Origin of the sequence: Streptomyces sp. Je 1-369, from assembly GCF_026810505.1 — a bacterium.
Taxonomy (GTDB): domain Bacteria; phylum Actinomycetota; class Actinomycetes; order Streptomycetales; family Streptomycetaceae; genus Streptomyces.
The window spans coordinates 568,114-680,715 of the sequence record NZ_CP101750.1 but is presented as its reverse complement, the minus strand read 5'-3'; the positions used below and the strand labels follow the sequence as shown (position 1 = coordinate 680,715).

Annotated in this window: 104 protein-coding genes, 4 pseudogenes and 1 riboswitch (2 of these 109 cut by a window edge); of the genes and pseudogenes, 50 read left to right on the top strand and 58 right to left on the bottom strand. The window is 70.7% G+C overall.

Going from position 1 to position 112,602, the window contains the following annotated elements; genetic code table 11:
* The 5 genes from NOO62_RS03125 to NOO62_RS03105 all read right to left on the bottom strand — a co-directional run.
* Positions 1 to 652, bottom strand: partial view of an FAD-dependent oxidoreductase gene (locus tag NOO62_RS03125; protein WP_268769337.1) — the 5' end (the start) only. The gene continues 899 nt to the left of window position 1, outside the view; the window shows 652 of its 1,551 coding nt (coding positions 1-652); it begins with the start codon at positions 650 to 652; its stop codon lies beyond the left edge, outside the window.
* A 150-nt stretch (positions 653 to 802) separates the two neighbouring features.
* The gene (locus tag NOO62_RS03120) at positions 803 to 2,827 is read right to left on the bottom strand and encodes a CocE/NonD family hydrolase (protein WP_268769336.1); all 2,025 of its coding nucleotides are present in this window, start codon (positions 2,825 to 2,827) and stop codon (positions 803 to 805) included.
* Positions 2,828 to 2,904: 77 nt separating this feature from the next.
* Positions 2,905 to 4,254 (bottom strand): ATP-grasp domain-containing protein, encoded by a 1,350-nt coding sequence (locus NOO62_RS03115; protein WP_268769335.1) that lies wholly within the window; start codon positions 4,252 to 4,254, stop codon positions 2,905 to 2,907.
* Positions 4,255 to 4,400: 146 nt separating this feature from the next.
* Positions 4,401 to 5,798: a VWA domain-containing protein gene (locus NOO62_RS03110; RefSeq protein WP_268769334.1), complete on the bottom strand. Its 1,398-nt coding sequence runs from the start codon at positions 5,796 to 5,798 to the stop codon at positions 4,401 to 4,403.
* Positions 5,795 to 6,664, bottom strand: coding sequence for an AAA family ATPase (locus NOO62_RS03105; RefSeq protein WP_268769333.1), 870 nt, complete (start codon positions 6,662 to 6,664; stop codon positions 5,795 to 5,797). The genes NOO62_RS03110 and NOO62_RS03105 overlap by 4 nt, the downstream gene beginning before the upstream one ends.
* Before the next feature lie 250 nt (positions 6,665 to 6,914).
* Here NOO62_RS03105 and NOO62_RS03100 point away from each other — a divergent pair, with 250 nt between their 5' ends.
* Positions 6,915 to 8,030, top strand: coding sequence for a 12-oxophytodienoate reductase (locus tag NOO62_RS03100; RefSeq protein ID WP_268769332.1), 1,116 nt, complete (start codon positions 6,915 to 6,917; stop codon positions 8,028 to 8,030).
* Between the two features lie 86 nt (positions 8,031 to 8,116).
* Positions 8,117 to 8,707, top strand: coding sequence for a CGNR zinc finger domain-containing protein (locus NOO62_RS03095; protein WP_268769331.1), 591 nt, complete (start codon positions 8,117 to 8,119; stop codon positions 8,705 to 8,707).
* Between the two features lie 33 nt (positions 8,708 to 8,740).
* On the opposite strand, the gene NOO62_RS03090 is transcribed toward NOO62_RS03095, so the two are convergent.
* Complete coding sequence (locus tag NOO62_RS03090; protein WP_268769330.1) at positions 8,741 to 9,181, bottom strand: nitroreductase family deazaflavin-dependent oxidoreductase; 441 nt, start codon at positions 9,179 to 9,181, stop codon at positions 8,741 to 8,743.
* Between the two features lie 108 nt (positions 9,182 to 9,289).
* Between NOO62_RS03090 and NOO62_RS03085 the strand changes: the two genes are divergently transcribed.
* Positions 9,290 to 10,351, top strand: coding sequence for a PucR family transcriptional regulator (locus NOO62_RS03085; RefSeq protein WP_268775453.1), 1,062 nt, complete (start codon positions 9,290 to 9,292; stop codon positions 10,349 to 10,351).
* Positions 10,352 to 10,360: 9 nt separating this feature from the next.
* On the opposite strand, the gene NOO62_RS03080 is transcribed toward NOO62_RS03085, so the two are convergent.
* The gene (locus NOO62_RS03080; RefSeq protein ID WP_268769329.1) at positions 10,361 to 10,768 is read right to left on the bottom strand and encodes a CoA-binding protein; all 408 of its coding nucleotides are present in this window, start codon (positions 10,766 to 10,768) and stop codon (positions 10,361 to 10,363) included.
* A 51-nt stretch (positions 10,769 to 10,819) separates the two neighbouring features.
* Positions 10,820 to 11,395, bottom strand: coding sequence for a TerD family protein (locus NOO62_RS03075; RefSeq protein WP_150182060.1), 576 nt, complete (start codon positions 11,393 to 11,395; stop codon positions 10,820 to 10,822).
* Positions 11,396 to 11,509: 114 nt separating this feature from the next.
* On the opposite strand from NOO62_RS03075, the gene NOO62_RS03070 reads away from it, so the two are divergent.
* Positions 11,510 to 11,944: a BlaI/MecI/CopY family transcriptional regulator gene (locus NOO62_RS03070; RefSeq protein WP_268769328.1), complete on the top strand. Its 435-nt coding sequence runs from the start codon at positions 11,510 to 11,512 to the stop codon at positions 11,942 to 11,944.
* A gap of 40 nt (positions 11,945 to 11,984) precedes the next feature.
* Positions 11,985 to 12,917: a M56 family metallopeptidase gene (locus NOO62_RS03065; RefSeq protein WP_268769327.1), complete on the top strand. Its 933-nt coding sequence runs from the start codon at positions 11,985 to 11,987 to the stop codon at positions 12,915 to 12,917.
* A 50-nt stretch (positions 12,918 to 12,967) separates the two neighbouring features.
* Here NOO62_RS03065 and NOO62_RS03060 read toward each other — a convergent pair whose 3' ends face one another.
* Positions 12,968 to 13,423, bottom strand: coding sequence for a tellurite resistance TerB family protein (locus NOO62_RS03060; RefSeq protein WP_150182057.1), 456 nt, complete (start codon positions 13,421 to 13,423; stop codon positions 12,968 to 12,970).
* A 150-nt stretch (positions 13,424 to 13,573) separates the two neighbouring features.
* On the opposite strand from NOO62_RS03060, the gene NOO62_RS03055 reads away from it, so the two are divergent.
* The 3 genes from NOO62_RS03055 (at position 13,574) to NOO62_RS03045 (ending at position 17,591) form a co-directional block, all read left to right on the top strand.
* Positions 13,574 to 14,260 (top strand): transcriptional regulator, encoded by a 687-nt coding sequence (locus NOO62_RS03055; protein WP_268769326.1) that lies wholly within the window; start codon positions 13,574 to 13,576, stop codon positions 14,258 to 14,260.
* A 137-nt stretch (positions 14,261 to 14,397) separates the two neighbouring features.
* Positions 14,398 to 15,870, top strand: a complete 1,473-nt coding sequence (locus tag NOO62_RS03050) for an APC family permease (RefSeq protein WP_268769325.1) — start codon at positions 14,398 to 14,400, stop codon at positions 15,868 to 15,870.
* Positions 15,871 to 15,956: 86 nt separating this feature from the next.
* Positions 15,957 to 17,591 (top strand): amidohydrolase, encoded by a 1,635-nt coding sequence (locus NOO62_RS03045; protein WP_268769324.1) that lies wholly within the window; start codon positions 15,957 to 15,959, stop codon positions 17,589 to 17,591.
* Positions 17,592 to 17,606: 15 nt separating this feature from the next.
* Here NOO62_RS03045 and NOO62_RS03040 read toward each other — a convergent pair whose 3' ends face one another.
* Positions 17,607 to 18,260: a 4'-phosphopantetheinyl transferase gene (locus NOO62_RS03040; protein ID WP_398967989.1), complete on the bottom strand. Its 654-nt coding sequence runs from the start codon at positions 18,258 to 18,260 to the stop codon at positions 17,607 to 17,609.
* Between the two features lie 159 nt (positions 18,261 to 18,419).
* Here NOO62_RS03040 and NOO62_RS03035 point away from each other — a divergent pair, with 159 nt between their 5' ends.
* A complete protein-coding gene (locus tag NOO62_RS03035; protein ID WP_268769323.1) occupies positions 18,420 to 19,046 on the top strand; it encodes a YigZ family protein in 627 nt (208 codons plus the stop codon).
* Between the two features lie 306 nt (positions 19,047 to 19,352).
* Here the strand turns inward: NOO62_RS03035 and NOO62_RS03030 are convergent, their stop codons facing one another.
* Positions 19,353 to 20,384 (bottom strand): GlxA family transcriptional regulator, encoded by a 1,032-nt coding sequence (locus NOO62_RS03030; protein ID WP_268769322.1) that lies wholly within the window; start codon positions 20,382 to 20,384, stop codon positions 19,353 to 19,355.
* A gap of 130 nt (positions 20,385 to 20,514) precedes the next feature.
* Between NOO62_RS03030 and NOO62_RS03025 the strand changes: the two genes are divergently transcribed.
* The 3 genes from NOO62_RS03025 (at position 20,515) to NOO62_RS39215 (ending at position 22,386) form a co-directional block, all read left to right on the top strand.
* Positions 20,515 to 21,453, top strand: a complete 939-nt coding sequence (locus tag NOO62_RS03025; protein ID WP_268769321.1) for an alpha/beta hydrolase — start codon at positions 20,515 to 20,517, stop codon at positions 21,451 to 21,453.
* Between the two features lie 124 nt (positions 21,454 to 21,577).
* Complete coding sequence (locus tag NOO62_RS03020) at positions 21,578 to 21,748, top strand: hypothetical protein (protein WP_268769320.1); 171 nt, start codon at positions 21,578 to 21,580, stop codon at positions 21,746 to 21,748.
* Positions 21,749 to 21,996: 248 nt separating this feature from the next.
* Positions 21,997 to 22,386 (top strand): Z1 domain-containing protein, encoded by a 390-nt coding sequence (locus NOO62_RS39215; protein WP_414930759.1) that lies wholly within the window; start codon positions 21,997 to 21,999, stop codon positions 22,384 to 22,386.
* Positions 22,387 to 22,444: 58 nt separating this feature from the next.
* On the opposite strand, the gene NOO62_RS03015 is transcribed toward NOO62_RS39215, so the two are convergent.
* Together NOO62_RS03015 and NOO62_RS03010 are read right to left on the bottom strand one after the other, a co-directional pair.
* Positions 22,445 to 23,308, bottom strand: coding sequence for an SCO6745 family protein (locus NOO62_RS03015; RefSeq protein ID WP_268769319.1), 864 nt, complete (start codon positions 23,306 to 23,308; stop codon positions 22,445 to 22,447).
* Positions 23,309 to 23,366: 58 nt separating this feature from the next.
* The gene (locus NOO62_RS03010; protein ID WP_268769318.1) at positions 23,367 to 24,071 is read right to left on the bottom strand and encodes a GntR family transcriptional regulator; all 705 of its coding nucleotides are present in this window, start codon (positions 24,069 to 24,071) and stop codon (positions 23,367 to 23,369) included.
* Positions 24,072 to 24,232: 161 nt separating this feature from the next.
* Between NOO62_RS03010 and NOO62_RS03005 the strand changes: the two genes are divergently transcribed.
* The 3 genes and pseudogenes from NOO62_RS03005 to NOO62_RS02995 form a co-directional block, all read left to right on the top strand.
* Entirely contained in the window at positions 24,233 to 24,772 is a 540-nt protein-coding gene (locus NOO62_RS03005; protein WP_268769317.1) for a YbhB/YbcL family Raf kinase inhibitor-like protein, read from the top strand.
* A gap of 254 nt (positions 24,773 to 25,026) precedes the next feature.
* Positions 25,027 to 25,377, top strand: a pseudogene (locus tag NOO62_RS03000) (transposase family protein); the annotation flags it as partial.
* A gap of 1 nt (position 25,378) precedes the next feature.
* A pseudogene (locus NOO62_RS02995) lies at positions 25,379 to 25,744 on the top strand (hemolysin III family protein); the annotation flags it as partial.
* Between the two features lie 159 nt (positions 25,745 to 25,903).
* Here the strand turns inward: NOO62_RS02995 and NOO62_RS02990 are convergent.
* The 4 genes from NOO62_RS02990 to NOO62_RS02975 all read right to left on the bottom strand — a co-directional run bounded on the left by NOO62_RS02990 (position 25,904) and on the right by NOO62_RS02975 (position 28,636).
* Positions 25,904 to 26,221 carry an SCO5918 family protein gene (locus NOO62_RS02990; protein ID WP_268769316.1) on the bottom strand — a complete coding sequence of 106 codons (318 nt, stop codon included), beginning with the start codon at positions 26,219 to 26,221 and terminating at the stop codon, positions 25,904 to 25,906.
* 40 nt (positions 26,222 to 26,261) lie between these two features.
* On the bottom strand, positions 26,262 to 26,561 hold the full coding sequence (locus tag NOO62_RS02985) for a CBS domain-containing protein (protein WP_268769315.1): 300 nt from the start codon (positions 26,559 to 26,561) through the stop codon (positions 26,262 to 26,264).
* Between the two features lie 76 nt (positions 26,562 to 26,637).
* Entirely contained in the window at positions 26,638 to 28,128 is a 1,491-nt protein-coding gene (locus NOO62_RS02980; protein ID WP_268769314.1) for a DEAD/DEAH box helicase, read from the bottom strand.
* A 304-nt stretch (positions 28,129 to 28,432) separates the two neighbouring features.
* Positions 28,433 to 28,636: a cold-shock protein gene (locus tag NOO62_RS02975; protein ID WP_268769313.1), complete on the bottom strand. Its 204-nt coding sequence runs from the start codon at positions 28,634 to 28,636 to the stop codon at positions 28,433 to 28,435.
* Positions 28,637 to 29,430: 794 nt separating this feature from the next.
* Here NOO62_RS02975 and NOO62_RS02970 point away from each other — a divergent pair.
* On the top strand, positions 29,431 to 29,706 hold the full coding sequence (locus NOO62_RS02970; RefSeq protein WP_268769312.1) for a hypothetical protein: 276 nt from the start codon (positions 29,431 to 29,433) through the stop codon (positions 29,704 to 29,706).
* A gap of 168 nt (positions 29,707 to 29,874) precedes the next feature.
* On the opposite strand, the pseudogene NOO62_RS02965 reads toward NOO62_RS02970, so the two are convergent.
* Positions 29,875 to 30,060, bottom strand: a pseudogene (locus NOO62_RS02965) (IS110 family transposase); the annotation flags it as partial.
* A 296-nt stretch (positions 30,061 to 30,356) separates the two neighbouring features.
* On the opposite strand from NOO62_RS02965, the gene NOO62_RS02960 reads away from it, so the two are divergent.
* The 5 genes from NOO62_RS02960 (at position 30,357) to NOO62_RS02940 (ending at position 36,081) form a co-directional block, all read left to right on the top strand.
* Positions 30,357 to 31,967: a hypothetical protein gene (locus NOO62_RS02960; protein ID WP_268769311.1), complete on the top strand. Its 1,611-nt coding sequence runs from the start codon at positions 30,357 to 30,359 to the stop codon at positions 31,965 to 31,967.
* Between the two features lie 239 nt (positions 31,968 to 32,206).
* Entirely contained in the window at positions 32,207 to 33,016 is an 810-nt protein-coding gene (locus NOO62_RS02955; protein ID WP_268769310.1) for a hypothetical protein, read from the top strand.
* 651 nt (positions 33,017 to 33,667) lie between these two features.
* The gene (locus NOO62_RS02950) at positions 33,668 to 34,543 is read left to right on the top strand and encodes an aminoglycoside phosphotransferase family protein (RefSeq protein ID WP_268775451.1); all 876 of its coding nucleotides are present in this window, start codon (positions 33,668 to 33,670) and stop codon (positions 34,541 to 34,543) included.
* A 189-nt stretch (positions 34,544 to 34,732) separates the two neighbouring features.
* Entirely contained in the window at positions 34,733 to 34,918 is a 186-nt protein-coding gene (locus NOO62_RS02945) for a hypothetical protein (protein WP_268769309.1), read from the top strand.
* Between the two features lie 8 nt (positions 34,919 to 34,926).
* On the top strand, positions 34,927 to 36,081 hold the full coding sequence (locus NOO62_RS02940) for a lipid II:glycine glycyltransferase FemX (RefSeq protein WP_321170550.1): 1,155 nt from the start codon (positions 34,927 to 34,929) through the stop codon (positions 36,079 to 36,081).
* 15 nt (positions 36,082 to 36,096) lie between these two features.
* On the opposite strand, the gene NOO62_RS02935 is transcribed toward NOO62_RS02940, so the two are convergent.
* The 6 genes from NOO62_RS02935 to NOO62_RS02910 form a co-directional block, all read right to left on the bottom strand.
* The gene (locus NOO62_RS02935) at positions 36,097 to 37,458 is read right to left on the bottom strand and encodes a UDP-N-acetylmuramoyl-tripeptide--D-alanyl-D-alanine ligase (RefSeq protein ID WP_268769308.1); all 1,362 of its coding nucleotides are present in this window, start codon (positions 37,456 to 37,458) and stop codon (positions 36,097 to 36,099) included.
* A gap of 152 nt (positions 37,459 to 37,610) precedes the next feature.
* The gene (vanX, locus tag NOO62_RS02930) at positions 37,611 to 38,234 is read right to left on the bottom strand and encodes a D-Ala-D-Ala dipeptidase VanX (RefSeq protein WP_268769307.1); all 624 of its coding nucleotides are present in this window, start codon (positions 38,232 to 38,234) and stop codon (positions 37,611 to 37,613) included.
* On the bottom strand, positions 38,227 to 39,294 hold the full coding sequence (vanA, locus tag NOO62_RS02925) for a D-alanine--(R)-lactate ligase (RefSeq protein WP_268769306.1): 1,068 nt from the start codon (positions 39,292 to 39,294) through the stop codon (positions 38,227 to 38,229). The genes vanX and vanA overlap by 8 nt, the downstream gene beginning before the upstream one ends.
* Complete coding sequence (locus NOO62_RS02920) at positions 39,287 to 40,273, bottom strand: D-isomer specific 2-hydroxyacid dehydrogenase family protein (protein ID WP_268769305.1); 987 nt, start codon at positions 40,271 to 40,273, stop codon at positions 39,287 to 39,289. The genes vanA and NOO62_RS02920 overlap by 8 nt, the downstream gene beginning before the upstream one ends.
* Before the next feature lie 479 nt (positions 40,274 to 40,752).
* Positions 40,753 to 41,844 (bottom strand): sensor histidine kinase, encoded by a 1,092-nt coding sequence (locus NOO62_RS02915; RefSeq protein WP_268769304.1) that lies wholly within the window; start codon positions 41,842 to 41,844, stop codon positions 40,753 to 40,755.
* Positions 41,837 to 42,532, bottom strand: coding sequence for a response regulator transcription factor (locus NOO62_RS02910; protein ID WP_124718033.1), 696 nt, complete (start codon positions 42,530 to 42,532; stop codon positions 41,837 to 41,839). Before NOO62_RS02910 ends, NOO62_RS02915 begins: the two co-directional genes overlap by 8 nt.
* A gap of 453 nt (positions 42,533 to 42,985) precedes the next feature.
* On the opposite strand from NOO62_RS02910, the gene NOO62_RS02905 reads away from it, so the two are divergent.
* The 3 genes from NOO62_RS02905 to NOO62_RS02895 all read left to right on the top strand — a co-directional run bounded on the left by NOO62_RS02905 (position 42,986) and on the right by NOO62_RS02895 (position 49,181).
* A complete protein-coding gene (locus NOO62_RS02905; protein ID WP_321170549.1) occupies positions 42,986 to 43,867 on the top strand; it encodes a class I SAM-dependent methyltransferase in 882 nt (293 codons plus the stop codon).
* A gap of 1,079 nt (positions 43,868 to 44,946) precedes the next feature.
* Positions 44,947 to 46,110, top strand: a complete 1,164-nt coding sequence (locus NOO62_RS02900) for an exonuclease SbcCD subunit D (RefSeq protein ID WP_268769302.1) — start codon at positions 44,947 to 44,949, stop codon at positions 46,108 to 46,110.
* A complete protein-coding gene (locus tag NOO62_RS02895; RefSeq protein WP_268769301.1) occupies positions 46,107 to 49,181 on the top strand; it encodes an AAA family ATPase in 3,075 nt (1,024 codons plus the stop codon). The genes NOO62_RS02900 and NOO62_RS02895 overlap by 4 nt, the downstream gene beginning before the upstream one ends.
* A gap of 507 nt (positions 49,182 to 49,688) precedes the next feature.
* On the opposite strand, the gene NOO62_RS02890 is transcribed toward NOO62_RS02895, so the two are convergent.
* The gene (locus NOO62_RS02890) at positions 49,689 to 50,126 is read right to left on the bottom strand and encodes a hypothetical protein (RefSeq protein ID WP_268769300.1); all 438 of its coding nucleotides are present in this window, start codon (positions 50,124 to 50,126) and stop codon (positions 49,689 to 49,691) included.
* A gap of 16 nt (positions 50,127 to 50,142) precedes the next feature.
* The gene (locus tag NOO62_RS02885; RefSeq protein WP_268769299.1) at positions 50,143 to 50,889 is read right to left on the bottom strand and encodes a peptidase inhibitor family I36 protein; all 747 of its coding nucleotides are present in this window, start codon (positions 50,887 to 50,889) and stop codon (positions 50,143 to 50,145) included.
* 413 nt (positions 50,890 to 51,302) lie between these two features.
* On the opposite strand from NOO62_RS02885, the gene NOO62_RS02880 reads away from it, so the two are divergent.
* The 3 genes from NOO62_RS02880 (at position 51,303) to NOO62_RS02870 (ending at position 57,040) form a co-directional block, all read left to right on the top strand.
* Entirely contained in the window at positions 51,303 to 55,736 is a 4,434-nt protein-coding gene (locus NOO62_RS02880; protein ID WP_268769298.1) for a hypothetical protein, read from the top strand.
* Between the two features lie 116 nt (positions 55,737 to 55,852).
* Entirely contained in the window at positions 55,853 to 56,041 is a 189-nt protein-coding gene (locus tag NOO62_RS02875) for a hypothetical protein (RefSeq protein WP_268769297.1), read from the top strand.
* A 198-nt stretch (positions 56,042 to 56,239) separates the two neighbouring features.
* Entirely contained in the window at positions 56,240 to 57,040 is an 801-nt protein-coding gene (locus NOO62_RS02870; RefSeq protein ID WP_268769296.1) for an SAM-dependent methyltransferase, read from the top strand.
* Positions 57,041 to 57,052: 12 nt separating this feature from the next.
* Here the strand turns inward: NOO62_RS02870 and NOO62_RS02865 are convergent, their stop codons facing one another.
* Complete coding sequence (locus tag NOO62_RS02865; protein WP_268769295.1) at positions 57,053 to 57,499, bottom strand: Lrp/AsnC family transcriptional regulator; 447 nt, start codon at positions 57,497 to 57,499, stop codon at positions 57,053 to 57,055.
* 86 nt (positions 57,500 to 57,585) lie between these two features.
* Positions 57,586 to 58,323: a S1 family peptidase gene (locus tag NOO62_RS02860; protein ID WP_268769294.1), complete on the bottom strand. Its 738-nt coding sequence runs from the start codon at positions 58,321 to 58,323 to the stop codon at positions 57,586 to 57,588.
* A 448-nt stretch (positions 58,324 to 58,771) separates the two neighbouring features.
* On the opposite strand from NOO62_RS02860, the gene NOO62_RS02855 reads away from it, so the two are divergent.
* Complete coding sequence (locus NOO62_RS02855) at positions 58,772 to 59,287, top strand: rhodanese-like domain-containing protein (protein ID WP_268769293.1); 516 nt, start codon at positions 58,772 to 58,774, stop codon at positions 59,285 to 59,287.
* Positions 59,288 to 59,308: 21 nt separating this feature from the next.
* On the opposite strand, the gene NOO62_RS02850 is transcribed toward NOO62_RS02855, so the two are convergent.
* Positions 59,309 to 61,027: a DUF885 domain-containing protein gene (locus NOO62_RS02850; RefSeq protein ID WP_268769292.1), complete on the bottom strand. Its 1,719-nt coding sequence runs from the start codon at positions 61,025 to 61,027 to the stop codon at positions 59,309 to 59,311.
* A 32-nt stretch (positions 61,028 to 61,059) separates the two neighbouring features.
* The gene (locus NOO62_RS02845; RefSeq protein ID WP_268769291.1) at positions 61,060 to 61,575 is read right to left on the bottom strand and encodes an Lrp/AsnC family transcriptional regulator; all 516 of its coding nucleotides are present in this window, start codon (positions 61,573 to 61,575) and stop codon (positions 61,060 to 61,062) included.
* Between the two features lie 60 nt (positions 61,576 to 61,635).
* Here NOO62_RS02845 and NOO62_RS02840 point away from each other — a divergent pair, with 60 nt between their 5' ends.
* A complete protein-coding gene (locus NOO62_RS02840) occupies positions 61,636 to 62,901 on the top strand; it encodes a trans-sulfuration enzyme family protein (protein WP_268769290.1) in 1,266 nt (421 codons plus the stop codon).
* Here the strand turns inward: NOO62_RS02840 and NOO62_RS02835 are convergent.
* From NOO62_RS02835 to NOO62_RS02825, 3 genes are all read right to left on the bottom strand, one after another.
* Positions 62,861 to 64,300, bottom strand: coding sequence for a GNAT family N-acetyltransferase (locus NOO62_RS02835; RefSeq protein ID WP_268769289.1), 1,440 nt, complete (start codon positions 64,298 to 64,300; stop codon positions 62,861 to 62,863). The genes NOO62_RS02840 and NOO62_RS02835 overlap by 41 nt on opposite strands.
* Positions 64,301 to 64,418: 118 nt before the next feature.
* Entirely contained in the window at positions 64,419 to 65,999 is a 1,581-nt protein-coding gene (locus NOO62_RS02830) for an alkaline phosphatase D family protein (protein ID WP_268769288.1), read from the bottom strand.
* A gap of 158 nt (positions 66,000 to 66,157) precedes the next feature.
* Positions 66,158 to 66,988 carry an alpha/beta fold hydrolase gene (locus tag NOO62_RS02825; RefSeq protein WP_268769287.1) on the bottom strand — a complete coding sequence of 277 codons (831 nt, stop codon included), beginning with the start codon at positions 66,986 to 66,988 and terminating at the stop codon, positions 66,158 to 66,160.
* Between the two features lie 216 nt (positions 66,989 to 67,204).
* Here NOO62_RS02825 and NOO62_RS02820 point away from each other — a divergent pair, with 216 nt between their 5' ends.
* Together NOO62_RS02820 and NOO62_RS02815 are read left to right on the top strand one after the other, a co-directional pair.
* Positions 67,205 to 68,080 carry an RNA polymerase sigma-70 factor gene (locus tag NOO62_RS02820; protein WP_414930968.1) on the top strand — a complete coding sequence of 292 codons (876 nt, stop codon included), beginning with the start codon at positions 67,205 to 67,207 and terminating at the stop codon, positions 68,078 to 68,080.
* Between the two features lie 306 nt (positions 68,081 to 68,386).
* A complete protein-coding gene (locus NOO62_RS02815; RefSeq protein WP_268769285.1) occupies positions 68,387 to 69,148 on the top strand; it encodes a GntR family transcriptional regulator in 762 nt (253 codons plus the stop codon).
* Between the two features lie 47 nt (positions 69,149 to 69,195).
* On the opposite strand, the gene NOO62_RS02810 is transcribed toward NOO62_RS02815, so the two are convergent.
* The 3 genes from NOO62_RS02810 to NOO62_RS02800 form a co-directional block, all read right to left on the bottom strand.
* Positions 69,196 to 70,353, bottom strand: coding sequence for an ROK family transcriptional regulator (locus NOO62_RS02810; RefSeq protein ID WP_268769284.1), 1,158 nt, complete (start codon positions 70,351 to 70,353; stop codon positions 69,196 to 69,198).
* 97 nt (positions 70,354 to 70,450) lie between these two features.
* Positions 70,451 to 71,113 carry a response regulator gene (locus tag NOO62_RS02805; protein WP_268769283.1) on the bottom strand — a complete coding sequence of 221 codons (663 nt, stop codon included), beginning with the start codon at positions 71,111 to 71,113 and terminating at the stop codon, positions 70,451 to 70,453.
* A 14-nt stretch (positions 71,114 to 71,127) separates the two neighbouring features.
* Positions 71,128 to 72,339, bottom strand: coding sequence for a sensor histidine kinase (locus NOO62_RS02800; RefSeq protein ID WP_268769282.1), 1,212 nt, complete (start codon positions 72,337 to 72,339; stop codon positions 71,128 to 71,130).
* Positions 72,340 to 72,448: 109 nt separating this feature from the next.
* On the opposite strand from NOO62_RS02800, the gene NOO62_RS02795 reads away from it, so the two are divergent.
* The 3 genes from NOO62_RS02795 (at position 72,449) to NOO62_RS02785 (ending at position 74,706) form a co-directional block, all read left to right on the top strand.
* Positions 72,449 to 73,390: an ATP-binding cassette domain-containing protein gene (locus NOO62_RS02795; RefSeq protein ID WP_268769281.1), complete on the top strand. Its 942-nt coding sequence runs from the start codon at positions 72,449 to 72,451 to the stop codon at positions 73,388 to 73,390.
* Between the two features lie 2 nt (positions 73,391 to 73,392).
* Positions 73,393 to 74,139, top strand: coding sequence for an ABC transporter permease (locus tag NOO62_RS02790; RefSeq protein ID WP_268769280.1), 747 nt, complete (start codon positions 73,393 to 73,395; stop codon positions 74,137 to 74,139).
* A gap of 111 nt (positions 74,140 to 74,250) precedes the next feature.
* Positions 74,251 to 74,706 carry a hypothetical protein gene (locus NOO62_RS02785; RefSeq protein WP_268769279.1) on the top strand — a complete coding sequence of 152 codons (456 nt, stop codon included), beginning with the start codon at positions 74,251 to 74,253 and terminating at the stop codon, positions 74,704 to 74,706.
* A 19-nt stretch (positions 74,707 to 74,725) separates the two neighbouring features.
* On the opposite strand, the gene NOO62_RS02780 is transcribed toward NOO62_RS02785, so the two are convergent.
* The 5 genes from NOO62_RS02780 to NOO62_RS02760 form a co-directional block, all read right to left on the bottom strand.
* Positions 74,726 to 75,799 carry an enoyl-CoA hydratase/isomerase family protein gene (locus NOO62_RS02780; protein ID WP_268769278.1) on the bottom strand — a complete coding sequence of 358 codons (1,074 nt, stop codon included), beginning with the start codon at positions 75,797 to 75,799 and terminating at the stop codon, positions 74,726 to 74,728.
* A gap of 70 nt (positions 75,800 to 75,869) precedes the next feature.
* Entirely contained in the window at positions 75,870 to 76,874 is a 1,005-nt protein-coding gene (gene meaB, locus NOO62_RS02775; RefSeq protein WP_268769277.1) for a methylmalonyl Co-A mutase-associated GTPase MeaB, read from the bottom strand.
* A gap of 22 nt (positions 76,875 to 76,896) precedes the next feature.
* Positions 76,897 to 79,098: a methylmalonyl-CoA mutase gene (gene scpA / locus NOO62_RS02770; RefSeq protein ID WP_268769276.1), complete on the bottom strand. Its 2,202-nt coding sequence runs from the start codon at positions 79,096 to 79,098 to the stop codon at positions 76,897 to 76,899.
* Positions 79,098 to 80,948: a methylmalonyl-CoA mutase small subunit gene (mutA, locus tag NOO62_RS02765; protein WP_268769275.1), complete on the bottom strand. Its 1,851-nt coding sequence runs from the start codon at positions 80,946 to 80,948 to the stop codon at positions 79,098 to 79,100. The genes scpA and mutA overlap by 1 nt, the downstream gene beginning before the upstream one ends.
* Positions 80,949 to 81,115: 167 nt before the next feature.
* Complete coding sequence (locus NOO62_RS02760; RefSeq protein WP_268769274.1) at positions 81,116 to 81,904, bottom strand: GNAT family N-acetyltransferase; 789 nt, start codon at positions 81,902 to 81,904, stop codon at positions 81,116 to 81,118.
* A gap of 376 nt (positions 81,905 to 82,280) precedes the next feature.
* Between NOO62_RS02760 and NOO62_RS02755 the strand changes: the two genes are divergently transcribed.
* From NOO62_RS02755 to NOO62_RS02735, 5 genes are all read left to right on the top strand, one after another.
* The gene (locus NOO62_RS02755) at positions 82,281 to 82,649 is read left to right on the top strand and encodes an SAV_915 family protein (RefSeq protein ID WP_268769273.1); all 369 of its coding nucleotides are present in this window, start codon (positions 82,281 to 82,283) and stop codon (positions 82,647 to 82,649) included.
* 30 nt (positions 82,650 to 82,679) lie between these two features.
* The gene (gene lysA / locus NOO62_RS02750; protein ID WP_268769272.1) at positions 82,680 to 84,056 is read left to right on the top strand and encodes a diaminopimelate decarboxylase; all 1,377 of its coding nucleotides are present in this window, start codon (positions 82,680 to 82,682) and stop codon (positions 84,054 to 84,056) included.
* A 189-nt stretch (positions 84,057 to 84,245) separates the two neighbouring features.
* Positions 84,246 to 85,487 carry a cytochrome P450 gene (locus NOO62_RS02745; RefSeq protein ID WP_268769271.1) on the top strand — a complete coding sequence of 414 codons (1,242 nt, stop codon included), beginning with the start codon at positions 84,246 to 84,248 and terminating at the stop codon, positions 85,485 to 85,487.
* A 77-nt stretch (positions 85,488 to 85,564) separates the two neighbouring features.
* Complete coding sequence (locus tag NOO62_RS02740) at positions 85,565 to 86,230, top strand: HAD family hydrolase (protein WP_268769270.1); 666 nt, start codon at positions 85,565 to 85,567, stop codon at positions 86,228 to 86,230.
* A 383-nt stretch (positions 86,231 to 86,613) separates the two neighbouring features.
* Entirely contained in the window at positions 86,614 to 87,450 is an 837-nt protein-coding gene (locus tag NOO62_RS02735) for a SigB/SigF/SigG family RNA polymerase sigma factor (RefSeq protein WP_268769269.1), read from the top strand.
* 76 nt (positions 87,451 to 87,526) lie between these two features.
* Here the strand turns inward: NOO62_RS02735 and purB are convergent, their stop codons facing one another.
* Positions 87,527 to 88,969: an adenylosuccinate lyase gene (gene purB, locus NOO62_RS02730; RefSeq protein WP_268769268.1), complete on the bottom strand. Its 1,443-nt coding sequence runs from the start codon at positions 88,967 to 88,969 to the stop codon at positions 87,527 to 87,529.
* Between the two features lie 192 nt (positions 88,970 to 89,161).
* Here purB and NOO62_RS02725 point away from each other — a divergent pair, with 192 nt between their 5' ends.
* Positions 89,162 to 89,641 (top strand): hypothetical protein, encoded by a 480-nt coding sequence (locus tag NOO62_RS02725; RefSeq protein WP_268769267.1) that lies wholly within the window; start codon positions 89,162 to 89,164, stop codon positions 89,639 to 89,641.
* Between the two features lie 23 nt (positions 89,642 to 89,664).
* On the opposite strand, the gene NOO62_RS02720 is transcribed toward NOO62_RS02725, so the two are convergent.
* Entirely contained in the window at positions 89,665 to 90,651 is a 987-nt protein-coding gene (locus tag NOO62_RS02720) for an ArsR/SmtB family transcription factor (protein ID WP_268769266.1), read from the bottom strand.
* 206 nt (positions 90,652 to 90,857) lie between these two features.
* Here NOO62_RS02720 and NOO62_RS02715 point away from each other — a divergent pair, with 206 nt between their 5' ends.
* On the top strand, positions 90,858 to 91,769 hold the full coding sequence (locus tag NOO62_RS02715) for a glutaminase (protein WP_268775449.1): 912 nt from the start codon (positions 90,858 to 90,860) through the stop codon (positions 91,767 to 91,769).
* Positions 91,770 to 92,030: 261 nt separating this feature from the next.
* Positions 92,031 to 92,630, top strand: a complete 600-nt coding sequence (locus tag NOO62_RS02710) for a phosphotransferase (protein ID WP_268769265.1) — start codon at positions 92,031 to 92,033, stop codon at positions 92,628 to 92,630.
* Between the two features lie 33 nt (positions 92,631 to 92,663).
* On the opposite strand, the gene NOO62_RS02705 is transcribed toward NOO62_RS02710, so the two are convergent.
* Positions 92,664 to 93,446, bottom strand: coding sequence for an SGNH/GDSL hydrolase family protein (locus tag NOO62_RS02705; protein ID WP_268769264.1), 783 nt, complete (start codon positions 93,444 to 93,446; stop codon positions 92,664 to 92,666).
* A 105-nt stretch (positions 93,447 to 93,551) separates the two neighbouring features.
* Between NOO62_RS02705 and NOO62_RS02700 the strand changes: the two genes are divergently transcribed.
* Positions 93,552 to 93,830, top strand: coding sequence for a holin (locus NOO62_RS02700; protein WP_268769263.1), 279 nt, complete (start codon positions 93,552 to 93,554; stop codon positions 93,828 to 93,830).
* 44 nt (positions 93,831 to 93,874) lie between these two features.
* On the opposite strand, the gene NOO62_RS02695 is transcribed toward NOO62_RS02700, so the two are convergent.
* From NOO62_RS02695 to NOO62_RS02675, 5 genes are all read right to left on the bottom strand, one after another.
* Positions 93,875 to 94,888: a hemolysin family protein gene (locus NOO62_RS02695; protein ID WP_268769262.1), complete on the bottom strand. Its 1,014-nt coding sequence runs from the start codon at positions 94,886 to 94,888 to the stop codon at positions 93,875 to 93,877.
* Positions 94,885 to 96,219, bottom strand: a complete 1,335-nt coding sequence (locus NOO62_RS02690; protein ID WP_268769261.1) for a hemolysin family protein — start codon at positions 96,217 to 96,219, stop codon at positions 94,885 to 94,887. Before NOO62_RS02690 ends, NOO62_RS02695 begins: the two co-directional genes overlap by 4 nt.
* Before the next feature lie 177 nt (positions 96,220 to 96,396).
* Complete coding sequence (locus tag NOO62_RS02685; RefSeq protein ID WP_268769260.1) at positions 96,397 to 96,861, bottom strand: GNAT family N-acetyltransferase; 465 nt, start codon at positions 96,859 to 96,861, stop codon at positions 96,397 to 96,399.
* A gap of 92 nt (positions 96,862 to 96,953) precedes the next feature.
* The gene (locus tag NOO62_RS02680) at positions 96,954 to 99,518 is read right to left on the bottom strand and encodes an ABC transporter permease (protein WP_268769259.1); all 2,565 of its coding nucleotides are present in this window, start codon (positions 99,516 to 99,518) and stop codon (positions 96,954 to 96,956) included.
* 13 nt (positions 99,519 to 99,531) lie between these two features.
* Positions 99,532 to 100,380, bottom strand: coding sequence for an ABC transporter ATP-binding protein (locus tag NOO62_RS02675; RefSeq protein WP_268769258.1), 849 nt, complete (start codon positions 100,378 to 100,380; stop codon positions 99,532 to 99,534).
* A 164-nt stretch (positions 100,381 to 100,544) separates the two neighbouring features.
* Between NOO62_RS02675 and NOO62_RS02670 the strand changes: the two genes are divergently transcribed.
* Together NOO62_RS02670 and NOO62_RS02665 are read left to right on the top strand one after the other, a co-directional pair.
* Positions 100,545 to 100,793: an antitoxin gene (locus tag NOO62_RS02670; RefSeq protein ID WP_268769257.1), complete on the top strand. Its 249-nt coding sequence runs from the start codon at positions 100,545 to 100,547 to the stop codon at positions 100,791 to 100,793.
* Positions 100,794 to 100,797: 4 nt separating this feature from the next.
* Entirely contained in the window at positions 100,798 to 101,169 is a 372-nt protein-coding gene (locus NOO62_RS02665; RefSeq protein WP_055699024.1) for a hypothetical protein, read from the top strand.
* A 160-nt stretch (positions 101,170 to 101,329) separates the two neighbouring features.
* On the opposite strand, the gene bioD is transcribed toward NOO62_RS02665, so the two are convergent.
* From bioD to bioB, 3 genes are read right to left on the bottom strand one after another with little or no spacing between them, the layout of a single operon-like run.
* Positions 101,330 to 102,064 carry a dethiobiotin synthase gene (bioD, locus tag NOO62_RS02660; protein WP_268769256.1) on the bottom strand — a complete coding sequence of 245 codons (735 nt, stop codon included), beginning with the start codon at positions 102,062 to 102,064 and terminating at the stop codon, positions 101,330 to 101,332.
* Between the two features lies 1 nt (position 102,065).
* Positions 102,066 to 103,352, bottom strand: a complete 1,287-nt coding sequence (locus NOO62_RS02655) for an adenosylmethionine--8-amino-7-oxononanoate transaminase (protein ID WP_268769255.1) — start codon at positions 103,350 to 103,352, stop codon at positions 102,066 to 102,068.
* A complete protein-coding gene (gene bioB / locus NOO62_RS02650; protein ID WP_268769254.1) occupies positions 103,345 to 104,562 on the bottom strand; it encodes a biotin synthase BioB in 1,218 nt (405 codons plus the stop codon). The genes NOO62_RS02655 and bioB overlap by 8 nt, the downstream gene beginning before the upstream one ends.
* 192 nt (positions 104,563 to 104,754) lie before the next feature.
* Between bioB and NOO62_RS02645 the strand changes: the two genes are divergently transcribed.
* Entirely contained in the window at positions 104,755 to 105,936 is a 1,182-nt protein-coding gene (locus NOO62_RS02645; RefSeq protein WP_268769253.1) for an 8-amino-7-oxononanoate synthase, read from the top strand.
* 32 nt (positions 105,937 to 105,968) lie between these two features.
* Here NOO62_RS02645 and NOO62_RS02640 read toward each other — a convergent pair whose 3' ends face one another.
* A complete protein-coding gene (locus NOO62_RS02640) occupies positions 105,969 to 106,193 on the bottom strand; it encodes a DUF397 domain-containing protein (RefSeq protein ID WP_268769252.1) in 225 nt (74 codons plus the stop codon).
* A 9-nt stretch (positions 106,194 to 106,202) separates the two neighbouring features.
* Positions 106,203 to 107,066, bottom strand: coding sequence for a helix-turn-helix domain-containing protein (locus tag NOO62_RS02635; protein ID WP_268769251.1), 864 nt, complete (start codon positions 107,064 to 107,066; stop codon positions 106,203 to 106,205).
* 272 nt (positions 107,067 to 107,338) lie between these two features.
* On the opposite strand from NOO62_RS02635, the gene NOO62_RS02630 reads away from it, so the two are divergent.
* Positions 107,339 to 107,791 carry an ATP-binding protein gene (locus tag NOO62_RS02630; RefSeq protein WP_268769250.1) on the top strand — a complete coding sequence of 151 codons (453 nt, stop codon included), beginning with the start codon at positions 107,339 to 107,341 and terminating at the stop codon, positions 107,789 to 107,791.
* Between the two features lie 46 nt (positions 107,792 to 107,837).
* Here the strand turns inward: NOO62_RS02630 and NOO62_RS02625 are convergent, their stop codons facing one another.
* The 4 genes and pseudogenes from NOO62_RS02625 to NOO62_RS02610 form a co-directional block, all read right to left on the bottom strand.
* Positions 107,838 to 108,410, bottom strand: coding sequence for a DUF6328 family protein (locus NOO62_RS02625; protein WP_268769249.1), 573 nt, complete (start codon positions 108,408 to 108,410; stop codon positions 107,838 to 107,840).
* A gap of 81 nt (positions 108,411 to 108,491) precedes the next feature.
* Positions 108,492 to 108,965, bottom strand: a complete 474-nt coding sequence (locus NOO62_RS02620; protein WP_268769248.1) for a C40 family peptidase — start codon at positions 108,963 to 108,965, stop codon at positions 108,492 to 108,494.
* Positions 108,966 to 108,968: 3 nt separating this feature from the next.
* Positions 108,969 to 109,145: riboswitch (cyclic di-AMP (ydaO/yuaA leader) on the bottom strand.
* Between the two features lie 359 nt (positions 109,146 to 109,504).
* A complete protein-coding gene (locus NOO62_RS02615) occupies positions 109,505 to 109,825 on the bottom strand; it encodes a hypothetical protein (protein ID WP_414930758.1) in 321 nt (106 codons plus the stop codon).
* A 43-nt stretch (positions 109,826 to 109,868) separates the two neighbouring features.
* Positions 109,869 to 110,010: pseudogene (locus NOO62_RS02610) on the bottom strand (ATP-dependent Clp protease proteolytic subunit); the annotation flags it as partial.
* A 365-nt stretch (positions 110,011 to 110,375) separates the two neighbouring features.
* On the opposite strand from NOO62_RS02610, the gene NOO62_RS02605 reads away from it, so the two are divergent.
* The 3 genes in view from NOO62_RS02605 to NOO62_RS02595 are tightly spaced (at most 49 nt apart) and all read left to right on the top strand, a layout consistent with a single transcriptional unit that may run on beyond the window.
* Complete coding sequence (locus NOO62_RS02605; protein ID WP_150175369.1) at positions 110,376 to 110,678, top strand: urease subunit gamma; 303 nt, start codon at positions 110,376 to 110,378, stop codon at positions 110,676 to 110,678.
* 49 nt (positions 110,679 to 110,727) lie between these two features.
* On the top strand, positions 110,728 to 111,039 hold the full coding sequence (locus NOO62_RS02600; RefSeq protein ID WP_150187984.1) for an urease subunit beta: 312 nt from the start codon (positions 110,728 to 110,730) through the stop codon (positions 111,037 to 111,039).
* Positions 111,032 to 112,602, top strand: the 5' portion of a protein-coding gene (locus NOO62_RS02595; RefSeq protein ID WP_268769247.1) for an urease subunit alpha. It continues 151 nt past the right edge of the window; only the first 1,571 of its 1,722 coding nucleotides appear in the window; its start codon is at positions 111,032 to 111,034; its stop codon lies off the right edge, out of view. Before NOO62_RS02600 ends, NOO62_RS02595 begins: the two co-directional genes overlap by 8 nt.

Sequence of the window (112,602 nt, the reverse complement as noted above, 5' to 3'; positions counted from 1 at the left end):
AGGGAGAGCCGTCGTGCATCTTGGTGACCCGGGTGCGCTCATGGATGACACCGCCGCGCGCCCGCAGGTCCTCGGCGAGCGCCAGCAGGTAGGCGCGGGGGAGGAACTGCGCCTGGTCCTCGACGCGCACCGCGCCTGCCACGGGGAAGGGCAGCCCGGTCTCGTCCGTGTACGAGGCGGCGAGCCCGGCCTCCCTGGCCGCGGCGGCCTCGGCCCGCAGCTCGTCGGTGCGGTCGGCCCGCGTGGTGTAGGTGAAGGCGGGCGCGCGCTCCAGCTCGCAGTCGATGCCGAGCTCGGCGCTGACCGCCGCCACGTGTTCCACCGCCTGCTGCTGCGACTCCGCGTAGAGGCGGGCGCCCTCCGGGCCGCGGGTGCGGCGCAGCCCGTCGTAGACCAGGGAGTGCAGGGCGGTCAGTTTGGCGGTGGTGTTGCCGGTGACTCCAGCGGCGATGCGGTCGGCCTCGAGGACGGCGACCGACCGCCCGTCACGGGCCAGTTCCCAGGCCGTGCTGAGCCCCGCGACACCGCCGCCGACGACGGCGACGTCCACCTCGATGTCCTCGGTGAGCGACGGATGGGACGTCGACGCGCTGGTCTCCATCCAGTACGACTCGGGTCGTCCCGGCAGCGGGCCGGGCGTCTTCGCGTTCATGCGGGCTCCGTGACGGCGTGCACAGCGGCCTCCAGGGTGTCGGCGTCCGGATCGAGTCTCCTCCGGGCCCGGTGCCAAACCCGGCCGCCGCGCCGCCGTCACTGCGCCCGCCCCCGCGCGGATCGGAGCGGGTCGCTCGGAGCGGGTCGCTCAGAGCCAGTCGCGCGGCAGCGTCTCGTTCCAGGTGCGGGAGAAGACGCGGCGCTCGCCCTCGTAGCCGTCCAGGGTCGCGTCGACGAAGAAGTGGTCCTCGTCGCACCTGAGCGTCGTCCGGGTCCGCACGCTCACGTCCCACTCGTCCCGCCGGAACCGCATCGTCCAGTCCGACTCGCCGCCGACCGACGTGAAGTCGTCGCCGGTGGCCGTGTACCGCTCGAAGGCACGGCAGCCGACGTCGAGCCCGATCTCGTCGTAGCGCACGGTGCCGCGGTCCTTGACGATCTCCAGGGAGGAGTCGTACCCGACCAGGTCGCGCTTGACCTCCCAGCGCTGCTCCGGAGGGGAGAGCTGGGTGGTGGCGAGCGGCGGGGTGCCCTCGGGCTCGCCGAAGGGCCGCTGGGGCGCGTTGTCCGGTTCCGCCGTCGGGCGCACCGGCAGGCGCAGGGCGCTCGACCCCTCGTACACGCTGAGCAGCACGGGACGCGGCGGCGGCCACGCCAGCGGCCAGTAGGACGTCGACAGGGAGAGCCGGATCCGGTGGCCGGGCGGGAACGACTGGGCGACGCCGTTGAGCTGGAGCGTCGCGCGGTAGCGGCGGCCCGGTTCGAGCGGTTCCGGCTCGCCCGTGCCGTCCCTGCGCGTCAGGTTCAGGACGCCGTACGTCACCCGGGTGGCACGGCCGTCGGGGGCGACGTCGGAGATCCGGGCGGCGACCGTGGCCACCGGCTCACTGACCGACAGATCGAGCTCGACGGCCGGCGAACCGAGGATCTCCACCGTCTCGGTCAGCTCGGGCGAGTCGAAGACGAGCGAGCCGCCGTCCTCCTCGCGCTGGTCGTAGGGCAGGTCCGGGGGCGCGTTGTACGACGCCCACTTGCCGGCGAACTGGCCCACGGAGAGCGGTGACTGCACGGTCATGGCCTCGCCCGTCTCCGCCTCGCCCGCTAGCAGGATGCGATGCCGAGCCAGCGGGTGGCTCACCTGCTCGATGTGCGGGGAGGGCCAGTCCGGCTCGCCGACCCAGCGGCCGGGGCGCTCCTCGTACGACGTGGAGGGCGGCACGCTCTCCTGCATCCAGGCCCGCAGCATCGGGCCCTCCATCACGCCGTTGTCCTCGCCCTTGAGCCAGTGGTCCCACCACCGCACCACCTCTTGCAGATAGCCGATGGCGGGGCCGGGCTCGCCCAGGTGCGGGTACTTGTGCGACCACGGCCCGATGAGGCCCTTGCGCGGCACGTCGAGGTGCGCGAGAAGCCGGGTCACGGCGTTGGAGTAGCCGTCCGCCCAGCCGCTGGAGGCGAGGACGGGGCACTGGACGCTCTGGTAGTCCTCGCAGACCGAGGCGTGCCGCCAGTAGGCGTCGCGGCGCTGGTGGCGCAGCCACTCCAGGACCCACGGCTTGGCGTGGTCGAGCCGCTCCCGCCACATGTCCCGCCAGCGGTCGCCGACGACCGCGGGGTCCGGCGGGCAGGTCGCGTAGGCGAACATGGTGCCCGCCTCGGCGAGGTTGTCCGACAGCATCGCGCCGCCCATGTAATGCATGTCGTCGGCGTAGCGGTCGTCGGTGAACGAGGAGAGGACGACGGCGCGCAGGCTCGGTGGCCGCCGCGCCGCGACCTGCAGGGCGGCGAAGGCGCCCCAGGAGATGCCCATCATGCCGGTCGAGCCGTCACACCAGGGCTGCTCGGCCAGCCAAGCCAGCACCTCCTCGGCGTCCGTCTGCTCCTGCTCCAGGTACTCGTCCGTGAGCACGCCCTCGGACTCGCCGGTCCCGCGCAGATCGACCCGCACGCACGCGTACCCGTGCCCCGCGATGTACGGGTGGTGGATCGAGTCGCGCTGCGAGCTCAGGTCACGCTTGCGGTACGGGATGTACTCCAGGACCGCGGGCACCGGATCGTCGTCCGAGCAGGTGGGACGCCAGATGCGGGCCGACAGCCGGACGCCGTCGGACAGGGGGATGACGACGTGTTCTTCTTCTTTCGTCGCGTACGGGAGATTGCCCACGTAACGCATGGGGGAGGGCCGTCCTCTCGGTCGCTTTCCCGCCGGGAGCGGGCGGGTTCTGTTCTTGTTGCCGCTGGAAGCGGGTCTCAGTCGTTCTTGAGGTCGCGGCCGCCGGGCTCGGTGTCGTCGAAGACGAGGCCCAGCGCGGCGACGCACCGGTCGTACTTGCGGCGCAGGTCCTGCTCGCTGTCGCCGCCGGTGCTGATGTGGGCCAGCTCGAAGCTGTAGCTGTCCTGATGCGTGACCTCGGACAGCTTCCTGCCCTCCTCGGCGAGCACGTCGACGCTCACGCCCGGGATCTCGTGCTCGATCCGCTCGATCTCCTCGGGCGTCGGCACCTGGTGCGACACGCCGTCGGCGAACCACCGGTAGTACCACTTGGCCGCCGCCTTGTAGGGGCCCGCGCCGTCGGGGAGGGCGGGGTCCTCGTCGAAGGCGAGGCTGACCATGCAGTGGTGGTTGGGGACCCCGTCGACGTACGCGAAGAGCTCCGCGTGCGCCTGCGAGTGCCGCGGGTTGATCTCCAGGAGGTTGATGGCGTCCGTGCTCGGGTCGTAGAAGTACTCGATGCTGAACGTCGCCGCGTCCATGCCGATCTGCCGGATCACCCGCTCCGACACGTCGTGCAGGCGCTGCACCACGGGCCCCGGCAGGGCGGAGGGGTACTGGTGGCGCAGGAAGCACGAGGAGTCGGGGTAGTTGATGGAGTCGAGGACCCCGTAGATGGTCACCTCGCCCCGGTGGACGTACCCCTCCACGGCGACCTGGACGCCGGAGAGCGCCTCCTCCGCCAGGCACACCTCGGCGCCTACGCCAGCCATCTCGGGTGGCAGGTCGAGCTGCCGCAATATGTGCTCGAAGGGGCGGCCGACCCGGCTGATCCCGGCCTTGATCCGGGCACAGGCCTCGCGGAACTCGTCCTCGTCCTGCACGCCGTAGGCCAGCTCGGAGGAGTAGGACAGGGCGGGCTTCAGCCACATCGGGAACCGCACGCCCTCGGGCGGCCGCGGCTCGTCCGCGTCCAGGTCGACCCGGCCGAAGCGCGGGTGCTCGTCGATGACCTTCTGCTGCTCCAGCCTGCTCCAGTACTTGTGCTCACACTTGACGACCGACTCAAGGCTGGTGCTGCGCGTGCCGTAACGGTCGCCCAATATCGCCACGAGCGTGCTGACGGGGAAGTCCCAGTAGCCGACGATCGCGTCGATGCTGCCGTCGAACGAGTCGAGGATGCCCTGCGCCTTCTCGAGCAGCGCCGGTACGGAGACCTCGCCGCCCTGCAGCTCCTCGACGGTGAGCAGCGGGTGGAAGCGGTAGGACTCCGCGTTCGGGACGGTGCTCAGGGTGGGCAGGTTCGCGTCGTCCAGACCGATCACGAAGACGTTCTTCTGCTGTGCCTTTTGGTGTGCGGCTGGGTGGGCGGCTGGGTGTGCGGTCACGAAAGATCCTCCTGTTGTCGTCGAAGCGGCCGAGTACCCATGGGCTGTAAAGGCACACGTCAGGGAGGTGATCGCGGGACGCGCCCATCGGGCCCGCCCTCCGGGCGGACGACGGGACTTCCGACACAGGCCCTGGGGCCGGTGTCCTAGACCGGCAGCAGTCGCGCGATCAACGCGCTGAGCTGCTGCGCGTTGCGGCACTCGTGCATCTCGACCAGTTCGGCGTACGCGTACGCCGCCGAGTCCCCGGTCGACCACTGCCCGCGGCCCTCGGGGTTGAGCCAGTACACCCTGCGGGCCCGCTCGGTGATGTGCCGCAGGGCGGGGAGATTGGGGTCGCTCATGTTCGTGCGGGCGTCGCCGAGGACGAACACCGTGGAGCGCGGGCCGACCGCGTCGACGTACCGCTCGGCGAACTCGCCCAGGGACGTGCCGTAGTCGCTGCTGCCGTGCCACCCCGTCACCGTCGCCTCGCCCAGGATGCGGGCGCCGAGACCCGCCGGGTCGGCGCCACCGTGCGCGAGCAGGCCCGTCACCTCGTCGACCCGGTTGACGAACGCGAACACCCGCACCTTGCTGAACTGGTCGTGCAGCGCCTGGACCAGCAGCATCGTGAAGTTCGCGAACCCGGCGACCGACCCCGACACGTCGCAGAGCAGGACCAGCTCGGGGCGTGCGGGACGGCGACGCCGCAGCACCGGACGCATCGGCACGCCGCCCGTCGACAGCGAACCGCGCAGGGTGCGGCGCAGATCGATGCTGCCGTGCGCGGCCCTGCGGCGCCGGGCGGCGAGGCGCGTCGCGAGCTTCCGGGCGAGCGGGTGTACCGCCCGCCGGAGTTCGTCCAGCTGTCCGCGGCCCGCCAGGAGGAAATCGACGCGGTCGGCGGTGGTGGCCACGGCGCGGCGGGCGATCTCCTCGGTGCCGCGCCGCTCGGCGACCCTGCGGCGCGCCTCGGTCCTTACGCGCTCACGGAAGCCTTCGATGCGGCGGCGGACCTCGTCGGCCAGGAGGCGGTCGGTGAACTGGGTCCGCCCTGCGTCCTGGTCGGCCGCGCCCGCGCGGAGGGTGGCGAGGACGCGCGCGAGCAGCGTCTCCGGACGCAGCCTGCTCAGCGTCTGGTACGACGACCAGCCGTCCCCTCCCTGACCGGAGCCGCCTCCTTGGCCTGAGGAGCCGTATCCGCCGAAGCCGTCCACGGCCTCGCCCGCCAGCTGGGCGAGGAGCGCCCGGTCGTCCGCGGCGAGCGCGGCGACGAGCCGTTCGCGCAGTGCGTCCCGGTCGCCGTCACCGCGTACCGGCGCGCCGACACCCGCCGGGAAGTACAGATCGAAGACGGGATCGAAGACCGCACGCTGGCTCTCCCGGTGGAGCAGTGCGGCGGCGAGCCCCTCCCTGACCCGCTCCCTGTCGGTGAGACCGAGCGCCTCCAGGGCGGCCGCGGCGTCGACGGTCTCGCCGGGGCCGATGCGCAGGCCGTGCGACCGGAGTGTCTTGACAAGGCCGGTGACCCGCCCGGTGATGCCATCGGGCGGCGCCGTCACACCGCGTCCAGATCCAGCTTGGCGGCGGCTTTCAGCACGTCGTCCTGGTGTTTGAGCACGACACCGAGGCTGTCGCGCACGACGGTCTCGTCCAGAGTGTCCGCGCCGAGCGCGAGCAGCGTCCGCGCCCAGTCGATGGTCTCCGAGACCGAAGGCACCTTCCGCAGATCCATCGCGCGGAGCGCGCCGACCACCCGCACCACCGAGGTGGCGAGCGCCTCGTCGAGACCGGGCACCTTCATCCGGACGATGCGCCGCTCCAACTCCTCCTCGGGGAAGCCGATGTGGAGGAAGAGGCAGCGGCGGCGCAGCGCCTCGGACAGCTCGCGGCTGGCGTTGGAGGTGAGGACGACGAACGGGCGGCGCTCCGCACTGATCGTGCCCAGTTCCGGCACCGTGACCTGGAAGTCGCTGAGGACTTCGAGGAGGAGCCCTTCGACCTCGACGTCGGCCTTGTCCGTCTCGTCGATCAGCAGGACCTTCGGCTCGGCGCCGCGGATCGCGGTCAGCAGCGGCCGGGAGAGCAGGAACTCCTCGCTGAAGATGTCGGTGCGCGTCTCGTCCCACGACTCGTCGCGGCCCGCGGTGATGCGCAGCAACTGCTTGGCGTGGTTCCACTCGTACAGGGCGCGGGACTCGTCGACGCCCTCGTAGCACTGGAGCCGTACGAGCCGTGCGTCGGCGACCGCGGCGACGGCCTTCGCCAGCTCCGTCTTGCCGACCCCGGCGGGCCCCTCCACCAGCAGGGGCTTGCCGAGCCGGTCCGCGAGGAACACGGTGGTGGCGACGGCGGGCGAGGCCAGATAGCCGGTGTCGGCCAGGCGGGCTGCGACGTCGTCGACGGAGGTGAAGTACCCGGTCGTCATGCGGAGTTCTCCTGTGCTCTGCGGCTCCACCGGTGCCTCCCCCGGGCCCCGGTCCTCGTACCCGATCAGCTCGGGGCACCCCTCCACAACGGGCGGACGCCGTTTGCGTCGAACGTCACGTCCTCGACGCCGACATAGGTAAAAGGGTTACGCTTCTTTCGGCTGCTCGTACTCCGGAGCACCTGTACTCCGGAACACCTGTACTCCAGAGCGCCCGTACGCAAGACCAGAGGAAGCAGAGGAACCTGTCATGGAGACTGCGGAGACCCCCGCGACACGGCTGTTGGGCCGCCCCTTCGCGCTCGGCGACCTGACGCTGCGCAACCGCATCGTGATGGCCGCGGTGACCCGGCGCTTCTCGCCGGGCGGCGTGCCCGGCGAGGACGTCGCCGCGTACTACGCGCGGCGGGCCGCCGGAGGGGCCGGACTGATCGTCACGGAGGGCACCTACGTACGGCGGGACGCCGCTGCCGCGTACGACGGAGTCCCGCACTTCCACGGCGACGACGCGCTCGCCGGGTGGGCCCGTGTGGTCGAGCGGGTCCACGCGGCGGGCGGCCGGATCATGCCGCAGCTGTGGCACACCGGCGTCATGCGCACCTCCGCCGTCCCGCCGCTCGGCGTCCCCGCGGAGGGTCCGTCGGGCACCGACCTCGACGGCCGCGAGCACGGCAGGGCCATGACCCTCGACGACATCGACGCCGTCGTCCGCGCCTTCGCCGAGGCCGCGGCCGCCGCCGAACGCATCGGCTTCGACGGCGTCGAACTGCACGGCGCGCACGGCTACTTGATCGACACCTTCCTCTGGAACGGCACGAACACCCGCACCGACGCCTACGGAGGCGACCCCGCGTCCCGCGCCCGGTTCGCCGCCGAGATCGTCGCCGCCGTGCGGGCCGCGGTCGCACCCGGCTTCCCGGTCCTCTTCCGCCTCTCGCAGTGGAAGACCGACCACTACGACGCGCGGATCGCCGAACGGCCGCAGGAGCTGGAGGCGCTGCTGACCCCGCTGGCCGAGGCCGGCGTCGACGCCTTCCACGCGTCGACGCGGCGCTACTGGCTGCCCGAGTTCGAAGGCAGCGACCTGAACCTCGCGGGCTGGACGAAGAAGCTCACCGGCAGACCCGCGGTCACCGTCGGCTCGGTCGGGCTGGACCGGCAGTTCGCGGGCGCCCCCGGCCGTACGCAGCGATCCGGCGTCACGGGGATCGGCCCCCTCCTCGACCGCATGGAGCGCGACGAGTTCGACCTCGTCGCCGTCGCCCGCGCGCTGATCGCCGACCCGCAATGGCCGACGAAGGCCCTGACGGGCCGACTCGACGAGGCGGTGCCGTACGACGCCGCGCTGCTGGGCGAGCTGGTCTGAAGGACCGGCGTGAAAGAGTGGAGCGCCCCCGCACGAGCCCCCGGAGCACGAACCCCCGGAGCACGAACCCCCGGAGAGTGACCACGATGACCTGGACGGCGACCGAGCGGTACCGTCTCGAGCCCGCGCCCGGCGGCCTCGGACTCGTCCAGGATCTGCTCAACACGGTCGCCGCGGGCGCCCCCGCAAGGCCGGACCTGCTCGCCGACGTGACCGGGGCGCAGGGGTGGGCCGACGCGGCCGGGACCGCCTGGGCGGCCGCCACCGGACGGCCCGCGCCGCACATGGTCCTGGACGCCGAGGGAGTGGACGAACTCCGGGCGTTCCGCGAAGGTCTGCACGACGTCGCGGCACGGGCCGGGCGGGGCGAGGACGCGGCCCCGCCGCCGTCCCCGGAGCGCTCGGCCGCCGTCGCGCTGCGGCTCGGCGAGGACGGCGTCGTACGCCTCGAACCCCGCGGCACGGGTCGGCGCCACCTCGTCGCGCTGGTCCTCGCGGAGCTGTACGAGGGGCAGCGGGCCGACACCGCGCGACGGCTGAAGACCTGCCGCAACCCGCTCTGCCGCGTCGCGTTCTACGACCGTTCCCGCAACAACAGCGGTGTCTGGCACGACGTCAAGACATGCGGCAACGCGGCGAACCTACGGGCCTACCGCGCCCGGCAGCGGGAGCGGTAGACACCGGTAGGCCTCAGGTGCGGCGCCGACGGCTCAGGTTTCGAACGGCGTCAGGACGAAGAGCGGGATCTCCCGGTCCGTCTTCGTCCGATACTCGTCGTACTGCGGCCAGACCGCCACCGCCCGCTCCCACCAGAGCCGACGCTCCTCGCCGGAGGCGATCCGTGCGCGGTAGTCCTTCTTCACCGGCCCGTCCTGCAACTCCACATGCGGCTGCGCGACCAGGTTGTGGTACCAGGAAGGGTTCGCGGGGTCGCCGCCCTTCGACGCGACCACGGCGTACTCCCCGGCGTGCTCGACGCGCATCAGCGGGTTCTTGCGGAGCTTTCCGCTCCTGGCGCCGACCGACGTGAGCAGGATGACCGGCTTTCCCTGCATGGTCGTCCCCTCCGTTCCGCCGGAGCTCTCGTACAGTTCGGCCTGCTTGCTCGCCCAGTCCCAGGTCCCGGGCTCGTACTCACCAGTCAGAGGCATAGCTGTCCCAACGGCAGATGGTTACCGGTCGGGTTGCATTATGGGCTAGAAAGGCAGCAAATGATTCATCACGGTGGCATCGGTTCCACCAGGACGCCGGGGGCGGACATGGCAGGGCACGGCATACCCGAGGCCTATCTCGACGGCTATGACCGGATTCTGGCCGCCGCGGCGGCGACCGGGCGCCGGCTGACCCGCGATGAACTGGACTCGCGGCGCGCGCTGGGGGAGCGGGCGGCGGACGCGGGGCTCGGGCTGCGGGCGCTGGTCGGCGCGCACCTCGCGGCGACCCGCGCCCACTGGCCCGCCGCCGGGGACGCCCCCGCCGACCGTGTCCTTGCCGCCGTCGAACAGGCCGTGGACGCCCTCGCCGAAGGGTACGAACGGGCGCAGCGCCTCGCGGTCCGCCAACAGGAGGCCGCCCGCCGGGAGTTCATCGACGACCTGCTGCACGGACGCAGGGATCTCGGCAGGCTCGCCGAACGTGCCGAACGCTTCGGGCTGCGCCTCTCCTACGAACACGCGGTCGCCGTCGCCCAGGGCCCTTGCGGCTACGAGGAGGGGGACGCGGTGCCGCGCGAGGTGGAGGGCGCCCTCGTCGGGCGGTTCGGCGACCGCAGCGTCCTGCTGACGACGAAGGAGGGCCGCCTGGTGTGCATCGCCCCCGGCGACCAGGGCGAGGTCCTCGCCTTCTTCGCCAAGCACGCGTACGCCGCCATCGACGGCGCCCGCGTCGTCATCGGCCGCCCGCAGCCGGGCCCCGGCGGTGTCGTCCAGTCGTACGAGGAAGCGCTCAACGCACTGGACCTGGCGGAGCGTCTGGAGCTCGCCGAGCCCGTGCTGCACGCCGCCGACCTGCTGGTCTACCCCGTGCTGACCCGTGACCGGCAGGCCATGGCCGATCTGGTGGTCCACACGCTCGGCCCGCTGCGGCAGGCCCGGGGCGGTGCGCAGCCACTCATCGACACGCTCACCGCGTTCTTCGACTCGGGCTGCGTCGCGGCGGAGGCGGCCCGCCGCCTCTCGCTGAGCGTGCGTGCCCTGACGTACCGCCTGGACCGCATCCACCGGCTCACCGGCGCCAATCCGGCCGACCCCGTGCACCGCTACACCCTGCAGACCGCGGTGATCGGCGCCCGCCTGCTCGACTGGCCCGAGCAGGCGTTCTAGCCGCTGGTGTCAGCCGAGGCGCGGGATCTCGATGGCCGGGCAGCGGTCCATGACCATGTCCAGGCCCGCGGCGCGCGTCCTGTCGTACGCCGCCTCGTCGAGCACGCCCAGCTGGAACCAGACAGCTCGCGCACCGGCGGCGACCGCGTCATCAGCGACCTGGCCCGCCAGCGAGCTGTTGACGAACACGTCCACCACGTCGACCGGGAACGGCACGGCGGACAGGGACGCGTACCCCTGCTCGCCGTGGACCGTCTCGGCCTTGGGGTGGACGGGCACCACGCGCTTGCCGAAGTGCTGGAGGACCGATGCGACGCGGAACGCCGCCCGGTCGCGGTTGTTCGACAGGCCCACGACGGCCCAGGTGTCGCCGAGCTCCGTCAGGATCCTGCGCACCGTCTTGTCGTCGCCGTACATGACCTGCCTCCTCGTGTGTCGCGGCGGGATGCCGTCAGAGCTGTGCCCGTGTCAGACGTTCACGCCGAAGTCCGACGCGATGCCGCGCAGCCCACTGGCATAACCCTGGCCGACCGCGCGGAATTTCCACTCCGCACCGTGCCGGTAGAGCTCGCCGAAGACCATGGCGGTCTCCGTGGAGGCGTCCTCCGACAGGTCGTAGCGCGCGATCTCCACGTTGTCCGCCTGGTTCACCACACGGATGAACGCGTTGCGGACCTGGCCGAAGCTCTGGCCGCGGTTCTCGGCGTCGTGGATCGACACCGGGAAGACGATCTTCGAGATGTCCGCGGGCACCTGCGCGAGGTTCACCTTCACGGCCTCGTCGTCGCCCTCGCCCTCACCGGTGAGGTTGTCGCCGGTGTGCTCGACCGAACCGTCCGGGCTCGTCAGGTTGTTGTAGAAGACGAAGTGCTGGTCGGAGACGACCTTGCCGGACTCGTCGCAGAGCAGGGCACTGGCGTCGAGGTCGTAGTCCGTGCCGGTCGTGGTGCGGACGTCCCAGCCCAGGCCGACCACGACGGCGGTGAGGCCCGGGGCCTCCTTGCTGAGCGAGACGTTGCCGCCCTTGGCCAGCGAAACTCCCACGATGTCCTCCTACGGTCCGAGTTCTGGATCGGGTTGTTGATCTGGATCTGGCTTCCCGAAATCTACAGGAATGTAGAAGTAGGTGCTGCGGTGGTGTCCCGTAGGATCTCCGGCATGACGCACCACGACGAGCACGACCCGCACGACGGGCGCGACGCGCACGGCGAGCGGCAGCCGCGGCTGCGCAGGCGCGCGCAGGGCGAGCTGGAGTCACAGGTGCTCGCCGCGCTGCACACCGCGCGCGGACCCGTCAGCGCGGCCTGGGTGCAGGAGCGGATCGGCGGCGACCTCGCGTACACGACGGTCATGACGATCCTGACCCGTCTCCTCGCGAAGGACGTCGTCACCCGCGAGCGCGCGGGCCGCTCCTTCGCGTGGACGCCCGCGTCCGACGAGGCCGGACTCGCCGCCTTCCGCATGCGCAGGGTGCTCGACGGCGAGAGCGACCGCGAGGCCGTCCTCGCCAGCTTCGTCACGACGCTCACCCCGGATGACGAGCAACTCCTGCGCGACCTGCTCGGGCAGGCCGGCGCCGAGGCCGACGACTGACGCCCCGTGGGAGTTGTTCGCTGATGGGGGTTCCCCGCTGATGGGTGTCTTCGTTTTCCTGCCCCTCGTGCTGCCGCTGACCGCGTGGCCGATCGCCCGCCTCGCCGAGCAGCACCTCCACCCGCGCACGGCGACGCGGCTCCTGACCGCCGTCGCCGGGGTGATGGCGCTGTGCAGCACACTCTGTCTCGCCCTCCTCATGGTCGTCGGCACCGCCCAGCTGCCCGGCAACCCGCTGCCGGACGGGTGGTCCGACCCCGAGGTGCGCGCGGCCGTTCCCTATGACGAGGTGGCAGGGAAGGTCGCGATCCCCGCACTGCTCGTCGTGTGTGCGGCCTGCGCGCGCACGCTCTGGCGGCACGCCCGGGTACGCCGTCACGGGCGCCGCGCGCTCGAAGGGCTGCGCGGCGGCTCCGTCGCGGTCGTCGCCGACGAGGCGTCGTACGCCTACGCCCTGCCCTCGCGCCGCGGCGGCCGTGTCGTCGTCACCACCGGGATGCTGTCCCGGCTCGCCGCCCCGGAGCGGCGCGCGCTGTTCGCCCACGAGCGGGCCCATCTGTCGGCGCGGCACCACCGGCATCTGCTCGTCACGCAGCTGGCGGCCCGCGCCAACCCGTTCCTGCGGCCGCTGCGCACCTCCGTCGCCTTCGCCGCGGAGCGCTGGGCCGACGAGGCCGCTGCCCGCGCGGTGCGGGACCGGCGGGTCGTCGCCCGGGCGATCGGCAAGGCCGCGCTGGTCTCCCGGAGCACGCCCGCGCCGACGCTGGCGGGGCTCGCGGCGCCGGGTCCCGTGCCGCGCCGCGTCGCCGCGCTCCTCGCCCCGGCCCCGTCCGCCGCGACCCGGCCGTCCGTGTTCACGGGGGTGGGGCTCGCCCTGTGGTCCGCCGCGTTCGGCACCGCCGTGTCCGCCATGTCCTCGGCGAACTCGGCCGTCACGATGGTCCTCATCCTGCGGGCGGCCACACCGCTCTGACGACCGGGCCTGCGGTGGACCGCCCCATGGAGAGCGGTCCACCGAGACGGCTAGAGGTCGAACTCGTGCGGCGGCAGCTCCAGCGCGAAGCACGCCTCGCGCACGACGGCCTGCTCGTCCTTGTCGAAGTCGCCGTCGGCGCCGCCGATGACGATGCCTATCTGGATGACCGCGCGGGCCTCGGCGGGCTTCTTCTTCGCCTTGGCGACCTCCTGGAGCACGCTCACCTTGCCGAACGCGAAGTCGGCGGTCAGCTTGTCCACGTACTCGTCGAAGCGGCGGCGCAGGTCGTCCGCGGGGAAGTTCTGCAACACTTCGTTCGTGCCGATCAACTGCGCGACACGCTGGCGCTCGGACGGGTCGACGGTGCCGTCGGCCGCCGCCACCAGGGCACACATCGCCATGCTCGCGTCGCGGAAGGCGCCGCTCTTCAGGTCGTTCTTCTTCGCCATCAGCTGGGTCTGCATCGTCGATGCGGATTCCTTGACGCGGTCCCACAGAGCCATGGGGTAACTCCATAAACGTATCGATGTGTCAGGGGTGTTGGACAAGTCCCCGGTACGCTGCGCGCAGGTCCGGGTCCCCGCCAGTTTCTACAGCAGAGTAGAAACTAGCAGTCGGGCCGAGAAGTTCCCGCCCAGCGGAAGGTGCGCGTGATGACTCCGACGGCACAAGAATTCCTGCGGACCACGGCCGCCCGCCTCGCCCCCGACCCGGACGCGAACCCGGTCGTGCCGCGCATCGCGGACGGCCGGGCGGAGCTGCGGACCGTCGCGTTCCTGGCGCTGGAGCAGCGGCACGTGATCCCCTCGGACCGGCGTTCGTTCCTGCACCTGGCCCGGCGGGCCGCCGAGTCGAAGGACCTGGAATCGGCCGCCTTCTTCGACACCGTCGCCGACGGGGAGAGCCTCGCGAGGGAACGGCTCGACCCGCTCTTCGAGGCGTGCGGAGTGAGCAAGTCCGCCGTGGCGACGTACGAACCGCACGCCGGCTGCCAGGCCTACCCCGCGTACGTCGCCTGGCTCGCCCTGAACGGCGAACCGGCCGACGTCGTCCTCGCCCTCACCGCCAACTTCGCCGCCTGGGGCCGGTCCTGCGCCACGATCGCCCGGGGGCTGCGCGACCACTACGGCTTCGACGACGAGGCGTGCGGTTTCTTCGACCTGTTCGCGGAGCCCGCCCCTGACCTCGACCGGCAGGCCGTCGCCGCGGTGCGGGCGGGCCTCGACCGGGACCGTGTCACAGCGGCCCATCTGCGCTTCGGCCGACTGCTCGCGCACTACGAGGAGATGTTCTGGACGACTCTCGCGGAGCGCGAGAGCGGCGGTGACGGGGGTCGCTGACCCCGGTCGACCGTGCGGCCGGGCCTCGGACCGGCGCGTGGAGTCCCGCCGCGGTCAGGGCCTCCTCCCAGATGATTTCCCCGCACAGTACGGTCCTGGCAGCCCGGACTGAAGGGTTTCGTTTCGGAAGGACGCGCGTGACCGCACCCACCTCGTCCAAACCCGCTTCCTCCGCGCCCGACGCCGCCGACCGCCTCCGCGGCGGCGCCATCGGCACCGGCGACCTCGTGTTCTTCGTCGTGGCCGCGGCCGCCCCGCTCACCGTCATGGCGGGCGTGGCTCCCATCGCCATCGGCATGGCGGGCGACGCGGCGCCACTCGGCTACCTCCTCTCCGGACTGCTCCTCGTCGTCTTCGCCGCTGGATTCACGGCCATGAGCCGGTTCGTGCGCAACGCCGGCGCGTTCTACGCGTACATCGGGCGGGGCCTCGGGCGTCCCGCGGGAGCCGGGTCGGCGTACGTCGCCCTCGTCGCGTACAACGCCATCGAGGTCGGACTGCTCGCCGCCTTCGGGTGGTTCACCGAATCCGGCTTCGAAGACCTCACAGGGGTCAACGTGCCCTGGTGGATCTGGTCCACGGCGGGCCTGGTCGCCATCGGCGTGCTCGGCTACCTCCGCGTCACGCTCAGCGCCAGGATCCTCGGTGTCGCGCTCGTCCTGGAAATCCTCGTGCTGTTCGTCTTCGAAGCGGGCGTTCTCGCCGACGGGGGCGGCCCGCAGGGCCTCGACTTCGGCACGCTCTCGCCCGCGGGGCTCGGGGAGCCGGGCGTGGGCGGCATGTTCGTCCTGACCATAGGAGCGTTCATCGGCTTCGAGGCGACGGCGATCTACGCGGAGGAGGCGCGGCAGCCCGAGCGGACCGTGCCCCGCGCCACCTATGTCGCAGTGGCCTTCCTCGCCCTCTTCTACACCTTCACCGTCTGGATGATCATCAACGCGTACGGTTCCGACCGCGCCCGGGCCGTCGCCTCCGGGGACGGCGGCGCCGACATGGTGTTCTCCGCGACCGAACGGTTCGCCGGTGCCTGGGCCGCCGACTCCATGCACGTGCTGATCATCACCAGCGCCTTCGCCGCCACGCTGGCCTTCCACAACGGCGCCGCCCGCTACTTCTACGCCCTGGGCAGGGAAGGCCTGCTGCCCGCCGGACTCGGCACGGTGTCGCCGAAGACGCGGGCCCCGGCCGTCGCGGTGCTCACGCAGTCGGCCCTCGCGCTCGCCGTGGTCGTCGTGACGGTGATCGCCGGGGCCGATCCGTACACCGTCACCTTCCTGTGGAGCAGTGGCACCGGCATCCTCGGCGTGATGCTGTTGCAGGCACTCGCGGCGCTCGCCGTCTACGGGTTCTTCCGCCGCGACCGGCGAGGCGTGCCGTCCTGGCGCGTGGTCGCCGCACCGCTGCTGGCCTGCGCGGGGCTCGCCGTCATGATCGTCCTGGTCTGCGCCGACCTCGACCTGCTCACCGGGGCGTCCACGGGTGTCAACGTGGCGCTGATCGCTCCGTTGCCGCTGGTGTTCGTGGTGGGGGCGGGGATGGCGCTGCGGATGAGGCGGCGCGCACCGGCGGCGTACGAGCGGCTGACGACGGTGGACGCGGAAGGCGCGTGAACGACGCCCACTGCCCGATCCCGATTCCCGATCCCTAATTCCGATCCCCGAACCCCGATTCCCGATTCCAAGGAGACAGTGACGTCATGACGAAGGCGACTCTCGTCTTCCTCGGCACGGTCCGCACCGGGAGCGACACCACCGCCACCACCACCCGAGCCACCACCGCCCTCGCCGTCCGCGACGGCCGCGTTCTCGCGCTCGGCGACGCGGCCCGTGCCCTCGCCCCCACCGCCGACGAGGTCGTCGACATCGGCGACGGGCTGCTGATGGCCGCCTTCGGAGACGGGCACGCCCACCCGCTCTTCGGGGGCCTGGAGAGTTTCGGGCCGCAGATCAAGGAGCTGGACACCGTCGACGCGATCGTCGCCGAAGTCGGGCGCTGGGCGCGGCGGCACCCGGAGGCGAAGTGGATCGTCGGCGCGTCCTACGACCCCGCGCTCGCGCCCGGCGGCGAGTTCGACGCACGCTGGCTCGACGCCGCGGTGCCCGACCGGCCCGTCGTCCTGCGCGCCCACGACTACCACACGGTGTGGTGCAACACCGAGGCGCTGCGCAGGGCCGGGGTGACGGAGGCGACTCCGGAGCCGCGGCTCGGCTGGATCGTGCGCCGCGCGGACGGCAGCCCGCTCGGCACCCTGCGCGAGTGGCACGCCTGCGACCTCGTGCTCGACCAGGTGCCCGCGCGGGACGAGGACGAGCTCGTGGAGGCGATCCGGCGTGCCGGGCACGCGTACGCGCGCGCGGGCATCACCTGGGTCCAGGACGCCTGGGTCGAACCGGAGATGGCGGACGCCTACCTCGCCGCCGTCCGGCGCGGGGCCCTCCCTCTCCGCGTCGACCTGGCCCAGCGCGCCGACCCCGACCGCTGGCGCGAGCAGCGCGAACTGTTCGCGGCGACCCGCGCGCGCGTGGCGGCCGACGGTGGGGAACTGCTCACCGCGCGGACGGTGAAGTACTTCAGCGACGGGGTCGTCGAGGGCGGCACGGCCGCCATGCTCGCCCCTTACCTGGACGCGCCGCACAGCTGCGGCATGCCGGTGTGGGAGCCGAGCGCCCTCGCCGAGGCCGTCCGGGCGTTCGACGCCGACGGCTTCCAGACGCACATCCACGCCATCGGGGACGCCGGGGTGCGGGCGGCGCTGGACGCGGTCGAGTCCGCGACCACCGCCAACCCGGTCTGGGACCGGCGCCCGGTGATCACCCACGTTCAGGTCGTCGACCCCGCCGACCTGCCGCGCTTCGCCGGGCTCGGCGTCATCGCCAACTTCGAGCCCCTGTGGGCGCAGCCGGACCCGCTCCAGACCGAGCTGTCCATCCCGCGCATCGGTGCGAAGCGGGCCGCTCTGCAGTACCCGATGGGCGAGCTGGCACGGAGCGGCGCACGGCTGTCCTTCGGCAGCGACTGGCCGGTCAGCTCACACGTACCGTTGGAGGGCATTCAAGTCGCCGTCACCAGGCGTACGTTCACGGGCGAGCCCGCCGAGGGCTGGATCCCGCACCAGCGGCTCACCATCGACCAGGCGCTGACGGCCGCCACCGCCGGGGTCGCCCACCAGGCGGGCGCCGACGACCGTCTCACCCTCGTCCCGGGCGCTCCCGCCGACCTGGTCCTGCTCTCCGCCGACCCGCGTGCGGCCGATCCGATGGAGATCCGCCACGCGCGCGTGCTCGGCACGTGGCTGGGCGGCAGGCGCACGTACAGGGACCGCGACGAGTGACCCGGCCGCCGGACGTCAGCGCAGCACGATGGCCGTGGCGGCGATCCCGTCCCGCACGATCCACCGCCCGGAGAACCCCTTCAGCTCGACGCCCGCCACCACGGGCCCCTCGACTAGCAGCCGCGCGGTGAACGTACCGTCCGGGGTGAGCTCCACCCGCGCGTCCTCGAAGCCGAGCCAGCGCCCGGTCAGCGGGAACCATGTCTTGTAGACGGACTCCTTCGCGCTGAACAGCAGCCGGTCCCAGGGCGTGGCCGGCTGCCGCGAGCCGAGCGAGGCCAGTACGGCACGCTCCGTCTCGTCGGCGACCAGGTTCAGGACGTCCGGGTCGCGCAGCGGCTCGCCCGGCTCTGCGTCGATGCCGACGGACGTCACCTCGCCCGCGCGGGCCACGACGGCCGCGCGGTACCCGGCGCAGTGCGTCATGCTGCCGACGACGCCGTCAGGCCAGCCGGGGGCGCCGCGGTGCCCCGGCAGGATCGGCGCGGGCGGCACGCCGATGCGGGCCAGCGCGGTGCGGGCGCAGTGCCGCACGGTGGTGAACTCGTCGCGCCGCTTGGCCACGGCCTTCGCGACCACCGCCTCCTCCTCCGGGAAGAGGACGGCGTCGGCCGGGTCGTCGTGGGTCTCGACCACGGTGACGGGCACGTCGGCGAGCAGAGTGGCCAAGGGACCCGCCGGGTCCGGGACTTGGCGCGCGGGTATCGAAGGTGACGTCACGGGAGATCACGGTACCGGGTGACCCGCACGCGAGTGCGGGCTGTGGCCTACGCCACCCGGCCGCCCTCCGGGTGCGGCAGGGCCCCGGCGAGCGCCTACGCTGGCGTGATGCAGGACGAGTACCGCACAGTGGCCCGCGAGGGCGTGCACGAGACCGAGATCAACCGCTCGCGCTTCCTGTGCGCCCTGGCACCCGCGGCCACCGAGCGGGAGGCCCAGGAATTCGTCGCACGCATCCGCAAGGAGCACCCGACCGCGAGCCACAACTGCTTCGCGTACGTCATCGGGGCCGACGCCTCCGTGCAGAAGGCGAGCGACGACGGCGAACCCGGCGGCACCGCGGGCGTCCCGATGCTCCAGATGCTGATGCGCCGCGACATGCGCTACGTCGCCGCGGTCGTGACCCGCTACTACGGAGGGGTCAAACTCGGCGCCGGGGGACTCATCCGCGCCTACGGAGGGTCGGTCGGCGAGGCGCTCGACGCCCTCGGCACCGTCACCCGCCGCCGCTTCCGCCTCGCCACCGTCACGGTCGACCACCAGCGCGCGGGCAAGGTCCAGAACGATCTGCGGGCGGCGGGCCGCGAGGTGCGCGACGTCCGCTACGGCGACGCCGTCACGATCGAGATCGGGCTGCCCGACGCCGACGTGGACGCCTTCCGCGGCTGGCTCGCGGACGCCACCGCGGGCAGCGCCGTGCTGGAGCTCGGAGGCGAGGCGTACGGGGATTCCTGACGCACGGGTGCCCGGCGGGGTTGCGGTACTGGCAGGTGGCCTCAGCGTTCGCCAGCGGCAAGGTGCGATTACATCGGTGCGGTGTCTGGGGGCACCTTGAGCGTCTGCGGCGAGTGGCACCGCCATGCGCGTTGGCGCCTGCCCAGGGGGTGCTCATAGGCGGGGCGGGTCGCCCTGGCCGTGACGCAACTTGAACCAAGATGTTGGTCTTTGTGCCGCGTAACGATTGGCCGGTGCAGTGGGTTCGGTGCGGCCGACTCCCCGTGCAAGCGGTCGTGTGCCCGGGGCTCCCCGTGCCGAACGGCGTCACGTGCCTGCGGACGGGGCCCGCTGGTCCTCGGAGAGGGGCGGTGCGAAGGCAGTGGTGGCCGAGCGGAATGCCCTTCGGTAGGCGGACGGGGTGATGTCCAGGGCGGTGCGCATGTGCTGCCGCAGGTTGGTGCCGCTGCCCAGGCCAGCCCTGGCGGCGATGTCGTCGACAGGCAGTTCGGTCGACTCCAGCAGATGGCGTACGTGTGCCAAGCGGGCCGAGGCGAGCCATTCGGCCGGGGAGAGTCCGGTCTCCTGTCGGAAGCGCCTGGTGAAGGTCCGTACGCTCATGTGGCAGTGGGCCGCGAGGTCTTTGAGGGATAGCCGCCGATCCAGGTGTTCCGTCATCAGTGCCCGTGCCCCGGCCGTCGAGGTCCCCGCGTCCTCCCGGACCGGGTGCTCGATGTACTGTGCCTGCCCTCCGTCTCTCATGGGTGCGACGACGTTGTACCGCGCCACCCGGTTCGCCACGGAACTGCCGTGGTCCTCCCGGACCAGGTGCAGGCACAGGTCGATGGCGGCCGCGCCCCCGGCTGACGTCAGGATGTCGCGATCGGCGATGTAGAGCGGGTCGGTGTCGAGGTCGACTGCGGGAAAGAGCCGCCTGAACTGCTGCGCGTAGCGCCAATGGGTCGCGGCCCGGCGGCTTTCCAGCAGGCCGGCGGCCGCGAGCACGAACGAGCCGGTGCACAGGGACACCACCCGGGCGCGGCGCCGGGCCGCACGGCGCAGCGCTTCGGCGACGGAGGCGTCCACCGCGCCGGCGTCCAGTACCTCCGGGCAGCGGGTGCCGGCGACGATCACCGTGTCGGCGTGCTCCAGCAGGGACAGGTCACCCTGCGGCGTGACGCCATACCCGTTCACCGTCGGTACCGGGGCCCCGTCCGGGGTGAGGGTGCGTACCTCGTAGGCCGCGGTGCCCGCGCGGGTTTCGACCGAGGCAAGCATCTGGGCCGGGATGCTCAGGTCGAAGGCCACCACCGGTGCGAGGGCCAGGACGGCCACATGGTGCGGTGCCGCAACAGTCATGGCCCAATAGTTGCACATAGTGGCTCTTGGGCCACTTCTGTGCTGCTCGTGATCGGCAGAGACTGATGTCAGTTCCGCACAACAGACCGGGCAGCACCCGGTCGAATACCCGGAAGGTGCCCACCCGGCCATGACTGCCCCCGCTGTCGATCCCGAGATCCAGACCCTGCTCGACACCGCCGACACCGGCGTCTTCCCCGTCCATGGCCTGGACGCCGTCCTCGCCGACCCCCGGCGCTACGCACTGCTGCGTGCACACCCCGACACCCCCGACGACGACCAGGTCAAGGTGCGAGACCTGTACATCCCCGGCCCCGCAGGACAATTGCGACTGCGCGTCTACCGCCCCGACACCACCGAAGACCTGCCGATGATCCTCTACATACACGGCGGCGCCTTCACCTACGGATCCCCCGAGGCCGAAGAGGGACGCTCCCTGCGCTATGCCCGCGACGCCCACGCCGTCGTCGTCTCCGTCGACTACCGCCTCGCCCCCGAACACCCCTACCCGGCCGCAGCCGACGACGCCTACACCGCCCTGACCTGGATCGCCGACAACCCGGCCGAACTCGGCGGAGACCGAACACGCATCGCGGTGGTCGGCGGCAGCGCCGGCGGGAACATCGCCGCCTCCACCGTGCTCCGCGCCCGCGACCAGGCGGGCCCGCACCTGCTCTTCCAGTCCCTGACCTACCCCAGCGTCGACGGCAGTCTGACCAGCGCCTCGGCACGGGAGTTCACCGATACTCCGGTCTTCAACCGGGGCGCGCTGGAACTGGCCGTGCGGTACTACGCGAAGGACGGCCACGCCGACCCGTACGCCTTCCCGATCCGCGCCACCGATCTCAGCGGCCTGCCGCCCACCTACATCGCCGTGGCCGAGATCGACCCGCTGCGCGACGAGGGCCGCGACTACGCCGCACGCCTGTCCGCCGCCGGCGTCACCACCGAACTCGTCCAGGTCCCCGGTGCCGTCCACGGCTTCGACCTCCTCTTCCCCCAGGCCCGCATCAGCGAGCACAACCTCACCGACCAGGTACGGACCCTGCGCGACGCCCTCCACCCCTGACTGAGCTTGACTCTGTCGGAGATCTTGGAGTTGCCGAGGTCAGCTGCCCAGGGTTCGCCAGGACTTCGGTCGGGGTATCTCGCGCTGGTCGAGGTAGTTCTGGAAGGCAGTCGGTCGGCGGGGCGTGGGTGTCTCCTCGGCCGACGGCAGTCTGCTGAGGCGCTCGATGCAACTGGGCGCGCTCGCCTGGGAGATCGCCTACGGCCTGTGGAACGGCACCGACAACAGCGAGGGCTTCGGCCCGCTGGCACGGCAGGCACTCGCCGACGTACGCGCGGCCGGAGCCGTGCACTGATCGATGATCAGGGATATGGCTGGGCACCCATGAACCACAAGTAGCTTGAGCTTCCTGTTCGTCGAACGGCGTGTCTCCGTACGGCCCAGTCGAGCTTGCCCGAGTCATGCCGGCCAAGGCTGTTCAGTACTCTCGCCAACGCGTAACCGCGCTCGTATGAACCCCGCAGCGTCCCGGATTTCGTCTACAGCATCCAGCCACCGCCGAACCCTTTCGACCTTGAAGGAAGACCTTCCTCCGTCCGCAAGGTGTTCGACGAGCTTCCCTGGCTGCCGAGTCGGCACCGCTCCGACCACGTGCCGAGTCGCGAGCTGCCGGAGTCACTGTCCTCGGCCATGGACGCGTTCATACTGGCCTGCTCCGTGCGACGGCCGAGAGGCCATGGCGGGGCGCACAACTCCATGCTGGTGTCGGTCAGTCGGCTCGTAGCTGTACAGACACAGGTGCGCGAGCTGTTGGCTGAGCGCGTTGAAGCCATCGTCGAGAGGTTCCGAAACCCGGGCAGTCCGGAGGCGCGCCGCATAATGGCTCGTTTCGAACATGGGACGAGGTGCCCGGTCACCTGGCCGCCGCAGGGAGCACGATCATGGTCACCAGCGTCAGCCGTCGCAGCAACTGCAGAACCGAACGTCACGTAGCGCTGCGCGCCACCTGGCCGTAGCTACTACGAGGGTGCCGGGATCCCGGCTCCGGCCCTCAGCCTTTGCCGAAGTGCACCGCGGGGAAGGCGCCCGCTGCTCTGAGGGTTCCGGAGAAGCTGTCGGCCAGTTCGGTGAGGCGAGCGGTGGCTGCCGGGCCGAGGTGGTCGTACGGGGCGGCGTCGAGGCGGTCGGTGAGCATCTCGGCCTCGCCGCGCAGGGCCGCGCCCGTCGGCGTGAGGTTGCCTGCTTCGTCCAGCAGGCCGCGCTCGCGCAACTGGTCCCGGGTGGCGGCCCATTGCTGCGCGGACCACCCGCGGGTGCGCATGAACAGTGCCGATGTCGGGGCCTTGCCGGTGGCGTTGTGCAGGACCAGCGCCTCGATGCCCGACAGACCGGCGACCGCCAGGGCGGCGAGGTGCCCGTCACCCCGGTGTTCGCGCAGCAGCGTCGCTGCGTGCCACAGGGCCAGGTGTGGTTCTTCGGGTACCAGGAGGTCGGCGTTGGCGGCGTAGAGCGGCCGTGCCTCTCGGCGGCAGGCTTGGGTTGCGTGCAGCGCCAGTTCGGCCGCCTCGGTCATTTCCGCGGACGTGAGGGTCTCCTTGCCGAGCAGCCGCTGCAGCGTTCGGTCCGCGCCGCGCAGCCGTGCGGCGAGCACCTCCTCCGGCGTGGTGAGGGTCCACGCGGCGGGGATGTACCGCTGCACATGCTCGTGGTTGGAGTTGTAGAAAGTCGCTGTGACGGTGCCCGCATCGACGGCCCCGAGCGGTGCCGCGCGGCCGGCGAGGTAGACCATGGCTCCGCGCTCCAGCCCGAGCATCGCGAGTTCGTCCGCCGGCTCCGGCGCGAAGTACACGGATGTGTGCAGGGGGCTGACGGCGTTGTGGCAGTGGCGGCCTGGGCTCGCCTCGAAAGTAGTCACGCTGTGGCTCCGGTGTCGGTGATTATGTGTGGTCCTGCGGCCAGGTGGGCGAGGCGCATCAGGCTTCGTCCGTGGGTTCGTGGAGGGAGCACTCGGTCAGTCCGGCCGCGGTCTGGGTGAGGTGCTGGGTCAAGACCTCAGTCGCGGTGTCGGCGTCACGGGCGAGTACGGCCTCCTCCAGCCGGCGATGTTCCAGGGCGCCGTCCCGGTCGGGGTTGCGGTGCGCCGACCAGCGGCGGGCCAGTTCGCTCGCGGTCCACATCCGGTCGAAGGTCTCCAGCAGGACGAGGTTGCCGCACCCCTCCAGCAGGGTGCGGTGGAAGAGGCGGTGGGCTTCGGCCCATGCGTTGCTGTAGTGCTCGCCCTCCTCCGGTGCGTACGCCGGGGTGCGGGCCAGCCGGTGGTGGGCGGCTCGTACGCGGGCTTCCCAGTCGACGTCGCCGCGTTCGACGGACATGCGCAGCATGAGCGGTTCGATGGTCCGGCGGGCCTCCGCGACCTCCTGCCAGCGGCGGTCGGAGAAGGCCGGGACGGCGAAGCCGCGGTTGGGCAGCCGGTCGGCGAGGCCCTCGCCGACCACCCGCACGAGCGCCTCGCGGACGACGGCCAGGCTCACGCCCTGTTCTTTGGCGAGGTCCTGGGGCTTGAGGGCGTCACCGGGGGCGTGGTCCCCGCGCATGATCGCGTCGCGCAGGTGTGTGTAGACCTGCTCGGAGAGCATCTGTTTCCCCGGCGGGGACGAGGTGTGGTTCGTCTGGGTCATGCTTACACAATAGACGATCGAGTCGATAATCGATTATCAGTGTTATGGTCGATCGCAGTGGTGAGCTAAACGACGGCGGTGCCTCCTGGGCCCCTGCGGCGGGACCGTCGGCCGTATCACCGCCACCTCACAGCACAGCACGGCATGAAAGGAACGACGCCATGAGCGCCAACGACCCCTTCGCCCGCCTTCCCGAGGCGGCCTCATTCACTGTTGTCAGTGCCACCGTCACCGACGGCGCTGCCTGGTCGATCGAGCAGTACTCCGGCCTCTCCGGCGTTCGCGGCGGGAAGGACGTCTCCCCGCAACTGTCCTGGAGCGGCGCCCCGGATGGCACCAGGAGCTACGCCATCACCGTCTACGACCCCGACGCCCCCACCGGCTCCGGGTTCTGGCACTGGGCGGTCGCCGACATCCCCGCCACCGTCACCGAACTGCCCGAAGGTGCCGGCGACGACACCGGCTCGGGCCTGCCCGAGACCGCCTTCCAGCTGCCCAACGACGCCCGCGCGGCCCGCTTCATCGGCGCCGCTCCGCCGGCCGGACACGGCCCGCACCGCTACTTCACCGTGGTGCACGCACTCGACGTCGACACCATCGGCGTCCCCGCCGACGCCACCCCGGCCGCCCTCGGCTTCACCATGGCCGGCCACATCCTCGGCCGCGCGGTCCTGACCGCCACCGCCGAGACTTCCGCCTGACAAACAGCCATGAGACCGGCCGAGCGCAATCGGGTGTGGATGCCCGTAACTCGGCCGCCCTATGCCACCTGCGTAAATTCGTGGAGTACTCCGCCGAGTAGATCGTGACGGGTGACCTTGCCACCTGGATCTCCCGGGTCAGGGAGCGGTCGCAGCGGTGCTGCTTGGTCGAGGGCGCGGTGTGGGCGATGGACATGGCCAAGCCGGCGTTGCTGGCGGCGAGTTGGACAGTCGTACGCAACGACGAAGCTCCTGGTAGACGCTGGCGGCGCCTTCCCGCGGCACGTCAGGCCCTGCTCGCCCTGGCCCACCTGCGATGCGGTGACACCTACGTCCAGCTCGCCGCCGGGTTCGGCATCGGGACCGTCTACCGCTGGATACGTGAAGCCGTCGAGGCCCTGTCCGCTCTCGCCCCGTCCCTGGCCGAGGCGATGAGGACGATCCGGGCGAAGGCGTTCGTCATCCTCGACGGCACCCTGCTGCCGATCGACCGCATCGCCGCCGACACCCCGTACTACTCCGGGAAACGCAAATGCCACGGCATGAACGTCCAGGTCCTCACCGATTCGTCCGGACGGCTGCTCTGGGTCTCACCGGCGCTGCCCGTCGGTGGTCCTCCTTCCGCCGGACCGGCGGGCCGTGCTGCTGTGGATCGTGTGGGCCGACGCGTTGGCGGGCATAGCGTTCCGGGTTCTGTGGATCGGAGCTCCGCGTTGGCTGTACACCCCGTGCTACCTGGCCCTGGGACGGGCACCGGTGCGCTACCTGCCGGACTTCCTGCACGCCGGTGGGTCGGCCGTACTCATCCTGGTCGTGGTCGGCGGTCTCCTCTACAGTGCGGGCGCGGTGGTCTACACCCTCCAGCGTCCCGACCCCTCACCGCGCTGGTTCGGCTTCCACAAGGTGTTCCACGCCTGCACCGTGGTGGCCTGCACAGCGCACTGCATCGCCATCTTCCTGGCCGTCTACTGACCACGTCTGCGCGGTGACTCGCGCCGCTGGCACACACGTTGCCAGCACACACGTTGCCGTGCGGATCCGCGCGCCGGGCATGCGGCAAGGCCCGACCGGCGTGTCTTCCCGGTCGGGCCTTGCCGCTGTTGCTGGTGCGGCTCGCGTCTGCCCCGTTGATCAGGCGGTCACGGGGGCGTCCAGCATGGCGGAAGCTCGCTGGAGCGGGCTGATGCCGACCGCGGACGCGGCTGTGGTGGCCGCGGGGAGGGTGCGGCAGGTGAAGCCGAGCTGGGCCATGGCCCGCAGGACTTCGCCCGCGCTGAAGTCGCGGCGGTCCTGGCGGGTGATGACCTGGCCGACCTGTTTGACGGGGTAGTGGCGGCGGCCGATGATCACGGACTGGCCGGTGACCGGCTCGGGCTTGACACCCTTCATCGTTTCCAGCACCCCGCTCTTGGTGAGGTCGAACGGGAAGCGGGCGATGACACAGCGCATGAGACCTCACAGGAGAAAGGGGGGACCGAGGCGAGCCGGCTCAGTGGGCGAGGGCGAGGGCGAGGGCGAGGTCGGCGTCGCTGAGGTCGCGCAGGCGAATCCGATCCGTGTAGGCGGAGCTGTCACGGACAGCTGTGAGCCGGGCCCGGGTGACCAGGCCAGTGCGCCGGCCGTCCTCGTCACGGACGAGCAGGTGCCCGACGCGGGCGCCGTCCATCACGGACAGGGCGACCTCGACGGTCATGTCGTCCCAGACCCGCCGCCCGGCTTCCTCAACAGCGTGGGCGACGGTGTGGACAACGGTGTCGGCCGAGGGCCCGCGCACGGGGTCACCGCTCATCGAGCGGGACCGCATCTGAACCAGCGTCAAAAGGTGTCTCCGGCAAGGGTTGGTCAGCTTTCCGATCACGAAGTCTCTAGGCCGCCGCGTCGACAGCGAACCGCTGAGGCGCCGCAGCGCGGCGCGCCGCGGAAGCGGGACGGCGACGGCCGCGCGAAGTGCCGCCGCGCTTGGGGCGTTCGGCGACCGGTGCGGTGATGACGACCGGGACGCCGGAGGGGGCCTGGGCGCCGGTGATGCGGTGCAGCTCCTGCTCGCCGGAGCGGACCTGGGTGATCTGCGGGCTGATGCCGGCGTCCGACATGAGGCGGACCATGGAGCGGCGCTGGTTGGGGGTGACCAGCGTGACGACGCTGCCGGACTCACCGGCGCGGGCGGTACGGCCGCCGCGGTGCAGGTAGTCCTTGTGGTCGGTGGGCGGGTCCACATTCACGACGAGGTCGAGGTTGTCGACGTGGATGCCGCGGGCGGCGACGTTGGTGGCCACCAGCACGGTGACGTGCCCGGTCTTGAACTGCGTCAGGGTGCGGGTGCGCTGGGGCTGCGACTTCCCGCCGTGCAGCGCGGCGGCCCGTACGCCGCTGTTGAGCAGGTCCTGGGTGAGCCGGTCGACGGCGTGCTTGGTGTCCAGGAACATGATCACGCGGCCGTCGCGGGCGGCGATCTCGGTGGTGGCGGTGTGCTTGTCGGCGCCCTGGACGTGCAGCACGTGGTGCTCCATCGTGGTGACCGCGCCGGCCGAGGGGTCGACCGAGTGGACGACGGGGTCGGTCAGGTAGCGGCGCACCAGCAGGTCGACGTTGCGGTCCAGGGTGGCGGAGAACAGCATCCGCTGCCCCTCGGGGCGTACCTGGTCGAGAAGGGCGGTGACCTGCGGCATGAAGCCCATGTCGGCCATCTGGTCGGCTTCGTCCAGGACGGTGATGGCCACCTGGTTCAGGCGGCAGTCGCCGCGGTCGATGAGGTCCTTGAGGCGTCCCGGGGTGGCCACGACGATCTCGCTCCCGGTGCGCAGCGCGCCGGCCTGCCGACCGATCGACATGCCGCCCACGACCGTGGCCAGCCGCAACTGGACGGCGCGGGCGTAGGGCGTGAGGGCGTCGGTGACCTGCTGGGCGAGCTCGCGGGTGGGGACCAGGATCAGGCCCAGCGGCTGGCGGGGCTCGGCGCGCTGTCCGGCCGTCCGGGCCAGCAGGGCCAAGCCGAAGGCGAGGGTCTTGCCGGAGCCGGTGCGTCCACGGCCCAGCACGTCACGGCCCGCCAGGGAGTTGGGCAGCGTCGCGCCCTGGATCGGGAAGGGCACGGCCACCCCCTGCCTGCCGAGTTCGGCAAGCAGCGTCGCGGGCATGTCGAGCTCGGCGAAGCCTTCCACGGCGGGCAGCGCCGGGGTGACCGTCTTGGGGAGAGCGAACTCACCCTGCACGGCGGCGGGCCGACGGCTGTACCCACCGGATCGGCGCGATGCCGATGCCGTTGTTCCGAAGCGGCTGCCGCTCTTTCCGGCGCCGGCGCCGACGCCACCATTACGGGTGCGGGAGAATCGGTCATTTTTACGTGTGCGGTTCATGCGGAACCTTCCTCGATGCGGTGCATGTCAAGGAATTCTTCCGGCGATGAGCGGCACAGAGAATCACAAGAAATGGACCGATGGTTTAAAGTGAAAGCGGATCCGGCCGACGAAATGATCCAGCGGGCGCGAACGCTGTAAATGAGTGACGTGAAGCGGGAATCTCGCCCGGAGCGACGAATGTGAATATGGGCGGACGAATGCTGTCCGAGTCGCCCGCAGGTGGAATCACTGCGGGAACTGCATGCAGCTGGGGCCCGCACCCCGAAGGATGCGGGCCCCAGCTGCATAGTGCGCGTCAGTGTCAGGCGGGAATGATGTTCTCTGCCGTCGGGCCCTTCTGGCCCTGCGCGATGTCGAAGTTCACCTTCTGGCCTTCGATTAGCTCGCGGAAGCCCTGGGCGGCGATGTTCGAGTAGTGGGCGAACACGTCAGCGCCGCCACCGTCCTGCGCGATGAAGCCGAAACCCTTTTCCGCGTTGAACCACTTCACGGTGCCAGTAGTCATGTCAATCTCCTTTGGGGCAGAACATCGGCGTCCACGCTGTGCGGACACCGTGTCGCCGCGATGATTACCCCGCCCGGAGATGACCGGTCATACGAAAGCGCCCCCACCGCAGTATGCGGCCAAGAGCACTTGAAGTTTTTGGGAACCACAACTGCAACTGAGATGACAGTAGCACGCCATGGCGGCCTGTCGGTGTGAAGTAATCCCGCTCTGCTCATTGGACTAAAAACCCTCCCTTCCCGGATCGTTAAACCCTCACTTCGCGAACACAGACATTGGTTCGCCGAGGTGCCTCGAGCCAGTCGTGCATCTCCGGCGCCGTTGTCACCTCAAGCGGATCCAGTGGCTACCGACTCCACGCCCCGACGCAGTCGTGTGCTCTCGGCGTAAGAACAGTCGGGTGTGCCAGCCGGTCCACCCACCGCTGCCCGTGTGCCGCTCCGGAGTTCTCCGACCCGCAGAGCCCGGTCTGCGCCCGCGCCCGCGCACAGAAGTTGCTGATGGGATCACTTTTTCTGTTTAGATATGCCGTCGCTCGCATGTTCAAGCTGCTAGTTTATCGGGTCCGTCTCATCTTCACCTTGTTCCCCCTCCCCGACAAATCGCGAAAGAATACAGAAGCGCCATGTTGGTAATAGCTCGTTCGGGTGAACAAACGTCAAAACGTATCTACTTCCTGCCGATCGTCTTACTGTTCATGATGCTGGCGACTTCCGTCGCTGATGCCAGGCAGTAGGGCGGGGGGGGGTGAGGCCTACCTTCTGCGCGCCATCTCTCATGTTGGGCAGCGTCTCTTGGAGATCAATAAGAGAGCGGCGTGGAAGACGATGATCGTGCGCACTCTCCTGTGGCTACTCTTCGGAGGTACTCTGGCGGTTTTCATGGGCACCGGTGGGGCGATCTTGTGGTTTGTCGTGGAGGCGCTGCTGATTTGGAGGCTCGTTGCAGCCCTGAGCAAACCACTCCTGTATGGCCTGGTCGTCAACACTGACGTCATCACTCAGTACGGTCCCGGGAGTATCGGGAAGGCTCGGCACACCGGCTCCGGGACTGAGACGGCACCTGAATGAGGGTGATCAGGCGGAGATGGATGCTGTTATTGGGGAGATCAACTCGAACCCCCCGGGGATCCATTCAATAGGGTGCTCCAACGGGTGGCTGGAATTGCAACAGTCATTGGGGAAGCAGGCGTCCCAGTGATCAGTGCCATCAAGTCGCTGCTGGGCTCTACATAAGACATGGTCGAGGCGCAGACCCGGAGCGCGCTCAAGGCCGGGATGAAACTGGGTGAGCAAGCCGTGTATGGCGACGCGTCGCATCGCCAGCCCGGGGTGGGCGACATGACATCCTGCGTCGCGGGCCACGGTCCATGGCAGGGCACCGATCGAGGCGGCCTGGTCGACGATCACCAGGGCGGTGCCGAACATCGTGCCCCTCTTGGGGGAGGCGAACGTGTTGGCCTCGGCATCGATGTCGTACGCGTGCATCCGGTCACGGTCGTATCGCCGCCCAATGGAACCGTGCCCGGCCGTGACCGGGCATGAGGAGACACATGCCCGACCGACCCCAGCCCTCCGCGAGTAACGGTGGCCCACCGCCCGACCCCGTTGCGCAACCTCCTCCTGAGGCCACGACTGATGAGGCACCGACCGGGCTGGTAGCGGCTCCGTCCGCTACAGGATCGTCCGAAAGCGGTGTGTCACGGTGGATCTGGGCGGTGGTGGCGGTGCTGACCGCCGCGCTGCCGTCCGCGCTGCTGGCGGTGGACGAGATCGGCGCGCGATTGGGCAGTGTGTCGACGGTCTTCGTACTGTCGGGACTGTTGCTGGCTCTCGCACTGACTGTGCGCATGACTCTTCAGGAGAGCTTCGCGAACAGCTCGCGTCGAACGAGGGTGCTGTTCGGCCTGCTGTCGTGCGTGCTGTTCATCGCCGGGGTGCTCGTGCTGTATCTGTTCCGCGAAGCGGAAGCGCCACTCACCCGCATGAAGGGAGCCCGCGATGTAGCGGTCGTGGGGTTCACTGGGTCGGCCGGCACCGAGGACGAGCAGATACTCGACGACGTATCCCGCGCCTTCGCCGCCTCGCTCGGAAAGGCCCTGCCCGACACCGCCACAGTGCGCAGCTACGCGACCGAGACCACACTGCCGCTGGACATGCTGAAACGTCCCGGAGGTGGCGAACTCGACCAGCACGGACGGCAGTTCGTCGAGGAGACCGGCGCGGAAATCCTCGTCGGTGGGATCGTCGCCGCAGCACCGGGCGGGCAGATCGACGTACGCCCCGCCGTGTACGTCCGAGCCGATCAGGTACCCGACGCACCGGAACTCGTCGGCTGGTACCTCAGCAAGCCGATCGCCATGGACCATGGCTGGCAGTCTGCGCGCAGTCGTGAGCAGGTCGTCGACGAGCTCGTGCAGCGCGCACAGCACCTGGCCGCGTTCATCGACGCTCTGGACGCCTGGCATACCGGCAAATCCACGAGCGCGAGTCAGATCTTGGGAGGGCTGCTCCCTGGCAACGCCGGAAACGACCGGTCGAGCCCCAAGAAACAACGGGCCAGTGCGAGCGCGCCGGGCAGTGGGTTCGTCACCTCTGACGTCGTCCGGCTCTTCCGCGGGCACGCCTTGGAGCAACAGGCTGCCGCCGCGTCGGGCGCTACCCGACAGAGGCTGCTGAAGGCCGCGCGGACCGACTACCGGGCTGTCCCCTCCGACTCCCCGGTCAACCTACGGGCCGAGTTGAGTCTGGCGGGCAACGGCTACCGGCTGGCACTGGGTATCAAGCCGAGCTGCCGTCCAGGCACTGTCGAGGCAGCGGCGCTCTCGAAGGCCTCGCGCACGCTGCGCCGACTGGCCGACAGTGCGGCTTTCACCGAACTGGGCCGTCTCAAGGCCAAGGTGAACCTGGCGCAGTTGGAGCAGTGCCGCGTCACGGCGGGGCTCGTCGCCGAGGACGGCACGGTCGAACGGCTCACCACCGCTGTACGCGCGGCCCGGGGAGGAGGGCCGGTCAGGGAGCTGCGCTCGCTGGCCGCATCCATCGCAGCTGTGCACGCGGCGGAGCAGGGCGAGCTGGAGCGGGCGTCCGACCTCATCGAAGAGGCTCTCGCCCTCCAGCCCCGCTTCCTCCAACGCGGGTTGTGGAAGGGGCTGCTGGCCTCCTGGGAACTGTCCCGCTGTGACATGGCGGCGGCACGGTTGGCCAGGAACGAGTCACTGCGTCAGCTTCGCGAAGCCGTACGTACCGAGCAGGCGGACCCTGCATTGCCCGAGAAGTACCGGCTCGCATTCGAGCAGGAGGTGACCGCTGCCCGTACACGGTGCTCCTGAGCCCCTCCGGAAGAAGCGCGAGGAACAACAACGTACAGCTCGGCTCGGAAAGGATGAAGGAGATGGGGACAGTGATGAGAGTGGCCACGACCAGGGCGACCGCGGCGGTGCTCGTGCCTATGGCTCTGCTCTGCGCGATCACAGTCGGGTGTACCTCGCCCGCTGAGAAGGAAAAGGGTACGCCGGGGTCCGAGACGGCCGCATCCTCATCAGGCGCTGAGCCCCCTCGAACGGCCTCCATGGCTCAGCCCAGCGGTTCTGCGAGCTCACAGTCCGCAGATCCTGGTACAGGTACTGATCTGCTGCTCTCGCGGCAGATCGATTTGCTGGCCGCGGGCAACGGCGCGGCGTCCGATTGCGCCGAGGACCTGAAATCGCTCCCCGGTCACCGGTCCGACAGCCCTGCGGCTTGGGTGAGCAGCAGCATCGACGGCTCCAAGAGTCTGGGCATCCCCCAGCACGTCGCGCTCTGCCTCTCCGGCTTCCCTGACGGCGACGTGGACATCACGGTCTCTGTGCAGGGTCACGAGTACTCCACGACTGCGGTTCCCGCCGAGGGAGAGGTCACCTTCCAGCGTATGGAGCCGTCCAGCACGCTCTTCCAAGGCGGCCGACTACGGCTGTATGACGTGGGGGAGGGCGTCCAGCAGAGTGAGATGTGGAGTTTCGTGCCTCCTGGTACGGCTCGGGAGCGTCTGGCCCTTGCCGGAGAGCTGACCATCAGCGCACGATCGGGCGGGGTCTCGGCAACCCGTGATCAACTGATCGAACTCCCGCCAGTACCCGTCTGCGACTGGCTGGACAGCGATACCCGGAGGTTGCTTGTCTTCGGGTTTGAGCCGGGCAGCCGGGTTCCGGTGGGGCTCTACCGGACAGACCGGGAGGGCACGACAGCGGTGCTCGTGCGCAAGATCGGCACAGTCGTGATGCCGCGGTCCCGCACCGCGGTCTTCTCTGTACCCGCGGACATCCGAGCTCTCGCCGGAGAGAGCAATCAGTTCCGTATCACCGTCCCTCTCGACAAGCAGTACAACACCCCCGCGCTGTGAAGCCCGAAGTGGTGCCTCGTGGGTTGAACACGACATGTTGAACACGACATGCGGACACCGCCCTTCGACCACATCGCTGAATTTCTCGCAGAGCATCGAGGCCGACGTTTCGCAAGCTCACGGAGCAGCCCCGAACAGGTTTGGCAGCTCGCGGCCTTGCTGCCGGTCGGTCAGCCGGCCCGCAGGCTGAAGGGCGGGTAACTGCCGGTGAGGGTGGTCGATCCGCGGTGAACCGTTATGCATGCGATGAAGTTGCCGGGTCGGAAGTGGCTCCGCCCAGGCACGGTGAATAACGGGCGACTTGGGCCGACCGGGTATCCAGGGAGGGCCGTTGCACAACAGAACATCGGCCGGCGAACAGGCGAACGGTTACTCGCGCCGAGGCCCAACAGGGCCCGAAAGTGCGGGCACCGAGAGGATGTGCATCCTCTTCGGCAGGGCTGTGTGACCCATGACGGCTCTCTTGACCCGGGCTGTCGGATCGCCGAGTTGCCTGAGCCTGAATCCCCTCCTTAGACGCCATTTCATTTGGCGATACGGCGGTGGAGGCGACGGCATCCTGAGAGCCGGGAGACGGCCCCGTCCCCTGCGGAACGGCGTCGATATGCGTGTGCATGGCGGCAGTTCGGGGAGCAAGCTACCGGGATGAATATGGAAGAGGTCAGCGCGGTGTTGGTAGGTCGATTCGGCCCTGAAGCCGAGGGTTGGCTCGCCGAGGTTCCGAACCTCGCTGCACGGCTGGCCGCGCGGTGGGGGTTCGTGCTGGGTGAGCTGTTCGAGAGCGGAGCCTCTTCTGTCGTTTTGCGCTGTCAATGGCCTGACGGGAGGCCTGCGGTACTCAAACTCAGCCCGGACCGGGCACTGTTGACCAAGCAGGTGGAGATGCTGCGCGTGTTCGCGCCGTCGGGTCGAGTGCCGGCCGTCTTGTCTGCCGACGCGGAGGCCGGGGCGATGGTGTTGGAGGAGGTCCTGCCCGGCACCGTGGCCGACGACATGCCGCAGATGTCATTGCCGCAGCAGTGGGGTGAGTTGCTTGCCGCATTGCACGCCGTGGCCCCACCCGCGCACTGGCCACTGGATCTGCGCGGTCGGTTTGACGAAGCCTTCGTCCGGATCGGCCGGCGGCTGTCCGAGCCAGCCATCGGCGCACGGATTGACCAGGCCGCGTGGCAGCGGGCGATACGGCGCTGTGAGACATTGCTGGACAGCCAGTCCGAGCTCGTGTTGCTGCACGGCGATCTGCACCTCGGCAACGTCCTGGACGGCGGCCCGTCGCGCGGTCTGATCGCGATCGACCCCAAGGCATGCGTAGGCGACCCATGCTTCGACGCCGTCGACTACGTGGTGGCGGGCGCCGGACAAGAGGGTGTCGAGGCTCGTTGCCAGCGGGTGGCTACCGCGTGCGGGCTCGATGGGGACCGGTTGTATGCCTGGAGCCGAGTGACTGCACCAATGGCAGCCATCGCACACCTCACCTATGACGGTCCAGAGCCCGTGATCGACGAACTGCTCGCCCTGTCTCGCTGATCTCATGCGAGCATCAGATCGGCCCGGCGGGGGAGCACGGCCGGCCACGCCGGTGGGCTCCCCCGCCGTGTTCGGATACGTCGATCGGCGACAGGTTCAGCTGCATGATCCGTGCGGTGCCGTCCCGGGGCGGGCGGCGGGCAGGCGGCGGACGTTACTGAGGGCTGCGGCCTGTTCCCGTAGACGTATGTGACCACGCTGATCGCTACACGGCCGGTCGACGGGTGTAACTCCATGCTCGCGTTGCGCACCCTGCGCGAACTCGGCGCCGGCAGCGCGGCGCCCGAGCCGCTCCGCGACGCGGAGCGCCTGAGCGGCGCATATCGTCGGCGTATCGAAAAGCGGATACGCGCCGGCAACACAGGGCCGACTTGACTGGTGTCATGTCCTACCGCGAACCAGCACCCCTGTCCCTCCCCGTGACGCTGACCGTCGCGCCGATCAGCGACGCCGAGCACCTGGCCTTCGTGCGGGCGCGGCGGTCGGTGAACTTCGTGCAGACCCCGGCGTGGGGGCGGGTGAAGACGGAGTGGCGCAGTGAGTCGCTCGGATGGTTCGACGGCGGGCGGCTTGTGGGGGCGGGGCTTGTCCTTCACCGGCCGGTGCCGGGGCTGTCGCGGTTCACGCTCGCGTATGTGCCGTGGGGTCCTGACATCGACTGGTCCGGGGACATCGGTGCGTGGCTCGACCCGCTGGCGGCATATCTCAAGGCCCGTGGCGCGTTCGCGATCCGGCTGTGCCCGCCGGTGCGGACGCACACCTGGGATGCGGCGCAGGTCAAGGGCGGCGTGGCCGATCCGGGGGTGCGGCGGCTCACCAGACTCCCCGACGGGTACGTCGATCCGACCGGTGCAGAGGTGAGCCGACGGCTCCGGGCGGCCGGCTGGCTGCCGCAGAGCCCTGAGGACGGGTTCGGGGCCGGGCAGCCGCAGTTCACGTATGAGGTGCCGCTGGTGGGGAGGTCCGAGGACGACGTCCTGAAGGCCATGAATCAGCAGTGGCGCCGCAACATCAAGAAGGCCGCGAAGGCGGGGGTCGAGGTCACGGTCGGTGCCGCGTCGGACCTCGCGGCGTTCCACGAGCTCTACGTGCACACCGCCGCGCGCGACGGATTCACGCCGCGGCCGCTGACGTACTTCGCGACGATGTTCGCGGAGTTGAGCGCCGAGGATCCCGGGCGGATCGCGCTCTATCTGGCACGCTACGAGGGCGAGTTGGTGGCTGCGACGATCCTGGTGCGGGTCGGCGGACACGCCTGGTACGCGTACGGCGCCTCCTCGACGGCCAAACGTGAGGTGCGGGGCTCCAACGCGTGCCAGTGGGCGATGATCCGTGACACCCTGGCGGCGGGCTGCGACGTGTACGACCTGCGGGGCATCACCCCGACGCTCGACGCCGCTGATCCGCATGTGGGCCTGATCCGGTTCAAGGTCGGCACCGGGGGGCGGGCGGTGCGGTACGTCGGGGAGTGGGATCTGCCGCTGCGACCGCTGGTCTACCGCGCCTTCGACCTGTACATGCGTCGGCGCGGGCGCTGAGCCCGCGCCGCACGGTTACCCGAGTGCGGCGGCCACCTCGTCGAGGCGGGCGCCGCGCGACGCCTTGACGAGGACGACGTCGCCGCCGGTGAGGCTCTCGCGCAGCCAGGCGGCGGCTGCTTCATTGTCGGTGAATGCGACCGCCCGCTCTCCCGCGGCGTCGGCGACGGGACGGGCGGTTTCGCCGACGACGGCCACCAGGTCGGCGCGCGCGGCCGCGTACTCGCCCACTGCTCGGTGTTCGGCCTCGCTGTCGGCGCCAAGTTCGAGCATCGCGCCGAGTACAGCGATACGGCGCCGGCCCGTGATCGAGGCGAGCGTGTCCAGGGCGGCTCGGGTGGAGTCGGGGTTGGCGTTGTAGGAGTCGTTGAGCAGGGTCGCGCCGCAGGCCAGGATGCGGCGCTCCATGCGCCACCTGGACAGTGTGGCGGTGCTGAGGGACACCGCCGAGGTGACCAGGGGGATGCCGGCCGCGAGTCCCGCCGCGGCGGCGGCCGCCGCGTTGAGTGCCTGGTGGGCGCCCACGAGCGGCAGCGCGACACGGGCCGAGGTGCCGGAGGTGCGCAGCGTGAAGGCCGCCCGGCCCAGGCGGTCGAGGGCCAGGTCCTGGACACGCACGTCGGCGTGTTCGGCGCGGCCGAAGGTCAGGACCGGCCCGTCGGTCAGCGCGCGCATCGCGACGACGCGGGGGTCGTCGGCGTTGAGGACGGCGGTGCCGCCGGGTGCGAGGCCGCGCACGAGTTCGCCCTTGGTCCGTGCGATGGCCGCGCGCGAGCCGAACTCCCCGATGTGGGCCTGGCCGACGTTGAGCACGACCGCGATGTCGGGTGCGACCAGTCCGGTGAGGTGGGCTATGTCGCCGAGGTGGCGGGCGCCCATTTCGAGGGCGAGGAAGCGGGTGTGCGCGTCGGCGCGCAGCATGGTCAGGGGCACGCCGAGTTCGTTGTTGTACGAACCGTGTGTGGCGACGGTCGGCCCGGCGCCCGAAAGGACCACGGACAGCAGGTCCTTGGTGCTGGTCTTGCCTTGCGAGCCCGTCACCGCGACGACGGTCAGCCGCTCGCGCAGCCGGGCCACGGCGCGGGCGGCGAGTGTCTGCAGTGCGGCCGGCACGTCGCCGACGACGACTGTGGGGAGCGGTGTCGGCCGTGAACCGAGCACGGCGGTCGCACGGGTGTGGCCGGCGTAGTCGTGGCCGTCGACGCGCTCACCGACCATGGCGACGAAGAGACCGCCCGGTTCGCCGTGCCGGCTGTCGAGTACGGCCGGCGCACTCACCGTGACGGTCGCGTCACCCGTGACCCGGCCGCCGACGAGCGCGGCGATCTCGGCGAGGGAAAGGGGGCGCGGGGCGCGGAATGGCTGGCTCTGAGTCATGGCTCCAGTGAAGGCGGCGGGGTGTTGCCGGCGCGTATGCGGTTCTCGATACGCTGACGATAGGTGGTGGGCTCTGGTGGGGGTGCTCGCTTTCGCCGTTCGGCGTCCGGGGACCCCGAGGCTCCGGCCGGACCGCCGGAGCCTCGCCGTATTTATCCCAGACTCACCTGTGTGATGAGAAAGTTGAAATAGGTGTCCGGGTAGGGCTCGTCCTTGAGCGTGTAATGCCACCATTCGCATGCGTAGGAGCTGAATCCGCTGGTCTCCATGATGGAGCGAAGACGTCTGCGGTTGTCCGCCGCGGCGCGCGAGATTCCTTCCGCTCCGTGGTGCGAGATCGAGTCCATCAGGTCGTGGCCGCCGCCCATGACGGCGAGGTCGCCGCTTTCCAGGTGGTACAACGTCAGGTCGACGGTACTGCCGCGGCTGTGGCCCGACTTGGCGGCCACGTATCCGTTCTCGAACATCTCGGGCCGGTCGATATTGGGGTAGTGGTGGTGCTTGGTGCGGCCGTCCTCCGGCTGCTCCGACCAGCGCAGGAAAGAGTCCACGGCGCGTTGCGGGCGGTAGCCGTCCCAGAGAAGGAGGCCGAATCCGTGCGAGGCCGCCTCTTCTCGCGCGCTCTGCAATGCCGCGCACAGGGCCCTAGTGCCGACGATGCGATTGGCCAGGTATCCGTTGACCGGTTTTCCGGTGAAGTTGTCCCAGGTGGCGTACTTGGCGTCCCAGCGGATCCCGGGTATGAACTCGTCTATGAAGACGAAGTCGTTACGCATCGGCCTGCTCCGTCGGAGTCAGGGGCCAGGCGAGCGTCTCGGTCACCAGGCGGTCGATCACTTCGGGCAGCGGAACCCCAGCGGCGGCCATCATCCTCGGATATCGGCTGTACGAGGTCATGCCGGGGAATGTGTTGACCTCGTTGAGGACCACCTGTCCGTCGTCCTTGAGGAACAGGTCCACGCGGGCGAGTCCGCTGCAGCCCAGGGCGCGGTAGACGGCCTTCGCCACTTCCTGGACGCGTGCCCGGGATTCAGCCGGAATATCGGCGGGGACGATCGGCGTCGAATTGTCGGAGCCGGTCTCGGGTTCGTCCTCCTGGTGAATCCGGAAAAATCCGTGGGACAGGGCGATGCGGTCGACTTCTCCCGCGGTCAGGTCCGTTCCGCCGCCCAGGATGGCGCATCCAACCTCACTGCCGACGATCGCCTCCTCGACCAGGACTTTCGTGTCGTACCGCCGGGCGACGTCCAGCGCGGCCGGCAGTTCTTCCGCGTTCGCCACCTTGCTGACCCCGAAGGACGATCCCGAGCGGGCCGGCTTCACGAAGACGGGATAGGTGAGCCGGTCGGCGTCGATGTCCTCGCCCGCCGCGACCGTCCAGAAATTCGGCGTGGCGATTCCGGCGCCGGCGGCGACGACATAGGTGAGGGACTTGTCCATGCCCAGCGCGGAACTCTGGACGTCGCAGCCCACGTACGGGATTCCGGACAGCTCGAGCAGGCCCTGGACCGCGCCGTCCTCCCCGAGCTTGCCGTGCAGTACCGGCACCACGACATCCAGGCCGATCGTCTCGTACTTCCCCTGATCGAGGACGAGCAGTCCGCGCACGCCGCGGTCCGGGGACAGCACGGCGGGCCGGTATGCGCCGCTCTCCCAGTCCGTGGCGGGGCCCTCGCAGAGTTTCCAGGCGCCGTTGCGCGTGATCCCGATGAAGTACGGCTCGTATTTGTTCGGGTCGAGGTTTCGCGCGATCTCCTGCGCGGACTTGATGGAAATGGGGTGTTCCTCCGAGCAGCCTCCGAAGAGGATTCCGACCTGAAGCTTGGCCTTAGGCATGCTGATTCCTGCTTTCGAATTTCAGGCAGTTGGTGATCGAGTTCTCGACCGTGTCACTCAGGGTGCGGTCCGTGTAATACGCGGTGTGCGGACTGATGAAAGCGTTCGGCATTTCCTGCAGCCGCAGCAGTGGCTTGCTGTCGATGGGTGCGTTCCGTCGGTCGGCGTAGAACACGCCTTCCTCGCCTTCGACGACGTCGAGTGCGACACCGCCCAGGCGCCCGTCCTCCAGTGCCGCGACCAGCGCGGTGGTGTCGATGAGGGCACCGCGCCCGGTGTTGACTACGAACGCGCCGGGTTTCATACGCTGGATGCGTTCACGGTCGAGGAGGTGGTGCGTCTCGGCGTTGAGCGGCGCATGGAGCGTGACGACGTCGCTCGACCTCAGCAATTCATCGAGCGACACCTCGTCGGCGGGGTCACCGGATTCACCGGCACGATTTCTGTACGCCAATATCCGGCATCCGAAGACGCGAAGCCTTTCCATGACGGCCTTGCCGATGCGCCCCGTTCCGACCACGCCGACGGTCAGGTCGCGCAGATCTTTCCCCCGTATGTCGGGCAGCCGGTAGTCGTGCACATCCGTACGGCGGACAGTGGACTTGGCGTTGCGCACCGCCATCAGCAGCATCATCACCGTGTAGTCGGCGACACTGTCGGGGGAGTAGCAGACGTTCCCGACGGAAATGCCGACGCGGCCCGCATAATCCACGTCGATGTGGTCGTACCCGATGCTTCTTGTGGAGATATAGGAGACGCCGACCCGGCTCAGCGCACGAATTGTAGCCGGGGTGATCCGGGTCTTGTGTCCGACGCTGATGCACCGGTTTCCGGATGCCAGGTGGACGTTGTCCTCCGACACCATGGATTCTGTGATTGTCGGCGTCACTCCGAATCGGGGCGCCAGCTCCCGGAACCGTGCGGCTTCGTCCCGCCCGCATCCGAAAGCGGTGATTCCCACTGGTTCGCTGTAGGTCATGCCTCCATTAAAGGAAACGGGGTGTTGCCGACGCGTATGCAGTTTTCGATACGCTGCCGATACGTTGTCGGCCCGCTTTGCCTGCCCGCGCGGTGTTCGCCGAGCAGGCCACCAGCCGGTGGCGTTCTGGCCTATGACGGACGAAACCCACCGTGCGATCCGGCAGAGCATCCTGTACTTCGGCATGCCCGTGATCCTGTTGGCCACCAGCCACGGCCCGGACAGCCTGCGCAACTGGCCGAGCGATTGGCCGGAGCACGCCTCTCGGGATCGCGCTCGTTGCCCGGCTTCGACCAGGATCTGCTGGGCCGGGCCCGCTTCTACAACGACGTGGCCCTGGCCGGCGCCCTGTGGTCACTGGAGCGGGCAGCCGACGCCTGGGTGGACTCGGTGTCCGTCGCCCTTGAGGCACACTTGGTGCTCGAGCGCGCCGAGGACGTGGCGCCCAAAATTGCTCACGATGCCGCGCAGCACGCGTATCACGACCGCGGGGGCGTGTGTGCGGGCAGTTCCACCGTGATGCGAAGGCCGCCGGTGTCGCGCGGGATGAGGGTGAGGGTGCCGTCGTGTGCGCGAGTGATGGTTGTGACGATGGCCAAGCCGAGGCCGACGCCCGTCTGGCTGGCGTGGATGCGCTCAGTGCCCCGCTGGAATGGTTCGGTGAGCGTCGAGACCAGGTGTGGAGGCAGATTCTCGCCGGTGTTTTCGACCGTGAGCATCACGGTGCCGGAGTGGACGCCGGTAGTGACCCACACCCTGCCCTGTTCAGACAGATTGTGGACGATCGCGTTGTGCACGAGGTTCATGGTCAGTTGCAGCAGGAGCGTCGGCGATCCGCTCGCGGGGGTGATGTCGCCGCGGGTCTCGATCGTGACGCCGTTCTTTTCCGCGAGGGGGAGCAGCGTTTCGGTGGCTTCTTCCGCCATCAGGGACAGGTCGACCTGTTCGCGGGTGAAGGATCGCTGGTCGGCTCGGCTGAGCAAGAGCAACGCTTCAGTGAGGTCGATCGCTCGGGTATTGACAGTTTGGAGGCGGTCGAGGACTTCGCCGGTGTCGTGTGATGGATCGGTGCGGGCCACGTCGAGAAGTGATTTCGAGATGGCCAGCGGGGTGCGTAGTTCGTGCGAGGCGTTTGCCGCGAATCTCTGCTGCTCGGCGACGTGTGCTTCAAGCCGTGCGAGCATCGCGTCGAAGGCGTCGGCAAGTTCGCGGAACTCGTCCTGGCGGCCCGGCATCTGAATACGGTGCGAGAGCGATCCCGTAGCGGCCGTGCGGGTGGCGTTGGTGATGCGAGCCAGGGGGGCGAGCATACGACCGGCGAGGATCCATCCTCCCAGGAGGCCGAACACGAGGAGGAACACCATTACTGCGGCTGCCGTTGGCGCGAAACCCCGCACGAAGTCGATGACCGGGTTGCTTTTCCATGCCCCCTCTTCGTTGGTTTGCAACCACCCCTGTTGCAGGAGGAACACTCCTGCGGCGGCGAGCGCCAAGGCACCGGCGAGCATGAGGAATCCGGCGTAGCTGAGGGTGAGCTTGAGGCGGACACTCAATCCAGGCGCTCTATCCATGGTTCTCTCCCCCGTCTCCGGCCTGCGGCTGTGCATCGATTCGATAGCCGACGCCGGAGACCGTGGCGATGATCCACGGCTCACCGAGACGCTTGCGCAGTGCTGAGACGGTGATTCGAACAGCATTGGTGAACGGATCGGCGTTCTCATCCCACGCGCGCTCCAGAAGTTCCTCGGCGCTGACGACACCGCCCTCGGCGGCGATGAGGACCTCCAGTACGGCGAACTGCTTGCGCGTCAGCGCGACGTAGCGGCCGTCCCGGTAGACCTCGCGTCGGAACGGATCCAGCCGCAGCCCTGCAATCTCACGAACCGGAGGCCGGCTGTGGGCACGCCTGCGGTCGAGCGCCCGGAGCCTGAGGACGAGTTCCTGCAGTTCGAACGGTTTCGTGAGGTAGTCGTCGGCGCCGAGTTCGAAGCCGGATGCCTTGTCGTCGAGGCGGTCGGCCGCGGTCAGCATGAGGATCGGCATGCCGCTGCCCGAGGCGACGATGCGTTTCGCGATCTCGTCACCAGAAGGGCCGGGGATATCGCGGTCGAGGACGGCGATGTCGTATCTGTTGATGCTCAGCATTTCCAGGGCGATGTCGCCGTCGCCCGCGAGGTCGGCCGCGATCGCTTCCAGGCGCAGGCCATCACGGATGGCTTCCGCCATATAGGGCTCGTCCTCGACGATCAGCACACGCATACTCTCGATGTTACGAGCGGGCACATATCGTCCGCGTATCAAAAACGGCATACGCGCCGACAACACCGTGCCACCGTCCATCAGTGCATCGCGACCGCCTCCAACGAGCATCCCGGGAAGGCGTTCGGGGCTGTGACCCGCATGAACACCACGTTCCGTCCATCGACGAGCCTTCGATCAACGTCACCCTTGAGGGGGCCGTTGGTACGGACGGCGAGGGAACACAGCAGGCCACACCGACGGGCTCCCTCGCCGTGTGCCGGACCCGTGCCCGGGTCGCCCGCCGCCGCCTCACCCGCCTGGACACGACCGCCTGGACACGACGTCACGGGCGACGACAGCCCATCTGTGCACAGCCGCGATCTCGCCCATGCGCCACGGCGCGAGGGAGTCTCGAGACGGTGACCAAAACGGGAAGCGGGCCGTTGAGCAGAAAGCTGAACTGGCGAAGTCGTGTGGGCGTCGCCGTCCAGACCCGAAAAGAGGCGCACTGTGCAGTCCCCTACCACAACGGATCTCACGGGAGTCGCAGAAACCACGCTATGGACTCTGCATCACCGTGCAGCCGAGGCGGCCCGGAAAGACACCGTGCTCCCGGACCCGCAAGCAGTCCGACTGGTGGCGCAGGTGAACTTCCCCTTCCGCCAACGACTCGGCCGCGCCAAACCTTGGGTGGCCCAGACCCTCGCGCTGCGCGCCCTCGCGTTCGACAGGGTGGTGCGCGCCTTCCTCTCCGAACACCCCGAAGGCACCGTGATCGCACTGGGTGAGGGTTTGGAGACGACGTTCTGGCGGGTGGACAACGGTCAAGTGCAGTGGGTTTCCGTTGACTTGGCCGACCCACTCGAGCTACGCACACTCGTCCTCCCGCGCGGCAGGCGACAGCGCCACATCCCCTGCGACATCAGCCGCGACCCCGACAGCCGCTGGATGGAGCTCGTGGACCCCTCACGCGGCGTACTGGTCACCGCCCAGGGGCTGTTCATGTACCTCGAAGCCGCACGGGTACACAAACTGATCGCCGCCTGCGCGGAAACATTCCCCGGCGGCAGCATGGTCTTCGACACCGTCTCGCACCGATTCAGCGCGCGATGCCGGACCGGCGGGAAGGGGCCAGGAGGCTACCGCCTGCCCCCGATGCCCTGGGGAATGGGCCCTGACGGACACCGGACGCTTCAGGCCATCCATCCAGCCATCACTGAGATCCGGGACATTCCCCTCCCTGCCGGGCGAGGCCTCACGGGCCACGTGGTCTCCCGGGCCGCGTCGCTACCTCTCCTCCGGAGTAACCGGCCCCTCATCACCAACCTGCACTTTCGCGCGGCTCCGAGGTAATGGGGCAGGGCGGAGGCGAGGTGAGTTCCGGGACTGGACACCGCTCAGGCCGGGAGGCGAAGCAAAGCCGCAACCGCCTTTCGAAACCTGGGCGTGGTCGCGGCGAGCGGCGAAGGATACAACTCGAGCAAATTATGTGCGCTTCATCAAGCTGCCTCTGGGGCCGCACCTCGGGGGAAAGCCCCTGGCGAGTGTCACTTCCCGGGATATCGAGGTGCTGCTCAGGGCGTGGATCGAGGAAGGGCTGTCGCGTCGAACCGTGTATCACACGCTAATGATTCCGCTTCGAGCTCTCTTTCGGTCTGCTGTGGCAGAGAAGAGGGTCCCTGAGTCTCCAGTCGCGCTAGTTGCTGTGCCTCGGATAAAGGCAAAACGGCTTGACGGGAGATCGTTGCCTGATGGAAAGGCTGTAAGGGCTATTGTCGATGGAATCCGGCCCGGTTGGGCCATTTCGATATGGCTCATGGCGGGATGTGGTTTGCGAATTGGGGAAGTTCTGGCCGTCCGTGACGCGGACTTCGAGTCCGGGAATATGCGGTTGCGCCGCCAGTTCGTGCGAGTAGAGCGCGCTGACGGGTGCAAGGCTGAATTGGCGCCACTCACGTCTCGCGAGGAGGGAGAGTGGCGCGATGTCCCGGTGCCTGCCTCCGTCATGTCGGCGGTCGATCGCCATGTAGCACTGCATGGCGTCGGTCGTGACGGTTATCTCGTGCACGCACACCACGGCGGGGGAGCGCTCGACTCGAACTAGCGGACAGAATTCAAGGCGGCAGTCAGGAAGGCGGGGTACGGCGACGAGCCGTGGACCGCGCACACGCTGCGCCACTTCTTTGCCAGCAGGGCCATCGCCGACGGCGTCTCGCTGCTCGAAGTATCTGGGTGACTTGGCCACTCCATCATCCAAATCACAGCGGACATCTACGGACATTTGACCCCGGATGCCGGTGGGAGGCTGAGATCCGTGATGGACCAGGTGTTGACGGGCGCTAGCGTGGTTGGTGCTGACAACGGGGACCGTGCTGGTTCCGTGCTGACTACGCGGGCGAAGTAGGGAGAAACATGCAGGTCGGAGCGGCATCTTGAGAATTCTGCACACGTCCGACTGGCACCTGGGCCGCTCGTTCCACCGCGTGAACATGCTCGACGCCCAGGCCGCGTTCATCGGCCACCTGTTGGCGACCGTGCGCGAGCGCGACGTGGACGCCGTCGTGGTGGCCGGGGACGTGTACGACAGAGCGGTGCCCCCACTCGCGGCCGTCGAGCTCTTCGACGACGCCCTGCACCGGCTCGCCGACCTCGGTGTGCCCACGGTCATGATCTCCGGGAACCACGACTCGGCGCGCCGCCTCGGCGTGGGCGCGGGCCTCATCGACCGCGCGGGCATCCATCTGCGTACCGACCCGGCCGCCTGCGCGGAGCCGGTGATCCTCACCGACTCCCACGGAGGCGTCGCGTTCTACGGCCTGCCCTACCTCGAACCGGCCCTGGTGAAGGACGAGTTCGCGGTGGACAAGGCCGGACACGAGGCGGTCATCGGCGCCGCCATGGACCGCGTGCGGGCCGACCTCGCGGGCCGCGCGCCCGGCACCCGCTCCGTCGTCCTCGCCCACGCCTTCGTCAGCGGTGGCCAGGTCAGCGACAGTGAGCGGGACATCACCGTCGGTGGCGTGGCTGCCGTGCCCGCGGGAGTCTTCGAGGGCGTGGACTACGCGGCCCTGGGCCACCTGCACGGCAGCCAGACCGTCGGCGAGCGCGTGCGCTACTCGGGCTCACCCCTGCCGTACTCGTTCTCCGAGGCCGACCACCGCAAAAGCATGTGGCTCGTCGACCTGGGACCCGACGGGCACATCGAGGCCGAGCGCGTCGACTGCCCGGTGCCGCGCGCGCTCGCCCGCATCCGGGGCACCCTCGACGAGCTGCTCGACGACCCGGACCTCGCCCGCCACGAGGACGCGTGGGTCGAGGCCATCCTCACCGACGCGGTGCGCCCCGACGACCCGATGGCCAGGCTCTGCGAGCGCTTCCCGCACACCCTCAGCCTCGTCTTCGCACCCGACCGGGCCCCGGACGACCCGGACGTCTCGTACGCCCAGCGGCTCCGGGACCGCAGCGACCAGCAGATCGCCGAGGACTTCGTGACCCACGTGCGCGGCGCCGGGCCCGACGAGCAGGAACAGGAAGTGCTGCGTTCGGCGTTCGACGCGGTCCGCACCGACGCCACGCTGCGCGAGGTCGCCCGATGAGACTCCACCGCCTGCGCATCACCGCCTTCGGGCCCTTCGGCACCACCCAGGACATCGACTTCGACGACCTCAGCGCCGCAGGCCTCTTCCTCCTGCACGGCCCGACCGGCGCGGGCAAGACCTCCGTCCTGGACGCGGTGTGCTACGCGCTCTACAACTCGGTGCCGGGCGCCCGGCAGGGCGGCAGCCAAGGCATGACGCTGCGCAGTGACCACGCGCAGCAGGGCACGCGCACGGAGGTGTGCCTCGAACTGACCGTCGCCGGACGCCGCCTGGAGGTCACCCGACAGCCTCCCTGGGAGCGCCCCAAGAAGCGCGGCAAGGGCACCACCACGGAGAAGGCGCAGAGCTGGCTGCGCGAGTACGACGCCGGGGCGGGCCCGGACGGCGGATGGAAGGCCCTCAGCCGGTCCCACAACGAGATCGGTGAGGAGATCAAACAGCTCCTCGGTATGAGCAAGGAACAGTTCTGCCAGGTCGTACTCCTGCCCCAAGGGGACTTCGCCCGGTTCCTGCGCGCCGACGCCGAGGCCCGCGGCAAGCTCCTCGGCAACCTCTTCGACACCCGAAGGTTCGCCGCCGTGGAACAGCGGCTCGCCGAGCAGCGGCGCACCACGGAGGCCGAGGTCAAGGAGGGCGACGCGGCCCTCCTCGCCGACGCGCACCGCATGCAGCAGGCGGCGGGCGACGGGGGCCGGGAAGCCGAACTTCCTTTGCCCGACCTCGCGCCCGGCGACCCGGGCCTCGCGGACGCGGTCCTCACCTGGGCGGCCGTCGCCCGCGCGGATGTCAGGGAACGCCTCACCGTCGCCCACTGCGCCCTCGACGCCGCCGAATCCGCCCAGGCCGACGCGGAACGCCGACTCGGTGACGTACGCGAACTCGACCGACTGCAACGTCGGTTCGCCGAGGCACAGTCACGCGCCGAGCAGCTCCACGCGCGCGTGGACGAACAGCGCGACCTGGAAGAGCGCCTCGAACGGGCCCGCAAGGCCGAGAAGGTCGCGCCCGCCCTGGGCCTGCGCGAAACCGCCGACGCCGAACACCGCCGCGCCGCGGAAGCCGAGGCACGCGCGCGTGGCCGACTGCCCGAGACGTTCGCGTCGGCCGGGGCGACGGGCCTCGCCGCCGCCGCGCGCACGGCCGCCGAGGAACTGGGCGGCCTCGCATCGGCCCGGCGCGCCGAGGACCGTACCGCCGAGATCGCCGCCGAACGCACCGCGCTGGACCGCCAGGAACGCGCGGACGACGAGCTGCTCCAGGAGGCGTCGGGCTGGCTCGAGGGCTGGGAGACGACCCGGACCACGCTCCATGAGCGCATCGAGTCCGCGCAGGAAGCCGCGACCCGCGCCGAGCGCCTGGGCGGCCTGCTCGCACCCGCCGAGGCCCGCCTGGACGCGGCCCGCCGCCGCGACCGGCTCGCCCGGGACGCGGCCGAGGCACAGGAACACGCCCTCGCCGCCCGCGAGTCCGCCACCGAGGCCCACGAACACTGGCTCGCCCTCAAGGAGCAGCGCCTCACCGGCATCGCCGCCGAACTCGCGGCCCACCTGAGCGACGGCGAACCGTGCGCGGTGTGCGGTGCCACGGAGCACCCCGCCCCCGCGCGGAAGGTCGCAGGACACGTGGACCGCCAGGCCGAGGAGGCGGCACTCGCCGCCCACCGCCGCGCGGACGAAGCCAGGTCGGCCGCCGAACGAGCCCTGGGGGACGTCAGGGAATCCCTGGCCGCGGCGAAGGCCGCAGCGCGGGGCGGCCCGGCGACGAACCCGCACGACTCCCCACCCAGTGGGCCCCTGGACGAGGACCCCACAACCGACGAACTCTCCGAATCCGTGGACGCGTTGCGGCGCGATTACACCGCGGCCCGGGACCAGGCTTCCGGGTTGCACGGCGCCCGCGAAGCCCTGGCGCGCGCCGAGCGCGAGTACGACCGCAGGCTCGCCCAGCAGCAGGAGGCCGCGCGCCGCACCGCGTCCAGGGCGACCCTGCGCGACGCCCTGGAGCGCGAACAGCAGTCCCTCGACGCCGAGCTGACCCGCGCGCGGGGCGCCACCGGCAGCGTGGCCGACCGCGCCGCCCAGCTGGAACATCGGGCCACGCTGCTCACCGAGGCGGCGGACGCCGTCCGCGCCGCCGACGACACCGCCGAACGCCTCAAGGACGCCGACGCGCGACTCGCCGACGCGGCCTTCCGCGCCGGGTTCGACACGCCGACGGCCGCCGCGGCCGCCCTCCTCGACGACGCCAGGTACCGCGAGGTCCAGCACCGCATCGACGCCTGGCGGAACGAGGACGCAGCGGTGCGCTCCGTCCTCGCCGAACCCGACACGGCCACCGCCGCGCAGCAGCCGCCCGCCGACCTCCAAGCCGCCGGTGACGCCGCGGAGGCCGCCGCCCGACGCCTCCGCGACGCGGCCTCCGCACAGGATGCCGCCGCCCGGCGCTGCGCCGAACTCGACCGGCTCTCCACGCGCACGGCCACGGCGACGCGCAGGCTGGCGCCGCTGCGGGCCGCGTACGACCGGGTGGCCCGCATGGCCGGTCTCGCCGCGGGCACGTCGGCGGAGAACGAACGCAGGATGCGCCTGGAGTCGTACGTGCTCGCGGCCCGCCTGGAACAGGTGGCCGCGGCGGCGACCGTCCGACTGCACCGCATGTCGTCCGGCCGGTACACCCTCGTGCACTCCGCCGACCGCACCGGACGCGGCCGCTCGGGTCTCGGTCTCCACGTGGTCGACGCCTGGACGGGCCGCGAGCGCGACACCGCGACCCTCTCCGGCGGCGAGACGTTCTTCGCCTCCCTCGCCCTCGCGCTGGGCCTCGCGGACGTCGTCACCGACGAGGCGGGCGGCGTCCGGCTCGACACGCTCTTCATCGACGAGGGCTTCGGCTCCCTCGACGACCAGACCCTCGACGAGGTCCTGGACGTCCTGGACTCCCTGCGTGAAAGGGACCGCAGCGTCGGCATCGTCAGCCACGTCGCTGACCTGCGACGACGGGTGCATGCGCAGCTGGAGGTGGTGAAGGGACGGGCGGGTTCGACGGTGCGGCAGCGGGGCGGTGGGTGAGGTCTCGGATCCTCGATTCCGGATCGTGCCCTGTCTTACCCGGCTTTTCCGTGACCGTCCTTGCCCTTCTGTCCCCCCGCGTGTCCCCCGGAGAGCCTCCAGGGCCAGCTGCTGCGTCTACTTGTTCCGCCAGTGTGACGTCCTTGCAGGTAGGCCCTCACGACGGTCTGCTGCCTGCTGTTCACTGTTCTGCCTGTCGCCTGGTTGGTCGCCGCCCCGGTCCTGCCGGAGCGGGTCCTTTGGTTTCCGTTCTGGTCGGGAGTGCCGACCGCGTAGCCCTGGAGTTGGATGTGCAGCCAGGCCTGGGGGCCGACGGTTCGGTTCGAGGTGTGTGGGTGTGCCTCGAGTTCGGTCGTCCAGCAGCGTCCGGTCGGTGAGGGGCACCCTCCCTGGGCGACGGGCAAGTCCTCCGCCATCGTCCACCAGGACTGACACCTCGTACGGTCCGGGGCACGGCGCACTGGGCGCGCCGTGCCCCGACTCCGCATCAGCTCAGAACTCCTCGGCTCAGAACTCCTCGTTGGTGACGAGGGCGTTGCCGAAGACGTCGTACACCGAGACGTAGCCCTCCTTGGAGTCCTTCCAGTCGTCGAAGGCCGCGGCGAGCGCGCGTGCGGTGGCCATGGGCTCCTTGACCGGCGTCGTCCCACCGTTGATGTCGGTGGAGATGTAGGCGTTGCCGGTTCTGTCGTCCCACTCGCCGATGACGCGCCGTACGCGGGACGCCGCCTTCTTCTGCGCCTGGGTGCCGTTGGCCTCGACCCACGCGCGGAAGTCGTCGGCGTTCTTCCTCGACTGCTTCTTGTCGGCGTCGGGCGGCAGGGTCTCCTGCTCGGTGGCGGTGCCCTGGGCCGTCGTGTCGGTCCACTCGCAGCCACTCGTGAGGCCGATGGCGACGCACGCGCCGAGGGCGAGCGCCGCGGATCGGATCAGCTGTGGGCGCATCACACGCTCCTCCCTCTCAGAACTTGATCGCGTCGGCCCTGTCGTTCCAGTTACCACCGTAAGCGTAGGAAATCTTCTTGAAGTTCGGGTACCGGGTGTATCCGGCCCCGAGGAAGAGGTGCGGGTCGGGCATGCCGGTGCGGAAGTCGTACAGCTCCACCCCGCGCTGGGGGCGGTTGACGTACGCGGAGGACGCCTTGTCCCGGAAGCTCGGGCTGTACTGGTCCAGGTGGCGGGTCTTCGCGGTGTCGTACGTCGGCCACTGCAGGCGACGGCCCTTGAAGTCCGCGTCCTGCCACAGGCACACCCAGCTCTTGGGGCAGTCCAGCCAGCTGCTGCGCAGGGCGGTGGCGGCCGGCGCCGCCTTCGGGGCGCTCTGGGCGGCCGCGCCCTCGCGCGCCTGCGGAGTCGGCGCGTGTTCGGCGAGGTAGGCGTCGGCCTCGGCCTGGTCGTCGAAGCACTCCATCGTGCCGTCCTGCGAGACCTCGGCGCAGACCTGCGCGCCGCCGAGGTCGTCGGACCGGGAGTCGATCCTCTCGCCGTGGTAGTACATCTCGACCTTCGGCGCGTTCTCCACCTCCTGGTGGACCTGCGCCTCCTCTTCGGCGGTCGCGGTGCCGGAGACGGCGCCGGGCACCTCGGGGAGGGAGCTGTCGGCGAAGGCCGGAGCGGCGGTGATGCCTGCGGTCGCGAGGGCGAGGGCGGCGGCGGCCATGGTGGTGCGGGCGCTGATGTGCACGGGTGTTCCCCAGAAAGACGTCATGTTCGAGCGGATCCACGGAGCTCCGGGTTCTCCGGAGCGCGGATCCGATCAAGGAACGTATTGCATGGAGCGTGCACCGATCTAGCGGATGAATCCGCTTAAAGCCGACAAGTGCCACCCATCCCATCTGTGGCGTTAAGCATGGTTGTACGGCGAGGGATAACAGCCCCATCAAGATCGACTCACGGCACGGTCAAGCACGTCGTGACGCGGCGTCACGTGTTGATGAGTCCTCATATGTCCGTCGTGGCACCCGGTTTACGGCCGCCCTTATCTACGCCTTACGATGATCAATCCCATTTCCCCCACACCTCACAGCTTGACCGGCAACGCACCGACATCACGGGAGAAGACCCGTAACACACCATCGGTGCTGCTTTGCCATGCGCCAACTGTGAGAGGAAGAGCATGAGTTGAGATCGCACATACGGAGACCGGCACGCGCCGGGATCGCAGGCCTCGCGGCCGCCGCGGTCCTGGCCGGGCTGATCCAGACCGGCACGGCCCACGCCGCGCCCGACGGCACGACCGTCGCCCCCCAGCCGAAGTCGGCCGGGGACGGACCCGGTTCGGGTGCCGTCGCCGACCCCGACGAGAAGCTCGGCAAGGACTGGGACACCTCGAAGGACCGGGCCGTCACCGCCGCCGCCGACTCCGAGGGGCTGCGCATCCTCGCCGCCGCGTCGGACGAGGCGTACGCGTGGAAGACCGCCGCCGTCCTCAACGAGCCCGGAATGCCCGCCGATTCGTGGATCGGCAACCAGTGCGTCATGGACGACTCCCATGTCGCCGCCGTGTACGCGCCGCGCGCGTTCACCAACAAGCCGGACCTGATGCAGGGCGGCGCGTTCACCGCGATCGTGAACACGAGGACGGGGGACGTGACGAAGCTGCCGTTCACCGGCACCCTCGCCTACTTCGACCCCACCTGTAACACCACCACGCACACCGCGGCCTTCACCCAGTACCGCGACATGAACGACGTGTCGCAGGTGAAGACGCAGGTGATCACGGTGGACACGGCGGGCAAGACCATCGCCAAGACCGGTGAGCTGCGCGGCCAGGTGTCGTCGGCGGCGCCCGTGAAGGACGGTGTGGTCGCCGGCCTTGGCCGCGACCTCGTCCACGTCGACGGCAAGGGCAAGATCCGCAAGGTCGCCGAGGGCGACAGCGTTCCCTTCGATATCCGCCCCATGGGCGGCGACCGCGTCGGCTTCGTGGACCGCAAGGGCACGAAGACGGCGCAGGCGAAGGTGTACGACGGGCACGGCGAGCCCCGCACGATCGCCACCGGCCGCCTCGGCGACCTCGGCCTCGAACCCGGCGCGCGGGGCCGCACCTTCCTGACCGGCGAGGCCAAGGACGTACGACTGCGGGACAGCGGGGTCACCCGGGTCGACGCACCCGCCGACACCGACCTCTCCTCGCACGGCCGGCTCGCCGTCGAGCCCGTCCTCACCCCCGGCGTCCGCGCCGGACTGACCCGCATCAAGGGCGCGGGCAAGGGCTTCGACAAGGCGAATGAGCCCGAGGCGGGCGTGCGTTCGCGCTCCGGCCAGGCCCCGGGCACCGCGGACGACGAGACCACCATCACGGTGACGTCGACCGCGACGACCACCGGTGAGGAGGTCGAGCAACGGGTCGAGTCGGCGCAGCCGCGCACCACCGCGGGCCTCTCGCCCGCCCTGACCGGCGACAGCAAGCCGCGCACGCTGACCCGCGCCTCGGCCGTCAAGACCGCGGCCGCGTCCGTCTCGCACGATCCCGTCGACACCGACCGCTGGTGCTCCGTCTCGCGCAACGACATGAGCGCCCAGGCGTTGCAGCCGACGCCGAACCAGGTGGAGTGGGCGGTGGACATGGCCGTACGCGGTGAGCTGCGCGCCAAGTGGATCCGCCAGGGCGACTACCGGGGCCAGGCGGGGCTCGGCACGATCGACCCGCAGGGCCTGTTCCCGCTGCCGAAGCTGAACGGGGGCGGCCGGATCCCGGCGAGCGTGCTCCTCGGTATCCTGGCGCAGGAGTCCAACCTGTGGCAGGCCGAGTCCGGTGCGATCCCCGGCCAGATGGGCAATCCGCTGGCCGCCGTGGACGGCTACTACGGCCACAAGGCGAAGGACACGCTCCTCGGCTACTGGCGCATCAACTGGGACAAGTCCGACTGTGGTTACGGCGTCGGCCAGGTCACCGACGGCATGCGCCTGAAGGGTCACGAGAAGAAGGACGAGACGAGCCTCGACCCGAAGCTGCAGAAGGTCATCGCGGTCGACTACGCGACCAACATCGCCGCCTCCATGAAGATCCTCGCCGACAAGTGGAACGAGGTCCACAAGGACGGGCAGAAGATCACGGTCAACAACGACGACCCTTCCCGCATGGAGAACTGGTTCACCGCCGCCTGGAATTACAACCTCGGCTTCAACCCCAAGTCGGAGTCGGGCAAGAACGGCGGACACTGGGGCCTCGGCTGGTACAACAACCCGGCCAACCCCATGTACAAGAAGGGTGCCTGGGACCACCCGTTCATGGATGTCAGCCTCAACGCGAACAACATCCGTGACGCGGCGCACCCGCAGGACTGGCCGTACGAGGAGAAGGTGATGGGCTGGTCCGCCTGGTCCATCGACACCGGCTTCTCCTACGGCACGGACGGCAAGCAGGACTGGAAGGGCGAGTCCGGCTTCAACACCGCCGGGTTCCGCCCCGCGTGGTGGGCGAGCATCGCCGACCGCTCCCGCGTCAGCCCGCCGCTGGACACGTTCTGCAACAAGAAGAACAACTGCGACCCGGCCAACCCGGTCGACTGCCCGGACGAGGCCTGCTACCGGCAGTTCTGGTGGACGCAGGAGAAGGCGGTGTGGAAGCCCGACTGCGACCAGACGTGCGGGCACGAGAGCATCAAGTACGCCACGCTGCGCTCCGAGCCGGGCCGCGGCTACCGGCTGAAGAACGGCGACCCGGTGTGCGGGGGCGCCCCCGCGGGCTCCGACGTCGTCGCCTCCGTACCCAACGGAACGCCGACCTGGTCCACTTGCGGCAAGGCGTCCTCGACGGGCTCGTTCCAGTTCACCTTCCATCCTGACTGGGACAAGCACTACGAGGCGAAGGCCGATCTGCACTCCATCGGCGGCGGCCACGGCGGCCACTTCTGGTACACCCACACCCGTAACGAGGACCACCTCGGCGGCGACGGCAACCGGATGACGATCGAGGGCGAGTGGACGGCGGGCAAGAAGTACGACCTCGCCGCCGTCTACGCCTACGTCCCCGACACCGGGGCGCAGACCAGGCACGCGACATACGTCGTCAGCGGCGCGTCCGGCGGCCCCTACGAGCGGGTCGTCGACCAGAACGCGAACAGCGGCAAGTGGGTGCCGCTGGGCGCCTACAAGTTCACGGGCATGCCGAAGGTGAAGCTCACGAACTACACGAAGACGGGCAGCGCGGACCGCGACATCGCCTGGAACTCCGTGGCGTTCAAGCCGATCAAGGGCAAGTTCGTGCACCGCTCGCTGACCGCCGCGGCGATCTTCGACCCGAACCAGGAGCTGAACTCCAACTGGCCGGTGTCGACCGAGATCAACTCGCCGGTGCAGTCGATGAAGGCGCTCTACGACTGGGGCCTCGGCCTCGCTGACCACGGTCCGCTGTGGAACAACCCGGAGGGCGCCGACGCCGTCGGCATGTCCTCCAAGGCGCGCTGCCCTTCGGCGAAGGCCGTCGGCGAGTGCACGGGCCAGAAGACGTGGGACGCGGCCGACAAGTGGGCCAAGGAGATCAAGGCGGGCGGCTGGAAGCCGCGCGCCGACGGCTCCGCCCCCGAGTACTCCATCCCGCGCTGGATGGCCATGTCCAACGAGCGGCCGGACCCGGCCGAGCCCGCGTCCAAGGCGTACGCGGACCCGAACAGCTACAAGATCAAGTCTGATGTGAACGTGACGTTCGTGGTCGGCGAGGACGGGAAGATCGTCGACGGCAGCGTGGGGTCCGACTACCGCGCCCGCGTCGGCAACGCCCACCTGCCGCACTTCGTCACGGACATCATGCAGGCGATCGAGGCGGACTACGGCATCCCGGCGCCGGACATCGACTACACCACGCAGGACGCGCTCGAGTACGGCAACGTCCACACGTCCCACCCCTACAAGGATGGTGACACTCCTGGTCAGGCGTACTTCCCGCACTTCCGCGGCGCACGTCTGGACGACGCCAAGCAGTGCGTCGACTTCCGCGGGGTCGGCGGCGGTGTGCACGGCTACCGGGCGATGATCGGCCACAAGTCCGTCAACGACAACGTCAAGGCGTGGGTGGACCAGGTCAACAACGACCTGGAGACCAACCACACCGTGCGGCGGTTCGCCGGGGACGTCTACTCGATGTTCTTCAAGAACACCGGGAAGTGGAACAACAACATGTTCGGCTCCATGATCGGCAACGCCCCGCCGATCTGGCAGGACATCGCCGGGGCCTTCTGCGCCGACGGCTCCGTGAAGCCGACTCACCTGCAGAAGAACAAGGACGCCAACCCGTCCGACGGCATCGTCTTCCAGTCGTACATGCCGGACCTCTATCTGTACGTGGACGACCGGCTGACCGACAACCTCGGCCGGAAGTCGGACCACCGCATCAGCGGCGGCGACTGGCGCAACTTCTCCAACTTCCCCGCCACCGCGCCGAACGGCAACGCCTACGCCTCCTGCTCCGCCTACCACCGGGGCAGCGGCGGCAATCCGTGGGGCGTGGACGCCCCCGTTCCGTTCCTCGGGGACGGGCCGGGGAACCGTCCCGGCAGTGTGGTGCACTGTGACGAGCCGGCGAACAAGTTCACCGAAAACCTCACCCGGTGACCGGAGTGGGTGAGTGAGCGCATGACCGCCGACTGATCCGATGCACGAAGAGGAGGGACGGGCCGGCCCGCACCGGCCGGCCCGTCCCCCCTCCGCACGTCTAGGGAGAAATCCTCATGGGCTTTCTGTACTTGGCCTTCTTCGCCGCGTTCCTCTACCTGGTGCCCGTGGCCCTGCTCTGCAGGAAGGTCGCCATCAAGACAACGGCGAAGATGGGCTGGACCATGGCTTTCCTGCTGATCGTCTTCCCCGTCATCCTGCTGGTCATCGGCGGCGTGGTGGACGCCAAGGGAGCCGCGTCGTAGGACCCGAACCGAGGGCGGACGGCGCGGAGGGCCTCCAGATAGAAGCTGCGATACCCCTCAAGGCTCTCGATCCTGGCCGTGCCTGTCGTCGTGCCGCTGCTGCCCGGAACCGCTCGCTGTACAGGCACGTTGATATGACAAGCTGTCGCCAGCCGTGCGCGGGACCGGGGCCGTGACGGTCGTCGAAAGGGGCGAAGCGTGGGACAGGACGGCGGCTTCCTTGCCGAGGAGATCGACACCAGCAGGCCGCATCCGGCCCGGATCTACGACTACTTGCTGGGTGGCAAGGACAACTACGAGGTGGACCGCCGCGCCGGGGACGAACTCGCCGCCGCCGCGCCCGAGGTGCGGATCGGCGTGCGGGCCAACCGTGACTTCATGCGGCGCGCCGTCCGCCACGTGGTCGGCAGCGGTGTCCGGCAGATCCTCGACATCGGCACCGGGCTCCCCACCTCTCCGAACGTGCACGAGACGGCCCACGCGCTGGCACCGGACGTGCGCGTCGCCTACGTGGACAACGACCCGATCGTGAACACGCACGCCGGAGCGCTGCTCGGCGGATCCGGCACGACCAGCACGGTCCTCGCCGACCTGCGCGACCCCCGGGCGGTCATCGACCACCCCGACGTCCGCCGGACCATCGACTTCGACCGGCCCGTCGCCCTGTTCCTCGTGGCCATCGTCCACTTCCTGACCGACGCGGAGGAACCCGAGCGGATCGTCGCCACCCTGCGGGACGCGCTGCCGGTCGGCAGCTTCCTCGTCCTCTCGCACGCCACGAGCGACTTCGCCGACCGCCGCGACGCCGAAGCCGTGTACAACCAGGCCACCGCCACCCTGAACCTGCGGTCCAAGCCCGAGGTCATGCGGTTCTTCGACGGCTTCGAGGTCGTCGAACCCGGCCTGGTGCAGGTGCCGTTCTGGCGTCCGGACGCTCCGTCGCCCGAAGGGTCCGACGCGATCGGCATCTACGGCGGAGTGGCACGCAAGTCCGGCTGAGGGGCCGGAGGTTCAGCGTCCCAGGGGGCGTCGCGGGAGGGGAGAGGAGTAGACGACGCTCGTCGTCACCGAACCCAGCGCGCCGATCCTGCCCGACACCTCTTCCAGGTGCTGCATCGAGCGTGCGGTGACCTTGATGACGAAGCAGTCGTCACCTGTGACGTGGTGCGCCTCCAGGATCTCCGGGGTCGCGTCGACCAGGTCGTGGAACGGCTTGTAGTTGCCGTTCGGGTAGCGCAGGCGCACGAACGCGAGGATGGGCAGACCGAGCCGTTCCGGGTCGACCACGGCCGCGTACCCCTGTATGACACCGGCCTCCTCGAGGCGCCGCACCCGCTCCGTGACGGCGCTCGCGGACATCGAGACGGCGCGTGCCAGCTCCGCGTAGCTGGCGCGGCCCTCCCGCTGGAGGACATCGAGGATGCGCCAGTCGGTGGCGTCCGTGGAATAACCGGTCATGGCCGAGAGGTAACAGGGAAATCCCCGGCCGATCAAGAGGCGGCCGGGGATTTGTCACACTCGTCCGCTAAGAGAATCAGCGGGACTCAGACGCCCGCGACGCTCTGGATCCAGGAGCGGTACGCCGTCACGTTCGTGTACGCGGTCGTGGTCTGGCGGTCACTGGTCGAGGCGACGCCGACCTGCGCGCCGTTGGCCATCATCGGGCCGCCCGAGTCGCCGCCCGCGGTGATGCCGTTGCCGCGCCGGGCGCAGATGGCCTGGCCCTGGTAGGCGTCGCGGCAGCCGCCGGTCACGACGACGTCGGCGACCTTCAGGAGCCGGGACTGACAGTTGATCTCCTGGCCGCACTGGGACGTCGCGCCCCAGCCGTACACCTGGACGGTCTGGCCCACCGACACCGAGCCGGGGGAGCCGAGGCGCGCGTAGGTGCCCGCCACGGAGCGGTCCAGCCTGACCAGGGACAGGTCGGAGGACGGGTGGTTGGTGACGCTGGTGCCGTTGGCCGTGGTGCCGCCGGACGTCTGGTCGAGGCTGCCGATGCGGAACGACAGGCCGCCGCCGCTGACGCAGTGCTTCGCGGTGAGGATCCAGGTGGGGGCGATGATCGTGGCGCTACAGGTCTGCCGGCCGTTGGAGAAGAGCCTGGCCGCCCAGGGCGCGTTGCTGGCGTAGCCGCCGCCGATGATCGGCTGCGGGCCGTCGGTGGAAGCAACGGCGGGCGTTTCCGCGCGCGTCGGGCCCTGGGCCGCCGCGGTCGGGGCGAGCCCCAGGACGGCGATGGCGGTGGCCGCGAGCGCGGGGACGAGTCTGGATATTCGCACGTTCGTCTCCATTGTGTGGGGATGAAGCTGTGTGGGGATGGAGCGTCCTTGATGAGGACGAGACCGCATACGTATGCAGTCGCAGCGCACGCTGAGGAGGCGGGTATCTCCTGTCACGTGCATGCCATCTCCGGCGGGACAGAATCTGGCAGAGGTGTTGTGGGCGGCGCAAGAGGTCGGTGAAGCCTTCTGTGGGGACAGTGCGCTCATGGGTGGGATTGCGGCCCAGTGCATGATCAAACCAAATTCCTGGTCCGGACCATTCTCGGCGGACCTGACGTGCCCCTGGCAACGCGCTTTCACGACAACCCTGTTGGGGTCCGGTCCGGAGGCCCACGGGGGAATGGGGTCGTGGAATCCCGAACTACCGGGAATTCGGCGGCGGACCGGAGCGGACGCCGGGGTTCAGCGCTTCAGAGTCGCGTGCGCCGCCCGTAGATTTTTCGCCATGAACAACACGAACGCGCAGCTCATAGCCCCCGCATCCGATCCCGCTCCGGCCCGGAACGCGGTCCTGCGGGTGCCGCCCGCGTCCCCGGCCGCGGCCGCCGCGTATTTCGGTGCCAGTCTCGCCTTCCACGCCGACGTGTCCGACGTGGCCTCCGCACTCGCCGGGGACGCCGACCCGGGCTTCGTCGTGATCGACACCCGCTCCACCGCCTCATGGGACCAGGGGCACGTCCCCGGCGCCGTCCACCTGCCGACCGCCCTCATCCCCGAACAGGCGGAGGCGCTCCTCGACAAGACGGTGCCGGTCGTCGCCTACTGCTGGGGGCCCGGCTGCAACGGCGCGACCCGTGCCGCGCTCGCCCTCGCCCAACAGGGCTTCCAGGTCAAGGAGATGCTCGGCGGATTCGAGTACTGGGTGCGCGAGGGCTTCGGGTTCGAGACGTGGGAGGGCCGTGAGCGGCGCGACGCCGACCCGCTCACGGCCCCGGTGGACGCCGAGGACTGCGGCTGCTGACCGCCCGGCGCCGTTACGACGTCAGAGCCTCGACAGCTCCTCCACCAGGTCGTCCAGCCCCAGGGACCCCTGCGACAGCGCGGCCATGTGCCACGCCTTGGCGTCGAACGCGGCACCGTGCCGACGCCGTGCGTTCTCCCGCCCGAGCAGCCACGCACGCTCACCCAGCTTGTACCCGATGGCCTGCCCGGGAATGGTCAGATAGCGGGTCATCTCGCTGGTCACGTACTCGGTGGGGCGGCTGCAGTGCGCGTCGTAGAACTCCTGGGCGAGGTCCGGCGTCCAGCGCTCGCCCGGGTGGAAGGGGGAGTCCGCCGGGATCTCCAGCTCCAAGTGCATCCCGATGTCGACGATGACCCGCAGCGCGCGCGTCATCTGCCCGTCGAGGTAGCCGAGCCTGCGCTCGGGGTCGGTCAGGAAGCCGAGCTCGTCCATCAGCCGCTCCGCGTACAGCGCCCAGCCCTCGGCGTTGGCGCTGACGATGCCGACGGTCGCCTGGTAGCGGGAGAGGTGCTCCGCCACGTGCGCCCACTGGGCGAGCTGGAGGTGGTGGCCGGGCACGCCCTCGTGGTACCAGGTGGAGACGAGGTCGTAGACGGGGAAGCGGGTCTCGCCCATCGTCGGCAGCCAGGTGCGTCCCGGCCGCGAGAAGTCCTCGGACGGGCCCGTGTAGTAGGGGGCCGCGGCGCCGCCGGGCGGCGCGATGTGGGACTCCACCCTCCGCACCCGCTCGGCGAGTTCGAAGTGCGTGCCGTCCAGGGCGTCGATCGCCTCATCCATCAGCTCCTGAAGCCAGACCCGGACCTCGTCCACGCCCTCGATGTGCGTCCCGTGCTCGTCGAGGTGAGCGAGCGCCACCCACGGCGTGGCCGCGCCGGGCAGGACCCTCTCGGCCTCGGTCCTCATCTCGGCGAGCAGCCTGTGAAACTCCGACCAGCCGTACGCGTACGCCTCGTCGAGATCCAGGTCGGTGCCGTTGCACTCGCGGGACAGGCGGGCGTAGCGCTCACGGCCCACGATGTCGGGGGCGCCCTCGATCGCCGGGGCGTAGATGTCGCGCATCCAGTCGCGCAGCGCCACGACCGACGCGGTGGCGGCCCGGGCGGCGGCGTCCAGATCGGCGCGCAGCGCGTCGGGGCCCGCCGCCGCGAAGTCCTCGAACCAGCCGCGCCCGCTCGGGTGGTCGCCGGTCTCCCCGGCCCACTCGGTCAGCTGCCCGATGAACGTGGCCGTGGGGCGCGGCGGCCCGAACAGCGCGCGCTCCAGGCCGAGTTCGAGGGACTGCCGGTACCCTTCGAGCGCCGCCGGTACGGCACGCAGCCGCTCGGCGATGGCAGCCCAGTCCTCCTCGGACTCCATGGGGGAGACGGTGAAGATCTCCCGCACCTGATGCGGCATCGTGTCCAGGTTGCCGACCGCGCGCAGCCCTTCGTCGGCCTCGTGCACGGCCAGCTGCGCGGTCAGCCGCTCCCGCAGGAGCCGCCCGCAGCGGCGCTCGGCCTCACTGTCCGCGCCGGGCCTGCGCTCCGCCTCGTCCAGCCGCGCCAGGGTCGTGCGCGCCAGCCGCGCCAGGGCCTGCTGGCCCTCGGGGGAGGTGTCGGGGAGCCTGCTGTTGCTCTCCTCGACACCGAGGTAGGTGCCCGTGATGGGGTCGAGGGCGATGAGCTCGTCGACGTAGGCGTCGGCGACGGCGCGGGGCAGGAGGCCGGTGTTCGCGTGCGGGTTCTCAGTGGCTGACATGCGGACATCGTCGTACAGAGAAGCGGTGTGCGTCACCATGATTCGCCCGGCGGATCCTGCGACGGGTCGAGCGCGGCGTCGGGCGGAAGGAGCGGGCCGCACGCCCACTGCTGGAAGATCAACCGGGTCTCGACCCGCGCCACTTCACGCCGCGCGGTGAACTCGTCGAGGACGAGCCGCTGCAGGTCCGCGGGCCCGGCCACCGCCACGTGCACCAGGAAGTCCTCCGGGCCCGTGAGATGGAACAGGGACAACGACTCCGGCAGCGCCCTGACGCGCTCCACGAACGGCCCGACGAGATCCCGCCGGTGTGGCCGGACCTGCACGGAGAGGAGCGCTTCGACCCCGCGGCCGAGTTTCGCCGGGTCGAGGCGCAGCTGATGTCCGAGAATCACCCCGGAACGCCGCAGCCGCGTCACGCGGTCGAGACACGTGGACGGCGCGACACCGACCTGCGCCGCCAGGTCCCTGTACGTGGTCCGGGCATCGTTCTGCAGCACGCGCAGTATGTGGAGATCCACCGGGTCCAGTGCGACGGAATCGGCCATCGGCCGAACGTAGCACGGGCCGTGCTCCCTTGCCGCCGTGCGATGTTCAGCCTGTGCGGCATGGAAGCGAACACCGGGACAGCACCGCGCACACCCTCCGCGGACAGCGCCTCACCGTCACGCGCCCTGGCCACCGAAGCCGTGCACGCGGGACGGGACGATCTGGCCGAAACGGGCCTGCACGCCCCGCCGATCGACCTCTCCACGACCTACCCCTCCCGCGACAGCCGCGGCGAGGCCGCCCGCATCGACGCCTTCGCCGCCGAAGGCGTCGTCGACGACGGGCCGCCCGTCTACGCGCGCCTCGGCAATCCGACCGTCGCCCGCTTCGAGACGGCACTCGCCCGCCTCGAAGGCACCGAGAGCGCCGTCGCCTTCGCGAGCGGCATGGCGGCACTGACCGCGGTGCTTCTCGTCCGAGGATCCGCGCGCCTGCGCCACGTCGTGGCCGTCCGGCCCCTGTACGGGTGCAGCGACCACCTGCTCTCCGCGGGGCTCGTCGGCACCGAGGTGACCTGGGTGGACCCCGAGGACATCGCCGACGCCATCCGCCCCGACACCGGCCTCGTCATGGTCGAGTCACCCGCCAACCCCACGCTCGCGGAACTCGACCTGGCCGAGGTCGCCCGCGCCTGCGGTACCGTCCCGCTGCTCGCCGACAACACCTTCGCGACCCCCGTCCTTCAGCGGCCCGCGGAGAGCGGCGCCCGTCTGGTGCTGCACAGCGCCACCAAGTACCTGGGCGGACACGGCGACGTACTCGGCGGTGTGGTCGCGTGCGACGAGGAGCTCGCCCGGGGGCTGCGCCAGGTGCGGTTCGCCACGGGCGGGGTGCTGCATCCCCTCGCCGGGTATCTGCTGCTGCGCGGCCTGTCCACGCTTCCCGTCCGGGTGCGCGCCGCCTCCGCCAACGCGGCGGAGCTGGCGCACCGCCTCGCCGCCGACCCGCGGGTGGAGCGGGTCCACTATCCGCGGATGGGCGGCGCCATGGTCGCCTTCGAGGTGCGCGGCGACCCGCACGGGGTGATCGCCGGCGTACGGCTGATCACCCCGGCGGTCAGCCTCGGCAGCGTCGATTCGCTCATCCAGCACCCGGCGTCCATCAGCCACCGCGTGGTGGACGTCGAGGACCGGCGTTCGGCCGGCGTCAGCGACCGGCTGCTGCGCATGTCCTGCGGCCTGGAGGACGTCGACGACCTCTGGCGCGACCTGGACCGCGCGCTCGGCCCCGTACCGGTCACCATCCCCGCGCCGGTCGCCACCAAGGCCGCGGCCGCCGACGGGGTCAGGGACGCTGCGCGGAGTCGTACGGCAGCCGCGAACTGACCGGCGTCGCGTCGAGGCGGGCCGTGATCACCAGCGTGCCCTCCTCGATCTGGTAGTCGAGCGGCAGACCGAGCCCGCGCATCGCCGCCACCATGCCGGTGTTGGACGCCTGCGTCACCGCGTACACGCTCTCGCAGCCCGCCTCGACCGCCATCGTCACCAGCCGCCCGAGCAGCTGGCCGCCGATGCCGCGGCGCTGCCACTCGTCCTCGACGAGCAGCGCGACCTCGGTCTCGTCGCCGTCCCACAGCAGATGCCCGATGCCGACGATCCGGCCGGACGCGGTGCGCACCGCGAGGGTGCGTCCGAACCGGGGGCTGAGGAGGTGGTTGAGGTAGCGGTCGGCGTCGTGCACCGGGCCGTGGTAGCGCTTGTCCAGCGTGGCGGGCGAGCACCGCTCGTGCATGGCCTTGGCGGCCTCGATGTCGGCCGTGTCGGCGCGCCGCACGGTGATGGAGTTGCCCTCGGGGAGCGTCAGGACGTCCTGGCTGCGCGGGATGCGCGGCCCGAGCCGCGTGTCGAGCTCCACGAGGGCCCGCGCACGGGCGAACTCCGTGGGCGTGAACGGCAGATAGGGGCGCTCCACGGTGATCACCTCGCCGTCGGGGTCCTTCAGCCTGAGCACCGTGCCGTCGAGTACGCCCTCGACCGGCGTCGACTCCGACGGGGCGGACCCGTCCCCGCGGGTTCCCGTGCGCGCGGCGGGCAGGGAGCGGATGGTGCAGCGGCCCAGGAGGTGCCGCAGAGCCAGGGGGAGTTCGGCCGCGTCGAGCGCGGTGCGGGTGGCAAGGCCGAGGATGCGGGTGGGGGCGTCCACCAGGTCGTGGGCGTCGGCGCGCTCGATCCAGGTGCCCGTGCCGCCCGCCCGCGCGATCGACCGGGTGATCTCGGTGCCGGCGAGGTCTGTGGGCGCGCGCAGCAGGAACTCGTCGACGGTGCCCTCGGTCAGCGGGTGCGCCTGAAGGCTGAGGATGTCGATGCGGCGCTCGGCGAGCGTCACGCACAGCGCGGCCAGGGAGCCCGGCTCGTCCCGGACGGTCGTACGCATCCGCCAGAGGGTGGTCGCGTCGGGGAGTGCCGGGGGCGTCTCGGTCTCGGGGGCTGCAAGGGCGGTGGTGTGCCCGGCCTGCTCCGCGTCCGCGGGCGGCCGGGCGACGGTATCGGGCGCCGGCGGCGGGGCGTGGTCCTGGCGCCTGGCCCACCAGGTGTGGAAGCCGGCCGTGGCGAGCAGTACCACGGCCGAGACGACCAGCAGGGCGGGCCCGTCGGGCCCGTGCCCCACCATGTTCGCGACGGCGTCGGCGACCGCCACGGCGGTGAAAAGGGCCGCCAGTTCGACCACGTCGCGCCGCCAGTGATGAATGGGGCGTCCGTGCTTGGTCCGTGTCACGTCAGACATGTCAGCGCTCATACGTTTACTGTGCTGGACCGGTGTTTCGTGATCACGAACGTCCTGTGACTGATGGGTAAAGAGGTCATCTGCCCCTTTGGCGGCAATTCGACTTACGGGTCACCGCTCACTGCCCCACGCGGCCCGGCTGCAGCACCTTGGTGAACAGCACGCCGCCGCCCTCCTGGCGCAGCCGCACCGTCAACTCGCCGCTGCCGCCGTCGATGTCGACCTCGCCGAAGTACTGCGGCGTCTCGGCCGGAGAGGTGTTGGCGCGGCCCGGTGCCTTGATGAACTTCTGCTCGGGCCCGAACGTTCCGTCGAGTTTCGTCGCGGGGAAGCCGCCCGCGGCCAGCGGCCCGGACACGAACTCCCAGAACGGCGCGAAGTCCTTGAAGGCCGCGCGCGACGGGTCGTAGTGCTGCGCGGACGTGTAGTGCACGTCGGCGGTCAGCCACACCGTGCCGGTGATCTTGCGGTGCTTGATGTGCCGCAGCAGTTCGGCGATCTGCAGCTCGCGGCCCAGCGGCGCGCCGGGGTCGCCCTGCGCCACGGCCTCGAAGTTCTCCCTGCCGTCGGACACCACGATGCCCAGCGGCATGTCGGAGGCGATCACCTTCCACACGGCCCGTGAACGGGGCAGCTCGCGCTTGAGCCAGGCGAGCTGCCGGGCACCGAGGATGCCGGTGGCGTCGTCGGGCTGTCTGTTGGGGGAGTTGGCGTTGCGGTAGGTGCGCATGTCGAGGACGAACACGTCCAGGAGCGGGCCGTGCCGCAGTACTCGGTGGACGCGGCCGTCCTCGTCGCCCGGCGGGAGCGTCGAGACGGGGAAGTACTCGCTGAACGCGCGCAGTGAGCGGCCCGCGAGGACGTCCACGTTCTTCTCCGTGTACCGCGGGTCGTCCAGGATCTGTCCCGGGTACCAGTTGTTGCGCACCTCGTGGTCGTCCCACTGGACGATCGACGGGACCTGCGCGTTGAACCTCCGCAGGTTGTCGTCGAGCAGGTTGTAGCGGAACGCGCCGCGGAACTCCTTGAGGGACTCGGCGACCTTGGACTTCTCCTCCGTCGTGACGTTGCGCCACACGGTGCCGTCGGGCAGCGTGACGCTCGGCAGGATGGGGCCGTCGGCATAGATGTTGTCGCCGCTGCACAGGAAGAAGTCCGGGTTGCGCCGGCGCATCTCCTCGAAGACGCGGTAGCCGCCGCGGTCGGGGTTGATGCCCCAGCCCTGGCCCGCGATGTCACCCGACCACAGGAAGCGCACGTCCTGCTTGCGGCCCTTCGGCGTCGTGCGGAACGTGCCGGTGACCGGCTTGCCCGTACGGCGCGGATCGTCGGGGTCGGCGAGCAGCACCCGGTAGTGGATCTGCTCGCCCGCGGGCAGCCCGCGCAGCCGTGTCGTCCCGGTGAAGTCCGTGTCGGGGCCGAGCAGCGGGCCGCGCCACCGCTGCGGGTTACGGAACGACTCGGTGGCGGACGTCTCCACGATCATCCGGGCGGGCCGGTCGGAGCGGACCCAGACGAGCCCCGCGTGCGCCGTCACGTCTCCGGCCTGTACGCCCCATCCGGCCTTCGGGCGGCCCGACAGGGCCAGCGACGGAGCGGCCCCGGCCAGTGCGGGCACGGCGAGCGCCGCAGGTACGGCGAGCGATCCGCGCAGCACGCTGCGGCGGCGGGGGGACGGGCTCGGCTGACGTTGCGACATGAATGCGCCTCCAGTTGACGGGTGCGACCAGTGTGCGGGCGCCCGGCCGGTACCGCGCCACAGCGCCCACACGAAGCCCAAGTGAACAACTCCTCACAGGCCGGGGGGAACCGCCGCGCGGTGACTGGATGAGCCCGGCGCCGGAGGCGCGTCGCCGGTCAGCGGCAGGTGTCGAGGATGACGCGGGAGACGAGCGCCGGGTCGTCGTTCATCGGCACATGGCCGCAGCCGGGGAGCCGGACCAGCCGTGCGCCGGGGATCGTGTGCTTCGCGCGTATGCCCTGTCGGCGCAGGAGCAGCCGGTCCCGCGTGCCCCAGGCGACGGTTACAGGGAGGCCCGTCACGTCATCCTGGAAGAGGACGTCACGTCCGGCCAGCAGTGTCGCCTCGAACCCCGTCGCGTCGCGCAGTGCGAGCGTCTCGGCGACGACCGCCTCGGGGGAGCGGCGCCAAGGGCGGGCGTAGATGGTGCTCGTGAGCGCCGTGCGCCCGGCCGCGCTCGTGGACAGTCGCTCGATCGCGGGACGCGGCAGCAGTCGCGCGCCCCGCCGCATCGCGAGGAGCGTGCCGAACGCGTACCGGCGCTCGGCGGGCGTCCAGAAGCCGGCGGGGGAGAGCGCGGTGACGGAGCGGACCAGCTTCTCGCGGCCCATTTCGAGGGCGAGCAGCCCGCCCAGGGAGTTGCCCGCCACGTGCGGCCGCTCGATCCCCAGCGTCTCGCAGAACGCACCGAGCGCGGGGACGACCGCGGGCAGCCCGTACGCCACTTCCTCGGGCAGCGCGGGGGAGCGGCCGAAGCCCGGCAGGTCCACCGCGATCACGTCGTGCTCGGCGGCCAGGATCTCGAACACCGGGTCCCAGGCCTGCCGGTGGTGGCCGATGCCGTGCAACAGCAGCAACGGCTCGCCCTCGCCCGCCCGTTCGTAGGAGATCGTCACGGTGTGCGGGCCGCCGGGCGACGCGACGCTGAAGGAGACCTCTGCGGCCATGACTGCTCCTGTCCCCGCCGCCGGACGACGGTTCCCCGATGTGTTAGACGCTGTGTCAGCAACAATTACCGTCCAGTAGCCCCCAGTTCAAGAGGGCGGCCCGAGACGCTTCGCGGGAGCGGTCCCCGGCGCGTGCGAGTGTGCCGCGCGCCGCAGCCAAAGTGCCTGGACAGGCGCTGTTCCGTGGGCTGGGATAGGAGCGTGGCTACCAACAGCATGACCGACGTCTTCGAAGAGCACCGGCCCGTCCTGATGGGCGTCGCCTACCGCATGCTCGGCCGGGTGGTCGACGCGGAGGACGTCGTCCAGGAGGCCTGGCTGCGCTGGTCGGAGACCGACCACGACCAAGTGCGCGAACCCCGCGCCTTCTTGGTGCGCGTCACCACCCGGCTCGCCATCGACCGCCTGCGCCACCTCCAGTCCCGGCGCGAGGCGTACGTGGGGCCGTGGCTCCCCGAGCCCTACGTCACCGACCTCCGGTCGTCCGTGCCGGACACCGCGGAGCGCGCCGTGCTCGCCGAGTCGGTCTCCCTGGCGGTCCTCGTGGTCCTGGAGTCCCTCTCGCCCCTGGAGCGGGCGGTGTTCGTGCTCCGTGAGGCGTTCGGGTTCCCGTTCGCCGAGATCGCCGTCACGCTGGACCGCGGCGAGGCCGCCGTGCGCCAGCTCGCGGGCAGGGCCCGCAAGCACGTCGACGAGGGCCGGCCCCGCTACAAGGTGGACCCCGCCGAGCGCCGCGACCTGACCGAGCGCTTCCTCGCCGCGGCCACCGAGGGCGACCTCGACGGGCTGATGTCGCTCCTCGCGCCGGACGTCCGGCTGGTCGGCGACGCGGGCGGCAAGTCGAAGGCGCCGCTGCGCGTCCTGGAGTCCGCCGACAAGGTGGGCCGCTTCCTGCACAGCACCGCGGGCAAGGTGGCCAGGGAGGCACGCGAACTCGAAGTCCGTTTCCTCGAGGTGAACGGCGCGGAGTGCCTCTTCATCGTCGTCGACGGCCGACCCGACAGCGTCTTCCGTTTGGATGTCGCCGATGGCCTCATCCAGGACGTCTACATCGTCCGCAATCCGGACAAGCTCGTGTCGCTCATCCCCTAGGGTTCCGGCCCCGCACCGCAACGGGCGGTGCGTCGTCCCAGCTCAGAGCCCCCGCCCAGCTCGGCGGGGGCTCGTTCGTGTGCTCGTTGCCGGCCGTTCACGTGCGGCTGGCCGATTACGCCTGCTTGGCCCCGCGCGAACTCCGCATGAATGCTCTGTGGCATCGTCCCTGTGCAGGCTGTAACGGACCGAGGATTGGTCTTGACCAAGGGTGGGTGCGGGCCTATGGTCGCAGGGATAGTGCAGGAACCTTTAATAAACAAGGGCGCTAAAACGCCGCCGGTCACGGCGATTGCGGAGGACAGGGTGGGGACCACGCAGCTCGAAACGGCGCCGGAGCCGAAGTACTGGCATTTGAAGACCGTGCTCAGTGAGGCGCTCGACTCCGAATTCTCCGTGGGTGAGATCCTGCCGAACGAGCGCGATCTGGCCGCCCGCTTCGGTGTCGCCCGCGCCACCCTCCGGCAGGCTCTCGAACAGCTCGAACTCGAAGGCAGGCTCCAGCGCCGCCGCGGAGTGGGCACCACGGTCGCCCCGCCGCGGATGGGCGTGGCCGTCGGATCCGCGCAGGGCTCGTGGCCGGGCGCGACCGGCGACGCCTGGCAGCCCGCGGACTGCGCCCCGGCGGTCCCGCCGGGCGACGTGGCCCGGATGCTGGAGACCGCCGCGGACGAACAGGTGCACATGGTGCGCCGCACCCGCGTCTCGAACGGCCAGCCCGTGGCCGCCGAGCTGCTGTACGTGCCCACGTCCTCGGTCGCCGAACTCACCGGCATGGACGAGCCGTCCGGTGCGGCACGCGCGCGTGTGGTCCTGCGCGAACTGTCCCGGCTCGGCCTCGAAGGGCAGGACCGCGCCGTCGAGCTCGGCTCGGCCCGCGCGGACGACGCCAGGGCCCTCGACCGCCTGCCCGGCGCGCCGGTGCTCGTCGTGACGACGCGCTTCTTCGCCGGGGGCCGCACGGCAGCGGTCTCCGTGGCGACCTACCGCGCCGACACGTGCAGGCTCACGTTCGGCGATTCGGGCGGCGTGGAGATCCACCACGACGGGGAGCGCCGCGCCTCCTGACGCGGCACCGTCCGCGCTGCGCTTCGTTCGCTCTGTCGAGGGGACCGTCACCGCCGTGCGGTGACGGTCCCCTCGACGGCGAACAGCTGCTCCTCGACGTGGTCGAGCGCCAGCCGCAGCGCCCCGGTGGACACCACCGCCTCGCCGAGCAGCGACAGCGTCACCCGCGGCGGCCGCAGGCAGTAGCGCTCCAGCTCCCGGTGCAGCGGCTCCAGGACACCGTCCAGACCCGCCGCCCAGCCGCCCACGACGACCAGCTCCGGATCGAGGGCGAGGACCAGGGCCGCCACGTCGTGCACGAGCCGCTGGATGAACCGCTCCACGGCGGCCCGCGCCCGCTCGTCGCCCTCACGCGCATGAGCGAACACATCGGCGACGGCCTGCTCGTCCAAGGGGTGCAGCGGCTCGCCCGTGGTCGAGAGCAGCGTCTCCGGAGTGACCTCACGGCCCAGCAGGTGCAGCGCGCCGATCTCGCCCGCCGCGCCGCCGTAGCCCCGGTGGAGCCGACCGCCGATCAGCGAGCCCGCCCCCGGGCTCAGCCCCGCGAGGACGAACACCACGTCGTCCGTGTCGGTCGCCGCACCCTTCCAGTGCTCGGCGACGGCGGCGGCGTTGGCGTCGTTCTCCACCAGGACCGGGCACTTGAACGACCGGCGCAGCCGCTCGCCCAACTGCAGCCCCGTCCACTCGGGCAGCGCCGTGCTCAGCCGCACCGTGCCGTCCGCGTCCAGGATGCCGGGGCTGCCGACCCCGACGGCCCGCAGCGAACTGCGGGCGATCCCGGCACGGCGCAGCAGATCGGCGACCGCCGTACGCAGACGTTCGAGCCGGTCGTCCGCGGAGGCCTCCGCCGAGACACTCTTCGAAGCCGTCCCGAGGACCTTGCCGTCGAGGTCCGCGAGCACGGCCGCCACCCGGTGCGGACCGATCTCCAGACCGAGCAGGTGTCCCGCCTCCGCCCGGAACCGGAACTTCCGCGCAGGCCGGCCCTGGCGCCGCGCACCGCCGTCCTCGGCCGGTGACTCCACCACGAGCCCGGCCTCGATGAGCCCCTCGACGACCCCCTCGACGGTGGGCCGCGAGAGCCCGGTCACGCGGGTGATCTCCGTGAGCGTCGCCAAGTCCGCGGCGCGCAGCGCGTGCAGCACCACCGCGGAGTTGATACGCCGCAACAGAGAGGGGTCCCCGCCGCTCAGCTGCCCCAACGTCCGTCCTCCCAGCTCGTGCGCATGATGGCCGGATCGTACTCGCAGGACGGTACGGCGGCGAGAGCCGGGCCCGCCCGCAGCACACCCACGGCCGTCACCCCGGTGCGACGAAACCGGATTCGTACGCGGCGATGACCGCCTGCGTCCGGTCCCGCACCGCCAGCTTCGCCAGGACGGCACTGACATGCGACTTGACCGTCTCCGTGCCCACGACGAGCCGGGCGGCGATCTCCGCGTTCGACAGACCGCGCGCCATCAGCCGCAGCACCTCCTCCTCGCGCTCGGTCAGCGCGGCCCTCTCCAGGGTGTCCCGGGCCTGCGGATTGCCCCGCTCCGCGCCGTACGCGCCGGCCAGCTGCCGGACCGCGGCCGGGAACAGCAGCGACTCGCCCTCGGCGACCAGCCGCACCGCGTGCACGATCTCCGCGGGCCTCGCACGCTTCAGCAGGAACCCGTCGGCGCCCGCGCGCAGCGCCTCGTACACGTACTCGTCGTTCTCGAAGGTCGTGACCACCAGGATCTTCGGCGGATCCGGCACCGTACGCAGCACCGCGCGGGTCGCCTCGATGCCGTCGAGCAGCGGCATGCGGACGTCCATCGCGACCACGTCGGGGCGCAGCTGGCGGACGAGGGGGATCACCGCAGCGCCGTCCGCCGCCTCACCGACCACGCGGATGTCCGGCTGCGCCTCCAGGACGGCACGCAGACCCGCGCGTACGAGGGGTTCGTCGTCGACGAGGAGCACTGTGACCGGCATCCGGTCAGCGTAGATCATTTAAGGGGCAGCTCGACGTGCACCTGCCACTCCCCGTCGTGCGGCCCGGTGGTGGCACGGCCGCCGAGCAGGGTGGCACGCTCCCGGATGCCGCGGAGTCCGCTGCCGCCGCGCCCCGTCGAACCGGCGGCACCCGGCAGCGCGTTGCGCACGTTCATCACCAGGCGGGCGTCGTCCACGGCGATGCGGAGCCGTACCGGCACGGGGCCGGAGTGGCGCAGGACGTTGGTCAGGGCCTCCTGGAGCATGCGGTAGCCCTCGCGGGAGACGGGGCCCGGCAGCCGTTCCACGGGCCCCGACACCTCCACGTCCACCTTCGCGCCCGAGGCACGCGCGGACTGGAGCAGCCGGTCGGCGTCGGTGAGGGCCGGCCGCCCGCTCACGGGCTGCTCGTCCTCGCGCAGGACGCGCAGGACCCGCTCCAGGTCCTCCAGCGCGGCCCGCCCGGTCTCCTCGACGGCCTCCAGGGCGCGTGCGGTGAACTCCGGGTCGGAGGCGGCCCTCGCGGCACCCGCCTGGACGACGGCGACGGTCAGGGCGTGCCCTATGGAGTCGTGCAGTTCGCGCGCGATGCGGTTGCGCTCCAGGAGCTGCTCGGTGCGCTCCTCCATGGCGGCGAGGCGTTCGGCGGGGGACGGGCCCAGGAGACGGGAGGCGGCCCACGCCAGCATGCGGCCCGCCACGACGACTGTGGCGAACGCCGCAAGCAGCGCGACGACTCCCACCGGCACCGCGGCCCAGCCGCGCACCACAGGAAGGATCAGACCGTCACTGTCCGCGGGTTCGTCGCTCGCGCCCAGCGACGCGAAGACCACCCCCATCAACTGCCCCGTGAGCAGGACGACGGCGCAGCCCGCCTCCACCCGCAGGACGAGCCAGACAGCGGTCCTCGCCCGGTCGCGCCACGACGCGGAAGGCGCCACCGACACCCCCGGGTCGTCCTGTCCCCCCTCCACACGCGCGTGCGGCCCCGGGAACAGCATCATCCGGGCCTGGAGCCCCTCCGCCCGGCGTACGGCGGGCACCATCGCGACCAGCACCAACAGAGGGATGGGATCGGCCAGGACGAGCAGCCACATGCCGTACGAGGGACGCGAGAGGCCCGGGTGGACCATGGCGAGGACCCAGGCGATCACCGAACCGATCAGAAGATGCGCCCCGCGCGTGTACGTGACCGCACGCGTCAGAGGTCTCAGGAAGCCTGGCATTGCGCCATCGTGCCAGGCCACCCGCACCGCACGACTCCCCCGTGAGGGGGAGACGGCCTCCCCGGGCGGGGGAAGCGCTCACAGGGCCTAGGCGGCCAGGCTGATGCCCATGACCAGCATCGACGTCAAAGACCTCACCAAGGAGTACGGCAGGACCCGCGCCCTGGACGCCCTCACGTTCCGCGTCCGCCCCGGCCGTGTCACCGGTTTCCTCGGCCCCAACGGCGCCGGCAAGTCGACCACCATGCGGCTCGTCCTCGGCCTGGACCGTCCCACCTCCGGCACGGCCACGGTGGGCGGCCGCCGCTACACCGAACTCGCCGAACCCCTGCGCCACGTAGGGGCGCTCCTCGACGCACAGGCCGCCCACGGTTCGCGCACCGCCCGCAACCACCTCCTCGCCCTCGCGGTCAGCAACCGGCTCCCCGCGCGGCGCGTGGACGAGGTCCTCGACGAGTCGGGGCTCGGAACCGTCGCGGACAAGAGGATCAAGACGTTCTCGCTGGGCATGCGGCAACGCCTCGGCATCGCGGCCGCGCTCCTCGGAGATCCCGAGGTCGTGATGCTGGACGAGCCCTCCAACGGCCTCGACCCCGAAGGGATCATCTGGGTCCGTGAGTTGCTGCGGCGGCTGGCCGCGGAGGGCCGCACGGTGCTCGTCTCCAGCCACCTCATGAACGAGACCGCGACCTTCGCCGACCACCTCGTCATCCTCGGACGGGGCAGGCTGCTCGCGGACGATCCCATGAACGAGTTCATCGCGTCGCGCAGCCGGGCGCGGGTCCGTGTGCGTACGACGGACCCGGACCTGCTCCGTGAACTGCTGTCCGGCCGGGGGTATGTCCTCGGGGAGTCGGTCGAGGGCCGCTGGACGGTCGACGGGGCGAAGGCCGAGGAAGTCGGCGCGATCGCAGCGGGCGCCGGGGTCCAGGTGCTCGAACTCGCCGACGAGCGGACCTCACTGGAACAGGCCTATCTCGCCCTGACGGCCGACGAGGCCGAGTTCAGAGCCGGCAGTGCCACCGTCCCCGCAACTCGTCAGGAGGCCTGATCATGGCCGGTTCCGCCGTACTGCCCGTGGCCCACGCCGAGTGGATCAAGATCAAGTCACTGCGGTCGAGCCTGATCTCGCTGCTCGTCATCTTCGCCGTGACCCTCGCCATCACCGTGCTGGCGTCCGCGACCATCGGCCAGGCCGAGGCGGCCGACCCCGACGCCGAGCCGCTCTTCGACGCCTTCTACGCCTTCAACTTCGGCCAGATCGCGGCGATCAGCTTCGGGACGACCGCGGTGGCGTCGGAGTACACGAGCGGCGCCCTGCGCATCTCGCTCGCCGCCGTGCCGCGCAGGGGGCTCTTCTACGGCTCCAAGATGATGGTCATCGGCGGCCTCGCGCTGCTCGCCGGACTCGTCACCAGCTTCGCCACCTTCCTGACCAGCCAGGCCTTCATGGGGGAGTACGCGATCGGGCTCGGCCACCCGGGCGCCGTTCGGGCCTGCGTCGGCGGCGGCATCTACCTGTCGCTGATGGCGCTCCTGGCGGGGGGCCTGACGGCCGTCCTGCGCAGCGGGGTCGCCGTCCTCAGCGTCCTCATCCCCTTCACGCTCATCGTCTCGTTCGTGGTCGGCGACGTGGCGGACGGTGCCGCCGGATTCCTGCCGGACAAGGCGGGGCAGCAGGTGCTGCACGAGGCCCCGACCGGGAGCGTCGGCCCGCTGGCCGGCCTCGCGGTGTGCGCGGCCTGGACGGCCGTCGTGCTGCTCGCCGGCTGGTGGGCGGTGCGCCGCCGAGACGCGTGACGAGTGACGAGTGACGAGTGACAAGTGACAAGTGACAAGTCACGCGTGACGCGTGACCAGGAACGTGCGACGCATGACGCGTTGTCAGTGGCGCCCGCTTTACTGGACATCATGAGCAGCGCACACCATCTCGCCGTGATCGACCTGCTGCGCTCCCGGGACTTCCCCGCGGAGCACGGCAGGTCCGAGCACGGCTCCCAGGGCCCCGGGTTCCACATCGCGGAGTTACTGACGAGCGACACCTTCTGGGAGGACGACGGCACGCGTTGGCACCTCACGGAGGAGCAGTACGACGCCGAGCGCGACGCCCTGGCCGTGCTCCTCGCCGATCGCTGGGGCGCGCCCCAGCAGTTCAGCCTGGCGAGCCTCTTCGAACGTGCCACGGCGGCGGATTGTGGCGAAGCGGACGAGGAGATACCGGAGCCGTGGGCCCAGTTGAGCTCCTGCGTGCCCGACCTGCACCTGTGGCAGGTCGACGGCCGCTGGATAGCGCTCGGTGTCGCCCAGTGGGACAAGGAACTGCCGCTCCAGCTGCTCGCCGTCATCACAGAGACCGACCCGCCGTGACCACGGCGTGCCGATACCGTCAGAGAAGGCCGAGCGAGCCCGTCCCCGTCGGCTCGAAGAAGCGGGCCACATTCGCTTCCGTCACCCCCGACAGCTCCGAGGGCGACCAGCGCGGCCTGCGGTCCTTGTCGACGACCTGGGCCCGGATGCCCTCGGGCAGGTCGGGCGAGGTCAGGGCGGCACAGGACACGCGGTATTCCTGTTCGAGGACCGCTTCCAGGGTGGGCAGTGCACGCGCCCTGCGCAGCGCGGCCAGGGTGACCTTCAGGGAGGTCGGGGACTTGGACAGGATCGTCTCGGCCGTTTCCTTCGCGTGCCGGTCGCCACTGGCGTGCAGCCGGTCCACGATCTCCTCGACGGAGTCCGCGGCGTAACAGTGGTCGATCCACTCGCGGTGCTCCGCCAGTTCACCGGCGGGAGCCGTGGTCGCGAACGCGCGCAGGACCTCCGCCGGACCCGCGTCGGCGAGCGCCGCGGTGAACTCCGCCAGCCGCTCCGACGGCACGTAGTGGTCCGCGAGCCCGCACAGCAGCGCGTCGGCCGCGCCCACCGGCGTCCCGGTCAGCGCGAGATGAGTGCCGAGCTCACCGGGCGTCCGCGTCAGCAGATACGTGCCGCCCACGTCGGGCACGAAGCCGATGCCCGTCTCCGGCATCGCCACCCGCGACCGCTCGGTGACCACCCGGACGTCCCCGTGCGCCGAGACGCCGACGCCGCCGCCCATCACGATGCCGTCCATCACGGCCACGTACGGCTTGGGGTAGCGGGCGATGCGCGCGTTGAGGAGGTACTCGTCGTGCCAGAACGCGGCCGACGCCGCCGCGCGGCCCGCGCGCACGTCGTCGTGGATGGAGCGGATGTCGCCGCCCGCGCACAAACCGCGCTCCCCGGCGCCGGTGACCACCACCGTCGCCACCGACGCGTCCCGCTCCCAGGCGTCCAGGGCCTCCGCCATGATCCGGACCATGGCGTGGTTCAGGGCATTGATGGCCCGGGGCCGGTTCAGGACGAGGTGTCCGACGCGGCCCTCGCGGCGTCGCAGGACGGGGGCGTCCACGGGGGTGTCGGCGGGCGCGTCGGGCGTGGCGTTCATGGTGCGGGTGGCTCCGTTCACATGGGGCGTACGCGGGGTGCGGGCAGGGACGGGGCGTACGCGGACGCGGTCAGGGACGGTCGCGGTCGCCGCCGCCCTGGAACGCGTCGAGGATCTGCTCGGCGGCGGACGTGGCCGTCAAGGTGCCCTCCCGGACGCGCTGTTCGAGGTCCGGGGCGAGCCGCTTGACCTCCGCGTGGCCGAGGAGCCTGCCGAGGAGGTCGTCCCGCACCATCGACCAGGTCCAGTCGACCTGCTGATCGCGGCGCTTGGCGGCGAGGCGGCCCGTCGAGTCGAGCAGGGCGCGGTGCTGCTCGATCCGCTCCCACAGGGTGTCGAGGCCGCTGGACTCGCGGGCGCTGCACGTCAGCACCGGGGGAGTCCACGCCGCGTCGGCCGGGTGCATCAGCCGCAGCGCACCCGCGAGTTCACGGGCCGCCGAGCGCGCGTCCCGCTCGTGCGGGCCGTCCGCCTTGTTGACGGCGATGACATCCGCGAGTTCCAGTACGCCCTTCTTGATGCCCTGCAGCTGGTCGCCGGTGCGGGCGAGGGTCAGCAGCAGGAACGTGTCGACCATGTTCGCGACCGCCGTCTCCGACTGTCCGACGCCCACGGTCTCCACGAGCACCACGTCGTACCCCGCCGCCTCCATCACCACGATGGACTCGCGCGTCGCCTTGGCGACCCCGCCGAGCGTCCCAGCCGAGGGAGATGGCCGTACGAAAGCGGCGGGATCCAGCGCGAGCCGTTCCATCCTGGTCTTGTCGCCCAGGATGGAACCGCCCGTGCGCGTCGAGGACGGGTCGACCGCGAGCACCGCGACCCGGTGCCCCAGCGAGGTCAGCATCGTGCCGAGGGCGTCGATGAACGTGGACTTGCCCACGCCCGGCACTCCGCTGATGCCGACCCGCCGCGCCCGCCCGCTGTGCGGGAGCAGCTCGGTGAGCAGCTGTTGCGCCAGCGCGCGGTGCTGCGGACGGGTCGATTCGACGAGGGTGATGGCCCGCGCGACGAACGCGCGCTTCCCGTCGAGGACGCCCTTCACATACGTATCGATGTCGATCGTCACAGGCATGACTTTCCCGCCGCTCACCGGCTCACAGTTCGTGGCCGAGATCGGCCGCCAGACGCTTCACCAGGTCGAACGCCGCGTCGGGGATCACCGTGCCGGGCGGGAACACCGCCGTGGCGCCCGCCTCGTGCAGCGCCTCGACGTCCTGCGGCGGAATGACACCGCCCACGACGATCATGATGTCCTCGCGGCCCTCGGCGGCCAGCTCCTCGCGCAGCGCCGGTACGAGGGTGAGGTGACCGGCGGCGAGGGAGGAGACGCCCACGATGTGCACGTCCGCCTCGACGGCCTGGCGCGCCACCTCCGCCGGGGTCTGGAAGAGAGGGCCGACGTCGACGTCGAAGCCCAGGTCGGCGAAGGCGGTGGCGATGACCTTCTGGCCGCGGTCGTGCCCGTCCTGGCCCATCTTCGCGACCAGGATGCGCGGCCTGCGCCCCTCGGCCTCGTCGAAGGAGTCCACGAGCGTGCGCGTGCGCTCGACGGACGGGGACTGGCCTGCTTCGGTGCGGTACACACCGGAGATCGTACGGATCTGGCCCGCGTGGCGCCCGTACACGCTCTCCAGCGCGTCGGAGATCTCACCTACCGTCGCCTTGGCGCGGGCCGCGTCGACCGCGAGCGCCAGCAGGTTGCCCTCCAGGCCCTGGCCCGGACCGCGCTCGGCGGACGCGGTGAGCGCACGCAGTGCGTCCTGACAGGCCGCCTCGTCACGCTCCTCGCGCAGCCGCTTCAGCTTGGCGATCTGCTGGGCGCGCACCGAGGAGTTGTCGACCTTCAGGACGTCGATCTGCTCGTCGCTGTCCACCCGGTACTTGTTGACGCCGATGACCGGCTGGCGCCCCGAGTCGATGCGGGCCTGCGTGCGCGCCGCGGCCTCCTCGACGCGGAGCTTCGGGATGCCCGCGTCGATGGCCTGCGCCATGCCGCCCGCCGCCTCGACCTCCTCGATGTGCTGCCAGGCACGCCGGGCCAGGTCGTACGTGAGCTTCTCGACGTACGCGCTGCCGCCCCACGGGTCGATGGTCCGGGTCGTGCCCGATTCCTGCTGGATCAGGAGCTGCGTGTTGCGGGCGATGCGCGCGGAGAAGTCGGTCGGCAGGGCCAGCGCCTCGTCGAGGGCGTTCGTGTGCAGGGACTGCGTGTGGCCCTGCGTCGCCGCCATCGCCTCGACGCACGTGCGCGTCACGTTGTTGAACACGTCCTGCGCGGTCAGCGACCAGCCCGACGTCTGCGAATGGGTGCGCAGCGAGAGCGACTTGGCGTTCTTGGGGTCGAACTGCTTGACGAGCTTCGCCCACAGCAGGCGCGCCGCGCGGAGCTTGGCGACTTCCATGAAGAAGTTCATGCCGATCGCCCAGAAGAAGGAGAGCCGCGGCGCGAACGCGTCCACGTCCAGGCCCGCCTCCCGGCCCGCGCGCAGGTACTCCACGCCGTCGGCGAGGGTGTACGCGAGCTCCAGGTCGGCCGTCGCGCCCGCTTCCTGGATGTGGTAGCCGGAGATGGAGATCGAGTTGTAGCGCGGCATCTTCTGCGAGGTGTACGCGAAGATGTCGGAGATGATCCGCATCGAGGGCTTCGGCGGATAGATGTAGGTGTTGCGGACCATGAACTCCTTGAGGATGTCGTTCTGGATGGTCCCCGCCAGCTTCTCGGGCGGTACGCCCTGCTCTTCGGCCGCCACGATGTACAGCGCGAGAACGGGCAGCACGGCGCCGTTCATCGTCATCGACACCGTCATCCTGTCCAGCGGGATGCCGTCGAAGAGCTGGCGCATGTCGTAGATCGAGTCGATGGCGACGCCCGCCATGCCGACGTCACCGGTGACGCGCGGGTGATCGCTGTCGTAGCCGCGGTGGGTCGGCAGGTCGAAGGCGACCGACAGGCCCTTCTGCCCGGCCGCGAGGTTGCGGCGGTAGAAGGCGTTGGACTCCTCGGCCGTGGAGAAGCCCGCGTACTGCCGGATCGTCCACGGCTGGTTCACGTACATCGTCGGGTAGGGGCCGCGCAGGTACGGCGCGACGCCGGGGTACGTCCCGAGGAAGTCGAGCCCCTCGGTGTCGGCACCCGTGTACAGCGGCTTGACCGCGATGCCCTCGGGCGTCTCCCACAGCAGGTCCGCCTCGGACTTGCCCGCGGACTCCTTCACGGCGGCGTGCCACTGCTCGGCCGCGGCGGACGGACCGCCGCCCGTGCCCAGCTCGATGTCGTCGAACTCGGGGATCCGCATTACGCCACTCCCATGCGGTCGAGGGTGGAGGTGAGGACGGCGACCGCGTCGCAGCCGGCGAAGACGTACTCGTCGATGTCGGTGTACTCCCCGCGTCCGGCGAGGAACACGCGCAGCGCTCCCGCCGACTTCAGGGCCCGCGCCACGGCGTCGGCCCGCTCGGCGTAGAGCGCGTCGCTCGAGCAGACGCACGCCACCGTGGCACCGCTCGCCGCGAACGCCTCAGCGGCCGTCTCCGCGTCCACCGACACCGGGTCGTGCACGGGCTCGACCCCGCCCGCCATGAACAGGTTGGCGGCGAAGGTCGCCCGCGCGGTGTGCGCGGCGGCGGAGCCGAGCGCGGCGACGAACACCTTGGGGCGGGCGCCGGTCGCGTCGAGGTGGGCGTCCGAACGGGAGCGCAGCTCCTCGTACGCCTCGTCGCGGCGCACCCGGGGCAGACCGCCACGGGGCGCCGCGGGCGCGGGCTCGCGCTCCACCGAACGCTCCGTGAGCAGCGGGAACTCGCTGACGCCCGTGATGGGTTCGCGGCGCCTTGCCAGCTTCTTCTTGCGCGCGGCCCAGGTCGCGGCGATCCGGTCGCCGACCAGACCGGAGCGCAGGGCCGCCGCCTGGCCGTCGGCGCGCTCGATCTCCTTGAAGAAGTCCCAGGCCGCGTGGGCGAGTTCGTCGGTGAGCCGCTCCACGTACCAGGAGCCGCCCGCCGGGTCGATGACGCGTGCCAGGTGCGACTCCTCCAGGAGGATCGTCGACGTGTTGCGGGCGATGCGGCGCGCGAACGCGTCCGGCAGGCCGAGCTCGTGGTCGAACGGCAGGACCGTGACGGCGTTCGCGCCGCCCACGCCCGCACCCAGGCAGGCCACGGTGGTCCGCAGCATGTTCACCCACGGGTCGCGGCGGGTCATCATCACGGGAGAGGTCACGGCGTGCTGCCGCTGCGCACCGGCCGACGGGACCCCGGACACCTCGGCGACGCGCGCCCAGAGGCGGCGCGCGGCCCGCAGCTTGGCGATGGTGAGGAACTGGTCGGCGGTGGCCGCGTACCGGAACTCCAGTTGCGCGAAGGCCTTGTCGACGCTCAGGCCCGATTCGTGGAGCGCCCGCAGGTACTCCACGCCCGTGGCGAGCGAGGCGCCGAGCTCCTGCGCGGCGGAGGCGCCCGCCTCGTGGTAGGGCAGCGCGTCGACCGTCATGGCGCGCAGGCCGGGGTAGCGCTCCCCGCACAGCCGCGCCAGTTCGGCGACGTCCTTGAAGGAGGTCACCTCGTCCCCGGTGCGGGCCTTGTGCCCGAGCGGGTCGGCGCCGAGCGTGCCGCGCACCGCGTCGTCGGCGATGCCCGCGGCCTCGTACAGGCGCAGCAGCTCGCGTGCGGCGGGCTCGGCCTGGTCGCCCGCGTCGAGCGCGAGGGGCACCAGGTCGAGGTAGACGCCGTCGAGGGCACGCTCCAGACCGGAGACCGGCAGGCCGGCGGGGCCCACGGTCAGCCAGAGGGAGGTGACGCCGTTCTCCAGATCGGTGAGGACGGCGTCGTTGGTGCGTGCGGGGTCGGCGCTCGCGTACCGCTGCCGGACGTCCCAGCCACCCGGGGTGTTGCCCTCGGGAACGGACCCCCTGACGAACGGGGCGAAGCCGGGGAGCCCGGCGTCGGGCGCGGCGTCGCGCGCGGTGTACAGGGGGCGGGTGGTGAGCCCGTCCTCGAGGGCGGTGGACAGCGCTTCCTCTGCGGCCGTCCCCGATACGTCCTTACCCGACTTGCGCAGCACGCCTTCCACAAGGCGGTGCCACTGCTCATGGGTCGCATCAGGGAACTCGGCGGCCAGCGAAAGCCCGTCGTCAGGCAGGACCGTCATGCCCCGATGCTAGGGCGCAATCCATGGCACGGGGTGTCATGAATGGCTGTGACCTTGCCCTCTTCCGGTCGCTCTTGATCTCGAACGAGCGGGCGGCTATTGCTTGCCACACGCATCGAGTCGGGCGCCAAGTCGGGCATCGCAGCAGATATCGCGGCAGGTCAGCGTCATGCCGGGACGTCGGTGGAGGTCCGTGGCGGTGCGAGCGCCGTTCCAGTGACGTACTGCACGTACTCCCGCTGCAGCCGGAACCCCGCCGTCCAGGCCAGCAGACGGCTGGGGCGGTTGTCGCGGCTGCACGACCAGCTCGCCGTATGTCCCCGCGCGGCGATGTCCGCGCACAGAGCCGTCACGCAGGCGAGGCCGAGGCGTTCGCGGCGACGCTCGGGGGTGGTCAGCACGGCCACGTCCTCGTACGTCTGTCCGGTGAAGTAGCTGCAGGCCACGGCGGCGACGCGGCCGCCCCGCTCCACCGCGGCCCAGGCGTGCCCCGAGTCGGCGAGCCCCTCGGGGCCGCCCCAACTGTCGTGGATCCACGCAGAATCGGGGGAGAGCTCGGCGAGCGCGGGCGCGTCGGCGGCCGTCAGACGGCGCACGGTCACCCCGCGAGGCGGGCGCGGCGGGGGCACCGGCTCACGGTGGACGTACACCATGCGCTCGGCCGGTACGAGACGGTCGAAGGCGGCGCCGAGCACCGGCAGGAAGCGGGCAGGAGCCTCGACGTGACTGCGGGCGAACGGTGCGAGCAGGTCGGGCGCGACGCTCCCCGGATCGCCGCGCAGCAGCACATGGCCCGCGCAGGAGACCGCCACGGCACGCGGATCGAGGGCACGGTCGGCCCACCAGTGGCCGACGCCGGTGGTCGCCACGTGCTCGGGGAGGGACGCGGGCCCGGGGGAGCCGGGCGCGAACCAGCGCGGCACGGCGGGCAGGTGGTGCGGGGGAAGCTGCATCATCAGACGCTCCTCCGGAGTGAGACCGTTCGGGTGAACGGGGCGCACCGGTCGGCAGGGCCATGACCGGAGGCCGGCCGCCTGGGCGCCGGGTTCCCGTTCCGTACGACATCCAACTGGCCCCGGCCCGCTGGCTCAAGAGCACCTCCGCGGAATCGACGCGTCCCTGACGGTGTGGCGGTCCCCGGCGCAGGCATCGCGTCAGGGGTCGGCACGGTTGCGTCAACGTCGCGTCATGGAGGGTCGGTTGACACCCGGTGTCGGGCATAACGTCACCGTATGCCGCCGGATTCCGAACGAACCCACGGTGCCCGGTTCGTTCCCTGCTGCCTGCCACTGCCTACTGCCGCCCACCCAGACGTCTCTCCTGGAGGAACCCATGGCCGAGCTCCTGTACGACGAGGACCCCGAGCCCTGCGAACCCGGCCCGGCCGGACCGCTGTTCGTCCCCGTCCGGCCGGGACCCGCGGGCTGTGTGGCCCGCCTGTTCCGCACACCAGTCGGCGGCCGCACCGCCGTCGCCTTCACGACCCCCCGGCTCCTGAGCGCGGCCCTCGGCCCCCGGCAGCCCTGGATCAGGCTCTCCGAACCGGCGCTGCGGTCCCTCGCGGAGCCGCTCGGCGTCAGCGAGGTCACGGTCGACCCACGGCTCACCGGCAGGACCGAACCCCTGACGGGCGCCCTGACCAGCACCCGGAACAGCGCCCTGACCAGCACCCAAAGCGCCCTGACCACGCGGAACGGCTGAGGACGAGACAAGGCGAAGAGAGAAGCTGCCATGACCACACTGCGCGTACCCCCGCTCCCGGCACCGGCCCCCGCAGTCACCCCCGCCCCCATCCCCCCGACCCCGCCCGACGGCGACCTGTCCGTCTGGCCCACGACCACCGCGCAGCCCGCCCACGGCGACCTCACCGTCGGCGGTGTCCCGCTCACCGACATCGCCGAGCGCTTCGGCACCCCCGCCTACCTCGTCGACGAAGCCGACGTACGCACCCGCTGCCGCACATACCGGCGCGCCTTCCCGGACGCCGACGTCCTCTACGCCGCCAAGGCGTTCCTGTGCCGTGCCATGGCGCACTGGGTGGAGGAGGAGGGCCTCGGCCTCGACGTGTGCTCCGCCGGTGAACTGGAGCTCGCCGTCACCACCGGCTTCCCCGCGGACCGCATCGTGCTGCACGGCAACGCCAAGAGCCCACAGGACCTCGCCGCCGCCCTTCGGCTCGGCGTGGGCCGGATCGTCATCGACAGCGCATCGGAGATCGCCAGGCTCGCCGCCGCCGTGCCGCCGGGCAGCCGCCAGAAGGTGATGGTGCGGGTGGTGCCCGGCATCGCCGCGGGCGGGCACGCCAAGATCCGCACGGGCACCGACGACCAGAAGTTCGGCCTCTCGCTCACGGACGGCTCCGCCCAGCACGCGGTCGCCCGCATCCTCGGCCAGCCGACCCTCGAACTCGTGGGCGTGCACTGCCACCTGGGCTCCCAGATCACCACCGAGAAGCCGTTCCTCGCCGCCGTGCGCCGCATGGTCGGTCTCATGGCCCGCATCAAGGACCAGCACGGGCTCACGCTGCCCGAACTGGACCTCGGAGGCGGGCACGGCATCGCCTACCGGCCCGGCGAGGAAGCGCTCGACATCGCCGCGCTCGCCCGCAGGGTGCGGGCCGAACTGGTCGGGAGCTGCGCGGCGGCCGACCTGCCGGTGCCCCGCCTGACCGTGGAGCCGGGACGCGCCATCGCGGGCCCCGCCGGTGTCGCGCTCTACCGGGTCCTCGCGGTCAAGCGCACCGGCGGGCAGACCTTCGTCGCCGTCGACGGCGGCATGAGCGACAACCCGCGCCCCGCCCTGTACGGCGTGCGTTATTTGCCCCGGCTCGTCGGGCGCCGCTCCACGGCCGAACCCGCCGCGGTGACCGTCGTCGGGCGGCACTGCGAGGCCGGTGACATCCTCGCCTCGGACGTCGCGCTCCCCGGCGACGTGCGGCCGGGCGACCTGCTCGGCGTCCCCGTCGCCGGGGCGTACCACCTGTCGATGGCCTCCGGCTACAACCTCGTCGGCCGCCCGCCCGTGGTCGCCGTGTCCGACGGACACGCCCGGCTGCTGGTCCGCCGGGAGTCGCTGGAGGACTTCAGGAGCCGGGACATCGGCCTGTAGCGGGCCGGTCAGGGTCAGTCAGGCCCGTCCACGGCCACCCACAGGACCGTCGCACCACGCAGTGAATCCCTTTCGCCCTGATTCGCGGAGGTGGAGCCGGGGAACCCGTGAGCAATGATCGGCAGGCCACAAGGACCCCGACGTACGTCGACTCCAGTGGCCTGCGTCCTTTCCACCCAGGAGGACCCCATGCTGGACAACACGCTGCAGCTGCTCACCAAGGGCTACGCGTGGCTCCCCGACCTGAGCCGCCGCAAGGGCCCGGGCGTCGTCCGCACCCGGCTGCTCGGCAAGCCGGTCATCGCCCTGCGCGGACCCGCGGCCGTCGGGTTCTTCTACGACGAGGACCACGTCCGCCGCCGCACGGCCCTGCCGGAGCCCGTGCTGAGCACGCTCTTCGGCAAGGGAGCGGTGCACACGCTCGACGGGGAGGAGCACCGGCAGCGCAAGGCGCTCTTCGTGACGGTCCTCAAGGACACGGACGGGGTCGCGGGCCTTGCGCGCCACGTCGAGCAGGAGTGGGAGCGGTCGGCCAAGGAGTGGGCGGGCCGCTCGCAGGTCACGCTGTTCGACGAGGTGAGCCTGCTGATCACGCGGGCCGTGTGCGCCTGGGCGGGCGTCCCGCTTCCCGAGCACCCCGAGGACGAGGCGCGGCGGACCGCCGAGGACCTGGTGGCGATGGTCGACGGCTTCGCCACCGCGGGGCCACGGCACTGGAAGGCACGGCGCGCCCGGCAGCGCCAGGAGGGCCGGCTCGCCCGGCTGGTGGAGGACCTCCGCGCGGCCGGGGGAGAGGCGTCCGACGGCGAAGGGCGGGCACCGTCCGTGGTGGCGGCCGTGGCGTTCCACCGGGACGCCGACGGCGAGCTGCTCGATCCGCGTATCGCCGCCGTGGAGATCCTCAACATCCTGCGGCCCACCGTCGCCGTCACTTGGTACACGGTGTTCGGCGCCCACGCCCTGCACCGGAATCCGGCGCTGCGCAAGCGCCTCGCCGCGCGGGACGAGGGGTACGCGCGTGCGTTCGCCCACGAGGTGCGGCGCTTCTACCCGTTCGCTCCGTTCGTCGCGGGTCTCGCCCCCGCCGACATCGAGTGGCACGGCGAGCCCATCCCCGAGGGCTCCATGGTCCTCCTCGACCTGTACGGCCAGAACCACGACCCGGAGCTGTGGAACTCGCCGTACGTCTTCGACCCCGACCGTTTCGACGGCCGCGAGCCCGGCCGCGACGAACTCGTCCCCCAGGGCGGCGGCGAGGTCTCCCAGGGGCACCGCTGCCCGGGCGAGGACGTCACCCTCGCCGTCCTGAGCACCCTGCTCCCGCACCTCGCGCGACTCGACTACGACGTCCCCCAGCAGGACCTGCGCATCTCCCTGCACCGCATGCCGACGAGGCCCCGCAGCGGCTTCGTCATCACCGGAGTGCGCTGAGCCGATCGACTGAATTCAACACACCTGCGTATTCGAGACACCTGCGTACTCGACACACCTACGGAAAGGCGCGAGGCATGGCCCGAGCGGCGCTGTTCGACGTGGACGGAACACTCACCGACACCAATCATCTGCATGTGATCGCCTGGTGGGAGGCGTTCCGCCAGGCCGGACAACAGGTCGCGATGCACGACATCCACCGGGCCATCGGTCTCGGCTCGACCGACCTCATCGACCGACTCCTCGGCGAGGACCGCGACCGCGACCAGGACGAGACGATCAGCGCCGCGCACAAGACGCTGTACGGCACGTACTTCGACCGGCTGCCCGCACTGAACGGCGCACGCGACCTCCTGTACGCGCTGGCCGAGCGCGGCTGGCGCATCGTCCTCGCGACCTCGGCGGGCGGCGGTGAGCTCGGGGCGCTGCGCCGGGCCATCGACGCCGACGACGTCATCGCCGGGGTCGCCAGCGCGGACGACGTGTCGTCGGGAAAACCGGCCCCCGACCCCGTCCACCACGCCCTGGACATCGCCGAATGCTCCCCGGAAGAGGCGCTGTTCGTCGGCGACACCGTGTGGGACATGCGGGCGGCGTCCCGCGCCGGGGTCCGCGGCGTCGCGCTGCTCTGCGGCGGCATCCCCCGGGCCGACCTCGAAGAGGCGGGCGCCTCGGCCGTGTTCGCGGACCCCGCCGACCTGCTGGGCCACGTGGACAGTGAGGTCGTCACCGGCAAGAAGTGAGCCACTCGGCGGAGGGTCGAGGAGGAGGGCCGACCGGCCGCACCCCAATGCGGCCGGTCGGCGATGCGTGCGTCCGATGGCCGTTCCGACGCCGCGCACCCCGCGTCCCGTGTGCCCCGCGTACGCCGGTACATGCGGGGCGTCCACGAATCGAGCGAAGTCACGAACGCACATGCGGAATCCCGTAGTCGGGCTCGGAGGCCGGTCTCCACATCCGTATGCGGACACCTGTTTGGTGGTTCATCGCAGGGGCAGGCGAACTTCGTGCTTCGGACCGGAGGCGCGTTTGCGGGGAGCGGTGTGTTTGCTCCAGGTGGATGCCCTGTGCCGGGGTGCCCCGTCTCCTCGCGGTCCCTGTTGACGCACCGCTGAGGAGCGAACTGATGCCGACGAACCTCAATGAATACGCCGCACGCCGCCGCACCGCGGCCCGGCACTCGCACCACGACGCACCCGACACCTCCGCTGAGTTCGCCCGGCTGGCCGTCCTCGACGACGGCCCGGAGCGTGAGGTCCTGTGCGCGGAGATAGTCGAGGCGTGGCTGCCGATGGCCCACCGCCTCGCCGCCCGCTACCGCAACAAGGGCGAGAGTCTCGAAGACCTGCGGCAGGTCGCCGCGATGGGCCTGGTCAAGGCCGTCAACCGGTTCGAGCCGGGTCGCGGCGCCTTCGAGAGCTACGCCGTGCCCACCATCACCGGCGAACTGCGCAGGCACTTCCGCGACCGCATGTGGGACGTGCGCGTTCCCCGCCGCGTCCAGGACCTGCGCAACAAGGTCCGCGTCGCCCGTCGCGAACTGCGCGACCTGCCGGGCAGCGGACCCGAACCGTCCATCGCCGACATCGCCGCGCACGCCGGCCTCACGGAGGACGAGGTGAAGGACGGCATGCAGGCCATGGAGGGCTACAGCGCCCTGTCGTTGGACGCCGAGATCTCGTCCGCCGACCCCGACGGGTTCAGCCTCGCCGACACGCTCGGGGCGCCCGACGCCGCGTACGACATCGTCACCGACCGGGAGGCGGCCAAGCGGGGGCTGCGGAAGCTGCCGGAGCGCGAGCGGACCATCCTGTACCTGCGCTTCTTCGAGGACATGACGCAGAGCCGCATCGCGGAGGAGCTCGGCATCTCGCAGATGCACGTCTCGCGTCTGATCAGCACCAGTTGCGCCCGGGTGCGCGCCGAGGCCGACGAGGGCCGCCCGGCCGCCCGCGCGGCCTGACCCCGGCCCGCCCACGACACGGCTCGGCCCGCCCACCGCATAGGTGGGCGGGCCGCTGTGCCGGTGCGGAGCGCCGCTACAGAATCGCGCCGGGCGTGTAGGCCGCGGCCTCGGGGTGCTCCTTGAGCAGGGCGTCGATCCGTCCGACGACCGTGGTGACCTGGTCGCTCGCGGCGCCGGTGAACGACAGCTTGTCGGCCATCAGCTCGTCCAACTGGGCGCGGTCCAGCGGGATGCGGGAGTCGGCGGCGAGCTTGTCGAGCAGTTCGTTGCGCTCGGCGCCCTGCTCGCGCATCGCGAGGGCGGAGGCGACCGCGTTCTCCTTGATGGCCTCGTGGGCCTCCTCGCGGCCGACGCCCGCGCGCACCGCGGCCATCAGGACCTTGGTGGTGGCGAGGAAGGGGAGGTAGCGGTCGAGCTCGCGGGCCACGACGGCGGGGAACGCCCCGAACTCGTCGAGCACGGTCAGGAAGGTCTCGAGCAGCCCGTCGAGCGCGAAGAACGCGTCGGGCAGGGCGACCCGGCGTACGACGGAGCAGGAGACGTCGCCCTCGTTCCACTGGTCGCCCGCCAGCTCGCCGGTCATCGACGCGTAGCCGCGCAGGATGACGGTGAGGCCGTTGACACGCTCGCAGGAGCGGGTGTTCATCTTGTGCGGCATCGCGGACGAACCGACCTGGCCCGGCTTGAAGCCCTCGGTGACCAGCTCGTGGCCCGCCATCAGGCGGATCGTCTTGGCGATGGAGGAGGGCGCCGCGGCGACCTGCACGAGCGCGGTCACGACGTCGTAGTCGAGGGAGCGCGGGTAGACCTGGCCGACCGAGGTGAAGGCCGACTCGAAGCCCAGGTGCGAGGCGATCCGCTGCTCCAGATCGGCGAGCTTCGCGGCGTCGCCGCCGAGCAGGTCGAGCATGTCCTGGGCGGTGCCGACCGGACCCTTGATGCCGCGCAGCGGGTAGCGGCCGATGAGCTCGTCCAGGCGGCGGTGGGCGACGAGGAGCTCGTCGGCGCCGGTCGCGAACCGCTTGCCCAGCGTCGTCGCCTGCGCGGCGACGTTGTGGGACCGGCCCGCCATGACCAGCTCCCCGTACTCACCGGCGAGCCTGCCGAGCCGGGCGAGGACCGCGACGGTACGGGAGCGGATCAGCTCCAGGGAGAGCCGGATCTGGAGCTGCTCCACGTTCTCGGTCAGGTCGCGCGAGGTCATGCCCTTGTGGACGTGCTCGTGCCCGGCGAGGGCGTTGAACTCCTCGATACGGGCCTTCACGTCGTGGCGCGTGACCTTCTCGCGCTCGGCGATCGAGGCCAGGTCGACCTGGTCGAGCACGCGCTCGTAGTCGGCGATGGCGGCGTCGGGAACCTCGATCCCGAGGTCCTTCTGGGCACGCAGCACGGCGAGCCAGAGCTGACGCTCCAGCTTCACCTTCTGCTCGGGCGACCAGAGGGTGGCGAGCTCGGCGGAGGCATAACGTCCGGCGAGGACGTTCGGGATACGGGGCTTTGCGGGCGCGGCAGTCACGTGTACGGAGTTTACCGGGCGTCCATACAGGCTCCGGACCATCCGCGTATGTAGGAACCTCCAGGTCACAGCCCCTGGAGTCACTCCGCGCGTCGTTTTGGCTGGATCCAAAACGACGCGCGGAGTGCTCTGCCGACGGAGCATGCTGCTGCCGTCAGCGCGCCAGCAGGTACGTCAGAAGGAGTCAACGACATGCGCACTCGGAAAATCGCCCTTGGCGCCGTCGCCTTGGTGTCGCTCTTCACCGCAGGCCTCGCCACGGTTCCCGCACAGGCCGCCGGGACGGCGGACGCGTCCATCGACGCTGTCGAACCCACTCTGGTCGGCGGCGGGGACGTGGACATCTTCTGGCGCGCCAAGAATGCCGCGACGGGCTGCAAGGTCGGGCGGATCTGTCTCTCCGTGAAGGACCCCACCGAGGGCGCGAGCAAGTACTGGAAGGTGTACAGCCTCACCACGTGCGACATCATCTACAAGATCTACAACTGGAAGGGCGGCGGGTTCTGGGAGAACAATCAGACCGGCGGCGCCTACGGCACGTTCTACTCCGGGGGCGAAGGCGACGGATACTGGAACGACACCGAGCCTGCCTGGGCGCCTGCCAAACCCCCCACTCGCGGCCCCTACGGCTGGACCCCGATCAACAGCGTCCGGGCCTGCACCGAACGGTGAGGGTCCGCCACCGGTGCCCCGGGTCAGCCGTCGCCGAGGAGCCGGTGGCCCAGGGGCGTTGGCGAATGCAGGACCCGTCTGCCGTCGCGGTGGGACGCGATGAGGCCGCCCTCCCGTAACACCGCCAGTTGCTGGCTGGCGCTCGGCACGGACACCCCTGCCGCGCCGGCCAGTTCGGACGTGGTGGCGCAGGTCAGGGTGGCGGTCTCGTGGAGGAGCGCGGCTCGGGTGGGGCCCAGCAGACGGGTCAGGGCGGTGGGGGAGTGCGTGGGGGACGGGGGTGTTTTGTCGACCGGGTAGATGAGTACCGGGCGGAGTTCGCTGTCGGCCAGGGTGATAGGGCGCCGCCAGCAGAAGTACGACGGGACCAGCAGCAGCCCCCGCCCCGCCAGGTGCAGGTCCCGCTCGACCGGATAGTCGACGGTGAGCACGGGTGGCTCCCACACCGCCATCGGCCGCAGACTGTCCAGCAGGGCCTGCGTACCGCCGTCCGCGAGGGCACGCGTACGCAGGGCCCGGTCCGTCGCCGTGGCGGCGTCGACGCGGTTCCACACCGGCGCGATGAACGCACGGTGGTACGTGCTCAGGGTGGCGCCCAGCGCGGTCAGCGCGCGCACGTCGCCGCGCGCCAACTCCGCCCCCGCCCAGGGCCGTCCACCAGTCGCCGACAGGAGCGACAGCTCGTGGCGCAGGCGGCGTCGCGGCGTCGCGAGCACCCGGTCGATGCCCGTCCGCAGCGCGTGCGTCGTGCCGTTCTCCAGGGGTGGCGTGAGGAAGTCGGGGAAGTACGCCGCGCGTGGCACGAGGCTGGACAGGGCCGACGCCACCTCCCGTGCGGCCCGCCCCTGCCGCACGAGCCCACCCGCCATCCGCCGCCACGGCCCGAAGGCCAGCGCGCCCTCACGCGTCTGCAGACGGCAGAGGCTGCACACGATCTCCCACAGCGGATCCGGACGCCGGGCAAGCCGTACGTTCGCCAGGTCGCTGCCGGTGAAATGGACGCGCAGCATGGCTTCCCGCTTCCCCCGTTGGCCGTTGACGCTCCACCACGACTCTGACACGCATCACGTCCCGGACGAGGACGCTTCCCGGCCAGGCGTTATCCTGGGGCCGCGGCCGACGACATAGCCCGCATCCAGCGACATTCCAGTGCGAAACGGTCGCAGCGCGCATGTCGTACGCATGGCCGATGACGTACACGAAGAAAGCTCAGGTTGTGGACTACCAGGCCGTTCTCGAAGAAGTCGCCGCCTTTGCCCGGCCGCTCGTGGGCCGCGGTCAGGTCGCCGGCTACATCCCGGCGCTCGCGGACGTGGACGCCGAACGGTTCGGGATCGCGGTCGCCGACGTCAACGGCGACGTGCACGGTGTGGGGGACTGGCAGGAACCGTTCTCCGTCCAGTCCATCTCGAAGGCGTTCAGCCTCGCGCTCGTCCTCGCGGAGGGCGGCGACCGGATCTGGGACCGCGTCGGCACGGAACCGTCCGGCAACCCCTTCAACTCGCTCGTCCAGCTCGAGTACGAGAACGGCATCCCGCGGAACCCGTTCATCAACGCGGGCGCGCTGGTCGTCACGGACCGGCTGCAGAGCCTCACCGGCGACGCCGGTACGACGATGCTGGAGTTCCTGCGCGAGGAGAGCGGCAACCCGGACGTCGCCTTCGACCCGGTGGTCGCGGCATCGGAGGCCGAGCACGGCGACCGCAACGCCGCCCTCGCCCACTTCATGGCGAGCTACGGCAACCTCGACAACCCCGTTTCCACGGTCCTGGAGCACTACTTCCGGCAGTGCGCGATCCGCATGAACTGCCGCGACCTCGCCCTCTCGGCGGCCTTCCTGGCCCGGCACGGGCTCCGCAACGACGGCACGCGACTGCTGCCCCCGCGCGAGGCGAAGCAGGTCAACGCGGTGATGCTCACCTGCGGTACGTACGACGCGGCCGGCAGTTTCGCCTACCGCGTCGGCCTGCCCGGCAAGAGCGGCGTCGGCGGCGGCATCGTCGCGGTGATCCCGGGCCGCTGCACGCTGTGCGTGTGGAGCCCGAGCCTGGACTCGTACGGCAACTCCGTAGCGGGTGTGGCCGCGCTGGACCACTTCACCACGGTGACGGGCTGGTCGGTGTTCTAGGCGGCGGCCGTCAGCCCTCACTCCACGCGGTCGCCGGAAAATGCGGCGGCGCCGGCGGCCGGACTGCGATAGAACCGGATTGTGGACGAGCGGCGTTTACCCGGAGGCAGGACGGTGGGGGCGGTACGGCGCGGTGACACGGTCCATCGGCCCGTGCGGCCGTGGACGCCCGCGGTCCACGCGGTGCTGCGCCATCTGGAGACAGCGGGGATGGACGGTGTGCCCCGGGTCTTGGGCACGGACGAGCAGGGGCGTGAGGTCTTGACCCATCTCGACGGCGAGACCGCGGGGGAGGAACTTCCCTGGCCCGCCTGGGTGTACGCGCCGACCACGCTGGAGGTCGTGGGGAGGTGGGCCCGGCGGCTGCACGACGCGACGGAATCCTTTGTTCCGCCGTCGGACGCGCACTGGCTCGCCGGGCAGCGGTGGCGGCCCGGTCTCGTCATCGGGCACCACGACGCCGCTCCTTGGAACGCGGTATGGCGCGACGGGAGTTCGGTGGGTTTCTTCGACTGGGACACCGCGGGACCCTCGACACGGGAGTTCGACCTGGCCTTCATGGCGTTGACCTGGGTTCCGCTGCACGCGCGCGGTTTCGCCGAGCGGACCGGGTTCACCGCGTTCGAAGACCGGTCCCGCCGCCTGCACCGGTTCCTCGACGCCTACGGATACGACGGCGACCGGTCGGCGTTCGGAACCGTGGTCGCCGCGCGGGCCCGGACCAACGCGGACGTCATCCGCCGCATGGCAGCCGACGGCGATCCGGTCTACGCGGCACTGGAGCCGGTAGCCGCGGAACTGCACCGGGCCGCCCTTGAGGTCGACGCGTTGCCCGCCTCCTTCTGGCGTCCGGCCGGCTGAGCGGCTTCGGGGTGAAGCCGGCTGCCGGACCTCTCAGAGGAGCGGCGGGCCGTCGTACGGGAGCAGGTCGGGGCGCTTCGGTGCGCGGCCGTCGCCGGACGAGCGGCCGGTGAGGCGGCGGCCTATCCACGGGCCCAGGTACTGCCTGGCGAACCGGACGTCGGCGACGCGGCGGGTGGCCCAGCCCGGGGGCACGGCGACGGGCAGCGGCGTCTGCCAGTCGTCCTCTGGGGCGTAGCCGAGCGCCTGCCACACGGCCTCCGCGATCCTGCGGTGTCCTTCCGCCGTGGGATGCAGCCGGTCCACGTCCCACATGCGCTGGTCGCCGAGGACGGCCGCGCCGTAGAGGTCCACGACGATCGCGTCATGCCGGGACGCCAGGTCGTCGACGTACGAGTAGAGCTCCTCCATGCGCGGACGGAAACGTTCCATCACCGGACCGTTCCGTCCCGGGCTGCGCATCAGGACGAGCTGCTTGCACGAGGGGGCGAGCCGATCGACGGCCTCTTCCAGCAGGCCGCGGACACGGCCCATGTCGCACTTGGGGCGCAGCGTGTCGTTGAGGCCGCCCACCAGGGTGACCACGTCGGCCTGCATCGCGGCCGCGAGGTCCACCTGCTCGTCGACGATCTGCCCGATGAGCTTGCCGCGCACGGCCAGGTTCGCGTAACGGAAGCCGGGGCTGTGCGCGGCCATCCGGGCCGCGAGGAGGTCGGCCCACCCGCGGTAGGTGCCGTCGGGCAGCACGTCCGACATGCCCTCGGTGAAGGAGTCGCCCACCGCGACGAGACTGGTGTAGTTGGCATTCATCTGCATGGCAGAAACGATCGTAACCCGGCGCCCCGCCCGGTGGATCTGGGCAGCGTGGCTCCGCGGCGGTATGTCATAGGCACGCCGTCGTCACGAGAGAGCGAGCCCGCCATGTGGAACGCAGCCTTCTGGAAGGCCACCGCGGAACGCGCGATCCGCACGTTCGCCCAGGCGCTCGCCGCCGTGCTGGTGGCGGAGGCGACCAGCCTCCTGGACGTCGAGTGGGGCGCGGCCTTCGCGACGGCGGGTCTCGCCGCGGCCCTGGCGGTCCTGACGGCGATCGGCGCCTCCGAGGTCGGCGGGGCGGGCCCCGGCATCACGGAGGAGCCGACGAAGAGGGCGAGCGCGGGTGCGGGTGCGGGCGCGGACGCGGGGGGATCGGCGGGGTGAGGCCCCGGGACCCGTGAGGCCCCGGGACCAGTACACCCGCACCGTCACACAGGCTGTCCGAACAGCTTCTGCAGGACGTCCTCCATCGTGACCATGCCTGCCAGGCGGCCGTCCGAGCCGAGGACCGCCGCCACGTGCGTGCGGCTGCCGCGCATGGCCGTCAGGACGTCGTCCAGCGGAGTCGTCTCGCGCACCTGGGCGATCTTCCGCATGTCCGGCACCCGGAACGGCAGATCGCGCGGTGCCCGGTCCAGGGCGTCCTTCACGTGCAGATAGCCGACGATCCGGCGGCCGTCGTCGACCACGGGGAAGCGGGAGAACCCGGACTCGGCCGAGAGCTGCTCGAGCCGCTCCGGAGTGACGCCCACGCGCGCGTAGACCACGGCTTCCAGCGGCAGGACCACGTCCCTGACCGGGCGGCGGCCCAGTTCGAGCGCGTCGTGCAGCCGCTCCCGCGCACGGTTGTCGATCAGACCCGCGTCTCCGGAGTCCTTCACCATGCGCGCCAGGTCCTCGTCGGAGAAGCTCGCCGACACCTCGTCCTTGGCCTCGACGTGCAGCAGCTTCAGCAGACCGTTGGCGAACGCGTTGATCGCGAAGATCACCGGACGCAACGCCCGTGCGAGGGCCACCAGCGGCGGCCCGAGCAGCAGCGCGGAACGCACGGGCTCCGCGAGGGCGATGTTCTTCGGGATCATCTCGCCCAGGAGCATGTGCAGATACGTCGCCAGGGTCAGCGCGATGACGAACGAGATCGGGTGGACGAGGCCGTGCGGCACGCCCACCGCGTCGAACGCGGGCTCCAGAAGGTGCGCGATCGCGGGCTCCGCGACGATACCGAGGATCAACGTGCACAGCGTGATGCCCAGCTGCGCCGCCGCGAGCAGCGCGGACACGTGCTGGAGGCCCCACATCACGCTCTTGGCGCGCCGGTCGCCCTCCTCCGCGTGCGGCTCGATCTGGCTGCGGCGCACGGAGATGAGGGCGAATTCCGCGCCCACGAAGAACGCGTTGACGACGAGTGTCGCCAGACCGATCAGCAACTGGACGGCGATCATCGGACATCCTCCTCGTGGTCGTCGGCGTCGAGCGGGGCGTGCAGCATGACGCGGGCGGCGCGCCGCCCCGACGCGTCCACGACGTCGAGCCGCCAGCCGCCCACCTGGACGCCGTCACCGACGGCGGGGATGCGGCCGAGCTCCGTGGCGACGAGTCCGGCGAGCGTCTCGTAGGGCCCGTCGGGCACCCGCAGGCCGACCCGCGCGAGCTGGTCGGTGCGGGCGGCGCCGTCGGCGGAGTACAGCGTCCTGCCGTCGTCGTCGGTGCCCGCGTGGGCGATGTCGGGCGTCTCGTGCGGGTCGTGCTCGTCCCGCACCTCGCCGACGACCTCCTCGACGATGTCCTCCAGGGTCGCCACCCCGGCCGTACCGCCGTACTCGTCGATGACCACGGCCATCGTGCGCTTGCCCGAGAGCCGGTCCAGGAGCCGGTCGACGGTGAGCGTCTCCGGTACGAGCAGCGGCTCACGCATCAGCTCGGCGACGGAGACCCGCTGCCTGCGCTCCGCGGGCACGGCGAGGACGTCCTTGATGTGTGCGACGCCGACGACCGTGTCGAGGTTTCCGCGGTACACGGGGAAGCGGGACAGGCCGGTGGCGCGCGTGGCGTTCGCGACGTCCTCGCAGGTGGCGTGCGTTTCGAGGGCCATGACCTGCACGCGGGGCGTCATCACGTTCTCCGCGGTGAGGTCGGCGAGGTTCAGCGTGCGCACGAACAGCTCGGCCGTGTCCGCCTCGAGGGCGCCCTCCTTGGCGGAGTGGCGGGCCAGGGCGATCAGTTCCTTGGGGCCGCGCGCGGAGGCGAGCTCCTCGGCGGGCTCGATGCCGAAGCGGCGTACGGAACGGTTCGCCGTGTTGTTCAGGTGCGCGATGAACGGCCGGAACGCCGCACTGAAGAGGCGCTGCGGCGTGGCCACCCGCTTGGCGACGGCGAGCGGCGAGGAGATCGCCCAGTTCTTGGGCACCAGCTCGCCGATGACCATCAGGAAGACCGTCGACAGGGCCGTGCCGATCACCAGGGCGACGGAGGACGCCGCGGACTTCGGTATGCCGAGGCCGCGCAGCGGGCCCGCGATCAGCGCGGCGATGGACGGCTCGGAGAGCATGCCGACCACCAGGTTGGTGACGGTGATGCCGAGCTGCGCGCCCGAGAGCTGGAAGGTGAGGTTCTTGACGGCTTTGAGGGCACCGGCGGCGCCGCGCTCGCCGCGCTCGACAGCGCGCTCGAGCTCGCTGCGCTCGACAGTCGTGAGGGAGAACTCCGCGGCGACGAACACACCGCACGCCAGGCAGAGCAGCACCGCCACGAGGAGCAGGAGCACTTCGGTCATCGGGTCACCTCCGTCCCATGATCCGGCAGGAGCTGGAGGAATGCGCGATGTCGGGTACTAGGAGGCTCGCCCATGGGCGGACGCTCACACCTTTCAGTTGGATACGAGTATTGCGTCCATGGTAAAGGATCAGCAAAGCCACTCGAACCTCTGTCGGGATCTGCGGGGGCTACCCCACTACCCCGCCGACGGCGCTTCACCCAGCGGCTCGCCCAGTGGCTCACTCAGCGGCTTCACCCACCGGCTCCACTGAGGCTGCGGAGCGTAACCGGCGGCGCGCCACGCGGGGTGGGCGAGCTCGTTGCGGTCCAGGACCATCGCGTCACCGCGGCGCCCCCCGAGCCGCACGAACCGCTCCTCCGCCGCGGCGAGCAGCGCGGTGCCCACGCCGCGACGGCGGTGGTCCGGGTGCACCGCGAGACGGTAGAGGTGGCAGCGCCAGCCGTCGAAGCCCGCGATGACCGTCCCCGCGAGCTCACCGCCCCGCTCGGCGAGGATCAGCGACTCCGGGTCACGGGCGACGAGCCGCTCCACGCCGGAGCGGTCGTCGCTGATGCTCGTGCCTTCGGCGGCCACCTTCCAGAAGGCGAGCACCGCGTCCAGGTCCTCGGGCGCAGCGGCCCGTATCCGAAGATCATCCATCCGAAGATCGTCCATACGGCCATCCCATCACTGGCCCGCACCGTGGCGCGCGGACTTTTCAGGATGTGGACGAGAGCCCGACCGGTCGGTCCTCACTCGTGCGCGATGGCCGCCAGCACGTTCATGCGCGACGCGCGCAGCGCCGGAAGCAGCGCCGCCGCGAGGCCGACGACCACCGAGCCGATCACCACCGCGACGATCGTCGTCCAGGGGAACGCCAGCTCCTTCATGCCCTGCAACGCGAGCACCTGCTGCACGGCGACGCCCCACACCATCCCGAGCGCGAGACCGAGCAGCGCACCGAACACCGCGATGACCACCGACTCCAGGCGGATCATGCGCCGCAGCTGGCGGCGGCCGAGGCCGATGGCGCGGAGCAGTCCGATCTCGCGGGTGCGTTCCACGACGGACAGGGCGAGGGTGTTGACGACGCCGAGGACCGCGATGACGATCGCGAGGCCGAGGAGAGCGTAGACGAGGTAGAGCATCACGGCTATCTGCTGCCGGATCAGCTCCTTGTAGTCGGCCTGGTCGCGTACCTGCACCTGCGGATAGGGGTCGAGGGTCCTGTCCAGGTGCGCGCGCAGGGTGTCCGCGTCCGTGCCCGGCGCCGCGTTGACGTACAGCGCGGAGTCCTGCCCGCCCGGCACGTACTTCTCGACCGTGCCGAACCCGAGGAAGAGCCCGCCCTCGACGCCGAAGCCCTCGGGCGAGTCCTGGTCGGTCAGCGCGCCCACGGTCAGCTTCGTCCCGCGCCCGCCGGGGAACGTCGCCGGCAGCGTGTCACCGACGCGCACCCCGTGCTTCTCCGCGAAGTCCACGTCCATGCCGATCCGGCCCGGGGCGAGCGCGGCCCGTGAACTGCCCTGCGCGTACGTCACCTTGGCGACGTCGTCGAGCCGCGGATCGTAGCCCGCGGCGGTCGACTCGACGTTCTTGCCGTCGGGCAGCGCCAGTTCGATGGGCGTGAAGCGCTGGCGTACGACGAGACCCGCGCCGTCCGTCTCCTCGACCTTCCCGGTGATCTCCGAGGAGAACGGCATGAAGTTGCTGTTCTGCACGACGAAGTCCGCGCCGAGCGTCCGGTCGATCTGCCGGTCGAACGACTTCGTCATCGAGGCGCTGGCCACCGACAGGCCGCCGACCAGCGCGAGCCCGACCATCAGCGCGGCCGCCGTGGCGCCCGTGCGGCGCGGGTTGCGCAGTGCGTTGCGCTGGCTCATCCGGCCGACGGAGCCGAAGACCGCGGGGAAGGCGCCTCCGAGGACCCGGATGACCGGCCGCACCAGGAGCGGCCCCGCGATGACCGTGGCGATCAGGGTCAGCACGATGCCCAGGCCGAGCAGCGACGCCGCGGACGACGTCTTCTCCGCGGTGGCGCACCCCACGAGCGCGGCGGCACCGACGGCCCCGACGAGCGTTCCGGCGGCCGCCCGCACCTTCAACGGCCGCCCCACACCGGCGATCTCGGCGTCCGCGAGCGCGGCCATCGGCGAGACGTGCGCGGCCCGCCGGGCGGGGAGGTACGCCGCGACGAACGTGACGCCGACCCCGACGACGTACGAGACGACCGGCGTCGCCCAGCCGATGACCATCTCCGTGGACTTCAGGTTCATCCCGAGCAGGCCCATCAGCTCGATCAGGCCGAGGGCGAGACCTATGCCCGCGGCGAGCCCCAGCGTCGAGCCGACGAGGCCGAGCAGCAGCGCCTCGACGAGCACGGAACGGCGCACCTGCCTGCGGTCGGCGCCGAGCGCGCGCAGCAGCCCCAGTTCGCGGGTGCGCTGCGCGATGAGCATCGAGAAGGTGTTGACGATCAGGAAGACGCCGACGAGGACGGCGACACCGGCGAAGCCGAGCATCACGTACTTGATGACGTCGAGGAACCCGCCGAGCTCGGACGCCGCGGAATCGGCCTGTTCGTCGGCGGTCTCCAGGTCGTAGCCGGAGCCCAGTTCGGCGCCGACACGGCGCTTGAGCGCGGTGTCGCTCACCCCGTCGTCGGCGGTCACGGAGATGCTCGTCGCCGCCTTCGCCGAACCGAGGAGCTCGCGCTGGGCGCTCGCGGTGTCCAGGAAGATGAGTGCGGCCCCGGGGTTCGTGGTGGTGAAGGTGGCGATGCCGACGACCTCGACCTTGAACGAGCCGGGGCGGGCGAGGACGGTGAGGGTGTCCCCGATCTCCACGTCCTTCTTGTCGGCCGTGTCCGCGTCGATGATCGCCTGGCCGTCGCCGCGCGGTGCGTGGCCCGAGGTGAGCTCCACGGGGCTGCGGTCGGTGGGGTGCCAGTCCGTGGCGACCGTGGGGGCGCCCGTCGTGGGGCCCACGGATTCGTTGTCGCGGTCGACGATGGTGATGTTGTCGACGGACACGTCGATGTGCGCGTCCGCGACTCCGGAGACCCCGGCCACCCGCTCCTTGAGGCTCGCGGACAGCGTTGGCGTCCGACCGGACGGCACCGCCTCGTCGAGGTCCTCCTTCGGCTCCACGGTCACATCGGCCGACGTGGAGGCGAAGAGGCGGTCGAAGGTGCGGGTGACCGTGTCCGAGAAGATCAGACTGCCCGCGACGAACGCGACCGAGAGGATCACGGCCAGCGCGGAGAGGGCCAGCCTGCCCTTGTGCGCGAGGAAGCTCCTGAGCGTCGCCTTCAGCACCGGGGCCTCCTGCTCAGCTCTGCTCGGACGGTCGGTCGTCGTGCGTACCCGGTGCTTCGGCCGGGCCGGGCGTGCCCGGCGGCGTCGCGTGCGACGCGTCGAACCGTTTCAAGCGCTCCAGGACCGCCTCCGCCGTCGGCCGTGCCATCTCGTCCACGATGCGCCCGTCGCCCAGGAAGAGGACCAGGTCGGAGTGGCCGGCCGCGCTCGGGTCGTGGGTCACCATCACCACGGTCTGGCCGAGCCGGTCCACCGCGTCCCGCAGGAAGCCGAGGACTTCGAGCCCGGCCCGCGAGTCCAGGTTGCCCGTCGGTTCGTCGGCGAAGATCAGCTCGGGCTTCGCGGCGAGGGCCCGCGCACAGGCCACCCGCTGCTGCTGGCCGCCGGAGAGCTGTGCGGGCCGGTGCTTCAGCCGGTCCCGCAGCCCCAGCGTGTCGATGACGTGCTCCAGCCAGTCGCGGTCGGGCCGCTGCCCCGCGATGTCCATCGGGAGCGTCATGTTCTCCAGCGCGTTGAGCGTGGGGATGAGGTTGAAGGACTGGAACATGAAGCCGATGCGGTCGCGCCGCAGCCGGGTCAGCTCGCGCTCCTTGAGGCCCGTGATCTCCGTGTCGCCGAGCCACACCTGACCCGCGGACACGCTGTCGAGCCCGGCCAGGCAGTGCATCAGGGTGGACTTGCCCGAGCCGGAAGGCCCCATGACGGCCGTGAAGCGCCCGCGCGTGATGTCCACGTCGACCGAGTCGAGGGCGAGCACGGTCGTCTCGCCCGAGCCGTACGCCTTGGTGAGGCCGCGGGCGCGGGCGGCGATCCCGGCGGGCTCCGAACGGTCCGTGAGCGGTGCCGAAGCAGGTGTGGACAAGGCGGCCTCCTGGGTTGTGGCCGTACCAACTCCCGTATAGCCGCTGAGAGTAGTGGGGCTGCCCGGGTGTCCGGTATCCCTCCGAGGTCGGGCCCCCGGACGTATGTAAGGGACAAGGTCCTTGCGGTCTTGTCGTGCTAGCGCCCTGGCGCTAGCTTGACGGTATGGCGAAGACTCAGCTGAACGTGCGGGTGGACGAGGACACCGCCCGGGCCGCGCGGGAGCGCGCCCTGGCCCGAGGCATGAGCGTGAACCGCTACATAGAGGAACTGGTCAAACAGGACTCCGGCGAAGTGGGACACACCTTCGTCGAGGCCGCCGCCGACTTCATGAAGCAGTACGAGTCCGTCTTCGCCGAGGAGTTCGGCGTCGAACGCGAGGGCAGCCGCCCGCTGCGTGAAGGTCGTCGCTGAGCCGTTGGACCTCAGAATCGACCTTGCCTGGCTCCTGATGATCGCCGAACACAAGACGCCGGGAGACCCCCAGGTCACCGACTGGGGCGCCCTTGTCGCCGCCGTGAGCAGACACGAGGCGGAGATATTCGGCGTGCCCGTCTACGAGACCCCGCACGACCGCGCCGCGGCGCTCCTCCAGGTCCTCCTCCACATTCCGGCACTCGAACGCTCCAACGCCCTCTTCGCCTCCTCCGTCGCCTACGCCTACCTCGTCTCCAGCGGCCTCAAGGTCGTCACCTCGCCCGAGCAGGTGCGTGACCTCGCCCGGCTGGTGAAGGAGGACGGCGCGAGCGTCCACGCCATCGCGGACCAGCTGCGCTTGTGGAGTCTGTGAGCCGCGCATCAGACCTCGGCGGCGGCTCCAGGGGCTACCGCCATGGCGCCCGGCGGCGGGCGGGCGACCCCGAGGAGCGGACGCGTCTCGCCGACCGCGTCCCAGCGGACGCGTTACGCCGATCGCATCCCAGGAGTCCCCCGCCCGCCCGCTCACCGCATCAGTGCGCCAGTGGCGCAGGCGCCTCCCGCTCGGCGAACGACACCCCGTCCCACGTGCCGCCGAGCTCAGGGCCCAGCCAACTCGCGGCGGCGGCGCGGAAGTCCGCGCCACCGAGCGCCCCGGCCCCCTCGGGGATCGCACCGAGCAGCGGTGCGCCCGCGTCCTTCGGCAGGTCCGCGAGGTTGCAGCGGGACGCCAGGTCGGGGGCGGCCGGCCAGCTGCCGACCAGCGGACCCAGCTGGCGTACGCCGCGCGCCCGCAGCGCCTCCGCCGTCAGCCGCGTCGTGTTGAGCGAGCCGAGGCCCGCCGACACCACGACAAGCACCGGCGCACCGAGGAGCCGGGCGGCGTCCGCGAGGGTGCCGCCCTCGTCGTCGAGACGTACGAGCAGACCGCCCGCGCCCTCGACCAGGACCAGGTCGTGCTCGGTCGCGAGCTTCGCCGCCGCGTCGGCAACCTCCTGCGGGTGGACCTGGACACGTCCGGACCGCCGCGCCGCCACATCCGGCGCCAACGGCTCCGGATAGCGGGCGAGTTCACGCGTGGTGATGTCGTCGCCCGCGAGCCTCAGCACCTCCTGGGCATCGCCCGGCTCACCGGGAGCGACCCCGGTCTGCGCCGGTTTGAGCACCGCGACGCTGCGCCCCGCCGCGCGGGCGACGGCGGCCACCGCGGCCGTCGTCACGGTCTTGCCGATCTCCGTGCCCGTGCCGGACACCACGATCACCGTCACGTCAGCCCTCCTTCGCCGCCGCGCACACCGCGCGCGCGATCCGTGCCACGTCGTCGTCGCCCGTGATGAACGGCGGCATCGTGTAGATGAGGTCGCGGAACGGCCGCAACCACACGCCTTCGCGCACCGCCGCCCGAGTCGCCGCCTCCATGTCGACCGGGTGGTCCAGCTGGACGACGCCGATCGCCCCGAGGACCCGGACCTCCCGTACCGAGGGAAGCGCGGCCGCCTCGGCCAGGCCCTCCCGCAGGCCCGTCTCGATCCGCTTGACCTCGGTGTGCCAGTCCTGCCCGAGCAGCAGGTCGATCGATGCCCCGGCCACCGCGGCCGCCAGGGGGTTGCCCATGAACGTCGGGCCGTGCGCCAGGACCGGCACCTCGCCCCGCGAGATCCCGTCGGCGACCCGGGACGTGCACAGCGTCGCGGCCATCGACAGATAACCGCCGGTCAGCGCCTTGCCGATGCACATCACATCGGGCGCGACACCCGCGTGGTCGGCGGCGAACAGCGCACCCGTGCGGCCGAAGCCCGTCGCGATCTCGTCGAACACCAGCAGGACGTCATGGGCGTCGCACGCCTCCCGCAGCGCGCGAAGGTAGCCGGGGGAGTGGAAGCGCATGCCGCCCGCGCCCTGCACCACCGGCTCGACGATCACCCCGGCGAGCTCACCTGCGTGCCGCCCGATCAGCTCGTGGAGGTGCTCGGCGTACGACTCCTCGTACGCGTCGAACCCGCTCGGCGGCGCGTCCGCGAACACCTGCTGCGGCAGCACGCCCTGCCACAGCTCGTGCATGCCCCCCTCGGGGTCGCACACGGCCATCGGCTGCCAGGTGTCGCCGTGATAACCGCCCCGCCACGTGAGCATCCGCTGCTTCTCCGGGCGGCCGAGCGAGCGCCAGTGCTGGAGGCACATCTTGACGGCGACCTCGACCGAGACGGAACCCGAGTCGGAGAGGAAGACGTGCTCCAGACCGTCGGGCGTGATGTCGACGAGACGCCTGGCGAGGGAGACGGCGGGTTCGTGCGTGAGCCCGCCGAACATCACGTGGCTCATGCGGTCCAGCTGGCCGCGCACCGCCTCGTTGAGGACCGGGTGGTTGTAGCCGTGGATCGCCGACCACCAGGACGACATGCCGTCGACCAGCTCGGTGCCGCCCGCCAGACGCATCCGGACACCGCTCGCCGACTCGACGACCAGGGGTTCCTGGCGGCCCGGCATCGGCCCGTAGGGGTGCCAGACGTGCTGCCGGTCGAGCGTGAGCAGGTCCGCCGTGGACGAGTCAGGCATTGGGCGCCAGATCCGTTCCCGCGCCCCGGCGGCGTACCGCCACCAGGTCCGTGCGCGCCTCGTTGCGCTCCGCCACGGCCTCGGCCACCGGTTCCGCGCCAGGCTCGGCGGACCCGCAGGGCCCGCACCCACCGCCCTCGTGCGCACCGCACCCACCGTCCCCGTGCGAGCCGCAGCCCGCCACCTGGGCAGCCGCTGCCGCGTCGAAGCGGTGTTGCGGCAGCGTCACCTGGTCCGTGCCCTCGACCTCGAAGCCCGCGTCCGCGATCATCGCGAGGTCGTCCTTGCCCGCCTGGCCCTCGCTGGTCAGGTAGTCGCCCAGGAAGATCGAGTTGGCGATGTTCAGGGCGAGCGGCTGCAGGGAACGCAGATGCACCTCGCGCCCACCGGCGATGCGCACCTCGATGTCCGGGCAGACGAAGCGGGCCATCGCGAGAATGCGCAGGCAGCGCTGAGGCGTGAGGTTCCACTCCTTGGCCAGCGGCGTGCCCTCGAAGGGGATCAGGAAGTTGACCGGCACCGAGTCCGCGTCGAGTTCCCGCAGCGAGAAGACGACGTCGACGAGGTCCTCGTCCTTCTCGCCCATGCCGGCGATCAGGCCCGAGCAGGCGGACAGGCCCGCCGCGTGCGCCTTCTGGACGGTGTCGACGCGGTCGGCGTAGGTGTGCGTCTTGGTGATGTCCGCGTACGTCGCTTCCGACGTGTTGAGGTTGTGGTTGTACGCGTCCGCGCCCGCGCCCCGCAGACGCTCCGCCTGTCCGTCGGAGAGGAGACCGAGGCAGGCGCACACCTCGACGCCCTCGTTCTGCTCCTTCACCGCCGCGATGGTCTGCGCCACCCGGTCCACGTCACGGTCGGTCGGGCCGCGCCCGCTCGCGACCAGGCACACCCGCTTCGCGCCGCCCGCGACCCCGGCCGCGGCGGCCTGCGAGGCCTCGTCGGGCTTCAGCCAGGTGTACTTGAGGATCTCGGCCTTGGAGCCGAGGCGCTGCGAACAGTACGAGCAGTCCTCCGGGCACAGGCCCGACTTGAGGTTGACCAGATAGTTGAGTTTCACCCGTCGCCCGAACCAGTGCCGCCGCACCTTCCCGGCGGCGGCCACTACGTCCAGGAGATCGTCGTCGGAGGTGGCCAGTACGGCCAGCGCCTCTTCACGGGTCGGCAGCTCGCGCCGAAGCCCCTTGTCCACCAGCGTGTTCAGCAGGTCCATGGCGCTGATCCTTACGTACGGCAGCCTCCCCGGCCAAGGAGAGTTCGCACAACAGAAACGGTTTGAGGTGTGGGTATTGCCACACCCTGGCCAGGTGGTCCGGCCGCTAGGGTCTGTGCAATGTCTACAAACAGGCACCCCCTGACGGGCGCGTCCTCAGCGCCGGGCGCAGCGCTGGGAACAGCGCCGGACGTGACGTCGCACGCGACTTCGATCGAGACTTCGAGCACGGCGTCGCGCGCGGCGTTCGGCTGGCTCGGCGAACAGGCGCGGCTGCGCGCGGACGCCGGACTCGTCCGCACCCTGCGCCCGCGCCCCGCGGACCCCGACGGGCTCCTCGACCTGGCGGGCAACGACTACCTCGGCCTGACCCGGCACCCCGAGGTCGTCGAGGGCGCGGCCGCCGCGGCCCGGCGCTGGGGCGGCGGAGCGACCGGCTCGCGGCTCGTCACCGGCTCCACGGAGCTGCACGCCGAACTGGAGCGGGAGCTCGCCGGGTTCTGCGGCTTCGAGGCGGCCCTCGTCTTCTCCTCCGGCTACGCGGCGAACCTCGCCGCCGTCACCGCGCTCGCCCCGCACGGCACGCTGATCGTCTCCGACGCGGGCAACCACGCGTCCCTGATCGACGGATGCCGGCTCGCGCGCGGGACGACCCAGGTGGTGCCGCACGCCGATCCCGACGCGGTGCGCAAGACGCTGGACGCCCACGACGGGCCCGCCGTCCTGGTGTCCGACTCGGTGTTCTCGGTGGACGGCGACATGGCGCCGCTCGCCGCATCGGCCGCCGCCTGCCGGGAGTTCGGGGCGGGGCTCATCGTCGACGACGCCCACGGTCTCGGCGTGCTCGGTGACGGCGGCCGTGGCGCGCCGCACGCCGCGGGGCTCGCGGGAGCGGACGACGTGGTGGCCACCCTCACGCTCTCCAAGTCCCTCGGCAGCCAGGGCGGCGCCGTGCTGGGCCCCGCCGGTGTCATCGAGCACCTGGTGAACGCGGCCCGCACCTTCATCTTCGACACGGGTCTGGCGCCCGCCGCGGCCGGTGCCGCGCTCGCCGCCCTGCGCCTGCTGCGCCGTGAGCCCGAACGTGCCGCGCGGGCCCGTGAGGTGGCGGCCGAGCTGCATCGGCGGCTCACGGCCGAGGGGCTCTCGGCGGTTCGTCCCGACGCCGCCGTCGTCTCCGTGCGCGCGCCGTCCGCGGAGCGGGCCGTCCAGTGGGCGGCGGACTGCCGGGCAGCGGGCCTGGCCGTGGGGTGCTTCAGGCCGCCGTCGGTGCCGGACGGTATCTCGAGGCTGCGGCTGACCGCCCGCGCGGACCTCACCGACGCACAGATCGCCGGTGCCGTACGGTTGATCAGCCGCAGTGCGCACCGATAGCGTGCCGGGCCCCGCCCGGGGCCGGGAAACGCCTACCGGAGGCTGTTGAGGAACGACTCCCAGGGGCCGGGGGAGATGAGCAGGGCGGGCCCTGCCGTGTTCTTCGAGTCACGCACGGCGCACAGGCCGGTCAGCGGACCCGAGTCGAGGGTGGCGGCCTCGACGCAGTTGTTCATTCCGTTGCTGAAACTGCTGCGCTGCCACCGCGCACCTCGAAGTGTCGTGCTGGAAGGTACGTACCGAGGCAGTGCGGTCATGGTGCCTCCTTACGCGCCGTCGCATAGCCCGGCGATGAATTCCGTTGAGTCCTCGGCTGAGAGCGCTTTTACTTGAAGGGACAAGTAGGCCTCCGAGTAAGCCTGGAGGTCTTCTTTCCGTTCGAGGTAGAGGCTACTCGTCAAATGGTCGAGAACAACCACATCCAGATCGGCAATGTCCGGAAATGAAAAAATAACGAAAGAACCGATCAGGCCCACATGCTCACCTGCGGTGAACGGCAGTACCTGTAGCTCGACATGAGGCAGAAGGGATGCCTGTCGTAGCCGTTGCAACTGTTCGGCGAGGACCTCAGGCCCGCCCACCGGCCGTCGCAGCACCGCCTCGTCCATGACCACGTGCAGACGCAGCGGCGGATCCGCGCGCAGCACGTCCTGACGGGCGAGCCGGACCTCGACCAGCGCGTCGACCTGCTTCTCCGGCAGCCCGCCGAGCGCGGCCCGGGTCACCGCACGCGCGTACGCGGGTGTCTGCAACAGGCCGGGCACCACGGTGGTCTCGAGCGTGCGCATCCAACTGGCCTGCGACTCCAGGCTGATGAAATCCCGATAGGTCGCGGGCAGCAGATCGCGGTACGCCTTCCACCAGTGGTGGCGCCCCGCCCCCGGGTCGTCGGCGCCGGTGAACGCTATGAGCAGGTCGCTGAGCTGCGGGTCCTGTACCTGGTACACCTCCAGGAGTAGTCGCACGTCGGCGGCCTTCACGCCGCTGCGGCCCGTCTCGATGCGACTCACTTTGGACTGGTGCCAGCCGGCCCGAGCGGCGGCCTGGCTGCTCGTGAGTCCCGCTTGCACACGCAGTGCGCGCAGTTCGGCACCGAGCTGACGACGGCGCACCGCGGGGCCGTACTGCATGCCCGTCTCCTTCCGGACGGAGCCGCCGGATTTCCCAGCGGCGGGGCGGGGCAGTAGGCGAGATTAGAGGAAGTACCGGTCTCCCGCCCAAATACGGTCTGCCGTAGCAGAGTTCACCGCTTCGAGCGACAGATATATGCACATCTCGGTGGATCGCCACCCGTGACCGGCCAAGGAGTGGCAGGCTGGCGCGAAGCACCAGTCCGGGACTGTCCTCGAGTCATCCGCCGCGGGTCGGAGACCGGTCCCGGTGGGAAAGGGACAGCGCCGCCATGGCAGACCACCAGGAAGCCTCCGTCACCCTGCCGAGCGATCCTGCTTCGGTGCCCGCCGCCCGGAAGTACGTCTCGCGCGTGCTCGCGGAATGGGGCCTGCCCGGTGACGCCGAGGTGGCCGACACGATCAGACTCATCGTCTCGGAACTCGCCACGAACGCAGTGCAGCACACCCTGGGACAGTCGCCCACCTTCACGGTCGACGTCGAACTCGACCGTGACGAGCACTTGCGGATCGGCGTCACCGACAGCCATCCGCGCTACCCCAAGCGCCTCCCCGCAGCCGTCCAGCAGGACAACGGCCGCGGCATGGTGATCATTCGCTGGCTGGCCGCCGAATGCGGCGGCAGGCTCTCGGTCAGCCCCACCGACGAGGGAGGCAAGACCGTGTGGATCGCGCTGCCCTGGCGTGCCCCGGTCCGGCGCACCCCTCGCGACGCCACCCACTGACCGGCCACCCACTGACCGTGGGACGGCCGCCGCGCAGCGTCGCGCGCTACCGGCACCGCTCCCTGCGCATCGGGCGCGGAGCTCCGCCGCGGGCCCCCGACGGCCGGGCGTCCGGCTCCTCAACGAGTGCGGCCTCGACGCGCGCCAGGGGACGTCGCGCGAGCCGTGGCAGTACGCCCCACAGCCCGACGCACACCAGCAGCGTCCACACGCCCGCGAGGAGTCCCTCGGTCCGCCCTGACGTCACATCGACGACGAGCAGCACCGAACCGGCGAGTGTCAGGACCAGCACGCCGAGCCCGACGGCGGCGAGCCGGGACGACACCCGCACGATGAGCGGCTTGGCCCGCTGCTGGAAGAGCGAGCGGTGCAGCGCGGCGGGCGCCGTGAACAGCGCCGCCGCGAGCACCGCGAGCAGCAGCGTCGTGACGTAGGTGCCGCGCTGCACCGCGTCCAGCGAGGGAAAGCGCGGGCTGAAGGCGAGGGTGAGCAGAAAGGCGAAGAGGATCTGAACGCCCGTCTGCGTCACCCTCAGCTCCTGGAGCAGCTCCGCGAAGTTGCGGTCGGCGCGCTCCAGCGGTGTTTCGTTGCGGGCGGTACAGGCATAGTCGTCGGACATCCCGTACGGGTATCCCCGTCGGCGCACTCCACGCACCGGCACCTGACGGTGCGTGGCGCGCGCCGGACCGGCCGCGGTGGGTCAGCGGACCCTGCCGTACCAGACGCTGTTGGACCAGATCTTCTCCAGGCGCACCACGGCCCCCCTCTTGGGAGCGTGCCAGATGCGGTTGTTACCCGCGTAGATCCCGACGTGGTAGACGTTCCGACCGGAGTGGAAGAACACCAGGTCGCCGCGGGTCCGCTTGGACCGGGAGACGTGCTTGGTCTTGTTGTACTGCGCGGCGGCGGTGCGCGGCAGCTTCTTGCCCGTCTTCTTGAACGAGTAGAGCGTCAGCCCCGAGCAGTCGAACCGGTTGGGTCCCGCCGAGCCGTAGCCGTACGGGGAGCCCTTCTTGGACGCCGCGATCTTGAGCGCCTTCGTCCCGTGGGTGGCTGCCTGGGCCTCCGACGTGAGCCCGGGGGCCACGACGGTGCCGCCTACGACGGCGAGCGTGAGGACCGATGCGGCACCGGTCCTGGTGAGCAGCGACGGAACATGATTCAGCGCGGTCATGCGCAACCCTTCGTCAGCCGCCTGTGAAAGATGACCTGTCGGGTTCGGGCAGGCGAAGATGCCCGGCCGCGTCGTGCTCTGCGGCTTCACCCCAAGGGCGTCGTCCGGACTTCCCGGACGGGCCCGTCGTACCTGGGTCCTCCACTCCTGCCGTTGCACAGATGTCGACCGGTCATCCGGGTGGCGGCAGGACTCGGCGTCCGCCCGGACCGCCCCGCCGTTGTGGCGGGGGCTTGTCGTCGGAAGGGATCTTGACCCGAGATGGGTCGAAAAACCGAGCCGAAACGGCGTTTTGTGAGGCTCCTCACGACTGACCTGTTCAGGTGGACACTGCCGGAATCGGTCCCCGGCCGGGTGGTCCGACGACCGCTCGACCAGCAGCGGAATACCTAATTCCGCCAGTGCTGTACTCGCAGAACGCAACTTGCACCCCTGCGAAGAAGGACCTGTTCGTACGCCGTCCGGGGTAGCCCGACTGGTCCGTTTCGAAGTGGCCCCGGACGTCGGGGTGTCGAAGGACGCGGTCGGCCGACGGTGTCTCAGCCGCCGCGCGGGGGCGGCACGGTGACTCCTTCGGCCCGGCGCTCCCCGTCGAGGACGCGCAGCGCCCGGGCGAGCGTCGGCGCGTGCACTTCACTCTCGCCCAGCTGGTGCATGAGGGCCGGCGCGTCGCGCAGGGCACCCGCCCGGCCGACGAGGGCCTGGGCGGCGCGCAGCCCGCCGTAGGTGTGCTCGGCGCGGGCCGGATTGATCCGGCCGAGCAGGTCGACGACCTCGAGGTAACGGTCGACCAGTTCTCCCTCGGCGCGGGTCGGCGCGGGCAGTGGCGGCGGTTCGGGCGGCGGTATCGGCGGGATCACCTCGGGTCGCGGGCGGCGAGCGACGTCTCCCGACGCAGGCCCTAGGAGTGATCCGGTCCACGAGGCCGTACTCCAGGGCGGCCGGGGGCGTCGAGGATCTTGTCCCGCTCGATGTCCGCGCCGATCTGCTCCTTGCTCCGCCCCGTGTGCAACGCGAGCATCTCCTCCGACAGCCGCCGCGCGCGGTTCGGCATCGCGGCGGAACACCGCGGTTCGAACGCGACATGGACGTGGCGCCCGCTCCGGCACCGCGGCCCCGCGCGACGTAACGGTTCCACGTACTCCTTGAGCTGCGCTCACAGCGTAGAAAAGTTGCCCAGGGCATCGACAGGTATGGCGCAGCCCAGCAGACCGTCATGCGATGGTCAACGACTGGTTAACCTCGTTGAAACTCCTCCCAACTACCCTCCCGTGCCACGCCACCAGCGGTTTTTCTATCCAGGGTGCGCAAGATCGCGCACGTTCGCTGTGTGTTACATCTATATCCGTCGCGGTGGCCGCGGCAGCCGGACCCCGCATGGTTCGGACCGAGGACTGTGAGGTGGGAACCGTGCAACTGACCCCGCACGAGCAGGAGAGACTGCTCATTCATGTGGCCGCGGACGTGGCCGAGAAGCGAAGGGCGCGGGGACTGCTCCTGAACCACCCCGAGTCGATCGCCCTCATCACCTCCCACATCCTCGAGGGCGCCCGCGACGGCCGCACCGTCGCCGAGCTCATGTCCTCGGGGCGCCGCATCCTCACCCGTGACGACGTCATGGAGGGCATCGCCGAGATGATCCACGACGTCCAGGTCGAGGCCACCTTCCCGGACGGCACCAAGCTCGTCACCGTCCACGAGCCGATCGTCTGACGGGAGTTCGCGCCGCATGCATGCCGCTCCGCACGGCACGGGACGAGGGCTGATCCCCGGAGAGATCCTCTTCGCTGACGAGCCCGTCCCCTACAACGAGGGCCGCGAGGTCACCCGCCTCACCGTCCTCAACGCCGCCGACCGGCCCGTCCAGGTCGGCTCCCACTACCACTTCGCCGAGGCCAACCCGGGTCTTGACTTCGACCGCGGCGCCGCACACGGAAAGCGGCTGAACATCGCCGCGGGAACCGCCGTGCGCTTCGAGCCCGGAATCCCCGTCGACGTCGAACTCGTCCCGCTGGCCGGGAAGCGTGTCGTGCCCGGTCTGCGCGGCGAGACCGGAGGTGCCCTCGATGCCTGAACTGTCCCGTGCCGCCTACGCCGATCTGTTCGGCCCCACGACCGGCGACCGGATCCGGCTCGCCGACACCGACCTCCTGATCGAGATCGAGGAGGACCGCTCCGGCGGACCCGGCCGATCCGGCGACGAGTCCGTGTTCGGCGGCGGCAAGGTCATCCGCGAGTCGATGGGCCAGTCCCGCACCACCCGAGCCGAAGGCGCGCCCGACACCGTCATCACCGGCGCCGTCGTCATCGACCACTGGGGCATCGTCAAGGCCGACATAGGCATCCGCGACGGCCGCGTCACCGGCATCGGCAAGTCCGGCAACCCGGACACCATGGACGGCGTCCACCCCGATCTCGTCATCGGCCCCGAGACCGAGGTCATCGCGGGCAACGGCAAGATCCTCACCGCGGGCGGCATCGACACCCACATCCACTTCATCTCGCCGACCATCGTCGACGAGGCGCTGGCCTCCGGTGTCACCACGCTCTTCGGCGGCGGCACGGGCCCCGCCGAGGGCAGCAAGGCGACGACCATCACGCCCGGCGCCTGGCACCTGTCCCGGATGTTCGCGGCGCTGGAGTCCAGCCCGGTCAACATCGGCTTCCTGGGCAAGGGCAACACGGTCAACGCCGAGTCGATGCATGCCCAGCTCCGCGCCGGCGCCGTCAGCTTCAAGATCCACGAGGACTGGGGCGCGACGCCCGCCACCATCGACGCCTGCCTGAACGTCTGCGAGGAGACCGGCGCCCAGCTCGCCGTCCACACCGACACGTTGAACGAGGCGGGCTTCATCGACGCCACCTTCGACGCCGTCGCGGGGCGCACGCTCCACGCCTTCCACGTCGAGGGCGCGGGCGGCGGGCACGCCCCCGACATGATCACGGCGGTCTCGCTGCCCAACATGCTGCCGAGCTCCACCAACCCCACCCGGCCGCACACCGTCAACACCGTCGAGGAACACCTCGACATGCTGATGGTCTGCCACCACCTCAACCCGGCCGTCCCCGAGGACCTCGCCTTCGCCGAGTCCCGCATCCGGCCCACCACGATCGGGGCGGAGGACATCCTCCACGACCTCGGCGCCATCTCGATCATGTCGTCGGACTCCCAGGCCATGGGGCGCATCGGTGAAGTGATCATGCGTACGTGGCAGACCGCGCACGTGATGAAGCGACGCCGCGGATTCCTGCCGGGGGACACCCGCGCCGACAACCGCCGCGCACGTCGCTATGTCGCCAAATACACGATCAACGCGGCCGTCGCCCAGGGCATCGACCACGAGCTCGGCTCGGTCGAGCCCGGCAAACTCGCCGACCTCGTCCTGTGGGAACCGGCGTTCTTCGGCGTCAAGCCGCAGCTCGTCCTCAAGGGCGGCCAGATCGCCTACGCGCAGATGGGCGACGCGAACGCCTCCATCCCGACCCCGCAGCCGGTCCTGCCCCGACGCATGTACGGGGCACACGGCAGGGCCCCGGCCCTCAACTCGGTCAACTTCGTGACGCAGTCGGCCCTCGACGACGGCCTGCCCGAACGCCTCGGCCTGGACAAGCCGTTCGCGGCGATCCGCTCCACGCG

Excerpts from the sequence above, each read along its gene's own strand:
- NOO62_RS03120 (WP_268769336.1), bottom strand. The coding sequence starts at position 2,827 with ATGCGTTACGTGGGCAATCTCCCGTACGCGACGAAAGAAGAAGAACAC.
- NOO62_RS03105 (WP_268769333.1), bottom strand. The coding sequence starts at position 6,664 with ATGACGACCGGGTACTTCACCTCCGTCGACGACGTCGCAGCCCGCCTG.
- NOO62_RS03100 (WP_268769332.1), top strand. The coding sequence starts at position 6,915 with ATGGAGACTGCGGAGACCCCCGCGACACGGCTGTTGGGCCGCCCCTTC.
- NOO62_RS03095 (WP_268769331.1), top strand. The coding sequence starts at position 8,117 with ATGACCTGGACGGCGACCGAGCGGTACCGTCTCGAGCCCGCGCCCGGC.
- NOO62_RS03090 (WP_268769330.1), bottom strand. The coding sequence starts at position 9,181 with ATGCCTCTGACTGGTGAGTACGAGCCCGGGACCTGGGACTGGGCGAGC.
- NOO62_RS03085 (WP_268775453.1), top strand. The coding sequence starts at position 9,290 with ATGGCAGGGCACGGCATACCCGAGGCCTATCTCGACGGCTATGACCGG.
- NOO62_RS03080 (WP_268769329.1), bottom strand. The coding sequence starts at position 10,768 with ATGTACGGCGACGACAAGACGGTGCGCAGGATCCTGACGGAGCTCGGC.
- NOO62_RS03070 (WP_268769328.1), top strand. The coding sequence starts at position 11,510 with ATGACGCACCACGACGAGCACGACCCGCACGACGGGCGCGACGCGCAC.
- NOO62_RS03065 (WP_268769327.1), top strand. The coding sequence starts at position 11,985 with ATGGGTGTCTTCGTTTTCCTGCCCCTCGTGCTGCCGCTGACCGCGTGG.
- NOO62_RS03060 (WP_150182057.1), bottom strand. The coding sequence starts at position 13,423 with ATGGCTCTGTGGGACCGCGTCAAGGAATCCGCATCGACGATGCAGACC.
- NOO62_RS03055 (WP_268769326.1), top strand. The coding sequence starts at position 13,574 with ATGACTCCGACGGCACAAGAATTCCTGCGGACCACGGCCGCCCGCCTC.
- NOO62_RS03045 (WP_268769324.1), top strand. The coding sequence starts at position 15,957 with ATGACGAAGGCGACTCTCGTCTTCCTCGGCACGGTCCGCACCGGGAGC.
- NOO62_RS03035 (WP_268769323.1), top strand. The coding sequence starts at position 18,420 with ATGCAGGACGAGTACCGCACAGTGGCCCGCGAGGGCGTGCACGAGACC.
- NOO62_RS03030 (WP_268769322.1), bottom strand. The coding sequence starts at position 20,384 with ATGACTGTTGCGGCACCGCACCATGTGGCCGTCCTGGCCCTCGCACCG.
- NOO62_RS03025 (WP_268769321.1), top strand. The coding sequence starts at position 20,515 with ATGACTGCCCCCGCTGTCGATCCCGAGATCCAGACCCTGCTCGACACC.
- NOO62_RS03010 (WP_268769318.1), bottom strand. The coding sequence starts at position 24,071 with ATGACCCAGACGAACCACACCTCGTCCCCGCCGGGGAAACAGATGCTC.
- NOO62_RS03005 (WP_268769317.1), top strand. The coding sequence starts at position 24,233 with ATGAGCGCCAACGACCCCTTCGCCCGCCTTCCCGAGGCGGCCTCATTC.
- NOO62_RS02990 (WP_268769316.1), bottom strand. The coding sequence starts at position 26,221 with ATGCGCTGTGTCATCGCCCGCTTCCCGTTCGACCTCACCAAGAGCGGG.
- NOO62_RS02985 (WP_268769315.1), bottom strand. The coding sequence starts at position 26,561 with ATGAGCGGTGACCCCGTGCGCGGGCCCTCGGCCGACACCGTTGTCCAC.
- NOO62_RS02980 (WP_268769314.1), bottom strand. The coding sequence starts at position 28,128 with ATGAACCGCACACGTAAAAATGACCGATTCTCCCGCACCCGTAATGGT.
- NOO62_RS02975 (WP_268769313.1), bottom strand. The coding sequence starts at position 28,636 with ATGACTACTGGCACCGTGAAGTGGTTCAACGCGGAAAAGGGTTTCGGC.
- NOO62_RS02955 (WP_268769310.1), top strand. The coding sequence starts at position 32,207 with ATGGCTCAGCCCAGCGGTTCTGCGAGCTCACAGTCCGCAGATCCTGGT.
- NOO62_RS02950 (WP_268775451.1), top strand. The coding sequence starts at position 33,668 with ATGGAAGAGGTCAGCGCGGTGTTGGTAGGTCGATTCGGCCCTGAAGCC.
- NOO62_RS02940 (WP_321170550.1), top strand. The coding sequence starts at position 34,927 with ATGTCCTACCGCGAACCAGCACCCCTGTCCCTCCCCGTGACGCTGACC.
- NOO62_RS02935 (WP_268769308.1), bottom strand. The coding sequence starts at position 37,458 with ATGACTCAGAGCCAGCCATTCCGCGCCCCGCGCCCCCTTTCCCTCGCC.
- vanX (WP_268769307.1), bottom strand. The coding sequence starts at position 38,234 with ATGCGTAACGACTTCGTCTTCATAGACGAGTTCATACCCGGGATCCGC.
- vanA (WP_268769306.1), bottom strand. The coding sequence starts at position 39,294 with ATGCCTAAGGCCAAGCTTCAGGTCGGAATCCTCTTCGGAGGCTGCTCG.
- NOO62_RS02920 (WP_268769305.1), bottom strand. The coding sequence starts at position 40,273 with ATGACCTACAGCGAACCAGTGGGAATCACCGCTTTCGGATGCGGGCGG.
- NOO62_RS02915 (WP_268769304.1), bottom strand. The coding sequence starts at position 41,844 with ATGGATAGAGCGCCTGGATTGAGTGTCCGCCTCAAGCTCACCCTCAGC.
- NOO62_RS02910 (WP_124718033.1), bottom strand. The coding sequence starts at position 42,532 with ATGCGTGTGCTGATCGTCGAGGACGAGCCCTATATGGCGGAAGCCATC.
- NOO62_RS02895 (WP_268769301.1), top strand. The coding sequence starts at position 46,107 with ATGAGACTCCACCGCCTGCGCATCACCGCCTTCGGGCCCTTCGGCACC.
- NOO62_RS02890 (WP_268769300.1), bottom strand. The coding sequence starts at position 50,126 with ATGCGCCCACAGCTGATCCGATCCGCGGCGCTCGCCCTCGGCGCGTGC.
- NOO62_RS02885 (WP_268769299.1), bottom strand. The coding sequence starts at position 50,889 with ATGACGTCTTTCTGGGGAACACCCGTGCACATCAGCGCCCGCACCACC.
- NOO62_RS02875 (WP_268769297.1), top strand. The coding sequence starts at position 55,853 with ATGGGCTTTCTGTACTTGGCCTTCTTCGCCGCGTTCCTCTACCTGGTG.
- NOO62_RS02865 (WP_268769295.1), bottom strand. The coding sequence starts at position 57,499 with ATGACCGGTTATTCCACGGACGCCACCGACTGGCGCATCCTCGATGTC.
- NOO62_RS02855 (WP_268769293.1), top strand. The coding sequence starts at position 58,772 with ATGAACAACACGAACGCGCAGCTCATAGCCCCCGCATCCGATCCCGCT.
- NOO62_RS02850 (WP_268769292.1), bottom strand. The coding sequence starts at position 61,027 with ATGTCAGCCACTGAGAACCCGCACGCGAACACCGGCCTCCTGCCCCGC.
- NOO62_RS02845 (WP_268769291.1), bottom strand. The coding sequence starts at position 61,575 with ATGGCCGATTCCGTCGCACTGGACCCGGTGGATCTCCACATACTGCGC.
- NOO62_RS02840 (WP_268769290.1), top strand. The coding sequence starts at position 61,636 with ATGGAAGCGAACACCGGGACAGCACCGCGCACACCCTCCGCGGACAGC.
- NOO62_RS02835 (WP_268769289.1), bottom strand. The coding sequence starts at position 64,300 with ATGTCTGACGTGACACGGACCAAGCACGGACGCCCCATTCATCACTGG.
- NOO62_RS02830 (WP_268769288.1), bottom strand. The coding sequence starts at position 65,999 with ATGTCGCAACGTCAGCCGAGCCCGTCCCCCCGCCGCCGCAGCGTGCTG.
- NOO62_RS02825 (WP_268769287.1), bottom strand. The coding sequence starts at position 66,988 with ATGGCCGCAGAGGTCTCCTTCAGCGTCGCGTCGCCCGGCGGCCCGCAC.
- NOO62_RS02820 (WP_414930968.1), top strand. The coding sequence starts at position 67,205 with ATGACCGACGTCTTCGAAGAGCACCGGCCCGTCCTGATGGGCGTCGCC.
- NOO62_RS02805 (WP_268769283.1), bottom strand. The coding sequence starts at position 71,113 with ATGCCGGTCACAGTGCTCCTCGTCGACGACGAACCCCTCGTACGCGCG.
- NOO62_RS02800 (WP_268769282.1), bottom strand. The coding sequence starts at position 72,339 with ATGCCAGGCTTCCTGAGACCTCTGACGCGTGCGGTCACGTACACGCGC.
- NOO62_RS02795 (WP_268769281.1), top strand. The coding sequence starts at position 72,449 with ATGACCAGCATCGACGTCAAAGACCTCACCAAGGAGTACGGCAGGACC.
- NOO62_RS02790 (WP_268769280.1), top strand. The coding sequence starts at position 73,393 with ATGGCCGGTTCCGCCGTACTGCCCGTGGCCCACGCCGAGTGGATCAAG.
- NOO62_RS02785 (WP_268769279.1), top strand. The coding sequence starts at position 74,251 with ATGAGCAGCGCACACCATCTCGCCGTGATCGACCTGCTGCGCTCCCGG.
- NOO62_RS02780 (WP_268769278.1), bottom strand. The coding sequence starts at position 75,799 with ATGAACGCCACGCCCGACGCGCCCGCCGACACCCCCGTGGACGCCCCC.
- meaB (WP_268769277.1), bottom strand. The coding sequence starts at position 76,874 with ATGCCTGTGACGATCGACATCGATACGTATGTGAAGGGCGTCCTCGAC.
- scpA (WP_268769276.1), bottom strand. The coding sequence starts at position 79,098 with ATGCGGATCCCCGAGTTCGACGACATCGAGCTGGGCACGGGCGGCGGT.
- mutA (WP_268769275.1), bottom strand. The coding sequence starts at position 80,948 with ATGACGGTCCTGCCTGACGACGGGCTTTCGCTGGCCGCCGAGTTCCCT.
- NOO62_RS02760 (WP_268769274.1), bottom strand. The coding sequence starts at position 81,904 with ATGATGCAGCTTCCCCCGCACCACCTGCCCGCCGTGCCGCGCTGGTTC.
- NOO62_RS02755 (WP_268769273.1), top strand. The coding sequence starts at position 82,281 with ATGGCCGAGCTCCTGTACGACGAGGACCCCGAGCCCTGCGAACCCGGC.
- lysA (WP_268769272.1), top strand. The coding sequence starts at position 82,680 with ATGACCACACTGCGCGTACCCCCGCTCCCGGCACCGGCCCCCGCAGTC.
- NOO62_RS02745 (WP_268769271.1), top strand. The coding sequence starts at position 84,246 with ATGCTGGACAACACGCTGCAGCTGCTCACCAAGGGCTACGCGTGGCTC.
- NOO62_RS02740 (WP_268769270.1), top strand. The coding sequence starts at position 85,565 with ATGGCCCGAGCGGCGCTGTTCGACGTGGACGGAACACTCACCGACACC.
- NOO62_RS02735 (WP_268769269.1), top strand. The coding sequence starts at position 86,614 with ATGCCGACGAACCTCAATGAATACGCCGCACGCCGCCGCACCGCGGCC.
- NOO62_RS02725 (WP_268769267.1), top strand. The coding sequence starts at position 89,162 with ATGCGCACTCGGAAAATCGCCCTTGGCGCCGTCGCCTTGGTGTCGCTC.
- NOO62_RS02720 (WP_268769266.1), bottom strand. The coding sequence starts at position 90,651 with ATGCTGCGCGTCCATTTCACCGGCAGCGACCTGGCGAACGTACGGCTT.
- NOO62_RS02705 (WP_268769264.1), bottom strand. The coding sequence starts at position 93,446 with ATGCAGATGAATGCCAACTACACCAGTCTCGTCGCGGTGGGCGACTCC.
- NOO62_RS02700 (WP_268769263.1), top strand. The coding sequence starts at position 93,552 with ATGTGGAACGCAGCCTTCTGGAAGGCCACCGCGGAACGCGCGATCCGC.
- NOO62_RS02695 (WP_268769262.1), bottom strand. The coding sequence starts at position 94,888 with ATGATCGCCGTCCAGTTGCTGATCGGTCTGGCGACACTCGTCGTCAAC.
- NOO62_RS02690 (WP_268769261.1), bottom strand. The coding sequence starts at position 96,219 with ATGACCGAAGTGCTCCTGCTCCTCGTGGCGGTGCTGCTCTGCCTGGCG.
- NOO62_RS02685 (WP_268769260.1), bottom strand. The coding sequence starts at position 96,861 with ATGGATGATCTTCGGATACGGGCCGCTGCGCCCGAGGACCTGGACGCG.
- NOO62_RS02670 (WP_268769257.1), top strand. The coding sequence starts at position 100,545 with ATGGCGAAGACTCAGCTGAACGTGCGGGTGGACGAGGACACCGCCCGG.
- NOO62_RS02655 (WP_268769255.1), bottom strand. The coding sequence starts at position 103,352 with ATGCCTGACTCGTCCACGGCGGACCTGCTCACGCTCGACCGGCAGCAC.
- bioB (WP_268769254.1), bottom strand. The coding sequence starts at position 104,562 with ATGGACCTGCTGAACACGCTGGTGGACAAGGGGCTTCGGCGCGAGCTG.
- NOO62_RS02640 (WP_268769252.1), bottom strand. The coding sequence starts at position 106,193 with ATGACCGCACTGCCTCGGTACGTACCTTCCAGCACGACACTTCGAGGT.
- NOO62_RS02635 (WP_268769251.1), bottom strand. The coding sequence starts at position 107,066 with ATGCAGTACGGCCCCGCGGTGCGCCGTCGTCAGCTCGGTGCCGAACTG.
- NOO62_RS02630 (WP_268769250.1), top strand. The coding sequence starts at position 107,339 with ATGGCAGACCACCAGGAAGCCTCCGTCACCCTGCCGAGCGATCCTGCT.
- NOO62_RS02625 (WP_268769249.1), bottom strand. The coding sequence starts at position 108,410 with ATGTCCGACGACTATGCCTGTACCGCCCGCAACGAAACACCGCTGGAG.
- NOO62_RS02620 (WP_268769248.1), bottom strand. The coding sequence starts at position 108,965 with ATGACCGCGCTGAATCATGTTCCGTCGCTGCTCACCAGGACCGGTGCC.